Below are 115,343 nucleotides of genomic sequence, written 5' to 3' on the forward strand. Positions count from 1 at the left end.
CATGATGATGAAATCATGCGTATTCACTACGGTGGTCAGGGCTGGGAATACTGGTATAAGACCATTGACGACGTGATGAAAGACCAAGCGCTGGGCTATACCGGTTCTTCAGGTGATCAGGGTGATCTGGATTTCACTAAATTGGCAGCGACCACTCAGCCTGGTTGGGGGTCGCATCCTCCGGCTCCTCAGGCAGGAGCACTTATTTACGTGATGCCTGAAGGAACCGATGAAAAAGCGGCTCAAGGGGCGTTTGAATTTATGGAGTTTTACACAAGTGCCGAAAAAACCGCCGCCTGGTCAATGTTCACAGGCTACATCCCGGTTCGCATGAGTGCAGCGGATGTCGCTGAGTACAAGTTGTTTACAGAGAAGAATCCACAAGCTCTGATTCCGTTGAAGCAAGCCAGCTCAGCAAGCCCTGACTTTCTTGATCCAACCAACGGCAAGATTATGGATGCGCTGAGAGTGGCTGCTGACCAAATTCAAATCCAAAACGTTCCTGCTGAGAAAGCACTTAAACAGGCAGCAAAAAAAGCGCAGCGGGCGTTAGATAGAGTGAACCGCTCTTAATGCCTTTCGAGCCCGTTTCAAACGGGCTCTCATTTCTAAAGAAACGGATTAATCACCGGACGCTATGACTGAATTTCAGGGTGAGCTGACCTTTGGCCGAACTCGTCTGCCATTTAAGGTACCGAACGGAACCTTATCGGTAAATATCACCGGTTCAACGGTTACTAAAAGGTTTTTGTATGCCGCTGTCTACGATGCAAAGGACCAATATCGTGGCAAAATACTGTTTGAAAAACCTGACAAGTCATTGTGTGTCAAACCTGAACGCTCCGGGTTTGGTGCGATTGATGGCGATGTTATGGAAGGGGAATGGTATCTCAATCTGTACAATCTGGATGCTGAGTTTAAACCCAAGCGTGCCATAGAATATCGTATCCGGGTTGACTTCAATCAGGAGCAAAAACATGAAGACCTTCTCACCGAAGATGTTGTCGGGACTGACCACAATATCCACTTTGATTACAGCAGACTGATTAAATCTGAATCACGCTGGTATCGTGGTGATCTTCATGCTCACACCAGACTTTCTGATGGTCATAACAGTCTCTCTGCGGCAAAGCAGATTGTGGAGTCTCAAGAGCTCGATTTCTTTTTCTTCACCGAACACAACATTTGCCAGCCAAGACTGCCTGTCTCAGACTCATGTCTTTTCTTGCCCGGCATCGAGGTGACCACTGACCTGGGACACTTTAATGTTCACGGGCCGCAATCCATATTGGATCTCAGAAGTGTCGAGCTTAGCAACCAAAAGGTTATCGAAACAGGTCTGCAACTCGCCCGCGAGGGCCAGAGCTCAATCAGCATTAATCACCCGATGATGAAACCATGGCATTGGCAATATTCGCCGCTTTTACTTGTGAAGATCTCAACCTTTGAAGTCTGTTGCGATCCCACCTGGCCAACATCGCCGCAAGCCACAGAGTCTGCACTGCGGGTGCTCAATGAAATGTGGAATTGCGGTCATCGGGTGGCTGCCATAGGTGGAAGTGACTCACATCTCGAGCCACATGAGCGCAACCCCAAAGCGACGGAGCCGTCGATATATGGCGACCCTTCTACCTTTGTCTTCAGCCAGGGTTTGAGTGGTGAGGGCATCTTGTCCGGTTTGCGCAACGGTCAGGTCTACATAGAGCGACGATGCGGCCTTTCGTTTGATATCAACAACCATCAACTCTTGCCGGGGGCTGACAGCTCGGGCGAGCCTCTGAGCTACCGAATAGCTGTACAAGATACTCAGTTGAGTTATCTCGCTGAGTGCATTGTCGATGGCGAATTGGTTGCCAACGTCATGCTGGGTACAGAGCCGAAAACGATTAAGGTCGATTCCGATTATCACTGGTGTCGAGTTGATATTCGCAGAGCCCGGACCCGGGAATTCGAAGGCTGTATCAACGCTGTTTATAACGGTACCAAACCTACTTTTAAAACCCCGAAAGTGCATAGTTGGGGAGAGCTGATAGAGCGATTAAATAGTGATGAAGTATAGAGCACTATTGTTTGATAAAGATGGCACACTATTGGAATTCCACAATATGTGGCTAAAGGTTTCATGCAGCGCCTGTCATCGAGTAAAAAAATATAGCGACGAGAGACAAGGTCATCAAAATGTCACTGAGACCGGGTTACTCTCGGCGATTGGCGTTGAGGGAGACAAAGTCGACAATCATGGCCTGCTCGCTTCTAACCCTGTTGAAGACACCGCTGCTGCATGGTTTGAAATGCTCAACCCTCAGGTAACACTGACAGAATTCACCAGAGTGACGAAAAGCGCTTTTAATCAGGAGGTTGCAGAAAATCCTGAATGGATCGAAGCCTTACCCGGAGTGGCAGACAGGCTCACTTCTCTCAGGCAACAAGGGATGATTTTAGGCATTGCAACAGCGGACACCAAAGATTCGACACTCTATACGCTGGAACAATCAGGCCTGAAGGAGTTGTTTGATTATATTGGCTACAGTGACGGGGATATAGAACCCAAACCAGGTCCCGCGCTTCTCCATGCGTTTTGTCAGCAATGTGGAGTTGAACCCCACGAGGTCATCATGTTCGGAGATACGGTGTCGGATATGGAATTCGCTACCAATGCCGGGGCAAAGAAAATTGGTGTCCTGACAGGGACTGCTTCAGCGAGCGAGTTGGAACCTGTGGCGGATCTTGTTATTCCATCGGTGGCTCAGTTTGACCCATACGCACTTAATGAATTGACTTGAGGATGAGAAATGGCTGAAGTCACACTGAAAGGGGTAGAAAAAACCTATCCGAATGGTTTTAAAGCGGTACATGGTGTCGACCTCAACATTCGTGAAGGTGAGTTCATGGTGTTTGTGGGCCCCTCTGGCTGCGCAAAATCAACCACGCTGAGAATGATTGCGGGCCTGGAAGATATCTCTGAGGGCGATGTGTACATTGGTGATAGGCGAGTGAATGATTTGCCTCCAAAAGATCGCGGTATCTCGATGGTTTTCCAAAACTACGCTCTTTATCCTCACATGACCGTGTATGAAAATATGGCCTTTGGGTTGAAGCAGCAAAAGCTGGCAAAAGCCGAAATAGAAAAGCGTATTGCAGAAGCGGCAAAGACACTCGAAATTGGGCATCTACTGCAAAATAAACCCGGTGAAATGTCCGGTGGACAGAGACAGCGCGTTGCACTGGGCCGTGCCATGGTCCGCAAGCCGGTTGTTTTTCTCTTCGATGAACCGCTTTCAAATCTGGATGCCAAACTCAGAGTCTCAACCCGGGTCAGTATTGCTCGGCTGCATAATAATCTTAAAGCGGAAGGGCAAAATGCAACCATGATTTATGTTACCCATGATCAGGTGGAAGCCATGACACTGGGCGACAGAATCTGTGTACTTAACCAGGGCCAGATCATGCAGGTCGATACGCCAATGAACCTCTATCAATACCCTGCTAATAAGTTTGTTGCCGGCTTTATTGGTTCTCCGGCGATGAATATCATTAAGGTGCTTATTGATGAAGTCGATGACGTAATGAGTGTGGTTACAGAGAGTGGGCATCGCTGGGAGTTGCCGCAACATAAGCAGAACCTGGCCAGACAGAGAGCAGGTAAGTGGGTCTGGTTTGGTATTCGCCCTGAGCATATTCAGTTAGCCAACGATGCTACAAACACCTCAGACGTCAACACCCAACGCCACAAAATTGATGTAGTGGAGTCAATGGGTAATGAGCTTTACCTCTATTTTCAGTTGGGAGGTGACAAGATGATATCAAGGATACCCTTCGACGCAGACAAAGTGTTAGCCAATGGTGACTCTGCGTTGTTGAAATTCACAGTCTCTCAATGCCACTTGTTCGATTGGGATACTGAAGAAGCTTTAGGCTAGGGATATCTCATAAATATGAGCAGGTTCCGCCCAATCACCTTACATGATTGAGTCGACCAAAAATAAGCTTCGGAAGAAGCAAACCGGAACCTGCCATGGCAAAACATACACAAGAAACTCTTCGTTTTCACTCTGTTAATGGTAAAACTGTCAGAGTTGATTTTAACGGAGGGGAGTTGTCTTCTGATTTTGGCACACTGCTGCTTCGTGAAATAGCCATCCGTAGTGAGCTAATCCCCAGGCTCGTCAAGGCAATCCAGGAAAAACGACATCAATCCTATATTGACCATTCCATACAGGATCTTCTGACACAAAGAGTGCTGCAAATGGCCTGCGGTTATGAGGATGCCAACAACAGCAACCATTTGCGTAAAGACCCCATGTTCAAGTTGGCTGTCGGTCGTAGCCCTCTGAATACCGCGACCGAGCCCCTCATTTATCGCCGCATACCCCCCTGCATGAGCAGGCATCCATATCTTATTTCTGGCGTTATCCCTTGCGATCTTTTGTCCGATCACTGCATCGAAATTTGCAGGGCTGGCGCAAGCACTCTCACCAGTAAAGTAACCGTGAAACCATTTTTCAACGTCATACAGCAAACTGTCAGACACGAACCTTCAAAAACATGGAACTGCGTTTTTGCGATAGCGGAGTCAATCAGTTCAGGAGTCAGGCGAGGTCCATTTCGGGTCTTAATCAAGAACTCTCATGCACGCCGATATAAAGGCTCGATTTTATAAACACTACTCGATGCTTATGTACGACATTACTCTAATAATAATCTGTATCATCACCTATTCAAGAGGTCTGCAGCGTCTGATATCCGAACGATTGCTCGTGTTGACACACAACCTGTTTCTGTAGCATATAAACGACGATTGCAACCATTTTACAATTACATAAGGAAATGAAAGTGAATACTCTACAGGCCCTGCTAGACGAATTTACCGAAGCAACCCGCAACAACCGCGATAAGGGCACGCAGTTTGAAAAGCTGATTGCGAACTATCTGATGACTGACCCGCAATACGCTGACCGGCTTTCGGATGTCTGGTTATGGGGAGAGTGGCCGTATCGCTGGGGAAGTGATAACGGTATTGATCTGGTCGCCCGTGAGCGTGGTACGGGGGAATACTGGGCGATTCAGTGCAAATTCTTCGATCCGGCAAACACGCTTGACAAGGGCGGCATTGACACATTCCTGGCCGCATCAGGAAAGCAATTCAGCACCACGGATGGCGCATTCAGTTTTACAACACGACTGATCGTATCCACCACCGAGAAGTGGTCATCCAAGGCAAATAAAACCCTCGAAGCGCAAACCGTCCCTGTAAGCCGCCTGTTCTTCAAAGACCTGGCCGACAGCCCAATCGACTGGAGTCAGTTCAGCCTCAGCAATATCAAGGACATCAAGCTCAAGAAAAAGCACGAACCCCGTGAGCACCAGCGTGAAGCCATCGACGCAGTAAAGAAAGGCTTTGAACAGCACAGCCGGGGTAAAATGATCATGGCGTGCGGTACGGGTAAAACCTTCACCGCCCTGCGCCTGATGGAAGAAGTTACGCCAGAGAAAGGCCGAATACTCTTTCTGGCTCCGTCCATCTCGCTGGTAGCGCAGTCATTGCGGGAATGGACCGCCCAGGGTGTCAGCCCAATCAATGCCTTCGTCGTCTGTTCTGACTCAAAGGTGGGTAAAGATGAAGAAGACATCAGCCTGCATGACCTGGCCTACCCCGCCACCACCGATGCAAAGAAACTGGCTGACGCAGCAAAAGTGGTCAGTAGAGACCGGCGCACCATTGTTTTCTCCACCTATCAGTCTATTCAGGTGGTCAGCGACGCCCAAAACAGGGTCTTGGCGACTTTGACCTGATTATCTGCGATGAGGCGCATCGTACTACCGGCCTTACCCTGAAAGGTCAAGACTACTCCGAGTTCGTCAAAGTTCACCAGAATCATATCGTCAAGGCGGACAAGCGGGTTTATATGACCGCTACGCCTCGAATATACGCCGACAAATCGAAAAGCAAGGCCAACGAAGCTGATGCCGTGCTGTTCTCAATGGACGATAAAGACCTCTACGGCCCGGAACTTTATCGCCTCGGGTTCGGCAAAGCCGTTGAGAAAGACCTGCTGACCGAATACAAGGTGCTGATCGTCGCCGTTGAAGAAGAGAAGATGGCGAATCTGGTCAACAACTATAACGCCTTCAAAGTCGCCGACGACAAAGCCATTGATATGAAGTTGGCCACCAAAATCATCGGCAGCTGGAAAGGTCTCTCGAAGCAGGGGTTGGTGATGGTCGACGAAGCAGGCGAGCAGGAAGACATGACGGAAGACACTGCTCCGATGCGTCGGGCAGTGGCGTTCTCCCGCTCAATCAAAGATTCGAAGCAGACCACCGACATATTCGCAAAGCTGGTCGAGACTTACCAGAACTCCTACCGCAACGTCGACAACTCAATGGTCAATTGCGAACTCGACCATGTGGATGGCGGCATGAATGCCCATGTGCGGCAGGAAAAGCTCGGCTGGCTGAAAGATGACATATCAGAAGGTGACTGCCGTATTCTTTCCAACGCCCGATGCCTGTCAGAAGGGATCGACGTGCCCTCTCTGGACTCGGTGATCTTCTTTGATACCCGTGAATCCATTGTCGATATTGTTCAATCGGTCGGACGTGTCATGCGTAAAGACCCCGCAGGCAAAAAGCAGTACGGCTACATCATTCTGCCGGTCTGTATGCCGTCTGAGCGGGTCAAGGATTACAACAGCTTCATCGACAGCGACCCGCAGTTCAAGGGCATCTGGAAGGTTATCAAGGCACTGCGTGCCCATGATGAATCGTTGGTGGACGAAGCTGAGTTTCGTAAGAAAATACAGGTCGTTACTGGTGAGACCGGCGGTGGTGATGGAGAAGGAGGTGATGGTGGTGACAACCTCGACCTGCCGCTGGACATCCCGAACCTGCCCTTCGACGAAGTCAACGAAGCCGTTTATGCCGCCATTCCGAAAAAGCTGGGCGACCGGGAATACTGGAGCGAGTGGGCGAAAGACATCGGCAAAACCGCAGAGAGTCTGATTGCCCGTATTAAGGCGCTGATCAAAACCGACAAGTCACTGGCAAGTGAAGTGGTCTAATGACACCGGACACCTCGTTAAGCACAATAGTGCAACCAGTAACGAGGTTCATAATGGCAACGCGAAAACATTATTCTCAGGAATTCAAACTCAAAGCTGTAAAACTGGTTACTGAACAAGCTCAGTCGCCTACAGCAGTCGCCAGAAGTCTAGGAATTTGTGCGACTAACCTCCGTCGTTGGGTTCGACTCAGTGAAGAGAAGAAAGAGCTGGCTTTCCCCGGCAAAGGCCATCAGGCCCTGACGACTGAACAGCAGAGAATCAAAGAGCTTGAAGCTGAAAACAAACAGCTGAAAATGGAACAGGAAATCTTAAAAAAAACCATGGCCTTCTTTGCGAAAGACCAGCTGTAAGATACGCCTTCATACAGCGGGAGAGGAAGGCCTATCCTGTCGTAACGCTATGCAAAGCACTAAAAGTTAGTCGCAGTAGCTTCTACGAATGGAATAAACAACAGGCAAAAAATCAACAGATTGACCCGGAGATGTTTCGCCTGGAGGCAGATGCCCGAGAGATTTTTGCTCAATCAGGTGACTCTTATGGAAGTCGTCGAATGGCGAAAGCCCTGCGTTCAAAAGGTTACAGCATAGGGCGTTATCAGGCCAAAACCCTGATGCAACGGCTTGGCCTGCGGGTTCGGGTGGTCAAAAAATTCAAGGTGACAACCAACAGCAAACACAAACTGCCAGTGGCGGCAAACCTTTTGAATCGTGAGTTTTCAGTTTCAGCACCCGACAGAGTATACGTAGCTGATATCAGCTACCTCTGGACTCGTGAAGGCTGGGTTTATCTGGCGGCTGTCGTTGATCTGTTTTCGCGGAAAGTCGTCGGTTGGTCGATGAGTAACCGTATGACGACAGAGCTGCCCCTGGAAGCTTTGAGAATGGCTTACTGGGGCAGAAAGCCTGGAGATGGTGTGACAAAATTTAGAGGCCACCCACAATGTGGATAGTGCATCCTGCGAGTCAAGAGTGTGCCACTACACACTCAACCCAACAACATCGAACACTTTGGCATGGTATCCGTGCTACCATGTAATCCATGATCGCTTCTTTCAAAGACAAGGCTACAGCAGATATTTTTAACGGTAAGGCTTCCCGCCTGGCTCGCAAAGTCTGTCCCCAGTCGCTTTGGCGAATCGCTGCAAGAAAGCTCGATCAGCTGGATTCTGTGCTAATCCTGGATGAACTCAAGGTTCCACCGGGTAACTGTCTTGAGGCCTTGACCCGAGACCGGAAAGGGCAACACAGTATCAGGATTAATGACCAGTATCGAATCTGCTTCCGGTGGGGCAACAATGGTCCGGAAAATGTTGAAGTCACCGATTACCACTAGGAGCAACGGATGACCAGAGTGCCTGAAAGCCGACCACCTACCCATCCCGGCGAAATGTTGCTGGAAGAGTTCCTGATGCCTATGAATATTTCACAAAGGGAGTTAGCGGACGCCATTCACGTGCCTTATCAGCGAGTGAATGAATTGGTCAATAAAAAGCGTGGGATCACACCCAGTACAGCGTTGAGGCTAGCCCGTTTTTTCGGAATGTCACCAGACTTCTGGTTGAGTCTGCAGGTTCGCTGGGATTTATATAACGTTCAAACTGCAGAAAAAAGCGACCTTGAAAAAATACAGGTATTCCAGCAGAAAACGGCCTGACTCGATTTTCTGAAGTCAACTCCCTCAGCCAAAACAAGCAGAATTTTGCTCTCATGGAATCTCAATGACACCAATCACTGGTGGCAGCGCAAAAGCCTGAAGAATAGCTAAGGATATTGACTATGTGCTGGTTCAGGCTCACCCCCTCCTGCTTTGCACCTTCTGCAAGGTTGCGATGAAGGTTTTTTGCCAGTCGCAGTGTTACTCTGCCACTGAAGTCGTCTGTAAGCTCATCAAGGAGAAAGCATTACCTTACTCTTTTCGGCAAAGATCTCTGCGGTAATTTCTATAGTGTCAATCGCCAGGGCGTAGGCCTCTTCGGCAGTATCAGCCTACTCAGCAACATCTGGTAGCTCTTTGACCCGAGCTTCAAAAAATACCTCACCATCGAAATTAGCCCGACGGACGGTAATGTTATAGCTGTGAGGATTCATATCCTGTCTCCGTTAAAGTACGTTCAAGCTATTGTTGTTTTAAGGTTGACAATACACCTGCTGACGTATTGTAATCGTTGAAGGGCTAAAAGCCCTGATCATCGCTGTTTTGGGCAGTCATCCTGACCCTTGGCTACAAAAAAAATAACTATAAGCAAAACAGAGCATTATCGGCTCTGACACATACGGAGATCCCGTTATGTTCAGACAGATAAAAGAGGCCCGGCTTAATGACATTCATCTGAAATACGATGAAGCCTCAGGTCTCAGAGCAATCATTGCAATCCATAACACCCGAAGAGGACCAGCCCTCGGCGGTTGTCGTATAATTCCCTACACCTCAACTGAAGATGCAGTTACCGATGCTATCCGTCTTGCCAAAGGTATGAGCTATAAGGCGGCGCTTGCCGGACTGGATCTCGGTGGCGGCAAATCCGTCATCATGGAGCCGACAGCCCCCTACAATCGGGAACAACTGTTCAGAGCTTTTGGCCAGTTTATTGAAGAACTGGGAGGCCGCTATATTACTGCAATGGATAGCGGCTCAAGAGTATCTGATATGGATGCCATCGCCTCTCAAACTCAACACGTTTCTTGTACCTCTTCGAGTGGTAATCCCGCACCTTCCACCGCCCTCGGTGTTTACAAGGGCATTCTGGCTACCCTGAAAGCTCATCCGGAATTTGGTTCTTCACTAAAAGGTATCAGAGTCGCTGTTCAGGGACTTGGTAATGTCGGCTTTGCCCTTTGCCAGTTACTGCATCAGGGTGGCGCCAAACTGATTGTCACTGATATCAATGAACAGAAACTTCAGCAGTGCATTGATGAGTTGGGGGCAACCGCCGTCAGTACTGAAGAAATCTATTCGGTTCCCTGTGACATTTTCAGTCCTTGCGGTCTGGGAGGCATTCTCAATAAAGACACCATCAGTCAATTGCAATGCACTGCTGTAGCAGGCTCTGCAAACAATCAACTGCTGACTCCCGAATGTGGCCAGTTGCTGTTTGACAGAGGCATTCTCTATGCGCCGGACTACCTGATCAATGCCGGTGGACTGATCTTCGTAGCAATGACACACCAGGGTAAACCACAGAGCGAAATAAATGATCGCATCAACGCCATAGAAGAGACTTTGTTGCAGGTCTTTCGCTATGAACAGCAGCGGAAGACTCCCAGCAGTGTGATTGCCGATCATATGGCAGAAGCTCTGCTATTCAAATAGCAATCCTGACAACTAATTGCCTGACTGACTTCTCACAGTCATTACTTGTCACAACTATGGGTATGCGCATTTCTTTTTATCCCGGTGGTCAAACAGAGTCCCGTAGTAAAAAACACAGGAGCGCACCTTATGAAAACCAACGATGCCTGTCAGATTCCGTTCTATCAGTACCTCAGTGAGGAGGGAGAAGTCCTCCAACCTTTGCCAGAATGGACTGAAGATAAAGACACCCTGATTCAATATTACCGCACCATGGTCATAGCCAGAGCAGGTGATGCCAAAGCCGTTGCCCTGCAGAGAACCGGTCAGATGGGGACCTACCCATCCTGTCTGGGACAGGAGGCTATCAGCACTGTTTTTGGTTCACTGATGGAGAAAAAAGACGTCCTGATTCCTTACTATCGAGACCTTCCCGGATTGATGTTACGAGGGGTTCCCCTCTCCGATATCATGCTCTATTGGGGTGGAGATGAGCGCGGCAGTTCCGGTCCGGCCTGGGGTCATGACTTTCCGAACTGCGTTCCTATTGCTACCCAGGCAGATCATGCTGCCGGGGTGGCCACCGCGATCAAAATTCGACACGAACCTCAGGTGGCGGTGGTGTCACTGGGCGATGGCGCTACTTCCAAAGGTGACTTTACTGAAGCCCTGAACCTTGCCGGGGTCTGGCAGTTGCCCCTGGTATTTATCATCAATAACAACCAGTGGGCTATTTCTGTTCCTCGTAACATTCAGTCCGGAGCCCCGACACTGGCTCAAAAAGGCGTTGCTGCCGGGCTGCCTTGCGCACAAGTTGATGGTAACGATGTTGTGGCGCTGCACGAAGTCATCAATGAAGCCATGATGCGCGCCAGAGGCGGCAAAGGCGCTACAGTGATTGAAGCCATCAGCTATCGCCTGAGCGATCACACTACGGCAGACGACGCCAGTCGCTATCGTAACAGTGAAGAGCTGCAGGATGCCTGGAACAAAGAGCCGGTAAAACGACTCAGAAACTTCCTGCATCACCGTGGCCTGTGGAATGAGCAGAAAGAGCAGGCGCTGAAACAGGAAGCTGCCGCCCTGGTTGAGAAAGAAGTCAAAACCTATCTGGAAACGCCACTTCCTTCTATCAGCGACCTCTTCGATCACACCTATGCAAATATGCCCCCGCAACTGGAACAGCAAAAACAAGCCGCTATGTTTAAAGCCGACGGAGGAACTCATTGATGAATAGTTCAGTATCTGAAAACCTGATCCGATCGACTGTCGACAGCAGCACAAATAAAATCACCATGGTGGAAGCCATCAATCTGGCTTTGGACCACGCCATGAAACAAGACCCTGAGGTGGTACTGCTGGGTGAAGACATCGGTGTTAATGGCGGTGTTTTCCGCGCGACTCAGGGTCTGAGAGAAAAGTATGGCCTGAAAAGGGTCATGGATACGCCCCTGGCTGAAGCCCTGATCGCCGGTATCAGTGTTGGTATGGCCACTCAGGGTCTGAAGCCTGTTGCGGAAATCCAGTTCATGGGGTTCATCTTCCCGGCCATGGAACAGTTGATATGTCATGCTGCCCGAATGCGAAACCGTACCCGTGGACGCCTCAGCTGCCCAATGGTTGTCAGAGCGCCTTTCGGGGGTGGTATCCGCGCTCCCGAGCATCATTCTGAAAGTACAGAAGCTCTTTTTGCCCATATTCCCGGCATCAGAGTGGTCATTCCATCATCGCCCGTCAGAGCCTACGGACTGCTGCGCTCTGCGATTAATGATCCTGATCCGGTCCTGTTTCTGGAGCCCAAACGCATCTATCGCGCGGTCAAGCAGGACGTTTCTGAAGAGACTCCACTGCTCCCACTCGACAAGTGCTTTACGCTCAAGCAAGGCTCCGACCTGACTCTGATCAGCTGGGGAGCTTCCATCACTGAAACCCTTCAGGCCGCCAAAACTCTGGAACAACACGGCGTTTCCGTGGAAGTGATTGATGTCGCCACAATTAAGCCCCTTGATATGGAGACGATCCTGACTTCGGTTCGCAAAACAGGCCGTTGTGTGATTATTCACGAAGCCTGCCGAAGCTTTGGCGTAGGTGCTGAAATAGCTGCCGGGCTGGCCTCGGAAGCGCTCATGGATCTGAAAGCACCGATCGAACGGGTGACAGGATATGACACGACCATGCCCTATTATCGGATGGAAAATCATTACCTTCCCCAACCTGATGACATCATCAAGGCATCCCTGAAAACACTGGTGTATCAATGATATCCGCAGAGCCTTCAGCAAAAGGGCTTTCAGTAACAAGGACAAGAATATGAAATTTTTCAACCTGCCCGACCTGGGTGAAGGCATTCCCGAAGCCGATATTATTGAATGGCATATCAAGGAAGGTGAGTCCGTCGCAGAAGACCAGATCATTGTCTCAGTCGAAACCGCCAAGGCTATTGTCGACGTTCCTTCACCCATCAGCGGTGTTGTCGCAAAACTCTGTGGCAAACCCGGCGACACCATTATGACCGGAGCGCCTTTGCTGGAGTTTGTCAGTGATCAGGAAGATGCCGGCACGGTGGTCGGCGAGTTAGCAACAGACTCTCATGATGACAGCACCGATGACCATTTTTTTATCGGTACACCACCTGACTCCGGAAAAGCCCCTGCCGCTGCAAACAAAGCTGACATCAGTGAGCTGGCCGCCAAACTGGGTGTCTCCATCGATCAGCAAAGCGTTGGCAGAAACTCCATTCGTCAAAGCTATCCCCTGGAAAACCCTGAGCCTCTCAAAGGCGTCAGAAAACACATGGCTCGAACCATGACGCAGTCTCATGCCGAAGTAGTACCTGTCACTCTGTTTGATGATGTGGATATTGAACACTGGCCAAAAGGTACAGACATTAGCGTTCGGCTGATTCAGGCCGTTACCTCAGCCTGCAAGGAAGAACCGGCACTCAATGCCTGGTTTGATGAAACGCTGATGAGTCGTGAAGTCTTTACTTCCGTTCACCTGGGACTGGCTGTTGACAGTGAAGAAGGTCTGTTTGTGCCTGTTATCAGAGACGCAGAAAAACTGGATGCCACTGCGTTGAGAGACAGCATTAACAATTTTAGAAAAGCGGTTGAGGAACGCAGCCTTCCGCCATCAGAAATGCAGGGTGCCACCATAACTCTCAGCAACTTTGGTGTTTTTGCGGGTCAGTTCGCTACCCCTGTTGTTGTGCCGCCCATGGTGTGCATCATTGGTGTTGGCCGACTGAGAGCCCGGGTGGTCAGCGAAGACGGCCAGATCCAGAATCACCGGATTCTTCCTGTCTCTCTGACCTTTGATCATCGCGCAGTTACTGGTGGAGAAGCCACTCGCTTCTTGCATTGTATCCTTCAGAAGTTGTCCGAATAATTTTATATCGGCTTTTACCAATGGGTAGAAGCCGATTATCATGAAAGTTGGATCTGTCAGTTAAACAGAGTCGAGAGATAATCCAGGGGCGCATAGAACTTTTTCCACTGAGTCCAGCCGGTCTCTGAAAGGCCTTGTTCCAGTGGATAACCATAAACAGCGTAGTTTGAAAGACTATTGATAACAGCGAAAGTCAACGCAGGCACCAAAGTGACACCGGCTTTGATAAACGGATTGTTTGAGGTTATCTTCGAACTGCCAAACATAAGCAAGGCTCCCGCTCCGCCCAGGACTGTGGCTCCAGCTATGGCTCCGGCTCCGACTCCGGTTCCCACTCCGACTCCGACTGTGGCTCCAACTCCGGCTCCGGCTCCAACCAAGGCTCCGGCTATGATTCCGACACCGGCTCCGGCTAAGACTCCGGATCTGGCTCCGGCTTCCAATCTGACTGAGGCTAAACCTGAGGCTACGACTCCGGCTCCGACTCCGGCTACAACTCCGACTCCGGCTCCGGGTCCGGCTCCAGCCTGTGCCTGTAAATCAATTGTTAGCAGTGAAATAATTCCCGAGAGGGTGCCGACAATCGCTGCGCTGACAACAGAAGCAAGAGTCGCTTTTGCTGGACTCAAGCCCTTATGAATCATGGATTCATAGACGACAGCCCCTGCCATAATTCCGTTAGTCATGGACAATATTGTGTATTCCCCTGTCGCATACCATTCGGTTGCAATATCCCTTAAGCTCATTTTTCTAAGAATTAACGCCGTAATAGCGCTGGCTCCAGTTCTTGATACCGCTTCGGACGCAAGGTAGGTCAAAACTGCTACAGATATGAGCTCCTTTGTTTTCGTATTGGCGATATAAGCTGCCATTCCTGCACCGGCAAAATACAGGGGTTTCCACCAGCGCTGTTCCAGGGGCCAGGGAGACGCTTGCCCGACCAGCGCGACTTCGGCGGTAGTCACCACGGGCGCCAGTTGCAAACAGAAATCCGTTTTCAACTTCTCCAGCTCCTTTGTATCCAATGCAGCCAGATCATATTCGCCTGAAGTCCCGGAGACTATTTCCGCTGTTTTACAGACACCCCACCATATACCCAGGTTGAGCAGGGTAGACAAAGAGACTCCGGCAATGCTTTGCGTTAACTCGAGTCCATTTTCAACCAATGCGGTGTCATTAAAAGGCTTAAGAAAATCAAAATCATTTTGTGAGGGAGGGCTGGCCTTTGCCATCGAATAAAGCAAACACAAAAGTAACGGAAGCAGGTTGAATGACTTTTTCATGATGATTTTCCAGATACAGTGACTGAACTGGAAATATAGATTCTAAACGGAGCTATGAATGACAATATCCTTAACTACAAGGTGCAGTGCAAATAAAGCAGCTATCTAATGCTTCCAATAGGCTGCGCCTTCGGCACAGCAAATGAAGCAGGTGTTAGCTGCCAGAGTTTACCGCTGATTCAGTGGCTGACAGTTGAGTCTGTCAGTTAAACAGAGTCGAGAGATAATCCAGAGGCGCATAAAACTTTTTCCACAGATTCCGGTCGGTCTCTGTAAGGCCTTGTTCCAGTGGATAACCATAAACAGCGTAGTTTGAAAGACTATTGATAACAGCGAAAGTCAACGCAGGCACCAGAGTGACACCGGCTATGATAAACGGGTTGTTTGAGGTTATCTTCGAACTGCCGAACATAAGCAAGGTTCCGACTCCGCCCAGGGCTGAGGCTCCGACTCCAGCTCCGATTCCGGCTCCAGCCCCGACTCCGACTACGGCTCCAACTACAGCTCCTGCCAGGGTTCCGGATAAAGCTCCGGTTGCAGCTCCTACGACTAAGGGTTCAGCTACGGCGAGGACTCCGAGTTCGGCTACGGCTATGGCTCCGAGTACGGCTAAGGCTGTGGATCTGGTTTCGGCTGCAACTCTTTTTTCGGCTTCGGCTCTGGTTTCGGCTGCGGCTCTGGTTTCGGCTTCGGCTGCGGCCTTTGCCAGTCCGTCCACATTCATTACAAACTCTGAAATAACTACAATCCCTATGCTGACAAGAGAAGCAAGTAGCGCTGTTTTTGGACTGAAGCCTTTATGAATCATGGCTTCACAAACGGCATACCCTGCCATAACCCCATTAATCAGAGACAATACTGCGTATTCCCCAGCCGCATACCGTTCAGCTGTAATATTCCTTACGCTCATTTTTCTTAGAATTAACACCGACACAGCGCTGGCTCCGGTTCTTGATGCCGCTTCTGATGCAAGGTAGGTCAAGACTGCGAAAGGTACGAGTTCCCTCGCTTTCGTCATGGAGGCATAAGCCGTCACTCCTGCACCGGCAAAATACTGGGGTTTCCACCAGCGCTGCTCCAGCGGCCAGGGAGACACATGCCCGGCCAGCGCCACTTCGGCAGTCGTCACCACGGGCGCCAGTTGCAAACAAAAATCCGTTTTCAACTTCTCCAGCTCCTCTGTATCCAATGCAGCCAGATCATATTTGCCTGAAGGCCCGGAAACTATTTGCGCTGTTTTACAGACACCCCACCATATACCCAGGTTGAGCAGGGTAGACAAAGAGACTCCGGTAATGCTTTGCTTTAACTTGAGCCCGTTTTCAATCAGCGCGGTGCCATTAAAATGCTTAAGAAAATCAAAATCATTTTTTGCGGGGAGGCTGGCGGCCTTTGCCATCGAATAAAGCAAACACAAAAGTAACGGAAACAGGTTGAATGACTTTTTCATGACGATTTCCGGATACAGTGACTGAACTGGAAATATAGATTCTAAATGGAGCTATGAATGACAATATCCTCAACTACAAGGAGCAATGTAAATAAAGCAGCTATCAAATGCTTCCAATAAGCTGCGCCTTCGGCACAGCCACTGAAACAGCTGGCTGCCAGAGTTCACTGCTGATTCAGTGGCTGACAGTTGGGTCTTCATTTAAACAGAGTCGAGAGATAATCCAAGGGCGCATAGAACTTTTTCCACTGAGTCCAGGCGGTCTCTGAAAGGCTTTGTTCCAGTGGATAGCCATATACAGCGTAGTTTGAAAGACTATTGATAACTGCGAAAGTCAACGCAGGTACCAAAGTGGCACCGGCTTTGATACACAGGTTGTCTGAGGTTGTCTTCGAACTGGCCAACATAAGCAAGGTTCCTACTCCGATCAGGGCTACGGCTGTGAATCCGACTCCCAGTGTGATTCCGATTCCATTTTCGACTCCGTCTCCGAGTCCGGCTCCGATTCCGGCTCCAGCTCCGGCCAAGGCTCCGGACAGGATTCCGACAAAAGATCCTAATCCTGCTCCTAATCCTGCTCCTGATACTGCTCCTGATCCGACTCCTGATCCGACTCCTGATCCGATTTCTGCTCCGACCAGGGCTCCGGTTACGCCTCCAAGTCCAAATCCGACTGCGGCTACGACTCCGGCTCCAACTACGGATCCGGATGCAACTCCGGCTAAGATTCCAGCCAGAGTTCCGGCTCCGGCTCCGAATCCGGATCCGAATCCGGCTCCGATTCCGGCTCCAGATACAGATCCGGCTACGGCTCCAGTCAGGGCTCCAGCCATGATTCCGGCTCCGGCTCCGATTGCGACTCCGGCTCTAACTCCGGCCTTTGTCTGTTCGTCCACATCCGCTATTAACTCTGAACTAATTCCCGAGAGGGCTCCCACAATCGCTGCGCTGACAACAGCAGCAAGATTCGCTTTTGTTGGCCTGATGCCTTTATGGATCAAGGCTTCATAAGTGACAGCACCAACCATAACCCCATTAATCGCAGACAATATTGCGTATTCACCAGTCACATACCTTTTAGTTGTAATATCTCTTACGAACCTCGTTTTTCTCAGCATTGACACCGAAATAGCACTGGCTCCGGTTCTAAATAGCGCTTCTGAAGCAAGGTAATACAAGACTCCGGCAGGTATGCGCTTCCTCGTTTCCGTCATAGAGGCATAAATGTCCATTCCTGCACCGGCCAAATAAAGGAGTTTCCACCAGTGCTGTTCCAGGGGCCAGGAAGACACATGCCCGGCCAGCGCCACTTCGGCGGTCGTTATCATGGGAGCCAGTTGCCAACAGAAATCCGTTTTCAACTCTTCCAGCTCCTTTGTATCCGATGCCGCCAGATCATAGGTGTCTGAAAGACCGGTGACTATTCCCGCTGTTTTACAGACACCCCACCATATACCCAGGTTCAGCAGGGTAGACAAAGAGACTCCGGCAATGCTTTCCGTTAACTCAAGCCCGTTTGCCACCAGTGCGCTGTCATTAAAAGGCTTAAGAAAATCAAAATCATTTTGTGAAGGAGGGCTGGCCTGTGGCGTCGAACAAAACAAACACAAAAGTAACGGAAACAGGTTGAATAACTTTTTCATGATGATTTCCAGATACAGTGACTGAACTGGAAATATAGATTCTAAACGGAGCTATGAATGACAAAATCCTCAACTACAGGGAGCGGTGCAAATAAAGCAGCTATCAAATGCTTCCAATAAGCTGCGCCTTCGGCAAAGCCACTGAAACAGCTGGCTGCCAGAGTTCACTGCTGATTCAGTGGCTGACAGTTGGGTCTTCATTTAAACAGAGTCGAGAGATAATCCAGGGGCGCATAGAACTTTTTCCACTGAGTCCAGGCGGTCTCTGAAAGGCTTTGTTCCAGAGGATAGCCATAAACAGCGTAGTTTGAAAGGCTATTGATAACAGCGAAAGCCAGCGCAGGCGCCAAAGTGGCACTGGCCTTGATACACAGGTTGTCTGAGGTTGCCTTCGAAGTGGCCGACATAAGCAAGATTCCTACTCCGACCAAGGCTACGGCTGTGAATCCGACTCCCAGTGTGATTAAGATTCCATGTTCGACTCCGTCTACGAGTCCGGCTCCGATTCCGGCTCCAGCTCCTGCCAAGGCTCCGGATAGGGTTCCGATCAAAGATCCTAATCCTGCTCCTGATCCTGCTCCTGATCCGACTCCTGATCCGACTCCTGATCCGACTCCTGATCCGATTTCTGCTCCGACCAGGGCTCCGGTTACGCCTCCAAGTCCGACTCCGACTGCGGCTACGACTCCGGCTCCAACTACGGATCCGGATACAACTCCGGCTAAGATTCCAGCCAGAGTTCCGGCTCCACCTCCGGCTCCTGCTCCGAGTCCGGCTCCGATTCCGGCTCCAGATACGGATCCGGCTACGGCTCCAGCCAAGGCTCCAGCCAGGGCTCCGGCTCCGGCTCCGATTCCGGCTCCGACTCCGGCTCCGGCCTTTGTATGCTCGTCCACATCCGCTATTAACTCTGAACTAATTCCCGAGAGGGCTCCCACAATCGCTGCGCTGACAACAGCAGCAAGACTCGCTTTTGCTGGTCTGATGCCTTTATGAATCAAGGCTTCATAAGTGGCAGCACCAGTCATAACCCCATTAATCGCAGACAATATTGCGTATTCAGCAGTCACATACCTTTTAGTTGTAATCTCTCTTACGAACCTCGTTTTTCTCAGCATTGACACCGAAATAGCGCTGGCTGCGGTTCTTAATAGTGCTTCTGAAGCAAGGTAAGTCAAGATTTCGGCAGGTATGCGCTGCCTCGTTTCCGTCATAGAGGCATAAATATTCATTCCTGCGCCGGCCAAATAAAGGAGTTTCCACCAGTGCTGTTCCAGGGGCCAGGAAGACACATGCCCGGCCAGCGCCACTTCGGCGGTCGTTATCATGGGAGCCAGTTGCCAACAGAAATCCGTTTTCAACTCTTCCAGCTCCTTTGTATCCGATGCCGCCAGATCATATGTACTTGAAAGCCCGGAGACTATTCCAGCTGTTTTACAGACACCCCACCATATACCCAGGTTCAGCAAGGTAGACAAAGAGAGCCCGGCAATGCTTTCCGTTAACTCAAGCCCATTTGCCACCAGTGCGGTGTCATTAAGAGGCTCAAGAAAATCAAAATCATTTTTTGAGTAGGGGCTGGCCTGTGCCGTCGAACAAAACAAACACAAAAGTAAAGGAAACAGGTTGAATAACATTTTCATGATGATTTCCAGATACAGTGACTGAACTGGAAATATAGATTCTAAACGGAGCCATGAATGAAAAAATCCTTAACTACAAGGTGCAGTGCAAATAAGGCAGCTATCAAATGCTTCCAATAAGCTGCGCCTTCGGCAAAGCCACTGAAGCAGGCTTTAGCTGCCAGAGTTCACCGCTGATTCAGTGGCTGACAGTTGGGTCTGTCATTTAAACAGAGTCGAAAGATAATCCAGGGGCGCATAGAACTTTTTCCACTGAGTCCAGCCGGTCTCTGAAAAGCCTTGTTCCAGTGGATCGCCATAAACAGCGTAGTTTGAAAGACTATTGATAACAGCAAAAGCCAGCGCAGGCGCCAAAGTGACACTGGCTTTGATAAAGGGGTTGTTTGAGGTTATCTTTGAACTGCCCAACATAAGCAAGGCTACCGCTCCGCTCAGGGCTGAGGCTCCAGTTATGGCTCCGGCTCCGACTCCGGCTCCCACTTTGATTCTGGGTCCGGCTCCGGCCCCAACTAAGGCTCCGGCTCCGGCTCCGGCCCCGGTTCCAACTAAGGCTCCAGCTATTACTCCGACACTGGTTCCGGCGTTTCCGACTAAGGCTACGGCTCCGGCTTCCGCTCCAACTGAGGCTAAGCCTAATTCTACGACTCCGGCTCCGGCTCCGACTACGACTCCCATTACGACTCCCATTATGACTTTGGCTACGACTCCAGCCTGTGTCGGTTCACCCAAATCAATTGTTAGCATTGAAATAATTCCCGAGAGGGTACCCGTAATCGCTGCGCTGACAACAGAAGCAAAAGTCGCTTTTGCTGGACTCAAGCCTTTATGAATCATCGATTCATAGACGACAGCCCCTACAATAATCCCGTTAATCAAAGACAACATTGCGTACTCCCCAGTCGCATACCGTCCAGCTGCAATATCCCTTACGCTCATTTTTCTTAGAATTAACGCCGAAATAGCACTGGCTCCAGTTCTTGATACCGCTTCGGACGCCAGGTAGGTCAAAACTGCGACAGGTATCAGCTCCCTCGTTTTCTTATTGGCGGCATAAGCTGCCATTACTGCACCGGCAAAATACAGGGGTTTCCACCAGCACTGCTCCAGGGGCCAGGGAGACACATGCCCGGCCAGCGCCACTTCGGTGATAGTTATCGCAGGAGCCAGTTGCAGACAGAAATCCGTTTGCAACTTCTCCAGCTCCTTTGTATCCGTTTCAGCCAGATTATGTGTGCTTGAAAGCCCGGAGACTATTCCCACTGTTTTACAGACACCCCACCAGATACCCATGTTGAGCAGGGTAGACAAAGACAGTCCAGCAATGCTTTCTCTTAACTCAAACCCGTTTGCCACCAGTGCGGTGTCATTAAAAGGCTCAAGAAAATCAAAATCATTTTTTGTGGGGGGGCTGGCTTTTGCCGTCGAATAAAGCAAACACAAAAGTAATGGAAACAGGTTGAATGACTTTTTCACGATAATTTCCCAGATACAGTGACTGAACTGGAAATATAGATTCTAAACGGAGCTATGAATGACAATATCCTTAACTACGAGTTGCGGTGCAAATGAAGCAGCTATCAAATGCTTCCAACAAGCTGCGCCTTCGTCACAGCCACTGAAGCAGCCACTCGCTGCCAAAGCTCACCGCTGATTCAGTGGCTGTCAGTTGAGTCTGTCAGTTAAACAGAGTCGAGAGATAATCCAGGGGTGCATTGAACTTTTTCCACTGAGTCCAGATGGTCTCTGAAAGGCTTTGTTCCAGTGGATAGCCATAAACAGCGTAGTTTGAAAGACTATTGATAACAGCCAAAGTCAACGCAGGTGCCAAAGTGATACCGGTTATGATACATACGTTGTCTGAGGTTGTCTTCGAACTGGCCAACATAAGCAAGGTTCCGACTCCGAACAGGGCTGCGGCTGTGGATCCTACTCCCAATGTGATTCCGAATCCGTCTACGATTCCATTTCCGATTCCGATTCCGATTCCGATTCCAGCTCCGGCTAAGGCTCCGGACAGGGCTACGACAAAAGCTCCAAATCCTGCTCCAAATCCTGCTTCTGATCCGACTCCTGATCCGACTCTTGGTCCGATTTCTGCTGCGGTCAGGGCTCCGGTTACGCCTCCAAGCCCGACTCCGACTGCGGCTACAACTCCGGCTCCAACTACGGATCCGGATACAACTCCGGCTAAGATTCCAGACAGAGTTCCGGGTCCGGCTCCGGCTCCGATTCCGGTTCCGAATCCGGCTCCAGATACAGATCCGGCTGTGGCTCCTGCCAGGCTTCCAGCCAGGGCTCCGGCTACGACCCCAATTCCAACTCCAGCTCCGACTCCGGCCTTTGTCTGTTCTTCCACATCTGCTATTAACTCTGAACCAATTCCCGAGAGGACTCCCACAATCGCTGCGCTGACAACAGCAGCAAGACTTGCTCTTGCTGGCCTGAAGCCTTTATGGATCAGGGCTTCATAAGTGACAGCACCAACCATAACCCCATTAATTGAAGACAATATCGCGTATTCCCCAGCCACATACCTTTTAGTTGTAATATCTCTTACGAACCTCATGTGTCTTAGAATTTGCACCGAAATAGCGCTGGCTACGGTTCTTGATAACGCTTCTGAAGCAAGGTAAGTCAAGACTCTGACAGGTATGTGCCGCCTCGTTTTCGTCATAGAGGCATAAATGTCCATTCCTGCACCGGCAAAATAAAGGAGTTTCCACCAATGCTGTTCCAGGGGCCAGGAAGACACATGCCCGGCCAGCGCCACTTCGGCGGCAGTTATCACAGGAGCCAGTTGCAAACAGAAATCCGTTTTCAACTCTTCCAGCTCCTTTGTACCCGATGCAGCCAGATTATAGGTGTCTGAAAGCCCGGTGACTATTCCCGCTGTTTCACAGACACCCCACCATATACCCAGGTTGAGCAGGGTAGACAAAGAGAGCCCGGCAACGCTTCCCGCTAACTCAAGCCCGTTTGCCACCAGTGTGGTGTCATTTAAAGGCTCAAGAAAATCAAAATCATTTTTTGAGGGGGGACTGGCCTCTGTCGTCGAATAAAACAAACACAAAAGTAACGGAAACAGGTTAAATAACTTTTTCATGGTGACTTCCGATATACGGTAACCGAACGGGAAATATAGACCCTGAACGGAGCTCTGGATGACAATTCCCTTAACGAAAAGCTGCGGTACAAATAAGGCAGCTATTAAATGCTTCCAATAGGCAGTGCCTTGGGCACAGCGACTGAAAAAGCCGTTAGCTGCCAGAGTTCACCGCTGATTCAGTGGCTGTCAGTTAAACAGAGTCGAGAGATAATCCGGGGGCGCATAGAACTTTTTCCACTGAGTCCAGCCAGTCTCTGAAAGGCTTTGTTCCAGCGGATAGCCATAAATAGCGTAGTTTGAAAGACTATTGATAACAGCGAAAGCCAGCGCAGGCACCAGAGTGACACCGGCTTTGATAAACGGGCTGTTTGAGGTTATCTTCGAACTGCCCAAAACAAGCAAGACTACGACTCCGCCCAGGGCTGCGCCTGCAACTTCGACTCCGGCTCCGGCTCCGATGCTCGCTCCGACTCCGATGTTGGCTCCGACTCCGACTCCGACTCCGACTCCAGCCAAGGCTCCAGCCAAGGCTCCGGCTATAACTCCGACTGCGGCTCCGGCTATGACTCCGTCTCCGACTCCGAGGGTCACGGCTGCTGCTTTCGTTGCGACCGAGGCCAAGCCTGAGACAATGAATCCGGCTCCGGCTCCGGCTACGGCTCCGGCTGCGGCTGCGGCTGCGGCTCCAGCTTCAGCTTGTGTCTCTCCATCCAAATCAATTGTTAGCACTGAAATAATTCCCGAAAGGGTACCCACAATCGCTGCGCAGACAACAGAAGCAAGAGTCGCTTTTGCTGGATTCAAGCCTTTATGAATCATGGATTCATAGACGACAGCCCCTGACATAATCCCGTTAACCATAGACAATATTGTGTATTCCCCAGCCGCATACGATTCAGTTTCTATATCCCTTACGCTCATTTTTCTAAGAATTAACGCCGACATAGCACTGGCTCCAGTTCTTGATACCGCCTCGGACGCCAGGTAGGCCAAGACTGCGACAGGTATAAGCTCCCTTGTTTTCGTATTGGCGGTGTATGCTGTCATTCCTGCACCGGCAAAATACAGGGGTCTCCACCAGCGCTGCTCCAGGGGCCAGGGAGATACATGCCCGGCCAGCGCCACTTCGGTGATAGTTATCGCAGGAGCCAGTTGCAGACAGAAATCCGTTTGCAATTTCTCCCGCTCCTTTGTATTCGTTGCAGCCAGATTATGTGTGCCTGAAAGCCCGGAGACTATTCCCACTGTTTTACAGACACCCCACCATATACCCATGTTGAGCAGGGTAGACAAAGAGAGTCCAGTAATGCTTTCCCTTAACTCAAGCCCGTTTGCCACCAGTGCGCTGTCATTAAAAGGCTCAAGAAAATCAAAATCATTTTTTGAGGAGGGGGTGGCCTTTGCCATCGAATAAAGCAAACACAAAAGTAACGGAAACAGGTTGAATGACTTTTTCATAGTGATTTCCAGATACAGTGACTGAACTGGAAATATAGATTCTAAACGGAGCTATAAATGGCAATATCCTCAACTACAAGTTGCACTGCAAATAAAGCAGGTATCAAATGCTTCCAATAGGCAGTGCCTCGGGCACAGCGACTGAAACAGCCGTTAACTGCCAGAGTTCACTGCTGATTCAGTGGCTGACATTCAGGTCTGTCATTTAGACAGAGTCGAGAAATAATCCAGTGGCGCATAGAACTTTTTCCACTGAGTCCAGCTGTTCTCTGAAAAGCCTTGTTCCAGTGGATAGCCATAAACGGCGTAGTTTGAAAAACTGTTGATAACAGCAAAAGCCAACGCAGGCGACAAAGTGACACCGGCTTTGATGAAGGGGTTGTTTGAGGTTAATTTCGAACTACCCGACATAAGTAAGGCTCCGAATCCGCCCAGGGCTGAGGCTCCCAGTCCAACTGCAACACCGACTCCGATTCCGGCTGCGCCTCCAGCTACATCTTTGGCTCCAACTATGGCTCCGGATACAGCTCCGGCCAAGGCTCCGGCCAAGGCTCCGGATACGACTCCGATTGAAGCTCCGGGCACAAGTCCGTATAAAACTCCGATTTCGATTATGGTTACGGTTAATGCTGCGGCTCCGATTCCTGCTCCGGCTCCGACTCCGGCCTTTTTTTTGTCCGCATAAATTACTAACTTTGAAATAATTCCCGAAAGGGCACCCGCATTCGCAGCGCTGAAAACAGCAGCAATAGTTGCTTGTGGATGCCTGAAGCCTTTGCGGATCTTGCTCTCATAAATGCCCCCCCCTAGCATAACCCCGTTAATCATAGACAATGCTGAGTATTCGGCGACCACATACCATTCAGTTGTAATATCCCTTACGTTCATTGTTCTAAGAATTAACGCCGACATAGCACTGGCTCCAGTTCTTGATACCGCTTCGGACGCCAGATAGGTCAAGACTGCGACAGGTATAAGCCCCCTTGTTTTCGTATTGGCGATGTATGCTGTCATTCCTGCACCGGCAAAATACAGGGGTCTCCACCAGAGCTGCTCCAGGGGCCAGGGAGATACATGCCCGGCCAGCGCCACTTCGGCGGTAGTTATCACAGGAGCCAGTTGCAAACAGAAATCCGCTTTCAACTCCTCCAGCTCCTTTGTATCCGATGCAGCCAGATCATATTTGCCTGAAAGCCCGGAGACTATTCCCGCTGTTTTGCAGACACCCCACCATATACCCAGGTTGAGCAGCGTAGACAAAGAGACTCCGGCAATGCTTTCTGCTAACTCAAGCCCATTCGCCACCAGTGCGCTGTCATTAAAAGGCTCAAGAAAATCAAAATCATTTTTTGAGGGGGGGCCGGCCTGTGCCGTCGAATAAAACAAACACAAAAGTAACGGAAACAGGTTGAATAACTTTTTCATGGTGACTTCCCAGATACAGTAACTGAACGGGAAATATAGACCCTGAACGGAGCTATGGATGACAATTCCCTTAACGACAAGGTGCGCTACAAATAATGCAGCTATTAAATGCTACCAATAGGCTACGCCTTGGGCACAGCGACTGAAACAGCCGTTAGCTGCCAGAGTTCACCGCTGATTCAGTGGCTGACAGTCAGGTCTGTCATTTAAACAGAGTCGAGAAATAATCCAGGGGCGCATAGAACTTTTTCCACTGAGTCCAGCTGGTCTCTGAAATGCCTTGTTCCAGTGGATAGCCATAAACGGCGTAGTTTGAAAGACTGTTGATAACAGCGAAAGCCAACGCAGGCACCAAAGTGACACCGGCCTGGATAACCGGGTTGTTTGAGATTATCTGCGAGCGTCCCAACGTAAGCAAGGTTCCGACTCCACCCAGGGCTGTGGCTACAACTCCGACTTCCATTCCGGTTTGGGATTCGGCTTTGACTTCGGCTCCGACTCCAACTCCGGCTAAGGATCCGACTAAAGCTCCGACTAAAGCTGCGGATCCGGATAGAGATGGAGCTCCGGTTTCATCTTCAATTATGTTAACGGCTGTGGCTCCGGCTGACACCACGGCTGTGACTGCGGCTAAGTATATGGTTTCGACTGCGACTCGGGCCAGGGCTCTGGTATTTGTCTGTCCGTCCACATCAATTATTGCCCCTGAAATAATTCTCGAGAGGGTACCTAAAATCGCTGCGCTGACAGCAGTAGCAAGAATCCGTTTTGTTGCATTGAAGCCTTTATGGACCAAAGCTTCGTAGGCGACACTGCCTGCAATAACCAAACTAAGCGCAGATAATACGTATTCCCTGGCCACATACCATTCAGTTGTAATATCCCTTACGCTCATTTTTCTTAGAATTAACACCGCCATAGTGCTGGCTATAGTTCTTGATACCGCTTCTGACGCAAGGTAGGTCAAGACTGAGACAGGCACTAACTCCCTTGTTTGGGCAATAGCGTCATAAGCTGCCAATCCTGCACCGGCATAATATAGAGGTTTCCACCGGCGCTTCGTGGGCCAGGGAGACACATGCCCGGCCAGCGCCACTTCGGCGATAGTCATCACGGACGCCAGCTGCAGACAGAAATCCGTTTGCGAACTCTCCAGCTCCTTTGTATCCGTTTCAGTCAGATTATGTGTCCTTGTAAGCCCTGTGACCATTCCCGCTGTTTTACAGACACCCCACCAGATACCCAGGTTCATCAGGGTAGACAAAGAGAGCCCGGCAATGCTTTTCGTTAACTCAAGCCCGCTTGCAAACAGTGCGTTGTCATTAAAAGGCTCAAGAAAATCAAAATCATTTTTTGAGGGGAGGCTGGCCTGTGCCGCCGAATAAAACAAACACAAAAGTAACGGAAAAGGGTTGAATAACTTTTTCATGATAATTTCCCGGAAAAACTGACTGAACAGGAAATATAGCCCCTCGGCGAAGCTATGAATGAAATTTCCTTAGCTACAAAGTGCGGTGCAAATAAGGCAGCTATCAGCCCCTGATTCAGAAGTATTTGGCTGCAAATCTTTTACATTAACTTAGTCGTATAATTTTAATTTATGCAAAGATGGCAAAACTGTCACAAACCCCAAAAGCTCAGTGCATTTTTTTTGAGTGCAGAAAAAAAATCGCTATTTTCTGCACTAAACCCGACGACAGCTATTGCAGATTGATTAAAAACTCCACATTATAAAATCTAATGGGTTGGACTTTTCCTGCCATTGTGTTTGAGTCAACGAACAGGAGACTGACCGGGAATAAAAAAATTCTTGATCAGGCTTCCAGGTTTTAGTTGAGCTTTCCATGATGTCAGCCAATGGACGGCTGCCAGCCCGGGCCACTTTCTATACTGACTCTCTTCAATCATAAGAGTGGCCAATGTACTGATCTTGAGACAGTCGTGAATAAAGGGGGCGCCCCCCCGATACGGCTGTCGAATCCGAACATCAGACAGGGCAGGGCACAATATGGATATATTTAACCACTACCAGGAGCGATTCCAGTCCACGCAGCAGGAAGAGCTTACCATTCAGGAATATCTCGACCTCTGTAAAGATGATCCCGGGGTCTATGCCAATGCAGCAGAAAGAATGCTGATGGCCATTGGCGAACCGGAGATGACAGACACCTCCCGGGATTCTCGCCTGAGTCGTATTTTTTCCAACAAACTGATCAAACGTTACCCCGCCTTTGAAGAGTTCTATGGTATGGAAGAAGCCATTGAACAGATTGTTTCTTACTTCAAGCACGCTGCCCAGGGACTGGAAGAAAAGAAACAGATCCTTTATTTGCTGGGTCCGGTGGGTGGCGGTAAATCTTCTCTAGCGGAAAAACTGAAAGCCCTGATGCAAAAGCAACCTTTCTACGCCATTAAGGGGTCGCCGGTTTTTGAATCACCACTGAATCTGTTCAATGCCGATGAAGATGGTGACATTCTGACTCAGGAATACGGCATTCCCAGACGTTATCTGGGCGGCATCATGTCACCCTGGGCAGTGAAGCGTCTTAACGAGTTTGGTGGTGACATCACCAAGTTCAAGATTGTAAAACTCTGCCCCAGCATTCTTAACCAGGTGGCCATCGCCAAGACCGAACCCGGTGATGAAAACAACCAGGACATTTCCAGTCTGGTGGGTAAAGTGGATATCCGTCAGCTGGAAGAATACTCTCAGGATGATCCGGATGCTTACAGCTTCTCCGGAGCACTCTGCCGCGCCAACCAGGGTCTGATGGAATTTGTGGAGATGTTCAAGGCTCCTATCAAAGTTCTCCACCCATTGTTGACTGCCACTCAAGAGGGTAATTACAACAGTACCGAAGGGATGGGCGCGATTCCTTTCAATGGTGTGATCCTGGCTCACTCCAACGAATCAGAATGGCAAACCTTCAAGAACAATAAAACCAACGAAGCCTTTATTGACCGGGTTAATATTGTCAAAGTGCCCTACTGCACAAGGGTGAAAGAAGAGATTCTGATTTATGAGAAACTGCTCTCCAGCAGCTCTCTGAGAGAAGCGCCCTGCGCACCCGATACCCTGAAGATGCTGGCCCAGTTCTCGGTTCTGTCTCGAGTTAAAGAACCTGAAAACTCCAACGTTTACTCGAAGATGCGAGTCTACGACGGTGAAAACCTGAAAGACACCGACCCTAATGCCAAGCCGCTGCAGGAGTACAAAGATGCTGCAGGAGTGGATGAAGGTATGGAAGGGCTTTCAACCCGTTTTGCTTTCAAGATTCTTTCCAAGGTCTTCAACTTCGATCCCACCGAAGTGGCGGCAAACCCGGTTCATATGCTGTACGTATTGGAGCAGCAAATAGAACAGCAGCAATTCCCGAAAGAAATCCATGAACGCTACCTGCGTTATGTGAAGGAATTTCTGGCGCCGAAGTACATTGAGTTTCTGGGCAAGGAAATCCAGACTGCTTACCTCGAATCATACTCTGAGTACGGACAGAATATCTTCGACCGTTACATCACCTACGCTGACTTCTGGATTCAGGATCAGGAATACCGTGATCCGGAAACCGGAGACATACTCGACCGGGCTTCAATCAATGAAGAGCTGGAGAAGATTGAGAAGGCCGCCAGTATCGCCAATCCGAAAGACTTCCGTAATGAAGTGGTGAACTTTGTACTCAGAGCCAGGGCCAACAATCAGGGTAAAAACCCAAGCTGGTCCAGCTACGAGAAAATGCGCACCGTGATTGAGAAGAAAATGTTCTCCAATACTGAAGACCTTCTGCCGGTCATTTCATTCAATGCCAAAAGCAGCAATGAAGACCAGCGCAAACACAACGAGTTTGTGAAGCGCATGGTCGAGAGAGGCTATACCGAGAAACAGGTGAGACTGCTGGCTGAATGGTACATCAGGGTCAGAAAGTCACAGTAAGAGCTGAGGCCTGCGACAGCGTCGCAGGCCCTTTTTAAGTACCTAACTAGGTACTTAATGGAATTATTCTTTGATCATTTACAGGTCCGACCAACGACCATGGGCAGGTGAAAAAAGTGATCAAAAAATAATTTCGAGACCACTTCGAAAGTGACTGACGAACGTCAGAAAATAGCTTTCGGAGCCAAAATACACAAAAACGGTGGAAAGATGTCACCCTATTCCGATAACTACTAAAACCATGAGCAAAAAAAGCGGTAAGCGAAAAAAATCATGGCAAGCAGGGATTGGAATAACAAGGTTTTGAACAGGCAGTTCAAAACTGGCGACATGGAAATCATGAAATGTTCTGTGTCATAACAGACAGGGAGCGTGCTGATGAGCATTATTATTGATCGACGTCTGAACGGGAAAAACAAGAGTACTGTCAATCGACAGCGTTTTCTGGACAGATACCGAAAGCACATTAAAAAAGCGGTTTCTGAAGCGGTTAACAAACGCTCCATTACGGATGTGGAATCTGGGAGTCAGGTTACCATTCCTACTAAAGATCTCTCTGAACCCCACTTTCAGCATGGTCAGGGTGGCCGCTACAAACAGGTTCATCCCGGTAATAAAGAGTTTGTTTCCGGCGACAGAATCAAACGACCATCCGGTGGTTCCGGGCAGGGTTCAGGCCGGGGCAAAGCCGGTAACTCCGGCGAAGGCATGGACGAGTTCAGTTTCCAGATCAACCATGAAGAATTTCTGAATCACATGTTTGATGATCTTGAGCTGCCAAACCTGGTTCGAAAGCAGCTTCAGGATGCCACTGAATTCAAAATGAAGCACGCCGGTTACACCAGCGAAGGCTCTCCTGATCGATTGAACATTGTTCGCTCCCTGAGATCAGCACACGCTCGAAGAATTGCCCTCGGTGGCGGTGCCCGAAAGGAAGTAAGGGCATTAAGACGGCAGCTTCGTGAGCTGGAAGTCAGTCCGGAGGAAACCGATTCTCAACTTGTAGAAGAACTTCGCGAGAAGATTAAAGAGCTCAATGGCAAGTTGAAAAAGCTGCCCTTTATTGATGACTTTGATCTCAAGTACAACAACCTGATTAAAGTTCCCAGCCCCAGTAACAAGGCCGTAATGTTCTGTGTCATGGATGTCTCCGGTTCCATGACACAGGAAATCAAAGACATGGCCAAGCGCTTTTTCATCCTGCTTTATTTGTTCCTGCAACGTAATTACAAACAGATCGAAGTGGTCTTCATTCGGCACCACACTGCCGCAAAAGAAGTTGATGAGGATGATTTCTTTTATTCCAGAGAAACCGGCGGAACCATTGTCTCCAGTGCTCTGGAAATGACCAGTGACATCATCAACAAACGTTACAGCCCGGTGGACTGGAACATTTACGTCGCCCAGGCTTCCGATGGTGATAACTGGGAAGGAGATTCCAGCGTCTGTTCGAAAATTCTGACCGAGCAGATCATGTCGAAGGTTCAATACTTTTCCTACGTCGAAATCACCGACCGGGCTCACCAGAACCTGTGGCGTGAATACGAAAGCATAGCTGAACAGTTCGCCGATCAGTTTGCCATGCAACAGATCAAAACACCGAATGACATTTATCCGGTGTTCCGTCGTCTGTTTGAGAAAAAAGAAACCGTATAAGTGAGGCATCCGCCATGAGTGAGGTTACAGATATTAAAGAGAGAGAACCCATCTCCACGGGTTCAGAATGGACCTTTGATCTCATTCAGGAATACGACCGTGAGTTGGCGCGGCTGGCAGACAAGTTCCGGCTCGACACTTACCCGAACCAGATTGAGGTCATCAGTGCCGAACAGATGATGGATGCCTACTCTTCTACAGGCATGCCATTAATGTACAGTCACTGGAGCTTTGGCAAACAGTTTCTCCATACCCAACAGAATTATCAGCGCGGCCGCATGGGGCTGGCTTATGAAATTGTGATCAACTCCAACCCCTGCATTGCTTATCTCATGGAAGAAAACACCATGACCATGCAGGCTCTGGTACTGGCCCATGCCAGTTATGGTCATAACTCATTCTTCAAAGGTAACTATCTGTTCCAGACCTGGACCGATGCCGAATCCATTATTGACTACCTGATGTTTGCCAAGCGTTATGTTGCTGAGTGCGAAGAAAAATATGGCGTTGAAGCGGTTGAAGATGTTCTGGACGCTGCCCATGCCCTGATGAACCAGGGTGTTAATCGCTACAAGCGCCCGAGACCACTTTCAGCAGAACAGGAAAAAGAGCGCCAGCAGGAAAGAGCAGAGTATATTCAGAGAACCCTGAACGACATCTGGAGCACTATTCCAAAGACGGAAGATAAAGAAGAGAAAAAAGTTGAACGCTTTCCTAAAGACCCGGAAGAGAACATTCTCTACTTTCTGGAAAAAAATGCGCCACTGCTGGAAACCTGGCAGCGTGAACTGCTGCGAATAGTCAGGAAAGTATCCCAATACTATTACCCTCAACGTCAAACCCAGGTGATGAACGAAGGCTGGGCCTGCTTCTGGCACTACCATCTTCTCCATGAGCTTTATGATGAAGGAAAAGTCACCGATGGCTTTATGCTGGAATTTCTGCACTCTCACTCAAGTGTCGTATACCAGCCTCCCTTTGACAGCCCGCACTACAGCGGCATCAACCCCTACACACTGGGCTTCAGCATGTTTCAGGATATTCGCAGAATCTGTGAAAATCCTACCGATGAAGACAGACACTGGTTCCCGGACATTGCCGACAGTGACTGGCTGGAAACCGTGCATTTTGCGATGAAAAACTTCAAGGATGAAAGCTTTATTCTGCAATTCCTGTCTCCCAAGGTGATGAGAGAACTCAGACTCTTCTCGGTTCTGGATGACGAAAGCAAGTCCTACCTGGAAGTCGATGCGATTCATAACAGCACCGGATACAAAGAAGTAAGGGAGTCGCTGGCTGCTCAATACAATCTTGGCAACCGGGAGCCCAATATCCAGGTCTTTGATGTGGATGTGCGTGGCGATCGAACCCTGACTCTCAGACATTACCAGCACCAGGGACGTCCACTGGATAAAAGTACAGAGGAATTACTCAGGCACGTACACCGGCTCTGGCAATTTGATGTCAAACTGGAGTCGGTGACCATTGATAACAAGGTAAGCAAAAGCTATCAGTGCCCGGATAAAAAAGATTCCGGAAAGTCTCACTAAAAAGATCTGATTGAAAGACGAGGGTCTTTTTATATTGAAAACTAATAAGAATTAAAAAGCCATCCGAGAGTCTCCCGGACTTAAGCCTCCGTCCGGGTCACCCCGCAGCAAGGGTTGCTATTGCAACCTCACGACTGCATGGATGCAGGAGCAGTAGCTGCTTGGGACGGCCTTAAGTCCGGCAGGCTTCTGGCCCCACATATCCTATCCACTTAAAACCGAATCCCCGCTGCCACGACAGAAAGAACCAGCCCTTCCGTTCAATGCAAAAAATACTGACTACGGTGATAACCAGAAGCTTGATGCCTATTAACGATATTTTCAAAGATTCAGATGCACGGCTGAATGGCTGTTTTTTAAAAACAAGCAATACCCACTCAAAGCAATTCAATTCATTTGCATGTCTTGATGACTCATAACCGTTTATGTATTGCACAAAATTATTCCTACCATCACATAAAACGTTATTAAATCTATTTAAATAGTCCATAAAAGCACATTAAATGCTTCCATCAATTTAAAGCTTCCTGTATAAATAGTTACCTCCGTCATTGATAACCATTAATACCCGGTCGAATTAGTCTGAATTGGGAGTTCCTGAATGAACGTTTTTGAAGAAATTCATCACCGCCTGAGCAGTAAAACTCGTATCCGCTCTTTGTTTAAAGATGTTCATGTCGAAGATCTTGAGCGTATCATCTCCAGAATGCAGGACGTAATGCAGGAGAAAGTTGAAGCCCGCAATAAGATTGACGAAGAGCGTCAAGCCAAACTCGAAAACATTGAAGCCGTTAAGCAGATCATGGCCGAACGCGGCATTTCAATGGAAGACTTGGACCACCTGGAAATAGCGACTCAAAAACGTCGTCGTAATGTCCAAAGGTTTACTTTTGAGTACCAGACAGAAGCCGGCGACACTGTCCAATGGGATGGCTCTACCACAGGGCGCTTGCCGCGTGACTTCCAAAGCTACCTGGACCGCACCGGCAAAAAACGTCTGGAATGCGTCGTTGGCGAAGAGTAAGTCTACCTTCGTCAGTATTTCGGGTTCATGCCCGGTCTGCAACTTCTTGAATAGAGACACCAATGGATCAAAGTATCATTCTTTGAAAAACCTCCCCCTCTGACTCGAAGTAATCAGTTGGGGATCCCATTACAGAGTGCTCAGGTGGGACCACTCTCATCAACACTCTGACCAACAGCCCGCAGTGCACCCCACAGCAGGTGTTCAAGAGACAGATACAAACTAGTAAAGAAAATACAAATACGCAAGCCCGGTCTTTGCAGGATGGTTAAAATCCACCACCCTGCCAGCTCCCGGGGATTAGCGTTTCAGAGTAAAGATAGTCAGGATCAGTCTGTAGTACAACAGACTGTTCGCGAATGATGAAACCATGAAAAGATTATTCATTTTTTGATGGTAGTCCTAAAAGCAGAAAAGGTGCCACCGGCCCTTTTCTGCTTTCATGAGTGTTCCAACTCAAGGCATTTTTCCGGAAAGTGGCAAATAAAGCGGCTGCCTTTTCCTGGGTGACTGCTGATCGTGAGTTTGCCTCCGTGTCTCAGCATGACGTGCTTGACGATAGCCAGGCCAAGCCCCGTTCCCCCGGTATTCTGGCTACGACTTTTATCAATCCGGTAAAAGCGCTCAGTCAACCTCGGAATATGCATTGGATCAATACCGACACCATTGTCTTCTACCATCATATGTCCGCCTTCCCCGTCCTGCCACCAGCGCACAAGTATTTTCCCACCCTCGGGTGTATAGCGCACGGCATTAAAGACCAGATTCGAGAAGGCACTGCGCAACTCATTACTGCTGCCTGCCAAAAAGACATCTTCAGGACAATCCAGAGAAATCTGATGCTGGCTTTCACCACTGAGCGCACATCCGTCTTCAACGATACTGCTGAGCAGGGTTTTAACATGAACCCCATTCTCGTCTGCCTGAGCTTCAGCCGACTCCAGTTTGGACAGCAACAGCAGGTCTGCCACCAGATTCTGCATTCTCAGCGACTGCTCCTGCATCCTGTTCAGTGCTTTTTCCCAAACAGGGGGCAGACCTGAATCCGGGCCCAGACTGTCCAGCATGGTTTCGATGTATCCAGACACAACTGTCAGTGGTGTTCTCAGTTCATGGGAGACATTGGCAACAAAGTCTTTTCTCATGACTTCCAGCTGATTCAAGCGCGTGACATCTCTAACGGTCATGAGACGATTGCCTTTGCCATAAACCGTTATATTAAATTGCAGTTGATGATCAGGGTTGATTGGCGAGGGGATCTCAAGAGCTTTTTGATAACCACCCTGCTCAAAGTAGTCGACAAACCTTGGATCACGTAGCAGATTGGTAATCAACTGCCCCTGATCGTCAGGCGTCTTAAGCCCTATCAAAGTTCCAGCGGCGGGATTCCACCATTCCAGGTTGCTCTGATTATCTATCATTACAACACCGTCGTTCAGCGCAGCAGTTGATTCCTGAACACGTTCAATCACTCCGGCCAGCTTTTGCCGGGAACGACTGTGCTGTTTTTGCAATCGATAGATACCATCAAAAATTTGCCCCCAGAACCCTTTACTCTCAGGAGGCTCTTTGCTCCTGGCCTTGGGGTCATTCAGCCAGTCCAGCAGCTTGAAAAGCTGACGGAAGCTCCAGACAAAATAACCTCCCATGACCACACAGAGTCCTAAAAAAGGCTCTCCAAACAACCAGCCCAGGGAAAACCCGACAATCACGTAGGCGATCATGCGGCTCAGCAAATGGGTTTTTGAAATTGTTGTCATATTACTCCCGGCCAGATAACTGCTGAGCACTGAGCATAAAAGGTTTACACCCTCGTTGAGAAACGATATCCAGTACCACGAACCGTTTGCACAAAGGCTTCGTAGTTATCACCTAAGGCCTTACGCAAGCGTCGAATGTGTACATCAACGGTTCGCTCTTCCACATAAACGTTGCCACCCCAGACCTGATCCAGTAACTGCCCACGGGTATAGGCACGCTCCTGGTGCGTCAGGAAAAACTGCAGCAAACGGTACTCGGTAGGTCCTATTTCAGCAGGTGAGCCATCAATAGAGACTCTGTGGCTGACAGGGTCCAGCTCCAATCCCTTGATGACAATGGGAGACTGGTTATCAAATCCGCCTGTACGACGGAGAACCGCTTTTAAACGAGCAGCCAGCTCGCGGGGAGAAAAAGGCTTGGTGATGTAGTCATCGGCACCGGTTTCAAGTCCCTGGATTTTGTGGTCTTCTTCACCTTTGGCCGTCAACATAACAATGGGTATTTCAGAGGTCAGCTCATTGCGCTTCAGACGACGGGCCAGTTCAATTCCAGAGACATCTGGTAACATCCAGTCCAGCAAGATCAGATCGGGTTTGTTATCCACAATCAGAGAGTGCGCTTCTCTGGCATCTGCTGCCTCAAGACAGTCATACCCTGCCATTTCCAGAGCAACGGTCACCATTTCGCGAATCGGTGCTTCGTCATCTACGATCAGAATGGTCTTTCCTGGCATTAATCTCTACCTGTTATCTGTCGATTCGATTTCGGCGGTGACGTTCTGGCATCTATCAGCTGAAGCTCATTAGGGCTATATCAGGATGGTAGTGTCTCAGGACAGCACCTTTCCTATCGCTCAGGCTGCTTCTCACTACTTTGATCAACCGCACTATACACCGGACATTACACCTTTGAAATGTTACAGGCAGATGACACACTAAAGGCTGATATTGCAGCTTAAAAATAAAAAGATCCCTCAGGGTTTACAGGGTAAGGCTTTTCGCCATTTATCCCCACAGCCACCATAAGTAGCAATACTTACCGGGCTCTAAGCCGGATTGAAGATCAAAGATAACTCAACACGAAACCTGCAAATACAATGGCTCCGGCCCAGTGGTTACTAAGAAACGCCCTGAAGCAGGCTTCACGCTCACGACGACGGGTTAACCATTGCTGGTAAACGAAAAGGGCTGCGACAGCCAACAATGAGAGATAATAGAGAGCACCTAACTCCAGTTGATGGCCTGCCATGGCCAGTGTCATCAGGGTAAGTACCTGCAGGCAACCAACAATCAGGTTATCCATCTCGCCAAATAGAATGGCTGTGGACTTGATACCTACTTTCAGATCATCGTCACGATCCACCATGGCGTATTGAGTATCGTAAGCCACTGTCCAGAAGAGATTGGCCAGAAACATCAGCCAGACGATGTTTCCCAACGAGCCACTCTGAGCCGCAAAAGCCATGGGTATCGACCAGCCAAAAGCAGCCCCCAAAACCACCTGAGGCAGATGAGTGTGTCTTTTGGCAAAAGGGTAAGCCGAGGCCAGCAATAATCCGGCAAAAGAGAGCTGGACGGTAAGAGTATTGGTAAAGAGTACAAGAATGAAAGACAAAAGTACCATACCGGAGAAATAGATCAGCGCTTCTTTTTCCTGAATTTTACCCGTTACCAGCGGTCGATGCTGTGTTCTCTTAACATGGCCGTCCACTTTCCTGTCAGCAAAGTCATTAATAACGCAGCCTGCACTGCGCATCAAAACCACGCCGACCGAAAAAATCACCAGATTCTTCAGACTCGGTACACCTTCTGCCGCCACCCAGAGTGCCCACATAGTAGGCCAGAACAACAGATAAATACCAATAGGCCGGTCCAGCCGGGCCAGCCGTAAGAAATCTTTTAAACGGGGAAATCGTTGCAGAACTACTTCAGTGCCTGCCAATACCGCCATTGGTTTTCTGAATTGCATCATAATATTTAGCTGCTTATCTGCATCTTTATTATCATCGCTGAGATTCTTATTGCTCATCGCCCTGAATCATGACCCGCATCGCCAGTTTATCAGGTCAGGCCAGGTTCTCAATCAGGCCATGACCAGACCGACTGCGGAAATCTCTATATTTCACGAGGTAAGTGCTTCGACAAACAATCATTCTTGTAGAGCTTCAGGGTTCAGGATGCTTCGACATGACTCTGGAGTGCTTCTCTGTCTGTTCAGACAGGTCCGGCAAAAAGATTTCACAAACAGATATAGACTTTTCGTGCAAATAAAATAACGACCGCCTTCCCCAGGCTGTTTCATCAGAGTATTTTTCAACCAGATGAGGATTAAACTGACGAGCCGGCAGTTCCGCTACCTCAAATGGTCCCCGACGCATACCGGGATGATTAAATAAAAACTCCCCCAGGGGCTTAGTGCCCAGTTGCAGCAGCTCTCTGTTCGTGCCAATAAGACTGCTGTGAGGCAATACACTTCGTGCAAACACTCTGGGTCGGCCACCACAGATCAGCAGAACCTCCCTGATAGAAGCCATTTTGCTGCAATGTCTGTTTTCGAATGATCCTGCCAACTCACCAGACGTGGACGTAGCCTTTGACTGTTCATAGTTATTGAGAAACTTTAGCTCCGAACAGGTCGGCATAAAGGTCCCGTGACGAATAACCTGAACCCTGAAGTCGCCGTCAAACTCATGTTTCAAACGCTGAGTCAGGGAACCTCTGTCCAGCAGCCAGTCTCTCCAGGGCTCTGGAATCTGCTGTTTCAAATAATGTCTCGGCTTCCAGGATAAGCCTGAAAAATCAATAAAAGGCACCATCACTCCTGCTGCACAAATCCAATTTTCCAGAACTGCCCCGGGAGGAAACAAGGCAGCTCACCTTGACACTCCCCGCCTTGTCAGGCGAGGCTTCTGACTTCATAAGCTACAGCCAGCCTATAACGACCGGACTTACGCAGAAGCCTCCATCAGCAGCAACCGGGTGCCCCTCGGTTATTTATTGGTCTTTTGTTTGATTTGCCGCTGCCTTAACGGGTCACTCAGGTATGGGTTCATCTGGTTCTTCAAGGGCGGTTGGGCAGTTGGCTCTGCCTTAATTTTTTGTTAACAGTGCTTGGTTTTCATCATCGTGAGTTTCTGCATAGAGACAGACCGACAGTGAATTTAGCCAACTATGCACAAACACGCAAGCATAAGGCTCTTCACCAGCGCGGCCCGACCTACGCGGCCCGACCTACGCGGCCCGACCTTCCCGACTTATATCTCCCTCCGCCCGATTGAGGGTGTCGCAAAACTCCAACAACTCGTTCCCACGCTGGAACCCACAGGGCCTAAAAGCATGGCAACCAGAGTTTTTGCGACACCCTCCAAGGAGCCTGACCGAGAATAGACTGCCCTACTGCGGCGGCAGCAAATTGGTCTGAAAATCCGCTTTTGTTCGTCAAATAGCTCGCTATTCTCCTCACAAAACCGAATTTTCATCCTCAATTTTCTGCCGTCCTCGCTACGGGCGCTATTCTCGGTCAGGCTCCAAGGCGCGGAGTGTCACGGTTTCCTCAATTTCTTTCTGCCTGACTTTAATGGACACGACCGAATTCTTTTCTATGCTTCCTGCCAATGGTATAAATCATCCCCAAGGGATGATCGAAAACTATAAATCAGGATCCGCGCATGGCTGTCGTAAAACGTACGCCCCAAAAGACCGGTCGTATAAGAACCGAGAGAGTTCGGCTGATTTTGAAAGCTGCCGAACAGGAGTTTGCCCGGCATGGATTCGGGGGAGCCACAATCCAGCGTATAGCTGACCTGGCCGATTTACCAAAACCGACTGTCTTGTATTACTTCAGTAACAAGCAGGAAATTTATGACGAAGTTCTTAACAATATTTTGTATCTCTGGAATGACAAACTGAACAGCTTTCATCCGAAAGATGACCCTGCAGAGTCACTTGAACGGTATATCCGCTCAAAAATAGAAGTCTCCAGAAGATACCCCACAGCCAGCCGAATTTTTGCCAGTGAAATCATTCATGGCTGCCAGCAGCTGTCTCCGTCCATGAAGGACTCTACCCAGCAGTGGTTTAAAAACAAAACAGAGATTTTTCAGCACTGGATGGATGAGGGTAAAATGGCCCGGGTAGAGCCCATGCACCTGATTTTTATGATCTGGGGATCGACTCAGCATTACGCTGATTATGAAAAACAGATCTGCCTTATCATGAACAAAAAGAAACTGCCTGCCTCAACCTACGATCAAGCCGCTGACACTATCTGCGACATTGTTCTTCGTGGTTGCGGTCTGAAGGTTTGAGAAACGATAAAAATCTTGTAGAGTCACAAGGTAAAAATGAACCGGGCAGATTAACACGCAAGTCACTGCCATAAACTGCTGTATTGGCGGTCTATGGTATACGGCAGCTTGTTGCACTATCCAGACCGTCCTGCTCATAACAAGAGGCAGATGATGAGAGTCTGGATAAAACATCCCCTGGCTATTTTCACCGCAAACAGTCAGGACGCCGGTAACGGCGTGGTGATTGATGAAAGCTCCGGCAAGATCACAGAGCTGGTTCCCTCGGGACAGTCTCCGAAAGTCTCCTGTGATCAAAGCTATGACGCTTCCGGACAGGTTCTCCTTCCCGGTCTGATCAATACTCATCACCATCTTTATCAGACCCTGACCCGCGCCTTCCCTCCGGCACTGAATAAAAAACTCTTTCCCTGGCTGCAAACGCTTTATCCTGTCTGGGCCAGACTGAAGCCAGAGATGCTGTTTAACGCCACTCAGCTGGGACTGACAGAACTGCAGCAGTCCGGTTGTACAACAGTGGCAGATCATCACTACCTATTCCCGGAAGCACTCACAGAAGCCATTGATATTCAGGTGAAGGCCGCTGACAGTATTGGCAGCAGGGTTATACTGACTCGGGGTTCCATGAGCCTTGGAGAGAAGGATGGAGGCCTTCCTCCCCAGTCTACCGTGCAAACAGAAGCTGAGATACTCGACGACTCCGAACGTCTGATTCATCGTTATCATGAGTCAGACGAGGGGGCAAAGGTTCAGATTGCCCTGGCACCCTGCTCACCTTTTTCAGTCAGCACAGAGTTGATGAAAGAGACCGCTGGGCTGGCCCGTAAACACAATGTTCGATTACATACCCATCTGGCTGAGACCCATGATGAAGACAACTTCTGCATCGAGCGGTTCGGTTTACGGCCACTGGATTACCTGGAATCTGTGGATTGGCTGGCTGACGATGTCTGGCTGGCCCATGGTATTCATTTCAATGACGATGAAATCAAAAGAATGGGACAGGCGGGCATGGGCGTCTGTCACTGCCCTACCTCGAATATGCTGCTGGCATCGGGCATCTGCCGCACCAAAGAACTGGCGTCTGCAGGCGTGCACGTCGGACTGGGTGTGGATGGCTCCGCTTCAAACGACGGCTCCAATATGATGCAGGAAGTCCGTCAGGCTTTGCTGATCAATCGTCTGCGTTACGCCGCAGACGAAGTCACTCATCTCGATGCTCTGTACTGGGCAACAAAAGGCTCAGCCAAAGTGCTTGGCAGGGGCGATATTGGAGAACTGGCAGAAGGAAAGCAAGCCGACCTTGCTCTTTTCAGCCTGGATGAGTTGCGTTTCAGTGGCAGCCATGACCCACTGGCAGCACTGGTTCTTTGTGGAGGCCATAAAGCAGCTGCCGTTATGTGTGCAGGAAAGTGGCTGATTAAAGATGAAACACTACTTCATCTTGATCAAGAGGCCATCATGGCTGCACACCAGCTTTCTGCCAGAAAGCTGGTGTCTTGAGAGGCTGTCGTAAATCTCTGGTTCCAATGCTCCAGAGATTTATGACGGGGAACGAGTTGTAGGGTATGACGGAAATAATCAGGAAGTGGTTTCTTCTTTGATGGCTCCCGAAGATGCATTAATATTTTTCACCACTTTTCTCTGATCGCTGGATTCAGGCCCGGAATCTTCAGGCAAAACCAGTGTCAGCAAAATAGCGGTCAGACCTCCGGTGGTAATCGCCGAGCTGAAAATGTTTTTGACCAGTTCCGGCATCTGGCTCAGCACCCCGGGCACAATAGTGACGCCCAGCCCCATACCCATGGACACAGCAATGATCATTACCTGTCGACGATCAAGTGATCCTGAAGCCAGGATGCGAATACCTGAAGCGGCCACCGTGCCAAACATAACCAATGTAGCCCCACCCAGCACAGGCTTGGGAACCAGCATCAGGATGGCCCCGAGTATCGGGAAAAGTCCCATCACTAAAAACAAACCGGCAATGATATAGCCAACAAACCGGCTGGCGACACCGGTCATTTGAATCACACCATTGTTCTGGCTAAACGTCGTCGTTGGAAAGCTGTTCAGGCAAGCTGCGGTCAGAGAGTTCACGCCATCAGCCAAAATACCGCCACGAATACGCTCAACGTATCCATCACCCTCAATAGGTTCACCCGAAAGTTTTGCTGTCGCAGTCAGGTCACCGGTAGATTCAATGGTCGTTATGACATAAATGAGAGCAATCGGAATGAATAGCTCCCAATCGAAGGTCATTCCATATTTAAAAGGCACCGGAGCAGTAAATAAAACCGAGTCCGACAATCCCTGCAGAGTCATTTTACCGGTATAAAGTGTTATCAGGCTGCCCACCAGCAAGCCAAGGAAGATCGCCGAGAGACGCACCATGGGACGAGAACTGCGATTAAAAAAGATCACAGTCGCTAACACGGTGATGCTCACTGCAAGGTTGCTCAGCGCACCAAAATCAGGCGCATTGAAGCCACCGGCCATATCGGTCACAGCTACCTTAATCAGGCTGAGACCAATCAGTGAAATAACAATTCCGGTAATGGTTGGCGTAATAATCTTGCGCAGCTTATGGAAAAAGCGGCTCAGGACAATCTCGATAAATGCCCCGAAAAAACAAAGACCCGTCATCAGTGCAATAATCTCTTCACTGCTGCCTCCCCGACTCTTAACCACAAAACCGGCAGCAATAAGGGAGCTCAAAAACGCAAAACTGGTTCCCTGAATACTCAACAAACCAGACCCCAGGGGACCAAACCGTCTGGCCTGGATAAAGGTACCTATCCCTGAGGCGATCAGCGCCATACTGATCAGGTAAGGAATATGCTCTCCCAAACCCAACACCCCACCGATGACCAGGGTCGGTGTCACAACCCCCACAAAGCTGGCTATCATATGCTGCAGGGCACTGAAAAAAGCTCGAAATAATGGTGGTTTGTCGTTTAATTGGTGGATGAGGTCGGGATTATGAGTCTGGCTATTCATGCATACTCCTGCCGTCTATTTTTTTTATACAGAGTGAGTATTGCAATTCCTTGACCAATTATTCAATTTTTTTTGGGGTACTATACCAGCGCAACCAGCCTGCCAGGTGCTAGCCTTTCCCACCTGGGCCTGCGACAAGCAGAAATCAATCACTTGACTTTGCATCATCAAGCTTTCGTTTCCGGTGTTGTCTTTTGTGATTCGACAGAGCTTGAGGGTTTGGCAGGAGCTTCTGGCACTCAGGGCAAGTTTGCACTCTGGTGTGATCTTTTCTTTTGTGAACCGACAAGACTTTCGCGTTTGGCAGGATCTTCTGGCACTCAGGGCAGGTTTGTTCTCCGCTGTGATATAGACTTTTGTGAACCGACAGGGCTTGGGCGTTTGCCAGGGTCTTCTGGCACCCAGGGCAGGTTTGCTTTCCGGTGTGATCTTTTCTTTTGTGAACCCACAGGGCTTGAGCGTTTGGCAGAGTCTCCAGGCACTCAGGGCAGGTTTGCTCTCCAGTGTGATCTTTTTTTTTGTGAAACGCCAGGGCTTGAGCATTTGGCAGGGGCTTCTTGCATTCAGGGCAGGTTTTCTCTCCAGTGTGATATTGACTTTTGTGAGCCGACAGGGACTTACCGTTTGCAAAAGTCTTCTGGCACTCAGGGCAGGTTTGCTTTCCCGTGTGATGTTTTCTTTTGTGAACCGCCAGGGCATAAGGGTTTGGAAGGGGCTTCTGGCACTCAGGGCAGGTTTGCTTTCCCGTGTGATGTTTTCTTTTGTGAACCGCCAGGGCATAAGCGTTTGGAAGGGGCTTCTGGCACTTAGGGCAGGTTTTCTCTCCGGTGTGATCTCTTCTTCTGTGAGACGACAGGGCTTGAGCGTTTGCCAGGATCTTCTGGCACTCAGGGCAGGTTTGTTCTCCGGTGTGATATTTTCTTTTGTGATGCGACAGGGCTTGAGCGTTTGGCAGGGTATTCTGGCATTCAGGGCAGGTTTGTTCTCCGGTGTGATATTTTCTTTTGTGATCCGACAGGGCTTGAGCATTTGGCAAGGACTTCTGGCACTCAAGGCAGCTTCGCTCTCCGGTGTGATATTGACTTTTGTGATTGCGCAATGAGGCTTGAGAGCTAAATGATTTCTCACAGCCAGGGTGATCACATCGGTATTTTTTGGAGCCTGCCTTCCTTTGTTTTTCCGCAGGTGGTGGATTTAATTTTAATGATGAACCAGTTCTGCTGTCAGCTTCTGAGACAACTGTCGATGCTTCAGCAGGATGGCTAACCGGGCCAGATTCCTGATCGCCTGTTTGCAAATAGACATCGCAAGCGAAAGAGTCATCTGAGATTGAACGACACCGGGTACTTGTGGAAGGAGCAAAGATACAGACTCCCTGTTGAATACAACAGGGCTGTTCATGGCAATTTTCGTCAAGACTATGTCGGGAGTCTGTGGGCTGCCCCGAATTTTCATCATTATGGTCATTGTCGTATAGATAATGCGGTTTTTCTGAATGTCTATTGAATGACTGACCATGATCCTCTGACCCCATTGCCCAGGAATTGTTACCGCCGCCCGCCCCGTCCATCAAAGTGATAATCTGAAGTTTGTTTCGCCGACAGGGTTTGTCATCGGGCAGCATGCCTGACCCCGAATATCCGTTTGTGCTGAGCATATGTGATGGCTGTTTTTGCATCAGCCTCCAACCAGTCATTGGCATTGCAGTTGATATGCCCGGCTCAGTTTTTATAGAAAAACTCTGGCTTGTCGAAGCCCCATTCTGATCAACCTCAACGATAAAACCATAAGTCTGTGGCTCAACCGGGGAGACGAAAGGCAAAAAGACCAATACGTGCGAGAGTAGACTTTTAATGGTTCTATCCTTTTTTTCCGGGGATAGGAGCAGTGAGGATAGACGATAGGAACTTTGGGAGCTTTTCAATGTTGGCAAGCTCTATTGCCTCCCATGTCTTTTTGTCATCGGTTAACCGCCGCTGGTGATAGACAGATAGACGTGATCATTGCACTTCAGATCATACCCAAACGTGTGCAGTGCCCTTCCCTCCTGAGCCTGTGACAAGCAGAAATCAATCACTTGACTTTGCATCTTCAAGCTTTCGTTTCCGGTGTAGCCTTCTGTGATTCGACAGAGCCTGATTGTTTGGCAGTAGCGCCTGGCACTCAGGGCAGGCTTGTTCTCCGGTGTGATATTTTCTTTTGTGTGCCAACAGGGCTTGGGCGTGTGGCAGGGTCTTCTCGCACTCAGGGCAGTTTTGCTCTCCGGTGTGTTCTTTTCTTTTGTGAAGCGCCAAGGCTTGAGCGTTTGGCAGGGGCTTCTGGCATTCAGGGCAGATTTGCCCTCCGCTGTGATATCGGCTTTTGTGATTCGACAGGGCTAGAGCGTTTGGCAGGGGCTTCTGGCATTCAGGGCAGGTTTGCTCTCCGCTGTGATATCGGCTTTTGTGATTCGACAGGGCTAGAGCGTTTGGCAGGGTCTTCTGGCACTCAGGGCAGGTTTTCTCTCCGGTGTGATATTGACTTTTGTGAACCGACAGGGCTTGAGCGTGTGGCAAGGTCGTCTGGCACTCAGGGCAGGTTCGTTCTCCGGTGTGATCTTTTCTTTTATGAACCCACAGAGCTTGAGTGTTTGGCAGGGTCTTCTGGCATTCAGGGCAAGTTTTCTCTCCGCTGTGATATTGACTTTTGTGAACCGACAAGGCTAGAGCATTTGCCAGGGTCTTCTGGCACTCAGGGCAGGTTTTCTCTCCGGTGTGATCTTTTCTTTTGTGAACCGTCAGGGCTTGAGCGTTTGGCAGGGGCTTCTGGCAATAAGGGCAGGTTCGTTCTCCGGTGTGATATTGGCTTTTGTGATTGTACAACGAGGTTTGAGAGCTAAGTGATTTTTCACAGCCGGGGTGATCACATCGGTATTTTTTGGAGCCTGCCTTCCTTTGTTTTTTCGCAGGTGGTGGTTTTAATTTTAATGAGGCACCGGTTGTGCTGTCAGCTCCTGAGACAACTGTCGGTGCTTCAGCAGGATGGCTTACCGGGCCAGATTCCTGATCGCCTGCTTGCAAATAGACATCGCAAGCGAAAGAGTCATCTGTGGTTGAACGACACCGGGTACTTGTGGCAGGAGCGTAGATACAGACTCTCTGTTGATTACAACAGGGCTGTTCATGGCAATTCTTGTCAAAGCTATGTCGGGAGTCAGTGGGCCGACCCGAATTTCCATCATTATTGTCGTTGTCGTATAAATAGTGTGATTTTTCTGAATGTCTATTGAATGACTGACCATGATCCTCTGACTCTGTTGTCCGGGAGTAGTTACCCCCGCCCGTTCCTTTCATCAAAGTGATGATCATGTGTGATGGTTCGTTTTGCATCAGCCTCCCATCGGTCATTGGCATTGCAGATAATAGGCCCGGCTCAGTTTTTATAGAAAAACTCTGGCTTGTCGAAGCCTCATTCTGATCAACCTCAACGATAAAACCATAAGTCTGTGGCTCAACCGGGCAGACGAAAGGCAAAAAGGCAAATACGTGCGAGAGTAGACTTTTAATGGTTCTATCCTTTTTTTCCGGGGATAGGAGCACTGAGGATAGACGATAGGAACATTGGGAGTTTTTCAATGTTGGCAGGCTCTATTGCCTTCCATGTCTTTTTGTCATCGGTTAACCGCCGCTGGTGATAGACAGATAGACCTGCGCATTGCACTTCAGATCATACCCAAACGTGTGCAGTGCCCTTCGTTCCTGACCCTGAGACAAGCAGAAATCAATCACTTGACTTTGCATCTTCAAGCTTTCGTTTCCGGTGTTGCCTTCTGTGATTCGACAGAGCCTGATTGTTTGGCAGTAGCGCCTGGCACTCAGGGCAGGTTTGTTCTCCGGTGTGATATTTTCTTTTGTGATCCGACAGGGCTTGAGCGTGTGGCAGAGTCTTCTGGCACTCAGGGCAGGTTTGTTCTCCGGTGTGTTCTTTTCTTTTGTGAACCCACAGGGCTTGAGTGTTTGGTAGGGTCTTCTGGCATTCAGGGCAGGTTTTCTCTCCGCTGTGCTCTTTGCTTTTGTGAACCGACAGGACCTGACTGTTTGCGAAGGTCGTCTGGCACCCAGGGCAGGTTTGCTTTCCGGTGTGTTCTTTTCTTTTGTGAACCCACAGGGCTTGAGTGTTTGGCAGGGTCTTCTGGCATTCAGGGCAGGTTTTCTCTCCGGTGTGATATTGACTTTTGTGAGCCGACAGGGCATGACTGTTTGCCAAGGTCTTCTGGCACTCAGGGCAGTTTTGCTCTCCGGTGTGTTCTTTTCTTTTATGAACCGCCAGGGCTTGAGCGTTTGGCAGAGTCTTCTGGCACTCAGGGCAGGTTTTCTCTCCAGTGTGATATTGATTTTTGTGATTCAACAGGGCCTGTTTGTTTGCCAAGGTTTTCTGACACTCGGGGCAGGTTTGCTCACCGGTGTGTTTTTTTCTTTTGTGAACCGCCAGGGCTTGAGCGTTTGGCAGGGGCTTCTGGCACTCACGGCAGGTTTGTTCTCCTGTGTGGTATTTTCTTTTATGATCCCAAAGGGCTTGAGTGTTTGGCAGGGTCTTCTGGCATTCAGGGCAGGTTTTCTCTCCAGTGTGATACTGACTTTTGTGAGTCGAAAGGGCCTGACTGTTTGCCAAGGTCTTCTGGCACTCAGGGCAGGTTTGCTCTCCGTTGTGTTCTTTTCTTTTGTGAGTCGCCAGGGCTTGAGCGTTTGGCAGAGGCTTCTGGCACTCAGGGCAGTTTTGCTCTCCGGTGTGTTCTTTTCTTTTGTGAACCGCCAGGGCTTGAGCGTTTGGCAGGGTCTTCTGGCACCCAGGGCAGGTTTGCTTTCCGGTGTGTTCTTTTCTTTTGTGAACCCACAGGGCTTGAGTGTTTGGCAGGGTCTTCTGGCATTCAGGGCAGGTTTTCTCTCCTGTGTGATATTGACTTTTGTGAGCCGACAGGGCATGACTGTTTGCCAAGGTCTTCTGGCACTCAGGGCAGTTGTGCTCTCCGGTGTGTTCTTTTCTTTTATGAACCGCCAGAGCTTGAGCGTTTGGCAGAGTCTTCTGGCACTCAGGGCAGGTTTTCTCTCCAGTGTGATATTGATTTTTGTGATTCAACAGGGCCTGTTTGTTTGCCAAGGTTTTCTGACACTCGGGGCAGGTTTGCTCACCGGTGTGTTTTTTTCTTTTGTGAACCATCAGGGCTTGAGCGTTTGGCAGGGGCTTTTGGCAATCAGGGCAGGTTCGTTCTCCTGTGTGATATTGACTTTTGTGATTGCACAACGAGTTTTGAGAGCTAAGTGATTTTTCACAGCCGGGGTGATCACATCGGTATTTTTTGGAGCCTGCCTTCCTTTGTTTTTTCGCAGGTGGTGGTTTTAATTTTAATGACGCACAGGTTGTGCTGTCAGCTCCTGAGACGACTGTCAAACTTTCAGCAGAATGGCTTTCCGAGCCAGATTCCTGATCGCCTGTTTGCAAATAGACATCGCAAGCGAAAGAGTCATCTGAGGTTGAACGACACCGGGTACTTTTGGAAGGAGCGTAGATACAGACTCTCTGTTGATTACAACAGGGCTGTTCATGGCAATTCTTGTCAAAGCTATGTCGTGAGTCAGTGGGCCGACCCGAATTTTCATCATTATGGTCGTTGTCGTATAAATAATGTGATTTTTCTGAATGTCTATTGAACGACTGACCATGATCCTCTGACTCTGTTATCCGTGAATAGTTACCACCGCCCGTTCCGTACATCAAAGTGATGATCATGTGTGATGGTTCGTTTTGCATCAGCCTCCCATCGGTCATTGGCATTGCAGATAATAGGCCCGGCTCAGTTTTTATAGAAAAACTCTGGCTTGTCGAAGCCTCATTCTGATCAGCCTCAACGATAAAACCATAAGTCTGTGGCTCAACCGGGCAGACGAAAGGCAAAAAGGCCAATACGTGCGAGAGTAGACTTTTAATGGTTCTATCCTTTTTTCCGGGGATAGGAGCAGTGAGGATAGACGATAGGAACTTTGGGAGTTTTACAATGTTGGCAAGTTCTATTGCCTTCCATGTCTTTTTGTCATCGGTTAACCGCCGCTGGTGGTAGACAGATAGACGTGAGCATTGCACTTCAGATCATACCCAAACGTGTACAGTGCCTTTCCCTCTTAACCCTGAGACAAGCAGAAATCAATCACTTGACTTTGCATCTTCAAGCTTTCGTTTCCGGTGTAGCCTTCTGTGATTCGACAGAGCCTGAATGTTTGGCAGTAGCGCCTGGCACTCAGGGCAGGTTTGCTCTCCGGTGTGATCTTTTCTTTTGTGAACCGTCAGGGCTTTAGCGTTTGGCAAGGTCTTCTGGCATTCAGGGCAGGTTTTCTCTCCAGTGTGATATTGACTTTTGTGAGCCGACAGGGCTTTCGCGTTTGGCAGGGTCTTCTGGCACTCAGAGCAGGTTTGCTCTGCGGTGTGATCTTTTCTTTTGTGAATCGTCAGGGCTTTAGCGTTTGGCAAGGTCTTCTGGCACTCAGGGCAGGTTTGCTCTCCGCTGTGATATCGAGTTTTGTGATCCGACAAAGCTTTTGCGTTTGGCAGGGTCTTCTGGCAATCAAGGCAGGTTTGCTCTCCGCTGTGTTCTTTTCTTCTATGATTCGACAGGGCTTGGGCGTGTGGCAGGGTCGTCTGGCACTCAGGGCAGGTTTGCTCTCCGGTGTGATATTTTCTTTTGTGATCCGACAGGGCTTGAGCGTTTGGCAGGGTCTTCTGGCATTCAGGGCAGGTTTGCTCTCCTCTGTGATATCGACTTTTGTGCTCCGACAGAGCTTGAACGTTTGGCAGGGTCTTCTGGCATCCAAGGCAGGTTTGCTCTCCGCTGTGTTCTTTTCTTCTATGATTCGACAGGGCTTGGGCGTGTGGCAGGGTCGTCTGGCACTCAGGGCAGGTTTGCTCTCCGGTGTGTTCTTTTCTTTTGTGAACCGAAAGGGCTAGAGTGTTTGCCAGAGTCTTCTGGCACTCACGGCAGGTTTGTTCTCCGGTGTGGTATTTTCTTTTATGATCCCACAGGGCTTTAGTGTTTGGCACGGTCTTCTGGCACTCAGGGCAGTTTTGCTCTCCGGTGTGTTCTTTTCTTTTGTGAACCGCCAGGGCTTGAGCGTTTGGCAAGGTCTTCTGGCATTCAGGGCAGGTTTTCTCTCCAGTGTGATATTGACTTTTGTGAGCCGACAGGGCTTCCGCGTTTGGCAGGGTCTTCTGGCACTCAAAGCAGGTTTGCTCTGCGGTGTGATCTTTTCTTTTGTGAATCGTCAGGGCTTTAGCGTTTGGCAAGGTCTTCTGGCATTCAGGGCAGGTTTTCTCTCCAGTGTGATATTGACTTTTGTGAGCCGACAGGGCTTTCGCGTTTGGCAGGGTCTTCTGGCACTCAGAGCAGGTTTGCTCTCCGGTGTGTTCTTTTCTTTTGTGAACCGAAAGGGCTAGAGTGTTTGTCAGAGTCTTCTGGCACTCACGGCAGGTTTGTTCTCCGGTGTGGTATTTTCTTTTATGATCCCACAGGGCTTGAGTGTTTGGCAGGGTCTTCTGGCACTCAGGGCAGTTTTGCTCTCCGGTGTGTTCTCTTCTTTTGTGAACCGCCAGGGCTTGAGCGTTTGGCAGGGTCTTCTGGCACCCAGGGCAGGTTTGCTTTCCAGTGTGTTCTTTTCTTTTGTGAACCCACAGGGCTTGAGTGTTTGGCAGGGTCTTCTGGCATTCAGGGCAAGTTTTCTCTCCGCTGTGATATTGACTTTTGTGAACCGACAAGGCTAGAGCATTTGACAGGGTCTTCTGGCACTCAGGGCAGGTTTTCTCTCCGGTGTGATCTTTTCTTTTGTGAACCGTCAGGGCTTGAGCGTTTGGCAGGGGCTTCTGGCAATCAGGGCAGTTTCGTTCTCCGGTGTGATATTGGCTTTTGTGATTGTACAACGAGGTTTGAGAGCTAAGTGATTTTTCACAGCCGGGGTGATCACATCGGTATTTTTTGGAGCCTGCCTTCTTTTGTTTTTTCGCAGGTGGTGGATTTAGTTTTAATGACGCACCGGTTGTGCTGTCAGCTCCTGAGACAACTGTCGGTGCTTCAGCAGGATGGCTTTCCGAGCCAGATTCCTGATCGCCTGTTTGCAAATAGACATCGCAAGCGAAAGAGTCATCTGAGGTTGAACGACACCGGGTACTTTTGGAAGGAGCGTAGATACAGACTCTCTGTTGATTACAACAGGGCTGTTCATGGCAATTCTTGTCAAAGCTATGTCGTGAGTCAGTGGGCCGACCCGAATTTTCATCATTATGGTCGTTGTCGTATAAATAATGTGATTTTTCTGAATGTCTATTGAACGACTGACCATGATCCTCTGACTCTGTTATCCGTGAATAGTTACCACCGCCCGTTCCGTACATCAAAGTGATGATCATGTGTGATGGTTCGTTTTGCATCAGCCTCCCATCGGTCATTGGCATTGCAGATAATAGGCCCGGCTCATTTTTTATAGAAAAACTCTGGCTTGTCGAAGCCTCATTCTGATCAACCTCAACGATAAAACCATAAGTCTGTGGCTCAACCGGGCAGACGAAAGGCAAAAAGGCCAATACGTGCGAGAGTAGACTTTTAATGGTTCTATCCTTTTTTCCGGGGATAGGAGCAGTGAGGATAGACGATAGGAACTTTGGGAGTTTTACAATGTTGGCAAGTTCTATTGCCTTCCATGTCTTTTTGTCATCGGTTAACCGCCGCTGGTGGTAGACAGATAGACGTGAGCATTGCACTTCAGATCATACCCAAACGTGTACAGTGCCTTTCCCTCTTAACCCTGAGACAAGCAGAAATCAATCACTTGACTTTGCATCTTCAAGCTTTCGTTTCCGGTGTTGCCTTCTGTGATTCGACAGAGCCTGAATGTTTGGCAGTAGCGCCTGGCACTCAGGGCAGGTTTGCTCTCCGCTGTGATCTTTTCTTTTGTGAACCCACATGGCTTGAGCATTTGGCAGGGGCTTCTGGCACTCAGGACAGGTTTGTTCTCCGGTGTGATATTTTCTTTTGTGATCCCACAGAGCTTGAGCGTGTTGCAGGGTCTTCAGGCACTTAGGGCAGGTTTGCTCTCCGGTGTGATATTGACTTTTGTGAACCGACAGGGCTTGAGCGTGTGGCAGGGTCGTCTGGCACTCAGGGCAGGTTTGTTCTCCGGTGTGATATCGACTTTTGTGATCCGACAGGGCTTTCGCGTTTGGCAGGGGCTTCTGGCACTCAGGGCAGGTTTGCTCTCCGCTGTGATATCGAGTTTTGTGATCCGACAAAGCTTTTGCGTTTGGCAGGGTCTTCTGGCACTCAAGGCAGGTTTGCTCTCCGCTGTGTTCTTTTCTTCTATGATTCGACAGGGCTTGGGCGTGTGGCAGGGTCGTCTGGCACTCAGGGCAGGTTTGCTCTCCGGTGTGATATTTTCTTTTGTGATCCGACAGGGCTTGAGCGTTTGGCAGGGTCTTCTGGCATTCAGGGCAGGTTTGCTCTCCTCTGTGATATCGACTTTTGTGATCCGACAGGGCTTTCGCGTTTGGCAGGGGCTTCTGGCACTCAGGGCAGGTTTGCTCTCCGCTGTGATATCGAGTTTTGTGATCCGACAAAGCTTTTGCGTTTGGCAGGGTCTTCTGGCACTCAAGGCAGGTTTGCTCTCCGCTGTGTTCTTTTCTTCTATGATTCGACAGGGCTTGGGCGTGTGGCAGGGTCGTCTGGCACTCAGGGCAGGTTTGCTCTCCGGTGTGATATTTTCTTTTGTGATCCGACAGGGCTTGAGCGTTTGGCAGGGTCTTCTGGCATTCAGGGCAGGTTTGCTCTCCTCTGTGATATCGACTTTTGTGCTCCGACAGAGCTTGAACGTTTGGCAGGGTCTTCTGGCATCCAAGGCAGGTTTGCTCTCCGCTGTGTTCTTTTCTTCTATGATTCGACAGGGCTTGGGCGTGTGGCAGGGTCGTCTGGCACTCAGGGCAGGTTTGCTCTCCGGTGTGTTCTTTTCTTTTGTGAACCGAAAGGGCTAGAGTGTTTGCCAGAGTCTTCTGGCACTCACGGCAGGTTTGTTCTCCGGTGTGGTATTTTCTTTTATGATCCCACAGGGCTTGAGTGTTTGGCAGGGTCTTCTGGCACTCAGGGCAGTTTTGCTCTCCGGTGTGTTCTTTTCTTTTGTGAACCGCCAGGGCTTGAGCGTTTGGCAGGGTCTTCTGGCACCCAGGGCAGGTTTGCTTTCCAGTGTGTTCTTTTCTTTTGTGAACCCACAGGGCTTGAGTGTTTGGCAGGGTCTTCTGGCATTCAGGGCAGGTTTTCTCTCCGGTGTGATATTGACTTTTGTGAGCCGACAGGGCATGACTGTTTGCCAAGGTCTTCTGGCACTCAGGGCAGTTTTGCTCTCCGGTGTGTTCTTTTCTTTTATGAACCGCCAGGGCTTGAACGTTTGGCAGTGTCTTCTGGCAATCAGGGCAGATTCGTTCTCCGGTGTGATATTGGCTTTTGTGATTGCACAACGAATTTTGAGAGCTAAGTGATTTTTCACAGCCGGGGTGATCACATCGGTATTTTTTGGAGCCTGCCTTCCTTTGTTTTTTCGCAGGTGGTGGTTTTAATTTTAATGACGCACAGGTTGTGCTGTCAGCTCCTGAGACGACTGTCAAACTTTCAGCAGAATGGCTTTCCGAGCCAGATTCCTGATCGCCTGTTTGCAAATAGACATCGCAAGCGAAAGAGTCATCTGAGGTTGAACGACACCGGGTACTTTTGGAAGGAGCGTAGATACAGACTCTCTGTTGATTACAACAGGGCTGTTCATGGCAATTCTTGTCAAAGCTATGTCGTGAGTCAGTGGGCCGACCCGAATTTTCATCATTATGGTCGTTGTCGTATAAATAATGTGATTTTTCTGAATGTCTATTGAACGACTGACCATGATCCTCTGACTCTGTTATCCGTGAATAGTTACCGCCGCCCGTTCCGTACATCAAAGTGATGATCATGTGTGATGGTTCGTTTTGCATCAGCCTCCCATCGGTCATTGGCATTGCAGTTAATAGGCCCGGCTCAGTTTTTATAGAAAAACTCTGGCTTGTCGAAGCCTCATTCTGATCAGCCTCAACGATAAAACCATAAGTCTGTGGCTCAACCGGGCAGACGAAAGGCAAAAAGGCCAATACGTGCGAGAGTAGACTTTTAATGGTTCTATCCTTTTTTCCGGGGATAGGAGCAGTGAGGATAGACGATAGGAACTTTGGGAGTTTTACAATGTTGGCAAGCTCTATGGCCTTCCATGTCTTTTTGTCATCGGTTAACCGCCGCTGGTGGTAGACAGATAGACGTGATCATTGCACTTCAGATCATACCCAAACGTGTACAGTGCCTTTCCCTCTTAACCCTGAGACAAGCAGAAATCAATCACTTGACTTTGCATCTTCAAGCTTTCGTTTCCGGTGTAGCCTTCTGTGATTCGACAGAGCCTGATTGTTTGGCAGTAGCGCCTGGCGCTCAGGGCAGGTTTGTTCTCCGGTGCGATATTTTCTTCTGTGAGCCGAAAGGGCTTTCGCGTTTGGCAGAGTCTTCTGGCACTCAAGGCAAGTTTGTTCTCCGGTGTGATATTGACTTTTGTGAACCGACAGGGCTTGAGCGTTTGGCAGGGTCTTCTGGCACTCAGGGCAGGTTTGCTTTCCGGTGTGATCTTTTCTTTTGTGATTCGACAGGGCTAGAGTATTTGGCAAGGTCTCCTGACATTCAGGGCAGGTTCGCTCTCCGGTGTGTTCTTTTCTTTTGTGATTCGACAGGGCTTGGACATTTGGCAGGGGCTTCTGGCACTCAGGGCAGGTTTGCTCTCCGGTGTGTTCTTTCCTTTTGTGAACCGACAGCGCTTTCGCATTTCGCAGGATCTTCTGGCACTCAGGGCAGGTTGGCTCTCCGGTGTGATATTGACTTTTGTGAGCCGACAGGGCTTGAGCGTTTGGCAGGGGCTTCTGGCACTCAGAGCAGGTTTGCTCTCCGGTGTGATCTTTTCTTTTGTGAACTGACAGGGCCTGAAGGTTTGCAAAGGTCTTCTGGCACTCAGGACAGGTTTGCTCTCCCGTGTGATATCGACTTTTGTGAACTGACAGGGCTTTCGCGTTTGGCAAAGTCTTCTGGCACTCAGGGCAGGTTTTCTCTCCGCTGTGATCTTTTCTTTTGTGAGCCGCCAGGGCTTGAGCGTTTGGCAGGGTCTTCTGGCACCCAGGGCAGTTTGCTTTCCGGTGTGATCTTTTCTTTTGTGATCCCACAGGGCTTGAGTGTTTGGCAGGGTCTTCTGGCATTCAGGGCAGGTTTTCTCTCCGCTGTGATATTGACTTTTGTGAGCCGACAGGGCCTGACTGTTTGCCAAGGTCTTCTGGCACTCAGGGCAGTTTTGCTCTCCGGTGTGTTCTCTTCTTTTGTGAACCGCCAGGGCTTGAGCGTTTGACAGGGTCTTCTGGCACCCAGGGCAGGTTTGCTTTCCGGTGTGCTCTTTTCTTTTGTGAACCCACAGGGCTTGAGTGTTTGGCAGGGTCTTCTGGCATTCAGGGCAGGTTTTCTCTCCGCTGTGATATCGACTTTTGTGATACGACAGGGCTTGAGCGCTTGCCAGGGTCTTCTGGCACTCAGGGCAGTTTTGCTCTCCGGTGTGTTCTTTTCTTTTGTGAACCGCCAGGGCTTGAGCGTTTGCCAGGGTCTTCTGGCACTCAGGGCAGGTTTTCTCTCCGGTGTGATCTTTTCTTTTGTGAACCGTCAGGGCATAAGCGTTTGGCAGGGACTTCTGGCAATCAGTGCAGGTTCGTTCTCCGGTGTGATATTGACTTTTGTGATTGCACAACGAGTTTTGAGAGCTAAGTGATTTTTCACAGCCGGGGTGATCACATCGGTATTTTTTGGAGCCTGCGTTCCTTTGTTTTTTCGCAGGTGGTGGTTTTAATTTTAATGACACACCGGTTGTGCTGTCAGCTTCTGAGACAACTGTCGGTGCTTCAGCAGGATGGCTTACCGGGCCAGATTCCTGATCGCCTGCTTGCAAATAGACCTCGCAAGCGAAAGAGTCATCTGTGGTTGAACGACACCGGGTACTTTTGGAAGGAGCGTAGATACAGACTCTCTGTTGATTACAACAGGGCTGTTCATGGCAATTCTTGTCAAAGCTATGTCGTGAGTCAGTGGGCCGACCCGAATTTTCATCATTATGGTCGTTGTCGTATAAATAATGTGATTTTTCTGAATGTCTATTGAACGACTGACCATGATCCTCTGACTCTGTTATCCGTGAATAGTTACCGCCGCCCGTTCCGTACATCAAAGTGATGATCATGTGTGATGGTTCGTTTTGCATCAGCCTCCCATCGGTCATTGGCATTGCAGTTAATAGGCCCGGCTCAGTTTTTATAGAAAAACTCTGGCTTGTCGAAGCCTCATTCTGATCAGCCTCAACGATAAAACCATAAGTCTGTGGCTCAACCGGGCAGACGAAAGGCAAAAAGGCCAATACGTGCGAGAGTAGACTTTTAATGGTTCTATCCTTTTTTCCGGGGATAGGAGCAGTGAGGATAGACGATAGGAACTTTGGGAGTTTTACAATGTTGGCAAGCTCTATGGCCTTCCATGTCTTTTTGTCATCGGTTAACCGCCTCTGGTGATAGACAGATAGACGTGAGCATTGCACTTCAGATCATACCCAAACGTGTACAGTGCCTTTCCCTCTTAACCCTGAGACAAGCAGAAATCAATCACTTGACTTTGCATCTTCAAGCTTTCGTTTCCGGTGTTGCCTTCTGTGATTCGACAGAGCCTGAATGTTTGGCAGTAGCGCCTGGCACTCAGGGCAGGTTTGCTCTCCGGTGTGATATTTTCTTTTGTGATCCGACAGGGCTTGAGCGTTTGGCAGGGTCTTCTGGCATTCAGGGCAGGTTTGCTCTCCTCTGTGATATCGACTTTTGTGCTCCGACAGAGCTTGAACGTTTGGCAGGGTCTTCTGGCATCCAAGGCAGGTTTGCTCTCCGCTGTGTTCTTTTCTTCTATGATTCGACAGGGCTTGGGCGTGTGGCAGGGTCGTCTGGCACTCAGGGCAGGTTTGCTCTCCGGTGTGATCTTTTCTTTTGTGAACCGAAAGGGCTTGATTGTTTGGCAGAGTCTTCTGACACTCATGGCAGGTTTGCTCTCCTCTGTGATATCGACTTTTGTGCTCCGACAGAGCTTGATGGTTTGGCAGGAGCTTCTGGCACCTAGAGCAAGTTTGCCCTACGGTGTGATATTTTCTTTTGTGAGTCGACAGGGCTTGAGCGTGTGGCAGTCTCGTCTGGCATTCAGGGCAGGTTTGCTCTCCGCTGTGTTCTTTTCTTTTGTGACTCGAGAGGGCTAGAGTGTTTGCCAGAGTCTTCTGGCACTCAGGGCAAGTTCGCTCTCCGCTGTGATCTTTTCTTCTGTGAATCAACAGAGCTTGAGCGTTTGGCAGGGGCTTCTGGCACTCACGGCAGATTTGTTCTCCGGTGTGGTATTTTCTTTTATGATCCCACAGGGCTTGAGTGTTTGGCAGGGCCTTCTGGCATTCAGGGCAGGTTTTCTCTCCAGTGTGATACTGACTTTTGTGAGTCGAAAGAGCCTGACTATTTGCCAAGATCTTCTGGCACTCAGGGCAGGTTTGTTTTCCGGTGTGGTACTTTCTTTTATGATCCCACAGGGCTTGAGTGTTTGGTAGGGTCTTCTGGCATTCAGGGCAGGTTTTCTCTCCGCTGTGATATTGACTTTTGTGAGCCGACAGGGCCTGACTGTTTGCCAAGGTCTTCTGGCACTCAGGGCAGTTTTGCTCTCCGGTGTGCTCTCTTCTTTTGTGAACCGCCAGGGCTTGAGCGTTTGGCAGGGTCTTCTGGCACCCAGGGCAGGTTTGCTTTCCGGTGTGTTCTTTTCTTTTGTGAACCCACAGGGCTTGAGTGTTTGGCAGGGTCTTCTGGCATTCAGGGCAGGTTTTCTCTCCGGTGTGATATTGACTTTTGTGAGCCGACAGGGCAAGACTGTTTGCCAAGGTCTTCTGGCACTCAGGGCAGTTTTGCTCTCCGGTGTGTTCTTTTCTTTTATGAACCGACAGGGCTTGAGCGTTTGGCAGAGTCTTCTGGCACTCAGGGCAGGTTTTCTCTCCGGTATGATCTTTTCTTTTGTGAACCATCAGGGCTTGAGCGTTTGGCAGGGGCTTTTGGCAATCAGGGCAGGTTCGTTCTCCGGTGTGATATTGGCTTTTGTGATTGCACAACGAATTTTGAGAGCTAAGTGATTTTTCACAGCCGGGGTGATCACATCGGTATTTTTTGGAGCCTGCCTTCCTTTGTTTTTTCGCAGGTGGTGGTTTTAATTTTAATGACGCACAGGTTGTGCTGTCAGCTCCTGAGACGACTGTCAAACTTTCAGCAGAATGGCTTTCCGAGCCAGATTCCTGATCGCCTGTTTGCAAATAGACATCGCAAGCGAAAGAGTCATCTGAGGTTGAACGACACCGGATACTTTTGGAAGGAGCGTAGATACAGACTCTCTGTTGATTACAACAGGGCTGTTCATGGCAATTCTTGTCAAAGCTATGTCGTGAGTCAGTGGGCCGACCCGAATTTTCATCATTATGGTCGTTGTCGTATAAATAATGTGATTTTTCTGAATGTCTATTGAACGACTGACCATGATCCTCTGACTCTGTTATCCGTGAATAGTTACCGCCGCCCGTTCCGTACATCAAAGTGATGATCATGTGTGTTGGTTCGTTTTGCATCAGCCTCCCATCAGTCATTGGCATTGCAGTTAATAAGCCCGGCTCAGTTTTTATAGAAAAACTCTGGCTTGTTGAAGCCTCATTCTGATCAACCTCAACGATAAAACCATAAGTCTGTGGCTCAACCGGGCAGACGAAAGGCAAAAAGACCAATACGTGCGAGAGTAGACTTTTAATGGTTCTATCCTTTTTTTCCGGGGATAGGAGCACTGAGGATAGACGATAGGAAGGTTGGGAGTTTTTCAATGTTGGCAAGTTCTATTGCCTTTCATGTCTTTTTGTCATCGGTTAACCGCCGCTGGTGGTAGACAGATAGACGTGATCATTGCACTTCAGATCATACCCAAACGTGTGCAGTGCCTTTCTCCCTTAACCCTGAGACAAGCAGAAATCAATCACTTGACTTTGCATCTTCAAGTTTTCGTTTCCGGTGTTGTCTTTTGTGATTTACCAGAGCTTGAACGTTTGGCAGGATCTTCTGGCAATCAGAGCAGGTTTGCTCCCCAGTGTGTTCTTTTCTTTTGTGATTCGACAGGACTTGAGCGTTTGGCAGAGTCTTCTGGCACTCAGGGCAGATTTGCTCTCCGCTGTGATATCGACTTTTGTGCTCCGACAGAGCTTGATAGTTTGGCAGGAGCTTCTGGCACTCAGGGCAGGTTTGTTCTCCGGTGTGGTATTTTCTTTTATGACCCCACAGGGCTTGAGTGTTTGGCAGGGTCTTCTGGCAATCAGAGCAGGTTTGCTCCCCGGTGTGTTCTTTTCTTTTGTGAGTCGACAGGGCTTGAGCGTTTGGCAGGGTCTTCTGGCACTCAGGGCAGGTTTGTTCTCCGCTGTGATATCGACTTTTGTGAGTCGACAGGGCTTGAACGTTTGACAGGGTCTTCTGGCACTCCGGGCAGTTTTGCTCTCCGCTGTGTTCTTTTCTTTTGTGAGTCGACAGGGCTTGAGTGTTTGGCAAGGTCTTCTGGCAATCAGAGCAGGTTTGCTCCCCGGTGTGTTCTTTTCTTTTGTGATTCGCCAGGGCTTGAGCATTTGGCAGGGTCTTCTGGCACACAGGGCAGGTTTGCTCTCCGGTGTGATAATGACTTTTGTGAGCCGACAGAGCTTGAGCGTTTGACAGGGTCTTCTGGCACTCAGGGCAGATTTGCTCTCCGGTGTGCTCTTTTCTTCTATGATGCAACAGGGCTTGAGCGTGTGGCAGGGTCGTCTGGCATTCAGGGCAGGTTTGCTCTCCGCTGTGATGTTTGCTTCTGTGATTTGACAGGCCTTGAGCGCTTGCCAGGGTCTTCTGGCACTCAGGGCAGGTTTGCTCTCCGGTGTGCTCTTTTCTTTTGTGATTCGACAGGGCCTGAGGGTTTTTCAGAGTCTTCTGGCACTCAGGGCAGGTTTTCTCTCCGGTGTGATCTTTTCTTTTGTGAACCCACAGGGCTTGAGCGCTTGCCAGGGTCTTCTGGCACTCAGGGCAGGTTTGCTCTCTGGTGTGATATTTTCTTCTGTGAGCCGAAAGGGCTTTCGCGTTTGGCAGAGTCTTCTGGCACTCAAGGCAGGTTTGTTCTCCGGTGTGATATTGACTTTTGTGAACCGACAGGGCTCGAGCATGTGCCAAGTTCTTCTGGCACTCAGGGCAGGTTTGCTCTCCGCTGTGATATCGGCTTTTGTGATACGACAGGGCTTGAGCGCTTGGAAGGGTCTTCTGGCACTCAGGGCAGGTTTGTTCCCCGGTGTGATATTTTCTTCTATGATCCGAAAGGGTTTGAGCGTTTGGCAGGGTCGTCTGGCACTTGAGGCAGGTTCGTTCTCCGGTGTGATATTGGCTTTTGTGATTGCACAACGAGTTTTGTGAGCTAAGTGATTTTTCACAGCCGGGGTGATCACATCGGTATTTTTTGAAGCCTGCCTTCTTTTGTTTTTTCGCAGGTGGTGGATTTAATTTTAATGATGAACCGGTTGTGCTGTCAGCTCCTGAGACAACTGTCGGTGCTTCAGCAGGATGGCTTACCGGGCCAGATTCCTGATCGCCTGTTTGCAAATAGACATCGCAAGCGAAAGAGTCATCTGAGGTTGAACGACACCGGGTACTTTTAGAAGGAGCGTAGATACAGACTCTCTGTTGATTACAACAGGGCTGTTCATGGCAATTCTTGTCAAAGCTATGTCGGGAGTCAGTGGGCCGACCCGAATTTTCATCATTATGGTCGTTGTCGTATAAATAATGTGATTTTTCTCTATGTCTATTGAATGACTGGCCATGATCCTCTGACTCTGTTACCCGGGAATAGTTACCGCCGCCCGTTCCGTACATCAAAGTGATGATCATGTGTGAAGGTTCGTTTTGCATCAGCCTCCCATCAGTCATTGGCATTGCAGATAATAGGCCCGGCTCAGTTTTTACAGAAAAACTCTGGCTTGTCGAAGCCTGATTCTGATCAACCTCAACGATATAACGATAAGTCTGTGGCACAACCGGGCAGACGAAAGGCAAAAAGACCAATACGTACGAGAGTAGACTGTTAATGGTTCTATCCTTTGTTCTCTGGGGATAGGAGCAGTGAGGATAGACGATAGAAGTTTGGGGGCTTTACAATGTTGGCAAGCTCTATTGCCCTCCATGTCTTTTTTTCATCGGTTAACCGCCGCTGGTGGTAGACAGATAGACGTGAGCATTGCACTTCAGATCATACCCAAACGTGTACAGTGCCTTTCCCTCCTGAGCCTGTGACAAGCAGAAATCAATCACTTGACTTTGCATCTTCAAGCTTTCGTTTCCGGTGTTGTCTTCTGTGATTCGACAGAGCCTGATTGTTTGGCAGTAGCGCCTGGCACTCAGGGCAGGTTTGCTCTCCGCTGTGTTCTTTTCTTTTGTGAGTCGACAGGGCTTGAGCGCTTGCCAGGGTCTTCTGGCACTCAGGGCAGGTTTGCTCTCCGCTGTGTTCTTTTCTTTTGTGAGTCGACAGGGCTTGAGCGTGTGGCAGGGTCTTCCGGCACTCAGGGCAGGTTTGCTCTCCGCTGTGTTCTTTTCTTTTGTGAGTCGACAGGGCTTGAGCGTGTGGCAGGGTCTTCCGGCACTCAGGGCAGGTTTGCTCGCCACTGTGATATTGACTTTTGTGATTTACCAGAGCTTGAGAGTTTGGCAGTAGCTTCTGGCACTCAGGGCAAGTTTGCTCTCCTGTGTGTTCTTTTCTTTTGTGAGCCGAAAGGGCTTGAGGGTTTGGCAGAGTCTTCTGACACTCATGGCAGGTTTGCTCTCCTCTGTGATATCGACTTTTGTGCTCCGACAGAGCTTGAACGTTTGGCAGGGTCTTCTGGCACTCAAGGCAGGTTTGCTCTCCGCTGTGATCTTTTCTTTTGTGAGCCAACAGGACTTTCGCGTTTGGCAGGGGCTTCTGGCAATCAGGGCAGGTTTGCTCTCCGGTGTGATCTTTTCTTCTGTGAGCCGAAAGGGCTTTCGCGTTTGGCAGAGTCTTCTGGCACTCAAGGCAAGTTTGTTCTCCGGTGTGATATTGACTTTTGTGAACCGACAGGGCTTGAGCGTTTGGCAGGGTCTTCTGGCACTCAGGGCAGGTTTGCTTTCCGGTGTGATCTTTTCTTTTGTGATTCGACAGGGCTAGACTATTTGGCAAGGTCTCCTGGCATTCAGGGCAGGTTTGCTCTCCAGTGTGTGCTTTTCTTTTGTGATTCGACAGGGCTTTCGCGTTTGGCAGAGTCTTCTGGCACTCAGGGCAGGTTTGCTTTCCGGTGTGCTCTTTTCTTTTGTGATTCGACAGGGCTTGAGGGTTTGGCAGGTGCTTCTGGCACTCAGGGCAGGCTTTCTCTCCGGTGTGATCTTTTCTTCTGTGAGCCGAAAGGGCTTTCGCGTTTGGCAGAGTCTTCTGGCACTCAAGGCAGGTTTGTTCTCCGGTGTGATATTGACTTTTGTGAACCGACAGGGCTCGAGCATGTGCCAAGGTCTTCTGGCACTCAGGGCAGGTTTGCTCTCCGCTGTGATATCGGCTTTTGTGATTAGACAGGGCTTGAGCGCTTGCCAGGGTCTTCTGGCACTCAGGGCAGGTTTGCTCTCCGCTGTGATATCGGCTTTTGTGATTAAACAGGGCTTGAGCGCTTGCCAGGGTCGTCTGGCACTCAGGGCAGGTTTGCTCTCCGGTGTGATATCGACTTTTGTGATTCGACAGGGCTTGAGCGCTTGCCAGGGTCTTCTGGCACTCAGGACAGATTTTCTCTCCGGTGTGTTCTTTTCTTTTGTGAACCGCCAGGGCTTGAGCGTTTGGCAGGGGCTTCTGGCACTCAGGGCAGGTTTGCTTTCCGGTGTGATATCGAGTTTTGTGATCCGACAGGGCTTTTGCGTTTGCCAGGGTCTTCTGGCACTCAGGGCAGGTTTTCTCTCCGGTGTGATCTTTTCTTTTGTGAACCGTCAGGGCATAAGCGTTTGGCAGGGACTTCTGGCAATCAGTGCAGGTTCGTTCTCCGGTGTGATATTGACTTTTGTGATTGCACAACGAGTTTTGAGAGCTAAGTGATTTTTCACAGCCGGGGTGATCACATCGGTATTTTTTGGAGCCTGCGTTCCTTTGTTTTTTCGCAGGTGGTGGTTTTAATTTTAATGACGCACCGGTTGTGCTGTCAGCTTCTGAGACAACTGTCGGTGCTTCAGCAGGATGGCTTACCGGGCCAGATTCCTGATCGCCTGCTTGCAAATAGACATCGCAAGCGAAAGAGTCATCTGTGGTTGAACGACACCGGGTACTTTTGGAAGGAACGTAGATACAGACTCTCTGTTGATTACAGCAGGGCTGTTCATGGCAATTCTTGTCAAAGCTATGTCGGGAGTCAGTGGGCCGACCCGAATTTTCATCATTATGGTCGTTGTCGTATAAATAATGTGATTTTTCTGAATGTCTATTGAATGACTGACCATGATCCTCTGACTCTGTTACCCGGGAATAGTTATTGCCGCCCGTTCCGTACATCAAAGTGATGATCATGTGTGATGGTTCGTTTTGCATCAGCGTTCCATCAGTCATTGGCAATGCAGATAATAGGCCCGGCTCAGTTTTTATAGAAAAACTCTGGCTTGTTGAAGCCTCATTCTGATCAACCTCAACGATAAAACCATAAGTCTGTGGCTCAACCGGGCAGACGAAAGGCAAAAAGACCAATACGTGCGAGAGTAGACTTTTAATGGTTCTATCCTTTTTTTCAGGGGATAGGAGCAGTGAGGATAGACGATAGGAAGTTTGGGAGTTTTTCAATGTTGGCAAGCTCTATTGCCTTCCATGTCTTTTTGTCATCGGTTAACCGCCTCTGGTGATAGACAGATAGACCTGCGCATTGCACTTCAGATCATACCCAAACGTGTGCAGTGCCCTTCCCTCCTGAGCCTGTGACAAGCAGAAATCAATCACTTGACTTTGCATCTTCAAGCTTTCGTTTCCGGTGTTGTCTTTTGTGATTTACCAGAGCTTGAACGTTTGGCAGGATCTTCTGGCAATCAGAGCAGGTTTGCTCCCTGGTGTGTTCTTTTCTTTTGTGAGTCGACAGGAGTTGAGCGTTCGGCAGAGTCTTCTGGCACTCAGGGCAGGTTTGCTCTCCGCTGTGCTTTTTTCTTTTGTGAACCGACAGGGCTAGAGCGTGTGGCAGGGTCTTCTGGCACTCAGGGCAGGTTTTCTCTCCGGTGTGATATCGACTTTTGTGAACCGACAGGGCTCGAGCGTGTGGCAGGGTCTTCTGGCACTCAGGGCAGGTTTGCTCTCCACTGTGATATCGACTTTTGTGAACCGACAGGGCTCGAGCGTGTGGCAGGGTCTTCTGGCACTCAGGGCAGGTTTGCTCTCCACTGTGATATCGACTTTTGTGCTTCGACAGAGCTTGATGGTTTCGCAGGAGCTTCTGGCACTCAGAGCAAGTTTGCCCTCTGGTGTGATCTTTTCTTTTGTGTACCAACAGGGCCTGAGCGTTTGGCAGGGTCTTCTGGCACTCAGGGCAGGTTTGCTCTCCGGTGTGATATCGGCTTTTGTGAGTCGACAGGGCATAGGTGTGTGGCAGGGTCGTCTGGCATTCAGGGCAGGTTTGCTCTCCGCTGTGATATCGGCTTTTGTGAGTCGACAGGGCTTGAGCGCTTGCCAGGGTTTTCTGGCACTCAGGGCAGGTTTGCTCTCCGGTGTGTTCTCTTCTTTTGTGATTCGACAGGGCTAGAGTGTTTGGCAGGGTTTCCTGGCACTCAGGGCAAGTTTGCTCTCCGCTGTGATCTTTTCTTCTGTGAATCAACAGAGCTTGAGCGTTTGGCAGGGGCTTCTGGCACTCAGAGCAGGTTTGTTCTCCGGTGTGGTATTTTCTTTTATGATCCCACAGGGCTTGAGTGTTTGGCAGGGTCTTCTGGCATTCAGGGCAGGTTTTCTCTCCGGTGTGATATCGACTTTTGTGAGCCGACAGGGCCTGACTGTTTGCCAAGGTCTTCTGGCACTCAGGACAGGTTCGTTCTCCGGTGTGTTCTTTTCTTTTGTGAACCATCAGGGCTTTCACGTTTGGCAAGGGCTTCTGGCACTCAGGGCAGGTTTGCTCTCCGCTGTGATATCGACTTTTGTGAGTCGACAGGGCTGTCGAGTTTGACAGGGTCTTCTGGCATTCAGGGCAGGTTTGCCTTCCGGTGTGTTCCTTTCTTTTGTGAACCGACAGGGCTTGAGCGTTTGGCAGGGTCTTCTGGCACTCAGGACAGGTTTGCTCTCCGGTGTGATCTTTTCTTTTGTGAACCGACAGGGCTTGAGCGTTTGGCAGGGTCTTCTGGCACTCAGGACAGGTTTTCTCTCCGGTGTGATCTTTTCTTTTGTGAACCGACAGGGCTTGAGCGTTTGGCAGGGTCTTCTGGCACTCAGGACAGGTTCGTTCTCCGGTGTGATATTGACTTTTGTGATTGTACAATGAGGTTTGAGAGCCAAGTGATTTTTCACAGCCTGGGTAATCACATCGGTATTTTTTGGGGCCTGCTTTCCTTTGTTTTTTCGCAGGTGGTGGATTTAATTTTAATGACGCACCGGTTGTGCTGTTAGCTCCTGAGACGACTGTCAAACTTTCAGCAGAATGGCTTTCCGAGCCAGATTCCTGATCGCCTGTTTGCAAATAGACATCCCAAGTGAAAGAGTCATCTGAGGCTGAACGACACCGGGTACTTGTGGAAGGAGCGAAGATACAGACTCTTTGTTGATTACAACAGGGCTGTTCATGGCAATTTTTGTCAAGGCTATGTCGGGATTCGTTGGGCCGACCTGAATTTTCATCATTATGGTCATTGTCGTATAAATAATTTGATTTTTCTGAATGTCTATTGAATGACCGATCATGATCCTCTGACTCTGTTGTTCGGGTATAGTCAGTGCCGCCCGTTCCGTACATCAAAGTGATGATCTGAAGTTTGTTTCGCCGACAAGGTTTGTCATCGGGTAGCATACCTGAACCAGAATATCCGTTTGTGCTGACCATGTGTGATGGTTCGTTTTGTATCAGCCTCCCATCAGTCATTGGCATTGCAGTTAATAGGCCCGGCTCAGTTTTTATAGAAAAACTCTGGTTTGTCAAAGCCTGATTCTGATCAACCTCAATGATAAAACGATAAGTCTGTGACACAACCGGGCAGACGAAAGGCAAAAAGACCAACACGTATGAGAGTAGACTGTTAATGGTTCTATCCTTTGTTTTCCGGGGATAGGAGCAGTGAGGATAGACGATAGAAGTTTGGGAGCTTTTCAATCTTGGCAAGCTCTATTGCCCTCCATGTCTTTTTGTCATCGTTTAAGCCCCGCAGGTGATAGACAGATAGACGTGGGCATTGCACTTCAGATCATACTCAAACGTGTGCAGTGCCTTTCCCTCCTGGCCCTGAGACAAGCAGAAATCAATCACTTGACTTTGCATCTTCAAGCTTTCGCTTCCGGTGTTGTCTTTTGTGATTTGACAGAGCGCCGGAGTTTGGCAGGATTTTTTGGCACTCAAGGCAGGTTTGCTCTCCTCTGTGAAATTGACTTTTGTGGCCCGACAGGGCTTGAGCGCTTGGCAGAGACTTCTGGCACTCGGGACAAGTTTGCACCCCGGTGTGATATTGATTTTTGTGAACCCACAGGGCTTGAGCGCTTGCCAGGGTCTTCTGGCACTCAGGGCAGGTTTGCTCTCCGGTGTGTTCTTTTCTTTTGTGATTCGACAGGGCTTGAGCGCTTGCCAGGGTTTTCTGGCACTCAGGGCAAGTTTGCTCTCCGGTGTGATATTGACTCTTGTGAGACGACAGAGCTTGAGCGTTTGGCAGGGTCTTCTGGCACCTAGGGCAGGTTTGCTCCCCGGTGTGATCTTTTCTTCTATGATTCGACAGGGCTTGAGCGCTTGCCAGGGTCTTCTGGCACTCAGGGCAGGTTTGCTCTCCGGTGTGTTCTTTTCTTTTGTGATTCGACAGGGCTAGAGTGTTTGGCAGGGTCTCCTGGCACTCAGGGCAGGTTTGTTCTCCGGTGTGTTCTTTTCTTTTGTGAGTTGACAGAGCTTGAGCGCTTGGCAGGGTCTTCTGGCATTCAGGGCAGGTTTGCTCTCCGGTGTGATATTGACTCATGTGAGCCGACAGGGCTTGAGCGTTTGGCAGGGGCTTCTGGCACTCAGGGCAGGTTTGCTCTCCGCTGTGATCTTTTCTTTTGTGAACCGTCAGGGCATAAGCGTTTGGCAGGGGCTTCTGGCAATCAGGGCAGGTTCGTTCTCCGGTGTGATATTGACTTTTGTGATTGTTCAACGAGGCTTGAGAGCTAAATGATTTTTCACAGCCGGGGTGATCACATCGGTATTGTTTGAAGCCTGCCTTCTTTTGTTTTTTCGCAGGTGGTGGTTTTAATTTTAATGACGCACCGGTTGTGCTGTCAGCTCCTGAGACAACTATCGGTGCTTCAGCAGTATGGCTTACCGGGCCAGATTCCTGATCGCCTGTTTGCAAATAGACACCGCAAGCGAAAGAGTCATCTGAGGTTGAACGACACCGGTTACTTTTGGAAGGAGCATAGATACAGACTCTCTGTTGATTACAACAGGGCTGTTCATGGCAATTCTTGTCAAAGCTATGTCGGGAGTCAGTGGGCCGACCCGAATTTTCATCATTATTGTCGTTGTCGTATAAATAGTGTGATTTTTCTGAATGTCTATTGAATGACTGACCATGATCCTCTGACTCTGTTGTCTGGGAGTAGTTACCCCCGCCCGTTCCTTTCATCAAAGTGATGATCATGTGTGATGGTTCGTTTTGCATCAGCCTATCATCAGCCATTGGCATTGCAGTGAATAGGCCTGGCTCAGTTTTTATAGAAAAACTCTGGCTTGTCGAAGCCTGATTCTGATCAACCTCAACGATAAAACGATAAGTCTGTGGCATAACCGGGCAGACGAAAGGCAAAAAGACCAATACGTGCGAGAGTAGACTGTTAATGGTTCTATCCTTTTTTTCCGGGGATAGGAGCAATGAGGATAGACGATAGAAGTTTGGGAGCTTTTCAATGTTGGCAAGCTCTAGTGCCTTCCATGTCTTTTTGTCGTTGGTTAACCACCGCTGGTGATAGACAGGTAGACCTGCGCATTGCACTTCAGATCATACCCAAACGTGTGCAGTGCCCTTCCCTCCTGAGACTGTGACAAGCAGAAATCAATCACTTGACTTTGCTCCATCAAGCTTTCGTTTCCGGTGTTGCCTTTTGTGATTCGACAGGGCTAGAGCGTTTGGCAGGGTCTTCTGGCACTCAGGGCAGGTTTGCTCTCCAGTGTGATCTTTTCTCCTGTGACCCGAAAGGGCTTTCGCGTTTGGCAGAGTCTTCTGACACTCAAGGCAGGTTTGTTCTCCGGTGTGATATTGACTTTTGTGAACCGACAGGGAATTGGCATTTGACAGGGTCTTCTGGCACTCAGGGCAAGTTTGCTCTCCGGTGTGTTCTTTTCTTTTGTGCTCCGACAGAGCTTGAGGGTCTGGCAGGAGCCTCTGGCACTCAGGGCAAGTTTGCCCTCCGATGTGTTCTTTTCTTTTGTGAGCCGACAGAACTTTCGCGTTTGGCAGGGTCTTCTGGCAGTCAAGGCAGGTTTGTTCTCCGGTGTGATATAGACTTCTGTGAACCGTTAGGGCTTGAGCGTTTGGCAGGGTCTTCTGGCACCCAGGGCAGGTTTGCTTTCCGGTGTGATCTTTTCTTTTGTGAACCCACAGGGCTTGAGCGTTCGGCAGAGTCTCCAGGCATTCAGGGCAGGTTTGCTTTCCGGTGTGATCTTTTTTTTTGTGAGCCCACAGGGCTTGAGCGTTTGGCAGAGGCCTCTGGCATTCAGTGCAGGTTTTCTCTCCGCTGTGATATTGACTTTTGTGATTCGACAGGGCTTGAGCGTTTGGCAGGGTCTTCTGGCACTCAGGGCAGGTTTGCTCTCCGGTGTGATCTTTTCTTTTGTGAGCCCTCAGGGCATAAGCGTTTGGCAGGGGCTTCTGGCACTCAGGACAGGTTCGTTCTCCGGTGTGATATTGACTTTTGTGATTGTACAATGAGGTTTGAGAGCCAAGTGATTTTTCACAGCCGGGGCGCTCACATCGGTATTTTTTGGAGTCTGCCTCCCTTTGTTTTTTCGCAGGTGGTGGATTTAATTTTAATGAAGCACCGGTGGTGCTGTCAGCTCCTGAGACAACTGTCGGACCTTCAGCAAGATGGCTGACCGGACCGGATTCCTGATCGCCTTTTTGCAAATAGACATCGCAAGCGAAAGAGTCATCTGAGGTTGAACGACACCGGGTAATCGTGGAAGGAGCCAAGATACAGACTCCTTGTTGATTACAACAGGGCTGTTCATGACAATTTTTGTCAAAGCTATGCCGGGAGTCAGTGGGCTGACCCGAATTTTCATCATTATGGTCGTTGTCGTATAAATAATGTAATTTTTCTGAATGTCTATTGAATGACTGACCATGATCCTCTGACCCTGTTGTCCCGGAATAGTTACCGCTGCCCGTTCCGTACATCAAAGTGATCATCTGAAGTTTATTTCGCCTGGAAGGCTTGTCATCGGGTAGCATGCCTAACCCCGAATATCCGTTTGTGCTGATCATGTGTGATGGTTCGTTTTGCATCAGCCTTCCATCAGTCATTGGCATTGCAGTTAATAGGCCCGGCTCAGTTTTTATAGAAAAACTCTGGCTTGTCAAAGCCTCATTCTGATCAACCTCAACGATAAAACGATAAGTCTGTGGCTCACCCGGACAGACGAAAGGCAAAAAGACCAATACGTGCGAGAGGAGACTTTTAATGGTTCAATCCTTTTTTTACCGGGGATAGGAGCAGTGAGGATAGACGATAGGAAGTTTGGGAGTTTTTCAATGTTGGCAAGCTCTATTGCCTTTCATGTCTTTATGTCGTCGGTTAACCGCCGCTGCTGATAGACAGATAGACCTGAGCATTGTACTTCAGATCATGCCCAAACGTGTGCAGTGCTCTTCCCTCCTGAGACTGTGACAAGCAGAAATCAATCACTTGACTCTGTACCATCAAGCTTTCGTTTCCGGTGTAGCCTTCTGTGATTCAATAGGGCTTGAGCGTGTGGCAGGGTCTTCAGGCACTCAGGGCAGGTTTTCTCTCCGGTGTGATATTGACTTTTGTGAACCGACAGGGCATGAGCGTGTGCCAGGGTCGTCTGGCACTCAGGGCAGGTTTGCCCCCCGCTGTGATCTTTTCTTTTGTGAACCGACAGGGCTTGAGCGTGTGCCAGGGTCGTCTGGCACTCAGGGCAGATTTTCTCTCCTGTGTGATATTGACTTTTGTGAACCGACAGAGCATGAGCGTGTGCCAAGGTCGTCTGGCACTCAGGGCAGGTTTGTTCTCCGGTGTGATATCGACTTTTGTGATCCGACAGGGCTTGAGCGTGTAACAGGCTCGTCTGGCACTCAGGGCAGGTTTGCTCGCCAGTGTGATATCGACTTTTGTGAGCCGACAGGGCATTCGCATTTGGCAGGGTCTTCTGGCACACAGGGCAGGTTTTCTCTCCGGTGTGATCTTTTCTTTTGTGAAACGCCAGGGCTTGAGCGTTTCGCTGAGGCTTCTGGCACTCAGGACAGGTTTTCTCTCCGGTGTGATATTGACTTTTGTGAGTCAACAGGGATTGAATGTTTGCAAAGGTCTTCTGGCACTCAGGGCAGGTTTGCTGTCCGGTGTGATCTTTTCTTTTGTGGACCACCAGGGCTTGAGCGTTTGGCAGGGGTTTCTGGCACTCTGGACAGGTTCGTTTTCCGGTGTGATATTGACTTTTGTGATTGTACAACGAGGTTCGAGAGCCAAGTGATTTTTCACAGCCGGGGTAATCACATCGGTATTTTTTGGAGCCTGCCTTCCTTTGTTTTTTCGCAGGTGGTGGATTTAATTTTAATAATGAACCGGTTGTGCTGTCAGCTCCTGAGACAACTGTCAGACCTTCAGCAGGATGGCTTACCGGGCCAGATTCCTGATCGCCTGTTCGCAAATAGACATCTGTTGTGCAAGTGAAAGAGTCATCTGAGGCTGAACGACATCGGGTAATTGCGGAAGGAGCGAAGATACAGACTCCTTGTTGATTACAACAGGGCTGTTCATGGCAATTTTTGTCAAGGCTATGCCGGGAGTCGGTGGGCCGACCCGAATTTTCATCATTGTGGTCGTTGTCGTATAGATAATGCGGTTTTTCTGAATGTCTATTGAATGACTGACCATGATCCTCTGGCCCCGTTTTCCGGGAATAGTTACCGCCGCCCGTTCCGTACATCAAAGTGATGATCTGAAGTTTGTTTCGCCGACAGGGTTTGTCATCGGGTAGCATACCTGACCCCGAATATCCGTTTGTGCTGATCATGAGTGATGGTTCGTTTTGCATCAGCCTCCCATCAGTCATTGGCATTGCAGTTAATAGGCCCGGCTCAGTTTCTATAGAAAAACTCTGGCTTGTCGAAGCCTCATTCTGATCAACCTCAACGATAAAACCATAAGTCTGTGGATCAACCGGGCAGACGAAAGGCAAAAAGACCAATACGTATGAGAGTAGACTTTTAATGTTTCTATCCTTTTTTTCCGGGGATAGGAGCAGTGAGGATAGACGATAGGAAGTTTGGAAGCTTTTCAATGTTGGCAAGCTCTATTGCCTTCCTGTCTTTTTGTCATCGGTTAACCGCCGCTGGTGATAGACGATAGACGTGAGTATTGCACTTCAAATCATGCCCAAACGTTTGCAGTGCCTTTACCTCCTGACCCTGAAACAAGCAGAAATCAATCACTTGGCTTTGCATCATCAAGCTTTCGTTTCCGGTGTTGCCTTCTGTGATTCGATAGGGCTTGAGCGTGTGGCACTGTCGTCTGGCACTCTGGGCAGGTTTTCTCTCCGGTGTGATATTGGCTCTTGTGAACCGACAGGGCTTGAACGTGTGGCAGGGTCTTCTGGCACTCAGGGCAGGTTTTCTCTCCGGTGTGATATTGACTTTTGTGAACCGACAGGGCTTGAGCATATGGCAGGGTCGTTTGGCACTCAGGGCAGGTTTTCTCTCCGGTGTGATATTGGCTTTTGTGAACCGACAGGGCTTGAACGTGTGGCAGGGTTTTCTGGCACTCAGGGCAGGTTTGCTTTCCGGTGTGATCTTTTCTTTTGTGAACCCACAGGGCTTGAACGTTTGCCAAGGTCTTCTGGCACTCAGGGCAGGTTTGCTTTCCGGCGTGAGCATTTCTTTTGTGAATCGCAAGGGCTTGAGCGTTTGGCAGAGTCTCCAGGCACTCAGGGCAGGTTTGCTTTCCGGTGTGATCTTTTCTTTTGTGATTCGCCAGGGCTTGAGCGTTTGGCAGGGGCTTCTGGCACTCAGGGCAGGTTTTCTCTCCGGTGTGATCTTTTCTTCTGTGAGCCGAAAGGGCTTTTGCGTTTGGCAAGGTCTTCTGGCACTCAGAGCAGGTTTGCTCTCCGGTGTGATATTGACTTTTGTGAACCGACAGGGCATTCGCATTTGACAGGGTCTTCTGGCACTCAGGGCAGGTTTGCTCTCCGGCGTGACCTTTTCTTTTGTGAACCGCCAGGGCATGAGCGTTTGGCAGGGGTTTTTGGCACTCAGGACAGGTTTTCTCTCCGGTGTGATACAGACTTTTGTGAACAGACAGGGTTTGAGCGTTTGGCAAGGTCTTATGGCACTCTGGACAGATTTGCACTCCGGTGTGATCTTTTCTTTTGTGAGCCGACAGGGCTTGTGCGCTTGGTAGAGACTTCTGGCACGAAGGGCAGCTTTGCTTTCCAGTGTGATATTGCCTTTTGTGAGTGTTCAATGAGGCTTGAGAACCAAGTGATTTTTCACAGCCGGGTTGATCACATAGGTATTTTTTGGCACCCGCCTTCCTTTGTTTCTTCGCAGATGGTGGATTAAATTTTAATGATGAATCGATTGTGCTTTCAGCTCCTGAGACAACTGTCGGACCTTCAGCAGGATGGCTCACCGGGCCAGATTCCTGATCGCCTGTTTGCAAATAGACATCTGTTGTGCAATCGAAAGAGTCATCTGAGTTTAAACGACATCGGGTACTTGTTGAAGGAGCGAAGATACAGACTCTTTGTTGATTACAACAAGGCTGCTCATGGCAATTTTTGTCAAAGCTATGTCGGGAGTCTGTGGGTCGGCCCGAGCTTTCATCATTATGGTTGTTATCGTATAGATAGTGCGATTTTTCTGAATGTCTATTGACTGACTGACCATGATCCTCTGACCCCGTTTTCCGCGAATAGTTACCGCCGCCTGTTCCGTACATCAAAGTGATGATCTGAAGTTTGTTTCGCCTTGAGGTTTTGTCATCCGGTAGCATGTCCGGCCCCGAATATCCGTTTGTACTGATCATGTGTGATGGTTCGTTTTGCATCAGCCTCCCATCAATCATTGGCATTGCAGTTAATAGGCCCGGCTCAGTTTTTATAGAAAAACTCTGGCCTGTCGAAGCCCCATTCTGATTAACCTCAACGACTAAACGGTAAGTCTGCGACTCAAACAGGCAGACGAAAGGTACAAAGAGCAATACGGGCGAGAGTAGACTTTTAATGGTTCTATCCTCTGATTTTTATGGATAGGAGCAGTGAGGATAGACGAGAAGAAGTTTGGCAGTTTTTCAGTGCTTGCAAGCTCTATAGGAGTTACAAAGCGTAGATAGATAACCAACTGGCTTATCGAATTAGCGCAAAACCCCGTACTTTGAGAGGGTGTCGCAAAACTCCAACAGCGCGTTCCCATGCTCTGAGTTCGTCATTCCCGCGAAGGCGGGAATCCAGCGCCAACGGTGGATCTCTGCCTTCTCGGGGATGACAAGGCCAGGGGAGCACCGGGCAGTATGGTTCTGGTGGTGAGTCAGTGTGGATTCCCGCCTTCGCGGGAATGACGGGGGTGAAGGCGGGAACCAGAGTTTTGCGAAACCAGAGTTTTGCGACACCCTCTTCACGGCGGGGAGGATGTCAAAAAATAAGGTTTAAGTACTGCTTGGTGAAGAAAATTTCTTCCCATGTCTTTTTGTTATCAGTCAACCCGCGATGGACGTGAACATTGCACTTAAGATCATGCTCAAACGTGCTCAGTGCCCTTGCGTCCTGAGCCTGTGACAAGTCGAAATCATTCACTTGACTTTGCATCATCAAGTTTTCGTTTTCGGTGTTGTCTTTTGTGATTCGACAGGGCTTGGACGTTTGGCAGGTGCTTCTGGCACTCAGGGCAGGTTTGCTCTCCGGTGTGTTCTTTCCTTTTGTGAACCGACAGCGCTTTCGCATTTCGCAGGATCTTCTGGCACTCAGGGCAGGTTCGCTCTCCGGTGTGATATTGACTTTTGTGAGCTGACAGGGCTTGAGCGTTTGGCAGGGGCTTCTGGCACTCAGAGCAGGTTTGCTCTCCGGTGTGATCTTTTCTTTTGTGAACTGACAGGGCCTGAAGGTTTGCAAAGGTCTTCTGGCACTCAGGACAGGTTTGCTCTCCCGTGTGATATCGACTTTTGTGAACTGACAGGGCTTTTGCGTTTGGCAAGGTCTTCTGGCACTCAGGGCAGGTTTTCTCTCCGCTGTGATCTTTTCTTTTGTGATCCGAAAGGGCTGGACCGTTTGGCAGGGTCTTCTGGCACTCAGGGCAAGTTTGCTCTCCGGTGTGTTCTTTTCTTTTGTGAGCCGAAAGGGCTGGACCGTTTGGCAGGGTCTTCTGGCACTCAGGGCAAGTTTGCTCTCCGGTGTGTTCTTTTCTTTTGTGAGCCGACAGGGCTTGAGCGCTTGGCAGGGTCTTCTGACACTCAGGGCAGGTTCGCTCTACCGTGTGATAATTTCTTTTATGATCCGACAGGGCTTGAGCGTTTGGCAGGGTCTTCTGGCACTCAGGGCAGTTTTGCTCTCCAGTGTGTTCTTTTCTTTTGTGAACCGACAGCACTTTCGCGTTTCGCAGGATTTTCTGGCACCGAGGGCAGCTTTGCTTTCCAGTGTGATATTGCCTTTTGTGAGTGTTCAATGAGGCTTGAGAGCCAAGTGATTTTTCACAGCCGGGTTGATCACATGGGTATTTTTTGAAGCCTGCCTTCTTTTGTTTTTTCGCAGGTGGTGGATTTAGTTTTAATGACGCACCGGTTGTGCTGTCAGCTCCTGAGACAACTATCGAACCTTCAGCAGGATGGCTTATCGGGCCAGATTCCTGATCGCCTGTTTGCAAATAGACATCGCAAGCGAAAGAGTCATCTGAGGTTGAACGACACCGGGTACTTTTGGAAGGAGCGTAGATACAGACTCTCTGTTGATTACAACAGGGCTGTTCATGGCAATTCTTGTCAAAGCTATGTCGTGAGTCAGTGGGCCGACCCAAATTTTCATCATTATGGTCGTTGTCGTATAAATAATGTGATTTTTCTCTATGTCTATTGAATGACTGACCATGATCCTCTGACTCTGTTGTCCGGGAATAGTTACCGCCGCCCGTTCCGTATATCAAAGTGATGATCTGAAGTTTGTTTCTCCTGGAGGGTTTGTCATCGGGTAGCATGCCTGACCCTGAATATCCTTTTGTGCTGACCATATGTGATGGTTCGTTTTGCATCAGCCTCCCATCAGTCATTGGCGTTGCAGTTAATAGGCCCGGCTCAGTTTTTATAGAAAAACTCTGGCCTGTCAAAGCCCCATTCTGATCAACCTCTACGATAAAACCACAAGTCTGCGGCTCAACCGGGCAGACGAAAGGCAAAAAGACCAATACATGCGATAGTAGACTTTTAATGGCTCTACCCTTTGTTTTCCGGGGATAGGAGCAGTGAGGATAGACGATACCCCCGCAGGTGATAGACAGATAGACGTGAGCATTGCACTTCAGATCATACCCCAAACTGTGCAGTGCCTTTCCCTCCTCGGCCTGTGACAAGCAGAAATCAATCACTTGACTTTGCATCATCAAGCTTTCGTTTACGGTGTTGCCTTTTGTGATTCGACAGGGCTTGGGCGTTTAGCAAGGTCTTTTGGCACTCAGGACAGGTTCTTTCTCCGGTGTGATATTGACTTTTGTGAACAGAGAGCGTTTGAGCGTTTGGTAGGGTCTTCTGGCACTCAGGGCAGGTTTGCTCTCCGGTGTGTTCTTTTCTTTTGTGAATCCACAGGGCTTGAGCGTTTGACAGGGTCTTCTGGCACTTAGGGCAGGTTTGCTCTCCGCTGTGATATTGACTTTTGTGAGCCGACAGGGCTTGAAGGTTTGCAAAGGTCCTCTGGCACTCAAGACAGGTTTGCTCTCCGGTGTGATCTTTTCTTTTGTGAGTCGACAGGGCTTGTGCGTCCGGCAGGATCTTCTGGCACTCAGGGCAGGTTTGTTCTCCGGTGTGATATTTTCTTTTGTGATCCCACAGGGCTTGCGCGTTTGGCACGGTCTTCTCGCAATCAGGGCAGGTTTTCTCTCCGGTGTGATATTGAGTTTTGTGAGTCGACAGGGCCTTTTTGTTTGGCAAGGTTTTCTGGCACTCGGGGCAGGTTTGCGCTCCGGAGTGATCTTTTCTTTTGTGAACTGCCAGAGCATGAGCGTTTGGCAGGGGCTTCTGGCACTTGAGACAGGTTCGTTCTCCGGTGTGATATTGACTTTTGTGATTGTAAAACGAGGTTTGAGAGCTAAGTGATTTTTCACAGCCGAGGTGATCACATCGGTATTTTTTGGCGCCTGCCTTCTTTTGTTTTTTCACAGGAGGTGGATTTAATTTTAATGATGAACCGGTTGTGCTTTCAGCTTCTGAGATAACTGTCGAACTTTCAGCAGGATGGTGTACCGGGCCAGATTCCTGACCGCCTGTTTGCAAATAGACATCTGTTGTGTAAGCGAAAGAGTCATCTGAGGCTGAAGGACACCGGGTACTTGTGGAAGGAGCGAAGATACAGACTCTTTGTTGATTACAACAGGGCTGTTCATGGCAATTTTTGTCAAGGCTATGTCGGGAGTCAGTGGGTCGGCCCGAACTTTCATCATTATGGTCGTTGTCGTAGAGATAATGCGACTTTTCTGAATGTCTATTGAATGACTGACCATGATCCTCTGACGCTGTTGTCTGGGAATAGTTACCGCCGCCCGTTCCATACATCAAAGTGATGATCTGAAGTTTGTTTCGCCGACAGGATTTGCCATCGGGTAGCATGCCTGACCCTGAATATCCGTTTGTGCTGGTCATGTGTGATGCTTCGTTTTGCATCAGCCTCCAGTCGGTCATTGGCATTACAGTTAATATGCCCGGCTCAGTTTTTATAGAAAAACTCTGGCTTATCGAAGCTCCATTCTGATTAACCTCAACGATAAAACGGCAAGTCTGAGGCTCAAACGGGCAGACGAAAGGCACAAAGAGCAATATGTGCGAGAGTAGACTTTTAATGGTTCTATCCTTTGTTTTCCAGGGATAGGAGCAGTGAGGATAGACGATAGAAAGTTTGGAAGGTTTTCAATATTGGCAAGCTCTAAAGACTTAAATCTTCAGCGCAATAAAATCAATCACTTGACTTTGCTTCACCAAGCTTTCGTTTCCGGTGTTTCCTTTTGTGATTCGACAGGGCTAGGGCGTTTGGCAGGGGCTTCTGGCACTCAGGGCAGGTTTGCTCACCGGTGTGATATTGCCTTTTGTGATTCGAAAGGGCTAGAGCGTTTGGCAGGGGCTTCTGGCACTTGAGACAGGTTCGTTCTCCGGTGTGATATTGGCTTTTGTGAGCCGACAGGGCCTGACTGTTTGCCAAGGTCTTCTGGCACTCAGGGCAGGTTTGCTCTCCGGTGTGTTCTTTTCTTTTGTGATTCCACAGGGCTAGAGCATTTGACAGGGTCTTCTGGCACTCAGGGCAGGTTTGCTCTCCGCTGTGTTCTTTTCTTTTGTGATTCCACAGGGCTAGAGCGTTTGACAGGGTCTTCTGGCACTCAGGGCAGGTTTGCTCTCCGCTGTGATATTTACTTTTGTGATTCGACAGGTCTTGAGCGCTTGGTAGGATCTTCTGGCACTCAGGGCAGGTTTGCTCTCCGGTGTGTTCTTTTCTTTTGTGATTCGACAGGGCATGAATGTTTCGCAGGGTTTTCTGGCACTCAGGGCAGGTTTGCTCTCCTCTGTGATAATGACTTTTGTGATCCGACAGGGCGTGAGCGTTTGGCAGGGTCGTCTGGCACTCAGGGCAGTGTTGCTCTCCAGTGTGTTCTTTTCTTTTGTGAGTCCACAGGGCTTGAGCGTTTGACAGGGTCTTCTGGCACTCAGGGCAGGTTTGCTCTCCACTGTGATATTGACTTTTGTGAGCCGACAGGGCATGCGCGTTTGGCAGGGGTTTCTGGCACTCAGGGCAGGTTTGTTCTCCGGTGTGACATTTTCTTTTGTGATCCGACAGGGCTTGCGCGTGTGGCAGTGTCGTCTGGCACTCAGGGCAGGTTTGTTCTCCGGTGTGACATTTTCTTTTGTGATCCGACAGGGCTTGCGCGTGTGGCAGTGTCGTCTGGCACTCAGGGCAGGTTTGCTCTCCGGTGTGATATCGACTTTTGTGAACCGACAGGGCTTGCGCGTTTGGCACGGGCTTCTGGCAGTCAGGGCAGGTTTGCTCTCCGGTATGGCATTTTCTTTTGTGATCCGACAGGGCTCGAGCGTTTGCCAGGCTCTTCCGGCACTCGGGGCAGGTTTGCTCTCCGGTGTGATATTTTCTTTTGTGAACCGACAGGGCATAAGCGTTTGGCAGGGGCTTCTGGCACTCAGGACAGGTTCGTTCTCCGGTGTGATATTGACTTTTGTGATTGTACAATGAGTTTTGAGAGCTAAGTAATTTTTCACAGCCGGGGTGATGACATCGGTATTTGTTGGAGCCTGCCTTCCTTTGTTTTTTCGCAGGTGGTGGATTTAATTTTAATGATGCACCGGTTGTGCTGTCATCTTCTGAGACAACTTTTGTACCTTCAGCAGGATGGCTTACCGGGCCAGATTCCCGGTCGCCTGTTTGCCAATAGACATCGCAAGCGAAAGAGTCATCTGAGGTTGAACGACACCGGGTACTTGTGGAAGGAGCGAGGATACAGACTCCTTGTTGATTACAACAGGGCTGTTCATGGCAATTCTTGTCAAGGCTATGTCGGGAGTCGGTGGGCTGACCCGAACTTTCATCATTGTTGTCGTTGTCGTATAAATAATGTGATTTTTCTGAATGTCTATTGAACGACTGACCATGATCCTCTGACTCTGTTATCCGTGAATAGTTACCACCGCCCGTTCCGTACATCAAAGTGATGATCATGTGTGATGGTTCGTTTTGCATCAGCCTCCCATCAGTCATTGGCATTGCAGTTAATAGGCCCGGCTCAGTTTTTATAGACAAACTCTGGCTTGTCGAAGCCTCATTCTGACCAACCTCAACGATAAAACCATAAGTCTGCGGCTCAACCGGGCAGACGAAAGGCAAAAAGACCAATACGTGCGAGAGTAGACTTTTAATGGCTCTATCCTTTGTTTTCCCGGGATAGGAGCAGTGAGGATAGACGATACCCCCGCAGGTGATAGACAGATGGACGTGAGCATTGCACTTCAGATCATGCCCAAACGTGTGCAGTGCTTTCCCTCCTGAGCCTGTAACAAGCAGAAGTCAATCACTTGACTTTACATCACCAAGCTTTCGTTTTCGGTGTTGCCTTCTGTGATCCGACAGGGCTTTCGTGTTTGACAGGGTCTTCTGGCACTCAGGGCAAGTTTGCTCTCCGGTGTGATGTCGAGTTTTGTGAGCCGACAGAGCTTGAGCATTTGGCAGGGTCGTCTGGCACTCTGGGCAGGTTTGCTCTCCGGTGTGATATTTTCTTTTGTGAGCCCACAGGGCTTGGTTGTTCGGCAGGGTCTTCTGGCACTCAGGGCAGGTTTGCTCTCCTGTGTGATATTTTCTTTTGTGAGCCAACAGGACTTGAGTGCTTGGCAGAGTCTGCTGGCATTCAGGGCAGGCTTGCTCTCCGGAGTGATATTGACTTTTGTGAGCCGACAGGGACTGAGCGTTTGCCAGGGTTCTCTGGCACTCAGGGCAGGTTTGCTTTCCCGTGTGATATTTTCTTTTATGATACGACAGGTCTATCGCGTTCGGCAGGGTCGTCTGGCAATCAGGGCAGGTTTGCTCTTCGCTGTGATCTTTTCTTTTGTGAGCCCACAGGGCTAAAGTGTTCGGCAGGTTCTTCTGGCACTCAGGGCAGGTTTGCTCTCCCGTGTGATGTTTTCTTTTATGATACGACAGGGCTTTCGCGTTCGGCAGGGGCTTCTGGCACTCAGGGCAGGTTTGCTCTCCCGTGTGATAGTTTCTTTTGTGGTCCGACAGGGCTTGAGCGTTTGACAGGGGCTTCTGGCACTCAGGGCAGGTTTGCTCTCCGCTGTGTTTTTTTCTTTTGTGATCCGACAGGGCTTGAGCGTTTGGCACGATCTTCTTGCACTCAGGGCAGGTTTGCTTTCCTGTGTGATCTTTTCTTTTGTGTGCCGACAGGCATTGAGCGCTTGGTAGGGGCTTCTGGCACTCAGGGCAAGTTTGCTCTCCCGTGTGATATTTTCTTTTATGATCCGACAGGGCTTTCGCATTTGGCACGCTCTTCTGGCAATCAGGGCAAGTTTGCTCTCCGGTGTGATCTTTTCTTTTGTGAACCGTCAGGGCATAAGCGTTTGGCAAGGGCTTCCGGCACTCGAGGCAGGTTCGTTCTCCGGTGTGATATTGACTTTTGTGATTGTACATTGAGGCTTGAGAGCTAAATGATTTTTCACAGCCGGGGTGATCACATCGGTATTTTTTGGAGTCCGCCTTCTTTTGTTTTTTCGCAGTAGGTGGATTTAGTTTTAATGATGAACCGGTCGTGCTGTCAGCTCCTGAGACAACTCTCAGTGCTTTGGCAGGATGGCTTACCGGGCCAGATTCCTGATCGCCTGTCTGCAGATAGACATCTGTTATGCAAGCGAAAGAGTCATCTGAAGTTGAACGACACTGGGTACTTGTGGAAGGAGCGAAGATACAAACCCCTTGTTGATTGCAACAGGGCTGTTCATGGCAATTTTTGTCAAGGCTATGTCGGGAGTCATTGGGCCGACCCGAATTTTCATCATTATGGTCTTTGTCGTAGAGATAATGCGATTTTTCTGAATGTCTATTGAATGACCGACCATGATCCTCTGGCCCCGTTGTCCGGGAATAGTTACCGCCGCCCGTTCCGTACATCAAAGTGATGATCTGAAGTTTGTTTCGCCGACAGGGTTTGTCATCGATTGGTATGCCTGACCGGGAATATTCGTTTGTGCTGCTAATCTGTGGTGGTTCGTTTTGCCTCGGCCTCCAATCGGTCATTAGCATTGCAGGTAATATGCCCGACTCAGTTTTTATAGAAAAACTCTGGCTTGTCGAGGCCCTGTTCTGATCAACCTCAACGATAGAACCATAAGTCTGCGGCTCAACCGGGCAGACGAAAGACACAAAGACCAATACGTACGAGAGTAGACTTTTAATAATTCTATCCTTTGTTTTCTTGGGATAGGAGCAGTGAGGATAGACGATAGTGAGCATTGCACTTCAGATCATGCCCAAACGTGTGCAGTGCCTTTCCCTCCTGGGCCTGTGACAAGCAGAAATCAATGACTTGACTCTACATCATCGAGCTTTCGTTTCCGGTGTTTTCTTCTGTGATTCGACAGGGCTTTCGCGTTTGGCAGGGTCTTCCGGCACTCTGGGCAGGTTCGCTCTCCGCTGTGTTCTTTTCTTTTGTGATCCCACAGGGCTTGAGCGTTTGGCAGGGCCTTCTGGCACTCTGGGCAGGTTTGCTCTCCGGTGTGATATTGACTTTTGTGAGTCGACAAGGCTTTCGCGTTTGGAAGGGACTTCTGGCAATCAGGGCAGGTTTGCTCTCCGCTGTGTTCTTTTCTTCTGTGAGCCGAGAGGGCTGTAGGGTTTGGCAGGGTCTTCTGGCACTCTGGGCAGGTTTGCTCTCCGCAGTGATAACGAATTTTGTGAGCCGATAGGGCTTGAGTGCTTGGTAGGGCCTTCTGACACTCAGGGCAGGTTTGTTCTCCTGTGTGATATTTTCTTCTGTGATTCGACAGGGCTTTCGCGTTTGGCAGGGTCTTCCGGCACTCTGGGCAGGTTTGCTCTCCGCTGTGTTCTTTTCTTTTGTGATCCCATAGGGCTTGAGCGTTTAGCAGGGTCTTCTGGCACTCTGGGCAGGTTTGCTCTCCGGTGTGATATTGACTTTTGTGAGTCGACAGGGCTTTCGCGTTTGGAAGGGACTTCTGGCAATCAGGGCAGGTTTGCTCTCCGCTGTGTTCTTTTCTTCTGTGAGCCGAGAGAGCTGGAGGGTTTGGCAGGGTCTTCTGGCACTCAGGGCAGGTTCGCTCTCCGCAGTGATAACGAATTTTGTGAGCCGATAGGGCTTGAGTGCTTGGTAGGGCCTTCTGACACTCAGGGCAGGTTTGTTCTCCGGTGTGATATTTTTTTTTGTGAGTCGACAGGGCTTGAGCGTTTCGCAGGGGCTCCTTGCAATCAGGACAGACTTGCTCTCCGGTGTGCTCTTTTCTTTTGTGATACGCCAGGGTTTGATAGTTCGGCAGGGTTTTCTGGCACTCTGGGCAGGTTTGTTCTCCGGTGTGATATTTTTTTTTGTGAGCCCACAGGGCTTTCGCGTTTGGCAGGGGCTTCTGGCACTCTGGGCAGGTTTTCTCTCTAGCGTGATATCGACTTTTATGAACCGACAGGGCTTGAGCGTGTGGCAGGGTCTTCAGGCACTCTGGGCAGGTTCGCTCTCCGGTGTGATATCGTTTTTTGTGATCTGACAGGGCTTGATTATGTGACAGGGTCGTCTGGCACTCAGGACAGGTTTGCTCTCCTCTGTGATATCGACTTTTGTGAGCCGACAAGGCATTCGCATTTGGCAGGATCTTCTGGCACTCAGGGCAGGTTTGCTCTCCGGTGTGTTCTTTTCTTTTGTGAGTCCACTGGGCTTCAGCGTTTGGCAGGGTCTTCTGGCACTCAGGGCAGGTTTGCTCTCCGGTGTGATATCGACTTTTGTGAGCCGACAGGGCATTCGCATTTGGCAGGGTCTTCTGGCACTCAGGGCAGGTTTGCTTTCCGGTGTGAGCATTTCTTTTGTGAAACGCCAGGGCATTAGCGTTTGGCAAGGGCTTCCGGCACTCGAGGCAGGTTCGTTCTCCGGTGTGATATTGACTTTTGTGATTGTACATTGAGGCTTGAGAGCTAAATGATTTTTCACAGCCGGGGTGATCACATCGGTATTTTTTGGAGTCCGCCTTCTTTTGTTTTTTCGCAGTAGGTGGATTTAGTTTTAATGATGAACCGGTCGTGCTGTCAGCTCCTGAGACAACTCTCGGTGCTTTGGCAGGATAGCTTACCGGGCCAGATTCCTGATCGCCTGTCTGCAGATAGACATCTGTTATGCAAGCGAAAGAGTCATCTGAAGTTGAACGACACTGGGTACTTGTGGAAGGAGCGAAGATACAAAACCCTTGTTGATTGCAACAGGGCTGTTCATGGCAATTTTTGTCAAGGCTATGTCGGGAGTCAGTGGGCCGACCCGAATTTTCATCATTATGGTCGATGTCGTATGGATAATGTGATTTTTCTGAATGTCTATTGAATGACCGACCATGATCCTCTGGCCCCGTTGTCCGGGAATAGTTACCGCCGCCCGTTCCGTACATCAAAGTGATGATCTGAAGTTGGTTTCGCCGACAGGGTTTGTCATCGGGTAGCATGCCTGATCCTGAATATCCGTTTGTGCTGGTCATGTGTGATGGTTCATTTTTTATCAACCTCCAGTCGGTCACTGACATTGCAGTTAATAGGCCCGGCTCAGTTTTTATAGACAAACTCTGGCTTGTCGAAGCCCCATTCTGACCAACCTCAACGATAAAACCATAAGTCTGCGGCTCAACCGGGCAGACGAAAGGCAAAAAGACCAATACGTGCGAGAGTAGGCTTTTAATGGCTCTATCCTTTGTTTTCCCGGGATAGGAGCAGTGAGGATAGACGATAGGAAGTTAGGGAGTTTTTCAATGTTGGCAAGCTCTATGGGAATTTAAAAAGCGCAAAAAAAAAAAAAAAATCTACTGTCGTATAAATTATTTTTTCCAACAGGGTTTAAGAGCTGTGAACAGTGCCTTACCCTCCCGGGCAGAAATCAATCACTTGACTTTGCATCATCAAGCTTTCGTTTCCGGTGTTGCCTTTTGTGACTCGACAGGGCTTTCAAGCTTGGCAGTGTCTTCCGGCACTCAGGGCAGGTTTGCTCTCCGCTGTGTTCTTTTCTTTTGTGAACCGCCAGGGCTCGAGCGTTTGGCAGGGTCTTCTGGCACTCAGGGCAGGTTTGCTCTCCGCTGTGATATTGACTTTTGTGAACCGAAAGGACGTGCGCATTTGACAGGGTCTTCTGGCACTCTGGGCAGGTTTGCTCTCCGCTGTGTTCTTTTCTTTTGTGATACGACAGGGCTAGAGCGTATGGCAGGCTCTTCTGGCACTCAGAGCAGGTTTGTTCTCCGCTGTGATAATGACTTTTGTGAGCCGAAAGGACTTTCGCGTTTGGCACTGTCTTCTGGCACTCTGGGCAGGTTCGCTCTCCTGTGTGATATTGACTTTTGTGATTCGACAGGGCTTGCGCGTTTGGCATGGTCTTCTGGCACTCTTGGCAGGTTCGCTCTCCGCTATGTTCTTTTCTTTTGTGATCCGACAGGGCTTTCATGTTTACTAGGGTCTTCTGACACTCTGGGCAGGTTCGCTCTCCGGTGTGATCTTTTCTTTTGTGATTCGACAGGGCTTGAATGTTTGGCAGAATCTTCTGGCACTCAGGGCAAGCTTGCTCTCCGCTATGTTCTTTTTTTTTGTGATCCGACAGGGCTTGAGCGTTTGGCAGGGGCTTCTGGCACTCAGGGCAGGTTTGCTCTCCGGTGTGATCTTTTCTTTTGTGAATCGCCAGGGCTCGAGCGTTTGGCAGGGGCTTCTGGCACTCAAGACAGGTTTGTTCTCCGGTGTGATATTGACTTTTGTGAGTGCTCAATGAGCCTTGGGAGCTAAATGATTTTTCACAGCCGGGGTGATTACATCGGTATTGTTTGGAGTCCGTCTTCTTTTGTTTTTTCGCAGGAGGTGGATTTAGTTTTAATGATGAACCGGTCGTGCTGTCAGCTCCTGAGACAACTCTCGGTGCTTTGGCAGGATGGCTTACCGGGTCAGATTCCTGATCTCCTGTCTGCAAATAGACATCTGTTGTGCTAGCGAAAGAGTCATCTGAGATTGAACGACAGTGGGTACTTTTGTAAGGAGCGAAGATACAGACTCCTTGTTGATTACAACAGGGCTGTTCATGGCAATTTTTGTCAAGGCTATGTCGCGAGTCGGTGGGCTGACCCGAATTTTCATCATTGTTGTCGTTGTCGTATAAATAATGTGATTTTTCTGAATGTCTATTGAATGACTGTCCATGATCCTCTGACCCCGTTGTCCGGGAATAGTTACCGCCGCCCGTTCCGTACATCAAGGTGATGATCTGAAGTTGGTTTCGCCGACTGGGTTTGTCATCGGGTAGCATGCCTGACCCTGAATATCCGTCTGTGCTGGTCATGTGTGATGGTTCGTTTTGCATTAGCCTCCAATCGGTCATTGGCATTGCAGTTAATAGGTCCGGCTCAGTTTTTATAGAAAAACTCTGGCTTGTCGAAGCCTCATTCTGATCAACCTCAACGATAAAACAATAAGTCTGTGGCTCAACCGGGCAGACGAAAGGCAAAAAGACCAATATGTGGGAGAGTAGGCTGTTAATGGTTCTATCCTTTGTTTTCCAGGGATAGGAGCAGTGAGGATAGACGAGAAGATGAGGGGCACGAAACTAAAACATAGTGGTTCCTGGATTCTCTCACCCATGACAAAGGTTATGGAATTTTACTGAAACGCCGATGTTTTATATCTGATGACTGTCGTAAAGCCCGGTTTGATAAAAGCGATGAACTCAGCGACGATCACAGAGCTGAAGCCATAATCTACACAGATTGAAAGTGAACAGGCTTGCTCACCAGAAATGAGCAAGCCAGAGAAGCTTAAACGCCAAAGAACACAAACTTGAGGACAAAGAGCACAGCCAATACCCAGACACTGATACTGACATCGCTGGAACGTCCGGCCAGAACTTTAATCACCGGATAAGCGATGAATCCCAGAGCAATACCATTAGCAATAGAGAAGCTCAGTGGCATCATGATAGCAGTCATCATGACCGGTCCGGCTTCAGTCAGATCGTTCCAGTCGATATTAGCAAGGCTGCCCACCATCAGAACGGCAACATAAATCAGCGCTCCCGCAGTTGCATAAGCAGGTACCATCCCGGCCAGGGGAGAGAAGAAAGCACAGAGCAAAAACAGCAGACCAATGGTAACCGCTGTCAGACCGGTGCGACCTCCTGCGGCCACACCTGAAGCACTTTCAACATAGGAAGTGACCGTCGGTGTACCCACCAGTGCACCCGCCCATGAAGCTGTACCGTCAGTGATCATGGCTCTGTTCATGTTGTGCATTTTACCGTCTTTGTCGGCCAGACCCGCCTTGTCGCCCACAGCAATCAGGGTACCTGTCGTATCAAACAGATTGACGAACATGAAAGCAATAATGACACCCAGCATTTCAGGGTTGAGAGCACCCATAATGTCCAGTCCACCGACGATAGGCATCATGCTGGGTGGTGCTGAAGCCACGCCACTAAAGGCAACATCACCGGCCAACAAGGCAATAGAGGTGACAACGGCAATAGCGATCAGCACGGCGGCTTTGAGGCCACGGAATGCCAGACCCAGAATAAGAAACAGACTGAGACAGGCCATCATTGGGCCAAACTGAGTGATGTCCCCCAACGTCACTATGGTGCCGGGGCTGGCCACCACAATGCCGGCATTTTTAAGACCAATCAGTGCCAGGAAGAGGCCAATACCGCTGGTGATTCCGACTCTGAGACCGACAGGAATGCTGTCTACAATCCATGCCCTGACTTTGAAAAGGCTCAACAACATAAAGCCTATGCCGCCCCAAAATACAGCACCCATGGCTTCTTGCCAGGTGTAACCCATTCCCAGCACCACCGCGTAGGCAAAAAAAGCGTTCAAACCCATACCCGGAGCCAGTCCTACAGGCCAATTAGCGAAAAGACCGATGGCAATGGTACTCAGGCCCGCGACCAGACAGGTGGCAGTGAACAGGGCACCCTTATCCATCCCGGCATCACTGAGCATTCCCGGTATGACAAACACCACATAACACATGGTAACAAAGGTCGTCAGACCTGCCATCATTTCAGTTTTTACTGTCGTGTTTTTGGCACTGAGTTTGAAGAGACGATCGAGCAATGATGCACCCTTATCCCCACCCACAGCGGGCGACATTTCAGCGTTATCCATTCCAGACTCCATATAATTGTTGTTCTTATCGATGCAATGATCCAAGCAACTGATCAAAACTGATAATACTGAATTTACCCCGGGTCAATAAAAAACGATCCAAAGGTATACGAGGCTTTTTTGATAGCATTATTCGTTCCAGGACAGCTGAGTCTGCTGCCTGCCTCTTTAATACCAGCCTGTTTTTAATACCAGCATTTTGCTGATTTCGCTTGCTATTTTCCCGACCAAATAGTCAAATTACAAGTCGCAGATATGAGCTAAGAAAAATATTCTACGTAAATCAAAAACAAAAAAACGACCATGCAGAATATTTTTCCCTATAGAGAATTAGAATAAAGGAGTCAGTCGTCGTGATTCGATTTCTGCTCAACGAGACTCTGGTTGAACTTAGAGACACTCCCTCCGATACCACCGTACTGGACTACCTCCGGGGTAATCACAGCCACAATCCGGATAGAAAAACCGGCACCAAGGAGGGCTGTTGTTCAGGCGACTGCGGTGCCTGCACTGTGGTGGTTGCGGAGCCGGAGAACGACCGTCTGAACTATCAGACCATCAACGCCTGTATTGCTTTGCTACCGGCACTTAACGGCAAGCAACTGATCACCGTTGAAGATCTTGCTGAAGGGGAAAAACTGCACCCTGTTCAACAGGCCATGGTGGATCACCACGGCTCTCAATGCGGTTTCTGTACGCCCGGCATTATCATGTCCCTGTTTGCCTTCCATCATGAAGCCCCCGAAAACAGACCTGACATTCCTGAAGCTCTGGGTGGCAACCTTTGCCGTTGCACCGGCTACCAATCTATCGTTGATGCTGCTGATGAAATCGCCAGCTTGACACCTTCTGACCGCTTCAAGCATCAGGAACAGGAGACCGTTGAGAAACTCAACGCACTGCAAGCCCGGCTTGATGACACCGCCAATGGTGTCTTCATGCCGAACTCCGAGCAGGCACTGGCTGATTATCTGTTGCAACATCCACAAGCCAGATTACTGGCCGGTGGCACAGACCTTGGGCTGGAAGTGACTCAACAGATGAAGGATTTACCGTCGCTGGTCACTCTGACCTCAGTCAATGAGTTAAAAGAGATCACCTGTACTGACCGGGAAATGATCATTGGCTCTGCAGCCAGCTTCCGTCAGATGGAACCTCTGCTGGCCAGACACTTTCCTGAGTTTGCAGAAATGCTTTCGCGTCTGGGCTCACAACAGATTCGAAATGCAGGCACTCTGGGCGGCAATATCGGTAATGCCTCGCCCATAGGCGACACGCCTCCTGTGTTACTGGCACTGGATGCAGAGGTTGAACTGCGTAAAGGAAACACCATCAGATCCCTGCCTCTGGAAGATTTTTTCCTGGACTACAAAAAGACCCAGCTCGAAGAAAGTGAATTTATTGCCCGCATTCGCATTCCACTCAAGCCTCATCAACTGAGGGTTTACAAGCTGAGCAAGCGTTATGGTGATGATATATCCGCCGTTCTGGCCGCCATCAATCTGGAATTGAACGACAACGGAATCATTACCCGTGCCAGAGTCGCATTTGGAGGTATGGCAGCTATACCCAAACGGGCTTTGGCCTGCGAAAAAGCCCTGACAGGAAAAGAGGCCAGCGCCACTACTCTGCAAGAGGCGCAGAAAGCCATTCGTTCAGAATTCACACCACTGTCCGATGTCAGGGGCAGCAGCGACTATCGATTGCAGGCAGCATGCAACCTGCTGGAAAGATACTTTCTGGAAATGTCCGGACAAACTGCGAGGATCATTGCTCATGCGTAAGTTACCGGATATCAGCAAAACCCGGTCTTCCCCGAAGACAGCCAAACACGACAGTGCCCATCTGCATGTCAGCGGCAGAGCCACCTATATCGATGATCGACCCGAAATGGCCGGTCAGTTACACGCCGGATTTGGCCTGTCTACCCAGGCCCATGCTGAAATCATCAGCATGGATCTGGAGGCAGTCAAAAACAGTCCCGGTGTGGTCATGGTCGTCACCGCTGACGACATTCCCGGACACAAAGACATTGGCCCGGTTTACCCTGGTGATATGTTGCTGGCTGATGGCAAGGTCGACTATATCGGTCAGCCGGTCTTTGCGGTAGCGGCCACGTCTCACCTGGCCGCCAAAAAAGCGGCCAGAAAAGCAAACATTGAATACAAGGCGTTAGAGCCTGTGCTGGGCATCGATCAGGCCATGCAGGAAGAATCCTTTCTCAGACCTGAGCATGTGATGCGTAAAGGCGACGCCCATCGTGCCATTGCCGAAGCACCCAGACGACTCGAAGGTGCCATGAGCAACGGCGCCCAGGAACACTTTTATCTGGAAGGACAGATTGCCAGCGTCGTCCCTCTGGAAGACAACCAATACCATATTTACACCTCCAGCCAGCACCCTTCTGAAGTGCAGAAGCTGGTAGCAGAAGTTCTGGGCATTCCTTTGCACAAAGTCGTGGCGGATGTTCGACGCATGGGGGGAGGCTTTGGTGGCAAAGAAACCCAGGCTGCTGGTCCGGCCTGTATTGCAGCACTTCTGGCCAGTAAAACAGGACAACCCGTAAAATTCCGGGTCGACCGCTCACAGGACATGATGTCCACCGGCAAGCGCCACCCTTTCAGACACCGTTATCGCGCAGGCTTTGACAGTAAAGGAGTTATCAAGGGGATAGATATAGAGGTCGCAGGTGATGGCGGTTATTCCCCTGACCTCACAGACGCTATTGTCGACAGGGCCATGTTTCATTCCGACAATGCTTACTACCTCGATAATGCCATAGTCACTGGTCACCGCTGCAAAACCAACATTGCTTCCAACACCGCATTCAGAGGCTTCGGCGGGCCTCAGGGCATGTTGGTAATAGAGCGGGCAATGGACGACATTGCTCGTGCTACCGGTCTTGACCCACTGGATGTTCGCCTTAATAACCTGTACGGCATTGGCGAACGAAATGTCACTCATTACCACCAGACCTTTGAACACAATGTTCTGCCGGAGCTGATGGCAAAACTGGAAGAGAGTTCTGAATACCGAAAGCGCAGGCAGGAGATTACAGCGTTCAACCGGAACAGCCCGGTATTAAAGAAAGGCTTGTCCATGACCCCGCTGAAGTTTGGTATCTCTTTCACGGCCAAACATCTCAATCAGGCTGGCGCTCTGGTCCATGTCTACACAGACGGCAGTATTCAGGTAAATCATGGCGGTACCGAGATGGGACAGGGGCTTTACGTTAAAGTGGCCCAGGTGGTTGCTCATGAATTTGGGGTTGGCCTGGATCAGGTACAAGTGACCTCCACCCGAACCGACAAGGTACCCAACACCTCTCCGACGGCGGCTTCCAGCGGCAGTGACCTGAACGGCAAGGCCGCACAGGATGCCTGTCAGAAAATTCGTGATCGCCTGATAACATTCGCTGCCGAACATTATCAGGAACAACCTGAGGCTATTCAGTTCGCTGATGGTCATGTCCACATGAAAGAGCGGACCATTCCTTTTGTTGAACTGATTCAGGCCGCTTACTTCAACCGGGTTTCACTCTCCAGCTCAGGCTTTTACAGCACTCCCGAGATTCACTATGACCGGGAAACAGCCAGTGGCCGCCCTTTTTATTATTTTGCCTGCGGTGCTTCAGTCTCTGAAGTGGTAGTGGATACCCTGACCGGTGAATACCGGGTGGAGCGGGTTGATATATTGCACGACGTTGGCAGATCACTGAACCCCGCCATTGACCGTGGCCAAATTGAAGGCGGGTTTATCCAGGGTATGGGCTGGATGACCACTGAAGAAGTGGTCTGGGATGAGCAGGGAAGATTGCTCAGTAACAACCCGGCGACTTACAAGATTCCTACGATTGAAGATCTACCGGCTATCTTTAACGTTGAGTTGTTCGAGCAGGATAATCCGGAGCATACGATTTATCATTCCAAGGCCACCGGCGAACCTCCCCTGATGCTCAGCTTCTCGGTGTGGTCGGCAATACGTGATGCCGTTTCGAGCCTTTCAGACTACACCGTCAGCCCGGACATTGATGTTCCCGCGACTCCGGAAAGAGTGCTGAAAGCCATCTCGAAAATTAAAGAGCGGCCCCACACAGAACCTCTAAAAAAAGAGGAGGCCGCCTATGGAGTGGATTGACGCGCTGTCAAAGCTCAAGCGTTCTGGTCTGCCTGGCGTTCTGGTGACCGTCCTGGGATCAGCCGGTTCTGCGCCCAGAAAATCAGGCAGTAAAATGCTGGTCACAGAAGAAAAAAGCTTTGACACTGTGGGTGGCGGGCATCTTGAGTTTCTGCTGATTGAGAGAGCCAGGGAGCTGATGGCTTCAGATCAGCATGAGCCTGTTATGGAGCACTTCCCACTGGGTCCACGGTTAGGTCAGTGCTGCGGTGGCAGTGTCAGCGTGATGCTGGAGCCCATTGCAGGCTGTCACTTCCATATCGCTCTGTTTGGGGCCGGGCATATTGGCAAAGCGCTTATTCATGTTCTTACGCCTCTGAATTGCCGTATTACCTGGATTGATAATCGGGCAGAACTTTTCCCCCGGAATACCCCTGAAAATGTCACCTGTATTCTCAGTGAACAGCCTGATGAAGAAGTGGCAGATCTGCCCGAAAACGCCTTTATTCTGGTGGTCACCCACAATCACCAGCTGGATTATGCGATTGCTGAACAGGCATTAAAACGATCAGACACCGGCTGGTTGGGCGTCATAGGCTCCGAGACTAAAGCCAGCAGATTCCGTAAGCGTCTTGAGCATAAGGGCTTCAACCCGAAACGGATTGAGCAGATGAGATGTCCGGTCGGACTCAATGAAGTGGGAGGCAGAGAGCCCGCAGAGATCGCCATTGCCATTGCCGCAGAGATACTGGCTGTCAGAAATGGCTCTCGTGACAGCCTTGTCCGAAAAAGGGAGGGTATTCCCTGGCAGACACTCAAGGCATTAATAAACGACCACCACCAAGCCTGAAGGCTTGGAAGTGGGTTTATACCGGGCTTGAACCAGCCGCCCCAGAGGTCTGAGATTGGCTATCTGCACTAGCGGAAACACCTGCACGAGATGCCTCTCTATCTTCCTTTTTCGTCGTCATGCCCTCGCCCCGAGCCATAAAAATCCGTTGCTTGCTGACAAGAGCTTTAATAAGTTCCACCTGTTTTTCTATCTGCCTTTCACCACCCCGATTGATATTTGCCTAAAATCTGTTGTCAAAGAAAAAAGGTCCGCCTCGATCAGACAAATCATGGCATCAGCATCCCGAGTGAGCTCTGTAGCGAGAAAACTATTGCCCTGACCTAGGCAGCTTCCAGGACATGCCTCATTGAACAACACCCCGCAGAACCCGTACTTGTACAGCTGCGAATGGTACTCAAAAACAATGGCCTCATCTTCAACAGTTGCCCCAAGCAAACACGATACCTATGACATCCTCACTTTCCTTTTTTAAGAGGCCAACAAGGTGTTCCAGAGTGAGCTTGCCCATCAACTCCATGTATGCGGGGCGTACCGTTTTATTAGGCCTGCGCAGGATGCCAGTTTCTAAACAGTCAGAAGATAAGATTGTCAGAGATATCAACACTGACTTATGAATCCGAGTCAGGAAAGCTATGTATTACCGTCTACAAGCCCTTGCTGACGGCAAAATGAGCATGGGCAAAGCAATTGAAAAAATGCTCGATGTCATGGATTCCTTGTCTTCGGGGGAAGAGGGTGATTCAGCTTCTTTCTGAGGGAATGCGCAAAAACCCCGAACTACCGGCAGCAGGGCGGTCAGATCAGAGCCCGCTTGTTCACCGACTCATCCTCAATCCTGATTTTGACACAACAATGCATTTGCATTACCATAATAAGTGATAGTTAACAATCTAAGGTTTCATCATGAAAAATGTGTCCGTAGATCGATCCACCCTGACGGATCGTTATCAGACGACTATTCCGGCCTCGGTCAGAAAGGCGTTGGAATTGAACAAGCAGGAAAAGCTTCAGTATGAGATTCGCTCCGATGGCAGCGTCCTACTTTCTAAGTGCCAGAGTGACAAAGAAGACCCTGTAATAGCAGGTTTCTTGGATTTTCTTGAGCGGGACATGAAAAATCATCCCCGAACACTGAAGCCGGTTTCCCCGGAGCTTGCCCAGAAGCTCACTGATCTGGTTGGGGAGATCGATATTGATCTCGATGAGCCTCTTGGTGGGGATTGATCGGCAATGCCTTCCAACCGTAATGATTTTCATGGCTGGACGATTCTGGCCCACCCAATGTTTGTCGCTCAACTCAAGAGCTTGGCTGTTGAAGTCAAAAAACTGAAACAACAACATCCTGATTCTTTTCAAAAGAAAAACGCCACAAAACGACTGGCGGCAATAAACCAGTTGGCGTTTGAACAGGTTCCGAGCAATCCCTCTGATCCAATATACCGTCAAGGTTTGACGCTTGGAAAAGCCAGAAAGCATTGGTTTCGAGCTAAGTTTTTTCAACAGTACCGGCTGTTTTTCCGCTACGACGAGGCAGCCAGAATCATCATATATGCTTGGGTAAATGACGAAAAAACCAAACGTGCCTACGGTAGCAAGACCGATGCATATTCGGTGTTTAGGAAACTGGTGAGTGCGGGAACGCCCCCTGACAGTTGGCAGGATCTAATGAATGAATCTCAAGGCATTGAGGATCTGGATGAATTTTTCAAAAACCTCTAGCAGGCACAATCCCACACAACCACTATGAGCCTGTTGCCCCGTACTGATACTCCCATGGCATTACCGGACAGCACAGTTTTCTCTGCCTGTTGGTAAAGGAAAATTGAGTCTGGTCAGTTTATACCGGGCTTGAACCAGCCGCCCCAGAGGTCTGAGATTGGCTATCTGCACTAGCGGAAACACCTGCACGAGATGCCTCTCTATCTTCCTTTTTGGTCGTCATGCCCTCGCCCCGAGCCATAAAAATCCGTTGCTTGCTGACAAGAGCTTTAATAAGTTCCACCTGTTTTTCTATAAAGTCATGCTGCAATTTACTGAAATTGCTCTCAGCTGCGAGGTATTTTTTTTGAGCTTCAAATGTCATCTGAAGCTTGGAATTCTCAGACAAACTATTTGCTAACTCATCCAACTGCCGGGCATGCCCAGCTAAATCCTGAACTACCGGGTTGGCCTTTGCGCTGTCCAGTAATGCCTGTACGCGTTTGAACGCTTCCTTTTCGGCGTCCAGATCAAGAGCTGTTCGCAGAAATTTCAGCTTAACATCCCTACCTTCGGTCATTTTCTCTTCTAAACTGTAAAGCTTTACTTCAAGAGCCTGAATGTCTGAGGCCTGTTTTTGCAGTACCTTCTCATAAAACTGGATATCCGTCGGCATCGTCAATTCAACACAATCATTCAATGTACGTTCGAAAAAATTACGCACATTTGCATCATTTATAAAAATCTTCAAAGGTGCCAGTCGACGACAATTATTCAACGCATTCAATCGCTCAAGCCGTGCTTCCAGCATTTGCTCCTTTAACTCGGAACACTCCTTCTCGAGGCGTTTTACTGTTTCTGTCAGATTATCTTCAGGTGTCTTCTGGTAGATTTCAGAAGCAGCCTTAAGCCTGCCGTAAAAGCCTCCGGCTGCGCCAATAGCAATATAGAGTGCCAAGGTTTTTTTCAGGCCCAGGTATTTGAAAGAAAGCAAAGGAAGAACAGGAAGACGCCGTGAGGTAAAGGGTATTGGGTTCAAAATCGCCTTACTCAGAGCGGATACACAACCATCCATGGTGCCAACAATGGAGGCCAGAGGGTGATGCATTGCATCTGCGGCGGTTACGCTGTGCTCTTCCAACGCTTTTTTAAACTGACTCAGGTTACCTTCTGTTAAGGGAATCTGCTTGGCAACTTCAGGTGTAGCGAGAGTTGCAATCTGTTTAGACAGATCATCCTGCTTTTGAGCAGGATCATTCGCTGAAGCCTCAATGTTAGCGAAATCAGTGAAACTCGGCGGCGGTGAAGGGATGGGCTTTATATTCATAAGAAACTCCTGTTCATTGATTGACTGACTTCCGTTGTCAGATGGTTGCCTTCTCTTAATTTGGACATTCAACTCAGGAAATGGTTCCCCTGACCCTTTAAAAGGTCAGCACAGAATGAGTAAGAAAATATGATTTTGTACGAACAGGTACTTATACTTTATGCCAATCTTGCTTTCTAACTCCAGTGATGGAGCGTGTCGCAAAACTTCAACAGCTCGTTCTCACGCTCTGAAGTCGTCATTCCCGCGAAGGCGGGAATCCAGCGCCAACGGTGGGTCTCTGCCTTCTCGGGGATGACAAGGCCAGGGGGACACCGGGCAGTATGGTTCTGGTGGAGAGTCAGTGTGGATTCCCGCCTTCGCGGGAATGACGAGAATGAAGTCGGCAATGACGGGAGTCAACGCGTTCCCACGCCGGAGAGAGTTTTGCGACAGCCTCAGAGCGTGGGAACGAGTTGTAAGTTCGATTGGTATTATCTGTTTCCCAATACGGTTATTAGAATGGAAAGAGTGGATCGTCTGCTGGTAGACAACGGCCTTGCTGCCTCCCGCACCCAGGCACAGAAGTTTATTGCTGAAGGAAAGGTGCAAGTGTTGCATTCCTGCAAATGGCAAACCGTAAAAAAGCCCAGTGAGAAACTGACCGGAGAGGCAGAGCTGAAAGTCACTCTGGATGAGTCGGATAGATTTGTTTCCCGTGGCGGACTCAAGCTGGCAAGTGCTCTGGAGAAAGCCGGTCTGGATATTACGGGAATGACCGTGATTGATGTGGGTCAGTCAACGGGCGGTTTTACTGACTGTGCCCTGCAGTCAGGCGCGACGAAAGTAGTCGGTATTGAAGTAGGGCATGAGCAACTGGTAGAGAAACTGCGGCAGGATCAGCGGGTAGTTTGTCTGGAAGGTATTAATGCCCGTGAGCTTGGCCCGGAGCTGTTAGAGCATACTGAAAACGGAGCCGGGTTTGATCTGGCGGTGATGGATGTTTCTTTTATTTCCCAGACCAAAATTATACCTTCGCTGGCACCGCTGATTAAAAAGGGAGGTTTTCTGGTCAGCCTGGTCAAACCGCAATTTGAAGTGGGAAAAGCAGGTCTGGGCAAAGGAGGTATTGTTCGGGATGAGGGTCTCTATCCTGAAGTAGAATCATCCATTCGAAGCTGTCTCGAAGAGCAGGGTCTGAAAACCACCGATTATTTTGACAGTCCGATCAAAGGGGGTGATGGGAACCGGGAGTTTCTTGTTATTGCCAGAAAATATCAGGCGACAGACTCTAAGGAACTGTCTTGACATAACTTCCACACTTACGATGATGTTATCCAGTAAAAAAAACCCTTGCCACGGAGAAAAGAAAAATCTTTTCCTCTTGACCTGACAGGGACCTGCCAAGGTTAGTATTCCTGACCGAAACGCCAGCGTTTCTGCCTGTCATGTTTACAAAAAATACCCTACGATGTTTCATACTCAGACTTTATAGGATACCAACACTGAGTCAGCTTCCAGCAAAGTAAAAGGCAGGTATCGGCGAAAAAGCAAACTTCTGAGGGATTACCCGGTGATCTCTTGTGAGTAAGGCAACCATCTCATGTTTCGTCATCGGGGATGGTTGAAATTACCAGTTTATACGCTTTTTGCTGAACTATTCTGCTTTGGACACTCCAGAATCGTTGAATGATGTTTGGTTAGTCCTGTAATTGAATAATTAATAGATCAAAGGAGTGATAATGATGTTGTCTAATAATATTTCTTCCCGCCCAACGATGCAGGTTTTTTCAGATGCCGCCTCGGCATATTCTGTTGAAACGCAGGCCAAAGGCATAAAATTTGGCGATACATTCAGAAGAGTCTCCTCGGTGTTTTCTGAAAGTGTTTTAAAAGAGGCCAATCGGGTAATAGATGACGACAAAAGTTATTTCAATTCGGCTTTTGTCAAACATCTGCTGAATGAAAGAATGGTAGGAAAAGTTATAAAATCAAGCACAATATTTGACCATCTGAAATTTGGGTTAAATCATGAAAATCCCGTTTTCATGGCCGAATTATGCTATAAAAAGCGAATTCAGTTTGATAAAAATAGTCATTTGATTAAAGAGTCTTTCCGAAAGGACTGCTTGGCTACTTCATCGGATGAAATCCGGGCTCTATGCTCAGAGGCATTGGAAAAAATGGCCGATGAATTTCAATGGCGGGATCGTTCGGTAGAAGTTTCTAATCTTGTCCTGATTCGTTACCCATTAATTCCCTCAAGGGGAATTAAAGATTTGCCCTGGCATAAGGATCCCGGCAAAAAAAGCATGGTCGTCCAATTGAATGACAATACCAACGCAACTGGAACGGGTGTAAAGTATTCAGGAGGCGGGCTTGATATTGGCAAAAATTCATCGCGTATTAATTCAGCAGAAATATTCCTTGATAAAGGCACTGAGGAGTCATTTTCATATGATGGCCGAAATAACGGGCTTATATTTTCCAATGAACATTCCCTGATTCATCGGGCTGGGGATATCGTATACCTCAGCGAAAATGATGATGATCTGGAAGAAAAACGCATCATAGTGGTAGTAGTTAATGATTAATACCCATCGTGTTTTCTAACTCCCGTGATGAACATACAGAATGGAAAAAGCGGATCGTCTGCTGGTAGACAACGGCCTTGCTGCCTCCCGCACCCAGGCACAGAAGTTTATTGCTGAAGGAAAGGTGCAAGTGTTGCATGCTCGCAACTGGCAGACTGTCTATCCTGTAGTAGAATCATCCATTCGAAGCTGTCTTGAAGAGCAGGGTCTGAAAACCACCGATTATTTTGACAGTCCGATCAAAGGGGGTGATGGAAACCGGGAGTTTCTCATTATTGCCAGAAAGGCGTCATCAGCCTGAACAGTTAACGCTTGCGAGCGATCATCAATCCGTCGCTTACCGGCAGTAATACCATATCAACCCTGTCATCCTGTTGAATAAAGCGGTTGCATTCGTCAATGGCTCTGGTTTCTGCATCCTGAGGATTCACCACCGAGCCACCCCAGAGACTGTTGTCCACTAACACCAGTCCGCCAGACTTCAGTAGCTCAACACCGCGCCGGTAGTAATCCAGATAATTTTCTTTATCGGCATCGATAAACACCCAGTCGAACAAACCCTCCTGACCTTGCATTTGAGCCAGGCTGTCCAGAGCAGGCTGAATTTTCAGGGTTATTTTCTCCGACACCCCCGCTTTCTGCCAGTACTCTCTGGCAATGTTCGTCCATTCCTCAGAAACATCCAGGCAAGTCAGGTGTCCATCTTCTGGCATGGCCAATACGGTTGCCAAAGCACTGTAGCCAGTGAATGTGCCGATCTCTATTCCCTTTCTTGCACCACTCATCTTCACCAGCATTTGCATGAAAGCCCCCTGCTCCGGCGAGACCTGCATGTACCCTTCGGAAAAGTCTGCCATCCGCGCTCGCAGCTCACTCAGTACAAGATGATCGCGCATGCCTGCATGGGTGAGATAAGTGGCGATTGCAGGTGTTATGGTCAGAGTTGTTCTGGACATGACATTGCTCCTCAATTCAATCAGTTAGCAGGTATGGAAAGGGGTCGCATGTAATCATGGATGAAGAATAGAAAAATTTAAATGATAGAAATGAATTTTACCCACTATGAATGATCAGAAATCAACCAAAAAGTAGCACCCACAAATGCGTGGGCTGAATTTTAATCAAAAAATTTTGACTGTTGCCTGCTGAACCGGATTATTTATGGGTTTTCGGGCAGGCTCTATTTACCATACGGCTACTGTAAAGTTTTTATATTTGCAATCGCTAAACTCAAAGGAGTTTCATAATACTCCTGGTAATGACTTAATATATCTTCAACAGTATGAAAATAAATACCACTACCTCCCATTTTACCTACACAAACATTATCTCCAATATGAATGAATGTATGAACAAGTTTGTTATTGTTTAAAATTGCAAGAGCAATGAAATGATCCTCTATGTCTGAGTTTTCTAAAGCTGTAAGTTGAAGGTAAAGTTCGTCATGGTATGATTGTGAATTAACCTCCATTAAGTTAACAAACTGAAAGCAGGTTGTTGGCGTTTTTTCACCTTTATAAAAATCGCTAAAAGTTTTATTTCCTGGTAAACGATTTCCAAACTCTGGGGGGAAATCATCAAAAATATTTTGTAAGCCTTGACTTATACATTTTATGAATCGTTCCTGCCATGAATTTGAAGGCTTGTAGTTGCGATTGCCATCATCTGTTTTAATGTTAAAAGATATAACCTTTCCCAGCGTATTGTCACCAATTTTCTGTGCTAAATCATTATCCCTTTCATTCCCGTTGATGCAGTTAAAAAGGTCATATTCTATTTCAAATGGAAGGTACTTTAATACTGTTCTCTTCTCCAAACCGTCTTGAAGCAAACCAGTAAAAGTCTTGTCTCTTTTTTTAGATCTATCAATTTTTATACATACTAACGCCTCTTCAGTTTCGACGAACATCTGATGACACCTTGCCTCAGTTTTTTGTAAAGCTGAAGCGTTTTGTTCAAGACAGCCATCGGGTTGAGCAAAAATTTTAGAGGTAACCGCCAGAAGTAATAGAGCTGCAAGTTTAGTAATCATTTCAATATTCAGTTTTAAATGCTATGTGCTGGATCGATAGTATAGGCATGACGAATGCCTTCTGTTCGCTCCATAGCTTCGGCCCCATCCGGAGTGTTTTCGACGCAGTGTTGAAGCAGGTGTTGAGCCTAAAGAAAAAACTCAACGCACTGACAGAGCAGATAAATAATATTCACTCCCTTGAATGGAGGGTGTCGCAAAACTCCAACTAGTCGTTCCCACGCTGGGACCCACAGGGCCTAAAAGCATGGGAACCAGAGTTTTGCGACACGCTCGAAAGGCGGGAATCCAGTGCCAACGGTGGATCTCTGCTTTCTCGGGGATGACAAGGCCAGTTGGGGGCACCGGGCAGTATGGTTCTGGTGGTGAGTCAGTGTGGATTCCCGCCTTCGCGGGAATGACGAGAATGAAGCTGGCAATGACGGGAGTCAACTCGTTCCCACGCTGGAGAGAGTTTTGCAACACGCTCTTAATGGCCTGGAAGAGGCAATGGGCCATCTTGCAGGATAACGAAGCACCTTACGAAATGAAAAGACATTGGCCCTCACAGCAGGAGGGTAATCTTTTTAGGTGATTATCTCCAAACAGTAACGCCTCACTGAATGTTTATTTATCGTAGAGCCTGTTTAATTCTTTCATGAGTTCGTCAGAACTTTGCTGCTTATCAGAGTGAACCATTCTCGCCATATTTCTATAGTCTTTAGCCCGATCTGTTGTCAGCTTGTAACCAATTTTTTCAGCAAAACTTTCAATTGTGTGCATTCCGTATTCTTTTTCAAAAACAAATGCACCATAAAGTGCTTTTATCTTTTGTGCCTGTTCAGTCTCTTCCCTGAGTATACATATTCTCAGTGCTGTGTTGACCAGGGCCGAGTTGATAATTTCATGGCGGAAAACAATATGTGTAAAGGCCATGATATCGCGGTATACGGGATCGGACATATTCTCAAACTCAGTCAGCGCGTTTTGCAGCAGCCCCGTCAGCATATCAAGGACAAAATTTTGAGCAGCTTCGTCAGGCATTACCAGACTCAATAGGATATCGATCCGGTTAGTCTCCCATTTCAAATCCATCTGCTGCAGAACTTTCTGGAAAGTAGTAACCCCTAGTTGTGCCCTGTGCTCAGTTTTGAATTTTAGTGCAGACTCAAGTTCACCTCTGAGAACACAGATCTCCATGGCCATATTCGCCAGCTCAATATTACCCAAGTGATGACCAAGAATAAGATCGGTAAATTCCTTGATTCCGCTGTACTTGGTCCTGCTCATATTAACGGCCTGCGGCAGCGCGTTTTGCAGAAAATGCGTCAGGATATCCTGGGCAATGGTTTGAGTGGCTGCATCAGGCGTTACCAGATCCAATAGAAAATCGGTTTTTCCTTTTTGTAGACAAATCCCCTCTTCCAATTCTTGGACTATTTGCCTCAGAACTGTCTGGAAATGGGTAGCCTCAAGTTGTGCCCGGTATTTTGCTTTGAATTCTTGTGCTGACACAAGATCATCTCTGAGAACACAGATATACAGGGCAATATTCGCCAGCTCATTGTTAACGATGTCATGGTTGAAAAAAAGCCGGGTAAATTCCACGGTATTGCGGTGCATGTAAAGACTTGTAGTAGCCTTGGCACTTGCTAGAGCTTTTTGCAGTACACCATCCAATACCGTTCGGGCAACCGCCTGAGTGGCCGGTTCGGACGATGAAAGTTCAAATAAGCTCCTGGCCTGTTGGACATTGAGGGTTTTTGCGGCACTTTCCAGGCCCACTTTCAGAATATCTGCGGTCAGAATAGCGCCATGGTCATTGACCAGACGTTGTGCAAGAGAGAAGTTCCCGTCGCGAATTGCTGCCTCCAGTTTCGCTTGGGTGGCAGAGGTAATTTTCCGAACTCCAATGCACTTATCACATTGACGCTGATCAGAATGAAATGCATGCCCGTAGCTATCTACAACGATTTTCTTATCGAATTCCACCTGACAGATGACGCATACGCTTTTATCGTCATTGCTTATGTCGGCCGTGTCAGACGATAAAGTCGTAGCCTTCCATGATGTACCGCTGATAGCCTGCATAATAATTCTCCTTAAATATTTACACTTTCCAGATCAGACAACAATGGGAGCGAAAAGTTTCAGAAACTGCCTGTTAAAGTGTCGTTACAGACTTTTTTGACGTGAAAGCGGTGTTGAGCCTGTAGAAAAAACTCAAAGCAATGACAGAGCAGATAAATAATATTCACTCCCTTGAATGGCGAAAGTGAGATTTTATACCAGACTGTTCGGTTTGCCTCTGAACAAATACTTTCAGGTTGTCAATTGATAATGTGCTGGATCCATAGTACTGGCATGACATCCTCCCCACCCTAAAGAGGGTGTCGCAAAACTCCATCGCAAAACTCCAACAGCTCATTCCCATGCTCTGAGGTCGTCATTCCCGCGAAGGAGGCTGTCGCAAAACTCTAACAACTCGTTCCCACGCTCTGAGGTTGTCGCGAAAGCCCAACAACTCGCTCCCATGCTCTGAGAGTGTCGCAAGACTCCAACAGCTCGTTCCCATGCTCTGAGGTCGTCATTCCCGCGAAGGCGGGAATCCAGCGCCAACGGTGGATCTCTGCCTTCTCGGGGATGACAAGGCCAGGGGATCACCGGGCAGTATGGTTCTGGAGGTGAGTCAGTGTGGATTCCCGCCTTCGCGGGAATGACGAGAATGAAGTCGGGAATGACGAGAATGAAGCCGGGAATGACGAGAATGAAGCCGGGAATGACGAGAATGAAGCCGGGAATGACGAGAATGAAGTCGGGAATGAAGTCGGGAATGACGAGAATGAAGTCGGGAATGACGGGAGTCAACTCGTTCTCACGCTGGAATCCAAAGAGCCTAAAAGCATGGGAACCAGAGTTTTGCGACACACTCGAATGGCGAACTGAGATTTTATACCAGACTGTTCGGCTTGCCTTTGAATAAAAACTTTCAGGTTGTCAATTGACAACCTGAATAGTCATCACTAAGTTTTTGAATTTTACCCATTATGAAATCCTATGAATTTATCCTTCGTTTCAGCATCAAAGAGTGCGCTCAGGACGTTGATGATATTATCGAAGCGCTGGGCGAGGCGGGTTGCAATGACATGTTGATTGGTATTGGTCAGGCAGGGCGAATGGCCATGATGTTCGACCGGGATGGCACCAGTGCTGCTGATGCCGTTGGCAGCGCAATACGGGACGTGAAAGCAGTGATTCCTGATATCAGGCTTCTTGAAGCTTCACCGGACCTCGTTGGGCTGACGGACACAGCGGAGCTACTGGGTTTCTCAAGACAGAATATGCGAAAACTGATGACCAGTAATCCAGAGAGTTTTCCCGCCCCGGTTCACGAGGGCAAACAGGCACTCTGGCCTCTTGAAACCTTGCTGACCTGGCTGAGAGAAAATAAACAGTACGAGATTGATGATTCGTTGCTGGAGTTGGCAAAGGCCAATCGGCATCTTAACCTGGCCTCAGCCACCAGAAGTTCAGACCCTGATCAGCTGAAAGCTTTTGGCCGCTTGCTGGCAGGTGATTGACGAACTTCCCAAACGAGGGGCGCCGCCATAGATAGTTTAATGAATCTACGATTTCCCCAATGGCCACCATCTGCGCTGACCATTAATAGGGTTCAAACGGGCTCAGCGATATTAATCTATTGAGCACCGGTCTCGTTGCAGGGATGATGCTCATGCCAGTGGCGGGCAATCTGCTCACGGGTGCATAGCCATACTTTTTCCTTCGACTGCACATAATCCAGAAAACGCATCAGCGCAGCGGCACGGCCCGGCCTGCCTACCAGACGACAATGCAACCCTACTGACATCATCTTTGGCTGATCAGCACCCTCATCATAGAGCACATCAAACGCATCTTTCAGATAACTGAAAAACTGATCGCCAGAATTAAAACCCTGAGCGGTTGCAAAACGCATATCATTGCAGTCCAGTGTATAAGGCACGACTAACTGCGGCTGATCAAATCGGGTATCCCAATAAGGCAGATCGTCTGCATAACTGTCTGCGTGGTAGAGGAAGCTTCCCTCTTCTGCCACCAGCTGCTCTGTTTGGGGACTACAGCGACCTGTATACCAACCCGAAGGTTTCTGGCCGGTCATTTCTGTGTGAATTTGAATGGCCTTTTGCATATGCTCACGCTCTTCATCAGGATCGTGAAACTGGTAATCAATCCAGCGATAGCCGTGGCTGGCTATCTCCCAGTCAGCCTTCAGCATGGCCTCAACCGCCTGAGGGTTCCGCTGCATGGCCATGGCTACGGCATACACCGTCACAGGAATGTTTCTCTGGGTGAAGATACGGTGCAGCCGCCAGAAACCAGCCCTGGCCCCATAATCGTAGATAGATTCCATACTGATATGGCGCATCCCCTCATACGACTGGGCACCAATAATTTCGGAAAGGAAAGCTTCTGAACCCCTGTCACCATGAAGTACAGAGTTTTCACCACCTTCCTCGTAATTTATGACAAACTGAACGGCAATCCGCGACTGCCCCGGCCATTGCGGATGAGGTGGGGTATTTCCATACCCTGTTAAGTCTCTGGGGTAGTGGTTATCACTGAGATTCATGGCAAACTCCGACTTATTTTTTTTGTTTAAATCAATATATTGATTGACCTGTAGTATCTATGGCATAAACTCCCAAAGTCTGACCATTTGGTCAACATTTTGCTTATAATTTACAACATCCATTTTGCCAGAACACAGAAAAATATGCCCTTTTAGCCGGGGACAATAATACTCCAATAAAAAACCAACAAAAATCAGGATATGCGATGAATACAATGACTGATGGCTCAACAACCACTGACGGCCCTGACGAAGCCCTGCTATGGCGACAGACAAAAGTCGATCTGGCCGCCCGTGCCCTGGGTGGAGATGTACTGTCTGCAAGCGATGACTTCTTTGCTGAAAAAGACAACCTTTTGCTGGACTCCGAGCCGGTTTTTCTTCCGGAAAAGTACACGGCTTACGGCAAATGGATGGACGGCTGGGAGTCCCGCCGACGCCGCAGCGGCGATCATGACTGGGTCATCGTCAGACTTGCGACCCCGGGAATGGTGGAAGGGGTAGAAGTCGATACCCGCCACTTCAAAGGTAATGCACCGGGCGCCGTTCAGCTGGAATACATCGCCAGCGAATCTGACCCCAGTGAACAAAGTCAATGGCAGCCTATGACTGCAAGAATGGCGGTTGATGCCGACCACCGAAATCTGATCTGTCTGGACCAACCTGTCGAAGCCACTCATATTCGTCTGACCATTTTCCCCGATGGCGGTGTTGCCCGCCTGAGAGTTTATGGAAAAATCCTCTTTAACACTCAACACCTTCTTCCCAACGAACCCGTTGATCTATCGGCTCTGATGAATGGAGCCCGCCCTGTCAGCTGTTCAGACGCTTTCTTCAGTCCGATGCAAAACCTGCTTCGTCCGGGTCGCGGTGCCGATATGCATGATGGCTGGGAAACCCGCAGAAGACGCAATGGCGGTCACGACTGGATGATCATCAGGCTGGCGACACCTGGTAAAATTGGTCGGGTTGAGATTGATACCCTGCACTTCAAAGGAAACTATCCTGACAGAGGAAGCCTGGAAGGCTGTTATTTTGAGGGAGAAGTGCCTGATGACACGGCACAATGGCGTCCGATCCTGAGCGAACAGAAACTTCATGCTCACCGTAATCACTCTTTTGTAGAGAATCTGGAAAATACTCAGGAAATATACACCCATGTTCGCCTGAATATTTTCCCCGATGGTGGCGTATCAAGATTGAGAGTTGTCGGTCAGCCGGAGCCCACAAAATGACATTGAACGAACTGAATACCCTGAGCGAAGAGCAGGCATCAGAAACTTTTCGTCAGTGTTGTGCCAGCGGTCAGTGGGTTGAGTCCATGGTAGCAGCAAGACCCTTTGCTAATATTGAAAGCCTGCTGATTGCTGCTAATGCCGTTTGGTCTCACTGCCAGAAGCCCGACTACCTGGAAGCGTTTGATGCCCACCCGAAAATCGGTGACATCAACAGCCTGAAAGAAAAATACAGGAATACTCAAACCATGGCAGGCCATGAGCAGTCCGGCGTCGATGAGGCCAATGAAAAAACCCTCCAGGCACTGGCTGAAGGCAACGAACAGTACGAACGGCAGTTTGGCTATATCTTCATTGTCTGCGCTACCGGCAAAAGTGCCAGCGAGATGCTGACGCTGCTGGAGGAACGTTTGAGTAACGAGCCAGAGGAAGAACTCTCCATTGCAGCGGCTGAACAGCATAAAATAACCAGTATTCGCCTGTGCAAAATGCTCAAGAACACCTCTTTGGCCAAAGAAGGAGTAATTTAATGACCGGGATCAGTACTCATATCCTCGACACAGCTCGTGGCCATCCTGCCGACCAGGTTCCTGTCACTCTATACAAACAGGCTGAAGACAGCTGGGTAGAGGTTGGACGGGGCAAAACAAACGCCGACGGAAGAGTAAACAGTCTGACTACGGACGAAGTAAACCTTCCGGAAGGCATTTATAAGCTGGACTTTGCGATTCAGGATTACTTTAACCGGCTGGAACAAAAATGCTTTTATCCGGAAGTCCCGGTCATTTTTGAAGTCAGCGACAATCGCCACCACCATGTGCCATTGCTGATATCTCCCTTTGGGTATTCGACTTACAGAGGTAGCTGATTTCCATTGTTCATAAGGTCTGTAAGTCAAACATGAACAGCGTTGCAAAGCGCTTAGCGAAAAGCCCTTAGCCCCAAAAAGCCCTGAGCTAACAGAAAATAAATATAAAGAGGCATTCCATGCCAACCACGTTAACCACCCGGGCTCTCCCTGTAGAGCCCTTGTCTGCCGAAGCTTTCAAACCCTTCGGCGATGTGATCGAAGCCTGTGGTGACGCCATGATCATCAATCAGGGCCGCTGTCGTAAGTTTAACGATCTCACCCGAATTCAAACCGATGCCGTGGGGGAAGTGGCTATTCATATTTACCACACGCAAGCCATCAAACAGCCCTACCAACTGGATTTGCTGGAACGCCACCCTCTGGGCAGCCAGACCTTTATGCCCCTGGAGCAGCAGCCGTTTTTGATTGTTGTTGCTCCTGATAACCACTCGGAGCCGGACTTTAATCATATTCGCTGTTTCATCACTGATGGTTCCCAGGGCATTAATTACCATCCGGGCACCTGGCATCATCCGCTACTCTCTGCCGGTGACGGAATCTCCTATCTGGTGATTGACCGGGCCGGGCCAGGACACAACTGTGACGAAGTTTTAATCCCTGCCCACCTTTCCCTGACCGTGGGAGCACCCTTATGACGAGCACTGCAACTACCCCTGTTTTCTGGCGTGCTTCTGTACTCCACTTTCTGGACGATCCCGATAAGGGAGAACAAAGCTGGGAATACTTTGACGACGGTGGACTATTGGTTGAGTCGGGTTGTATCAAAGCCTGCGGCCCTGCCAAGAACTTATTGCAAGAACTGCCGGAAGACTGTGAAATCAGAGACCTTTCAGGCAGGCTGATCATACCGGGATTTATCGATACTCATGTGCACTATCCCCAGCTGGAAGTCATGGCAGGTTGCGGAGTGCAACTGCTGGACTGGCTGGAACAGTATACTTTTCCTGCTGAAGCCCGCTTTTCAGATCCTGAATATGCCCGGGACATTGCAGAGTTGTTTCTGGATCAGTGCCTGAACAGTGGAACGACTACCGCACTGGTTTTTGGCACAGTCTCTCCCCAATCAGTTGATGCTTTCTTTGAAGCTGTGCAAAAGCGCAAGATGCGTATGATTGCCGGCAAGGTCATGATGGATCGCAATGCGCCAGACTACCTGCTCGACACCCCGGAAAGCAGCTATGAAGAGTCAAAGCAACTGATTGATCGCTGGCACAACAAGGGTCGATTGTCTTATGCCGTCACTCCCCGCTTTGCTCCAACCTCTTCTTCCGAGCAGCTCACCCTGGCTGGAAGACTGCTCAGAGAACATAACGGTCTCTACCTGCATACCCACCTGTCTGAAAACCCCAAAGAAATAGAGTGGGTTCAGGAACTGTTTCCTGACAGTAAAAATTATCTGGATGTTTATGACCAGCACGGTCTGCTGGGTCCCCGCTCGATCTTTGCCCACTCCATCCATCTGTGCGACGAGAGTTGGGAGCGAATGGCTGAAAGTGATTCATCCATTGCCTGCTGTCCGGGTTCCAACCTGTTCCTGGGCAGCGGTTTATTCCGTTTTTCTAATGCTAAAAACAAAAATATTCGTGTCGGGCTGGGCACAGACGTGGGTGGTGGCACCAGTCTTTGTCTGTTGAACACGATGAAAGACGCTTATCAGGTATCTCAGTTGGGTGAGAATACGATATCTCCTCTTCAAGCTTTCTACCTGGCCACTCTGGGTGGGGCCAGAGCCCTGCATCTCGATGACCGCATTGGCAGTTTCCGGGTCGGCAACGAGGCAGACTTTCTGGTGCTTAATCCCGAAGCCACACCTTTGTTGAAATTCAGAACAGAGAAAACACAAACACTTGAAGAGTTGCTGGGTGTACTGATGGTAATGGGTGACGACCGGGTCATTGAAAAAGCCATTATCATGGGCCAGGAAACTCGAGGAAGAAGCTGAGTATGGAATCCTATATACAAGACTGGTTGAACCTGATTTTTCGATGGTTGCACGTCACAGCAGGTATTGCCTGGATTGGTGCCTCCTTTTACTTCAACTGGCTGGAAGGCCGGTTGGAAAAAGCTCCTCAGGCAAAACAGAAAAAAGGTATTAAAGGGGAATTATGGGCTGTGCACGGTGGTGGCTTCTATGAAGTAAACAAATACCATCTGGCACCAGAGAAAATGCCGGAAACCCTGCACTGGTTCAAATGGGAAGCTTATGTTACCTGGCTCAGTGGCTTTGGCCTGCTGGCCATCATCTACTACTGGGGAGCAGAAAGTTATCTGCTGTCGTCAGACTCTTCACTGTCCCCGGCCTCAGCTATTGCGGTCAGCCTATTCAGCCTGTTCGTGAGCTGGCTGGCTTATGACTTTCTTTGCCGAACGCCATTGTTTAAAAATGAAAGACTGTTCAGCGCGGTACTCTTTGGGCTGATTGTTTTTGCAGCCTGGGGATATGCGCAACTGTTCAGCGACAGAGCAGCTTATATCCACGTTGGTGCCCTGATCGGAACCCTGATGGTGGGTAATGTCTTCCGGATTATCATCCCATCCCAGAGGAAGCTGGTTGACGCAGCACAAAGAGGTGATAACAGCTTTGATCCGGCCATTGCCCAACATGCACTGCTTCGCTCCAGGCACAACAACTACTTCACCCTGCCGCTGTTGTTTATCATGATCAGCGGCCATTACCCAATGACTTATGGGCATGACTGGAACTGGGCGATTCTTGCTGCCCTGTCGCTGGCTGCGATTCTGATCCGACACTTCTTTAATCGTCGTAACCAGGGTGCTGTATTAACCTGGCTCTGGCCTGCCGCTGCCGTTGTCATGTTGAGTCTGGCGTTTGTTATACGACCACAAATGGCCCCAGAGGTTGCAAAAGCACCCGCTTTTGACAAACAGGAAATTGTCGAGATTGTCACCAGCCGCTGTTCTACCTGTCATGGGGCCAAGCCAACTGACCCTCTCTTCCAGACAGCGCCAGGTGGCCTGATCTTTGACGATTATGAATCCATCGCCAGCAAAGCGGACAAAATCTACAGTCAGTCCGTTCAGACACAGATCATGCCACTGGCAAACCGTACAGAGATGACGGAAGAAGAACGCCAGCTTCTGGGGCAGTGGTATCAGCAGCTGAAATCTGAATAGGAGAACAAGGTCACAGTTTTCATCACCCCGGGCTCTGTCAAAAACAGAGCCCGGGGTGTTATTGTTATTCCAATGCTTTTTCCTTGCCCTTTTTTTCACCCCCGAGCAGCTTTCATTGTATAAGATTGAGACAGTCGTCACTGACTTTTAAACGGCTATTAATGGAGACAGACATGAAGAAATGGCAGTGTGTTGTTTGCGGTTTTATCTATGACGAAGAACAGGGCTGGCCTGATGAGGGGGTTGAGCCGGGTACTCGCTGGGAGGATGTTCCTGAAGACTGGCACTGTCCTGACTGTGGTGTCGGCAAAGAAGACTTTGAAATGGTCAAAATTGGCTAATTTGGTCGAAATAATCCGATTCCCGTGTTTTTCACGAGAAAGCCTATTGCTCTAACCTTTACAGTGTTTTAGTCTGTTCATGACTGCTTATCCATCGGAAGAAAGAAAAACAAGAAGGAGTGCATGACACCATGCGTAAACCAGAACTCGTTAACGCCATTGCCGATCAGGCAGATCTGACAAAAGAACAAGCCAATCAGGCACTCAACGCCATGATTGAAGTCATAACCTCCGCTCTGAAACAAGAAGACACTGTCAGCCTTGTAGGCTTTGGTACATTCCTGCAGCGCAGCAGAGCCGCACGCACAGGTAAAAACCCGCAAACAGGAGAGCCGATTCAGATTGCTGCCAGCAATACGGTCGCCTTCAAACCAGGTAAATCATTGAAAGACGCAGTTAACGGCTGATACCGGCTGAGCCCAATAATACCCGAGGTTGCTCTGCTTACAGAACAACCTCATTTATTGAAACCTTTCTTTTTCCAGACAGCCAGAGCCTCTCTGAGTATCTTCCCAGCAGCCAGAAACTGAGCGCCAGCAATGCAAAAAACAGTGCTGTATTTATCTCTTCCCAAGCGTACTCAAAGAACCGGGTATACAGATTCAGCAACAAAAAGGAGATTCCGCTGATTCTCAGAATAGAGTCATCTCTGCAAAAACCGATAAACATCGCCAAACCTGACGCTGCCGCCATGGCCAGTCGCCATAACCAAAGCTGCATTTCTGATGCCTCAAGGGCTTTAAGCCCGTAGTTGTAATTACTCGTCATGGACAAAATCCACAAGCACACGAAAAGCATCATTAAGGAAATAAACTGAGTCACATCAAAAAAGGCTCTGGTTCGTTTAAAAAAGGGCAGGCCATAGCCCAACAGAAGAACCACCAAACTGAAGAAAAGAAATCGCAAGGGATAGCTCATCCCGAAAAACGGCTGATAGTAACCACCAGCCCAGTAAGTCGTTTCAGCAAAAAACCAGAAAGCCAATGCTCCTAGACACAAAACCCAGAGCAACAGCGATTCCAGCAGTAACGCCAGCACCAGATAGATCACGGCACCAAGAAGTAATAGCAGCGAATAGTGGCCACTTCCTGTATAAACGGCCCGACCCAGGTAGTAAATGGAAGCCGCTGTGGATGCAGCGCCCAGAAAAAAAACAAGCTCCTGACTAAAGACACGGCCTGTCTGACGGGACTTGAACCAACCGCCAAACAGATAAAAACCAACTGACAACGCAGCAAAAAACAAACTTCGGGTGCCGTCCTGAAGAGTCAATAAACGCTCCAGCCATGCCATCAGAGCCTCATCCATAACCACCGCTAACAGGGATAGCACCATGGAAGACAATGCAGCCCAAAAAGCGTATTGAGCCAACATACGCCACTGAAAGGAGTGCACGTCCAGAGAGTCCAGCAGGGCTTCCTTTTTAACTTCATCCAGAAGACCATCCCGGTACCAGTTCTCCAGTGTTGCTTGCAGAAATCGGTGCTGTTTTTCATTCACTTTCATGATGTCTTCCTAAGGTGTCTTCAGGAACCAGAGCCTGTCTTTTCACAAATCATAGTGAGTAGCCTCTATCAGTCCGGGTTTACATCAAAAGCCCGCCAGACCTTCATCGTCGTTCAAATGCTTATAGCGTACATTCCGAACCCCTATTTTTCGACCGGGGTGTTGACACTTTCGCTTTAAATCCCTAACATTCGCCGCACTTGTTGACCAGCCTACTGCTGATCACAGGGCCCAGGTGGCGGAATTGGTAGACGCGCTAGCTTCAGGTGCTAGTGTCCGAAAGGGCGTGGAAGTTCGAGTCTTCTCCTGGGCACCAATCATTAACAATGATTGGGCAGGACGCAAAGTCCGTACAATTTAAGTGACAGGCCCAGGTGGCGGAATTGGTAGACGCGCTAGCTTCAGGTGCTAGTGTCCGAAAGGGCGTGGAAGTTCGAGTCTTCTCCTGGGCACCAATCCTCAAGATCTTGTCGTGTGATTCATGGCAAGAAAACCGGTAAAATTCCCGGCTCTCTCATCTCTCTTCCTTTTTATTCTCTCGCATCACTTACTTGCTGGTTTTTCCGGATATGAGCCTTCTTCACTTCCAGTATTTTGTGGCCGGATACTAATCCTTCATGGTCAGGCAAGCATTTGGCTTTCAGATCGTGGAAGTACCATCTTTCTGTAAACAGTTCTGATGTATACCCGCACTACGCCAGTAAATCAGCGGCTGTCGTAGACAAGCTGCTGGATTTTGGTATTAGATGACGTGGTTATTTTTTGAGATGATTCACGATGATGGCGAGTGTTTCTTCAATCTTGTCAAAGCGCTTATCGTGCTCGTCGAAGCGTCCATCAATCCTGTCAAAGCGCTTATCGTGTTCGTCGAGTCGTTTATCAATCCTGTCAAAGCGCTTATCGTGTTCGTCAAAGCGCTTATCGTGTTCGTCAAAGCGCCTATCGTGTTCGTCGAGTCGTTTATCAATCTTGTCAAAACGCCTATCGTGTTCTTCAAAACGTTCATCGACTCTCTTGAAACCTGCAAGTGTCGCTTGTGTCAATGCCGAAAGATCAGATTTAACCCTGATAACCTCAGATTTGACCCCTGCAATATCCAACTTTAAGTCTGCAATGTCATGCTGGTTAGTCATTGTAATGCTCTGTGTGTCTGCGCAAACCTTCACCAGACTGTGCATGTTAGCGTCCATCTGTCTATGTTGCTCCTCAAGTCTTTCAACTCTTGCCTCAAGGCTCATACATTTACCTTTACAGTTTATTGTGTGAGCGATGAGCATAGTAGACAATCGAGGCCGTCACGAAGGCACTTGGCAAAACTATAGACCACCTGCTCACAGGCATCGGCTGACGCCTACAGCAGGTTGGCATTCATTGCTGTTAAAAAATGTGCCTCGTCAGCAAAATAAGAAACCTGTTGCTCTGGTGGTGCATATGATTCGCAACAGCAGCACTCGTCAGGACCGGGTGCTCGACCTGTGTGGAGGCTCAGGCACTACCCTGATTGCCTGCGAAAAACTCAAAAGACAAGCCCGGCTCATGGAACTGGACCCAAGATACTGCGATGTGATTATCAAGCGGTGGCAGGAATTCACCGGGCAGGTGGCCAGACACGAGAATGGACAGGAGTTCAAAGCATGACATGGAAGCAGCGCATCACAGGCCAGGGTACCGAGGATCCCCAGAAGCTATTAGTGAACCCAGACAACTGGCGAGTCCACCCGCAGTCCCAGCAAAGAGCAATGAAAGGCGCACTCGATGAGTTGGGATGGATTCAGCAAATCATCGTTAATCAGCGAACGGGCCGTTTGATAGATGGCCACCTGCGTGTAGAGCTGGCCAAAAAACACAAAGCCAAAGAAGTGCCGGTCATTTACGTCGATCTCACAGAGGAAGAAGAGAAACTGGCCCTTGCCACCCTGGACCCTATCAGCGCTCTGGCAGACAGCAACGCAGAAATGCTCGAAGCCTTGCTGAGCCAGGTTGAAACAGACAACGATGGACTGCTGGAACTGCTGGCAGAACTTGAGCCGGATTATCCACAAGACACAGAAACAGTCGTAGCAGAAGAACCCGAAGAAGAAATACTCAGCGCACCTAAGGTCACGCAATCAGGTGACATTTGGCAGATCGGTGAACATCGGCTCATGTGTGGTAGCAGCACAGATCCACAAAGCGTTGATCTATTGATGGACGACCGCAAAGCACGACTCTGTTTTACCAGCCCGCCCTATGGCAACCAGAGAGACTACACCACAGATGGTATCAGCGACTGGGACAAATTAATGACCGGCGTCTTTGGAGGAAGCACCCTCGGCAGTGCTCTGCACAAAAGCGGCCAGGTGTTAGTTAACCTTGGATTGATACACCACAAAAATGAGTGGTTGCCTTACTGGAAGGACTGGCTAGAGTGGATGAGTATCGGTGGCTGGCGAAGGTTTGGTTTATACGTTTGGGATCAGGGACCCGGTATGCCGGGTGACTGGGCAGGCAGATTTGCCCCTGCCTTTGAGTTGATCTTTCACTTCAACAAGCAGAAGCGAAAACCCAACAAGATTGTACCCTGCGAAGGTGCCGGTGAAGTCAGCCATGATAGAAATGTCGGCGGAATTCGACAAGTCGATGGTGATGTCGGTGGCTGGACCCATGCTGGCCAACCCATCCAAGACTTTAAAATACCGGACAGCGTTATCCGAATCATGCGTCAGAAAGGCAGTATCGGCGATGGCATCGATCATCCGGCGGTCTTTCCAGTCGCACTGCCTCAGCACTTTATCGAAGCCTTCACAGACGAGGATGATATTTGCTATGAACCATTCTCAGGATCAGGGACCAGTCTGATCGCCGCTGAGCAAGCTGGCCGAAAAATGTATGCAATAGAACTGGCACCTGAATACTGCGATGTGGCACTGGAACGTTTCAGGCGAAAGTATCCGGATGTAGAAATCATCCACAGTCAAAGCGGTCAATCGCTGGATGATTTGATTAAGAGCCGGAATTAAAAACTTCTAAAGACCGAGCAGCACAGGCATGGAAAAGAAAGCATTCACAATAGTCACCAGTCAGGCAGTCAAAGATTTCATGTTTTGAAAGTGTTAATAGATAACTTAACTGTATGGATTTATACAGTAAAAATAACCACATACATAACCTCAGGGATTAGAAATGTTAAACAAAAAAATAAACACGGGGAACTAAATGGATAGACAATGATCTAAAACTATAAGTTATTTGAAAAACAGAGAGAGGAGAAAGGATATGAACGGAATTACACCACCCAACACACCACCCAACACACCACCCAACACACCACCCGTCGGCCCTAATAGTCCATCATCGCCTTATCAAGAGGCGACCGGTGATTGCCCTATTTGTTTCGAAGCTTTTGA

88 protein-coding genes, 2 tRNA genes and 5 pseudogenes (2 of these 95 cut by a window edge) are annotated in these 115,343 nt (G+C 49.1%); 44 read left to right on the forward strand and 51 right to left on the reverse strand.

Going from position 1 to position 115,343, the window contains the following annotated elements; translation table 11 throughout:
* From ACO6V5_RS17865 to ACO6V5_RS17915, 11 genes are all read left to right on the forward strand, one after another.
* Nucleotides 1–573 carry the end of an extracellular solute-binding protein gene (locus tag ACO6V5_RS17865; protein ID WP_422411592.1) on the forward strand. 708 nt of this gene lie to the left of the window's left edge, so only the last 573 of its 1,281 coding nucleotides appear in the window; the start codon falls outside the window, past its left edge; the stop codon is at nucleotides 571–573.
* A 64-nt stretch (nucleotides 574–637) separates the two neighbouring features.
* Entirely contained in the window at nucleotides 638–2,059 is a 1,422-nt protein-coding gene (locus tag ACO6V5_RS17870) for a CehA/McbA family metallohydrolase (protein WP_422411594.1), read from the forward strand.
* Complete coding sequence (locus ACO6V5_RS17875; protein ID WP_422137061.1) at nucleotides 2,049–2,783, forward strand: HAD family hydrolase; 735 nt, start codon at nucleotides 2,049–2,051, stop codon at nucleotides 2,781–2,783. The genes ACO6V5_RS17870 and ACO6V5_RS17875 overlap by 11 nt, the downstream gene beginning before the upstream one ends.
* 9 nt (nucleotides 2,784–2,792) lie before the next feature.
* On the forward strand, nucleotides 2,793–3,920 hold the full coding sequence (locus tag ACO6V5_RS17880; RefSeq protein WP_422411596.1) for an ABC transporter ATP-binding protein: 1,128 nt from the start codon (nucleotides 2,793–2,795) through the stop codon (nucleotides 3,918–3,920).
* 95 nt (nucleotides 3,921–4,015) lie between these two features.
* The gene (locus ACO6V5_RS17885; protein WP_422411598.1) at nucleotides 4,016–4,660 is read left to right on the forward strand and encodes a transposase; all 645 of its coding nucleotides are present in this window, start codon (nucleotides 4,016–4,018) and stop codon (nucleotides 4,658–4,660) included.
* A gap of 173 nt (nucleotides 4,661–4,833) precedes the next feature.
* Nucleotides 4,834–5,793: a DEAD/DEAH box helicase family protein gene (locus tag ACO6V5_RS17890; RefSeq protein ID WP_422411600.1), complete on the forward strand. Its 960-nt coding sequence runs from the start codon at nucleotides 4,834–4,836 to the stop codon at nucleotides 5,791–5,793.
* Between the two features lie 113 nt (nucleotides 5,794–5,906).
* Complete coding sequence (locus tag ACO6V5_RS17895) at nucleotides 5,907–7,061, forward strand: helicase-related protein (RefSeq protein WP_422411602.1); 1,155 nt, start codon at nucleotides 5,907–5,909, stop codon at nucleotides 7,059–7,061.
* 53 nt (nucleotides 7,062–7,114) lie between these two features.
* Nucleotides 7,115–7,414, forward strand: a complete 300-nt coding sequence (locus ACO6V5_RS17900; RefSeq protein ID WP_422411604.1) for a transposase — start codon at nucleotides 7,115–7,117, stop codon at nucleotides 7,412–7,414.
* An 11-nt stretch (nucleotides 7,415–7,425) separates the two neighbouring features.
* The gene (locus ACO6V5_RS17905; protein ID WP_422137060.1) at nucleotides 7,426–8,013 is read left to right on the forward strand and encodes an IS3 family transposase; all 588 of its coding nucleotides are present in this window, start codon (nucleotides 7,426–7,428) and stop codon (nucleotides 8,011–8,013) included.
* A gap of 89 nt (nucleotides 8,014–8,102) precedes the next feature.
* Nucleotides 8,103–8,396, forward strand: coding sequence for a type II toxin-antitoxin system RelE/ParE family toxin (locus tag ACO6V5_RS17910; RefSeq protein WP_422139598.1), 294 nt, complete (start codon nucleotides 8,103–8,105; stop codon nucleotides 8,394–8,396).
* A gap of 9 nt (nucleotides 8,397–8,405) precedes the next feature.
* A complete protein-coding gene (locus tag ACO6V5_RS17915) occupies nucleotides 8,406–8,717 on the forward strand; it encodes a HigA family addiction module antitoxin (protein WP_422136416.1) in 312 nt (103 codons plus the stop codon).
* 61 nt (nucleotides 8,718–8,778) lie between these two features.
* Here ACO6V5_RS17915 and ACO6V5_RS17920 read toward each other — a convergent pair.
* Nucleotides 8,779–8,925, reverse strand: a pseudogene (locus tag ACO6V5_RS17920) (toxin-antitoxin system HicB family antitoxin); the annotation flags it as partial.
* A 425-nt stretch (nucleotides 8,926–9,350) separates the two neighbouring features.
* Here ACO6V5_RS17920 and ACO6V5_RS17925 point away from each other — a divergent pair.
* The 4 genes from ACO6V5_RS17925 (at nucleotide 9,351) to ACO6V5_RS17940 (ending at nucleotide 13,739) form a co-directional block, all read left to right on the forward strand.
* On the forward strand, nucleotides 9,351–10,373 hold the full coding sequence (locus ACO6V5_RS17925; RefSeq protein ID WP_422139596.1) for a Leu/Phe/Val dehydrogenase: 1,023 nt from the start codon (nucleotides 9,351–9,353) through the stop codon (nucleotides 10,371–10,373).
* Between the two features lie 129 nt (nucleotides 10,374–10,502).
* The gene (gene pdhA, locus ACO6V5_RS17930) at nucleotides 10,503–11,582 is read left to right on the forward strand and encodes a pyruvate dehydrogenase (acetyl-transferring) E1 component subunit alpha (RefSeq protein WP_422411215.1); all 1,080 of its coding nucleotides are present in this window, start codon (nucleotides 10,503–10,505) and stop codon (nucleotides 11,580–11,582) included.
* Nucleotides 11,582–12,613, forward strand: a complete 1,032-nt coding sequence (locus ACO6V5_RS17935) for an alpha-ketoacid dehydrogenase subunit beta (protein WP_422411217.1) — start codon at nucleotides 11,582–11,584, stop codon at nucleotides 12,611–12,613. Before pdhA ends, ACO6V5_RS17935 begins: the two co-directional genes overlap by 1 nt.
* A gap of 49 nt (nucleotides 12,614–12,662) precedes the next feature.
* Nucleotides 12,663–13,739, forward strand: a complete 1,077-nt coding sequence (locus tag ACO6V5_RS17940; RefSeq protein WP_422411219.1) for a dihydrolipoamide acetyltransferase family protein — start codon at nucleotides 12,663–12,665, stop codon at nucleotides 13,737–13,739.
* Nucleotides 13,740–13,795: 56 nt separating this feature from the next.
* On the opposite strand, the gene ACO6V5_RS17945 is transcribed toward ACO6V5_RS17940, so the two are convergent.
* The 9 genes from ACO6V5_RS17945 to ACO6V5_RS17985 all read right to left on the reverse strand — a co-directional run bounded on the left by ACO6V5_RS17945 (nucleotide 13,796) and on the right by ACO6V5_RS17985 (nucleotide 27,176).
* Nucleotides 13,796–15,022 carry a hypothetical protein gene (locus ACO6V5_RS17945; RefSeq protein WP_422139593.1) on the reverse strand — a complete coding sequence of 409 codons (1,227 nt, stop codon included), beginning with the start codon at nucleotides 15,020–15,022 and terminating at the stop codon, nucleotides 13,796–13,798.
* 202 nt (nucleotides 15,023–15,224) lie between these two features.
* A complete protein-coding gene (locus ACO6V5_RS17950) occupies nucleotides 15,225–16,472 on the reverse strand; it encodes a hypothetical protein (protein WP_422411222.1) in 1,248 nt (415 codons plus the stop codon).
* Nucleotides 16,473–16,669: 197 nt separating this feature from the next.
* Nucleotides 16,670–18,115, reverse strand: a complete 1,446-nt coding sequence (locus ACO6V5_RS17955) for a hypothetical protein (protein WP_422411224.1) — start codon at nucleotides 18,113–18,115, stop codon at nucleotides 16,670–16,672.
* A gap of 197 nt (nucleotides 18,116–18,312) precedes the next feature.
* A complete protein-coding gene (locus ACO6V5_RS17960) occupies nucleotides 18,313–19,758 on the reverse strand; it encodes a hypothetical protein (RefSeq protein WP_422411226.1) in 1,446 nt (481 codons plus the stop codon).
* Nucleotides 19,759–19,959: 201 nt separating this feature from the next.
* Nucleotides 19,960–21,231 carry a hypothetical protein gene (locus ACO6V5_RS17965; RefSeq protein WP_422411228.1) on the reverse strand — a complete coding sequence of 424 codons (1,272 nt, stop codon included), beginning with the start codon at nucleotides 21,229–21,231 and terminating at the stop codon, nucleotides 19,960–19,962.
* Nucleotides 21,232–21,433: 202 nt separating this feature from the next.
* Nucleotides 21,434–22,861, reverse strand: coding sequence for a hypothetical protein (locus ACO6V5_RS17970; RefSeq protein WP_422411230.1), 1,428 nt, complete (start codon nucleotides 22,859–22,861; stop codon nucleotides 21,434–21,436).
* A gap of 189 nt (nucleotides 22,862–23,050) precedes the next feature.
* Nucleotides 23,051–24,322, reverse strand: coding sequence for a hypothetical protein (locus tag ACO6V5_RS17975; protein WP_422411232.1), 1,272 nt, complete (start codon nucleotides 24,320–24,322; stop codon nucleotides 23,051–23,053).
* Between the two features lie 201 nt (nucleotides 24,323–24,523).
* The gene (locus ACO6V5_RS17980; RefSeq protein ID WP_422411234.1) at nucleotides 24,524–25,747 is read right to left on the reverse strand and encodes a hypothetical protein; all 1,224 of its coding nucleotides are present in this window, start codon (nucleotides 25,745–25,747) and stop codon (nucleotides 24,524–24,526) included.
* Between the two features lie 202 nt (nucleotides 25,748–25,949).
* A complete protein-coding gene (locus tag ACO6V5_RS17985; RefSeq protein ID WP_422411236.1) occupies nucleotides 25,950–27,176 on the reverse strand; it encodes a hypothetical protein in 1,227 nt (408 codons plus the stop codon).
* A 579-nt stretch (nucleotides 27,177–27,755) separates the two neighbouring features.
* On the opposite strand from ACO6V5_RS17985, the gene ACO6V5_RS17990 reads away from it, so the two are divergent.
* From ACO6V5_RS17990 to ACO6V5_RS18005, 4 genes are all read left to right on the forward strand, one after another.
* Nucleotides 27,756–29,678: a PrkA family serine protein kinase gene (locus ACO6V5_RS17990; protein WP_422136402.1), complete on the forward strand. Its 1,923-nt coding sequence runs from the start codon at nucleotides 27,756–27,758 to the stop codon at nucleotides 29,676–29,678.
* A 378-nt stretch (nucleotides 29,679–30,056) separates the two neighbouring features.
* A complete protein-coding gene (locus ACO6V5_RS17995) occupies nucleotides 30,057–31,334 on the forward strand; it encodes a YeaH/YhbH family protein (RefSeq protein ID WP_422139582.1) in 1,278 nt (425 codons plus the stop codon).
* Nucleotides 31,335–31,348: 14 nt separating this feature from the next.
* Complete coding sequence (locus ACO6V5_RS18000) at nucleotides 31,349–32,884, forward strand: SpoVR family protein (protein WP_422136400.1); 1,536 nt, start codon at nucleotides 31,349–31,351, stop codon at nucleotides 32,882–32,884.
* A gap of 601 nt (nucleotides 32,885–33,485) precedes the next feature.
* On the forward strand, nucleotides 33,486–33,908 hold the full coding sequence (locus ACO6V5_RS18005) for a hypothetical protein (RefSeq protein WP_422136399.1): 423 nt from the start codon (nucleotides 33,486–33,488) through the stop codon (nucleotides 33,906–33,908).
* Nucleotides 33,909–34,348: 440 nt separating this feature from the next.
* On the opposite strand, the gene phoR is transcribed toward ACO6V5_RS18005, so the two are convergent.
* The 4 genes from phoR to ACO6V5_RS18025 form a co-directional block, all read right to left on the reverse strand.
* Nucleotides 34,349–35,668 (reverse strand): phosphate regulon sensor histidine kinase PhoR, encoded by a 1,320-nt coding sequence (gene phoR / locus ACO6V5_RS18010; protein ID WP_422139581.1) that lies wholly within the window; start codon nucleotides 35,666–35,668, stop codon nucleotides 34,349–34,351.
* Between the two features lie 44 nt (nucleotides 35,669–35,712).
* A complete protein-coding gene (gene phoB, locus ACO6V5_RS18015; protein ID WP_422136397.1) occupies nucleotides 35,713–36,402 on the reverse strand; it encodes a phosphate regulon transcriptional regulator PhoB in 690 nt (229 codons plus the stop codon).
* Nucleotides 36,403–36,731: 329 nt separating this feature from the next.
* Nucleotides 36,732–37,619: a 4-hydroxybenzoate octaprenyltransferase gene (gene ubiA / locus ACO6V5_RS18020; RefSeq protein WP_422137059.1), complete on the reverse strand. Its 888-nt coding sequence runs from the start codon at nucleotides 37,617–37,619 to the stop codon at nucleotides 36,732–36,734.
* Between the two features lie 214 nt (nucleotides 37,620–37,833).
* Nucleotides 37,834–38,484 carry a chorismate--pyruvate lyase family protein gene (locus ACO6V5_RS18025; RefSeq protein WP_422136396.1) on the reverse strand — a complete coding sequence of 217 codons (651 nt, stop codon included), beginning with the start codon at nucleotides 38,482–38,484 and terminating at the stop codon, nucleotides 37,834–37,836.
* Between the two features lie 852 nt (nucleotides 38,485–39,336).
* Between ACO6V5_RS18025 and ACO6V5_RS18030 the strand changes: the two genes are divergently transcribed.
* Nucleotides 39,337–39,975 (forward strand): TetR/AcrR family transcriptional regulator, encoded by a 639-nt coding sequence (locus ACO6V5_RS18030; RefSeq protein ID WP_422136395.1) that lies wholly within the window; start codon nucleotides 39,337–39,339, stop codon nucleotides 39,973–39,975.
* Between the two features lie 150 nt (nucleotides 39,976–40,125).
* Nucleotides 40,126–41,478 carry an 8-oxoguanine deaminase gene (locus tag ACO6V5_RS18035; protein WP_422137058.1) on the forward strand — a complete coding sequence of 451 codons (1,353 nt, stop codon included), beginning with the start codon at nucleotides 40,126–40,128 and terminating at the stop codon, nucleotides 41,476–41,478.
* 78 nt (nucleotides 41,479–41,556) lie between these two features.
* Here the strand turns inward: ACO6V5_RS18035 and ACO6V5_RS18040 are convergent, their stop codons facing one another.
* The 27 genes and pseudogenes from ACO6V5_RS18040 to ACO6V5_RS18170 form a co-directional block, all read right to left on the reverse strand.
* Nucleotides 41,557–42,975 (reverse strand): uracil-xanthine permease family protein, encoded by a 1,419-nt coding sequence (locus tag ACO6V5_RS18040; RefSeq protein ID WP_422136394.1) that lies wholly within the window; start codon nucleotides 42,973–42,975, stop codon nucleotides 41,557–41,559.
* Nucleotides 42,976–43,120: 145 nt separating this feature from the next.
* Complete coding sequence (locus ACO6V5_RS18045; RefSeq protein ID WP_422139579.1) at nucleotides 43,121–44,653, reverse strand: C2H2-type zinc finger protein; 1,533 nt, start codon at nucleotides 44,651–44,653, stop codon at nucleotides 43,121–43,123.
* Nucleotides 44,654–44,911: 258 nt separating this feature from the next.
* Nucleotides 44,912–45,013 (reverse strand): annotated as a pseudogene (locus ACO6V5_RS18050) (transposase); the annotation flags it as partial.
* Nucleotides 45,014–45,044: 31 nt separating this feature from the next.
* Nucleotides 45,045–46,343, reverse strand: a complete 1,299-nt coding sequence (locus tag ACO6V5_RS18055) for a C2H2-type zinc finger protein (RefSeq protein WP_422139578.1) — start codon at nucleotides 46,341–46,343, stop codon at nucleotides 45,045–45,047.
* Between the two features lie 391 nt (nucleotides 46,344–46,734).
* Nucleotides 46,735–49,092: a C2H2-type zinc finger protein gene (locus ACO6V5_RS18060; protein WP_422492135.1), complete on the reverse strand. Its 2,358-nt coding sequence runs from the start codon at nucleotides 49,090–49,092 to the stop codon at nucleotides 46,735–46,737.
* A gap of 60 nt (nucleotides 49,093–49,152) precedes the next feature.
* Entirely contained in the window at nucleotides 49,153–51,753 is a 2,601-nt protein-coding gene (locus tag ACO6V5_RS18065) for a C2H2-type zinc finger protein (protein ID WP_422492136.1), read from the reverse strand.
* Nucleotides 51,754–51,813: 60 nt separating this feature from the next.
* Nucleotides 51,814–54,003, reverse strand: a complete 2,190-nt coding sequence (locus ACO6V5_RS18070; protein WP_422492137.1) for a C2H2-type zinc finger protein — start codon at nucleotides 54,001–54,003, stop codon at nucleotides 51,814–51,816.
* A gap of 390 nt (nucleotides 54,004–54,393) precedes the next feature.
* Nucleotides 54,394–54,717, reverse strand: a complete 324-nt coding sequence (locus ACO6V5_RS18075; protein ID WP_422492212.1) for a C2H2-type zinc finger protein — start codon at nucleotides 54,715–54,717, stop codon at nucleotides 54,394–54,396.
* Nucleotides 54,718–55,023: 306 nt separating this feature from the next.
* Nucleotides 55,024–55,296 (reverse strand): annotated as a pseudogene (locus ACO6V5_RS18080) (C2H2-type zinc finger protein); the annotation flags it as partial.
* 272 nt (nucleotides 55,297–55,568) lie between these two features.
* Nucleotides 55,569–56,363: pseudogene (locus ACO6V5_RS18085) on the reverse strand (C2H2-type zinc finger protein); the annotation flags it as partial.
* Between the two features lie 366 nt (nucleotides 56,364–56,729).
* Nucleotides 56,730–58,757, reverse strand: coding sequence for a C2H2-type zinc finger protein (locus ACO6V5_RS18090; RefSeq protein WP_422492138.1), 2,028 nt, complete (start codon nucleotides 58,755–58,757; stop codon nucleotides 56,730–56,732).
* A gap of 391 nt (nucleotides 58,758–59,148) precedes the next feature.
* On the reverse strand, nucleotides 59,149–61,095 hold the full coding sequence (locus tag ACO6V5_RS18095; RefSeq protein ID WP_422139573.1) for a C2H2-type zinc finger protein: 1,947 nt from the start codon (nucleotides 61,093–61,095) through the stop codon (nucleotides 59,149–59,151).
* 391 nt (nucleotides 61,096–61,486) lie between these two features.
* Complete coding sequence (locus ACO6V5_RS18100; RefSeq protein ID WP_422473373.1) at nucleotides 61,487–63,757, reverse strand: C2H2-type zinc finger protein; 2,271 nt, start codon at nucleotides 63,755–63,757, stop codon at nucleotides 61,487–61,489.
* Between the two features lie 391 nt (nucleotides 63,758–64,148).
* Nucleotides 64,149–66,266, reverse strand: coding sequence for a C2H2-type zinc finger protein (locus tag ACO6V5_RS18105; protein ID WP_422413073.1), 2,118 nt, complete (start codon nucleotides 66,264–66,266; stop codon nucleotides 64,149–64,151).
* A 373-nt stretch (nucleotides 66,267–66,639) separates the two neighbouring features.
* Complete coding sequence (locus tag ACO6V5_RS18110; RefSeq protein WP_422140063.1) at nucleotides 66,640–68,019, reverse strand: C2H2-type zinc finger protein; 1,380 nt, start codon at nucleotides 68,017–68,019, stop codon at nucleotides 66,640–66,642.
* 390 nt (nucleotides 68,020–68,409) lie between these two features.
* Nucleotides 68,410–69,861 carry a C2H2-type zinc finger protein gene (locus ACO6V5_RS18115; protein WP_422136382.1) on the reverse strand — a complete coding sequence of 484 codons (1,452 nt, stop codon included), beginning with the start codon at nucleotides 69,859–69,861 and terminating at the stop codon, nucleotides 68,410–68,412.
* Nucleotides 69,862–70,253: 392 nt separating this feature from the next.
* A complete protein-coding gene (locus ACO6V5_RS18120; RefSeq protein WP_422413075.1) occupies nucleotides 70,254–71,630 on the reverse strand; it encodes a C2H2-type zinc finger protein in 1,377 nt (458 codons plus the stop codon).
* A gap of 389 nt (nucleotides 71,631–72,019) precedes the next feature.
* Nucleotides 72,020–73,639, reverse strand: coding sequence for a C2H2-type zinc finger protein (locus ACO6V5_RS18125; RefSeq protein ID WP_422413077.1), 1,620 nt, complete (start codon nucleotides 73,637–73,639; stop codon nucleotides 72,020–72,022).
* 298 nt (nucleotides 73,640–73,937) lie between these two features.
* Nucleotides 73,938–74,093 (reverse strand): hypothetical protein, encoded by a 156-nt coding sequence (locus ACO6V5_RS18130; RefSeq protein ID WP_422442077.1) that lies wholly within the window; start codon nucleotides 74,091–74,093, stop codon nucleotides 73,938–73,940.
* A 283-nt stretch (nucleotides 74,094–74,376) separates the two neighbouring features.
* Nucleotides 74,377–75,828: a C2H2-type zinc finger protein gene (locus ACO6V5_RS18135; protein ID WP_422413079.1), complete on the reverse strand. Its 1,452-nt coding sequence runs from the start codon at nucleotides 75,826–75,828 to the stop codon at nucleotides 74,377–74,379.
* 325 nt (nucleotides 75,829–76,153) lie between these two features.
* Nucleotides 76,154–77,449, reverse strand: coding sequence for a C2H2-type zinc finger protein (locus ACO6V5_RS18140; protein ID WP_422413081.1), 1,296 nt, complete (start codon nucleotides 77,447–77,449; stop codon nucleotides 76,154–76,156).
* 289 nt (nucleotides 77,450–77,738) lie between these two features.
* Nucleotides 77,739–79,523: a C2H2-type zinc finger protein gene (locus ACO6V5_RS18145; RefSeq protein ID WP_422442073.1), complete on the reverse strand. Its 1,785-nt coding sequence runs from the start codon at nucleotides 79,521–79,523 to the stop codon at nucleotides 77,739–77,741.
* A gap of 222 nt (nucleotides 79,524–79,745) precedes the next feature.
* Nucleotides 79,746–79,817, reverse strand: a pseudogene (locus ACO6V5_RS18150) (transposase); the annotation flags it as partial.
* 30 nt (nucleotides 79,818–79,847) lie between these two features.
* Nucleotides 79,848–81,566, reverse strand: a complete 1,719-nt coding sequence (locus tag ACO6V5_RS18155; RefSeq protein ID WP_422442072.1) for a C2H2-type zinc finger protein — start codon at nucleotides 81,564–81,566, stop codon at nucleotides 79,848–79,850.
* A gap of 281 nt (nucleotides 81,567–81,847) precedes the next feature.
* On the reverse strand, nucleotides 81,848–84,013 hold the full coding sequence (locus ACO6V5_RS18160; protein ID WP_422136375.1) for a C2H2-type zinc finger protein: 2,166 nt from the start codon (nucleotides 84,011–84,013) through the stop codon (nucleotides 81,848–81,850).
* Nucleotides 84,014–84,405: 392 nt separating this feature from the next.
* On the reverse strand, nucleotides 84,406–85,863 hold the full coding sequence (locus ACO6V5_RS18165; RefSeq protein WP_422410821.1) for a C2H2-type zinc finger protein: 1,458 nt from the start codon (nucleotides 85,861–85,863) through the stop codon (nucleotides 84,406–84,408).
* A gap of 451 nt (nucleotides 85,864–86,314) precedes the next feature.
* The gene (locus tag ACO6V5_RS18170; RefSeq protein WP_422136373.1) at nucleotides 86,315–87,661 is read right to left on the reverse strand and encodes an NCS2 family permease; all 1,347 of its coding nucleotides are present in this window, start codon (nucleotides 87,659–87,661) and stop codon (nucleotides 86,315–86,317) included.
* 353 nt (nucleotides 87,662–88,014) lie between these two features.
* Here ACO6V5_RS18170 and xdhA point away from each other — a divergent pair, with 353 nt between their 5' ends.
* From xdhA to ACO6V5_RS18200, 6 genes are all read left to right on the forward strand, one after another.
* Nucleotides 88,015–89,445 carry a xanthine dehydrogenase small subunit gene (gene xdhA, locus ACO6V5_RS18175; protein ID WP_422136372.1) on the forward strand — a complete coding sequence of 477 codons (1,431 nt, stop codon included), beginning with the start codon at nucleotides 88,015–88,017 and terminating at the stop codon, nucleotides 89,443–89,445.
* Nucleotides 89,438–91,798, forward strand: coding sequence for a xanthine dehydrogenase molybdopterin binding subunit (gene xdhB / locus ACO6V5_RS18180; RefSeq protein WP_422410823.1), 2,361 nt, complete (start codon nucleotides 89,438–89,440; stop codon nucleotides 91,796–91,798). Before xdhA ends, xdhB begins: the two co-directional genes overlap by 8 nt.
* The gene (gene xdhC, locus ACO6V5_RS18185) at nucleotides 91,785–92,627 is read left to right on the forward strand and encodes a xanthine dehydrogenase accessory protein XdhC (protein WP_422410825.1); all 843 of its coding nucleotides are present in this window, start codon (nucleotides 91,785–91,787) and stop codon (nucleotides 92,625–92,627) included. The genes xdhB and xdhC overlap by 14 nt, the downstream gene beginning before the upstream one ends.
* Before the next feature lie 635 nt (nucleotides 92,628–93,262).
* Nucleotides 93,263–93,385, forward strand: a complete 123-nt coding sequence (locus ACO6V5_RS18190) for a hypothetical protein (RefSeq protein ID WP_422136369.1) — start codon at nucleotides 93,263–93,265, stop codon at nucleotides 93,383–93,385.
* A gap of 148 nt (nucleotides 93,386–93,533) precedes the next feature.
* Nucleotides 93,534–93,854, forward strand: coding sequence for a type II toxin-antitoxin system PrlF family antitoxin (locus tag ACO6V5_RS18195; RefSeq protein WP_422136368.1), 321 nt, complete (start codon nucleotides 93,534–93,536; stop codon nucleotides 93,852–93,854).
* A 6-nt stretch (nucleotides 93,855–93,860) separates the two neighbouring features.
* Complete coding sequence (locus ACO6V5_RS18200; RefSeq protein ID WP_422136367.1) at nucleotides 93,861–94,349, forward strand: type II toxin-antitoxin system YhaV family toxin; 489 nt, start codon at nucleotides 93,861–93,863, stop codon at nucleotides 94,347–94,349.
* A 118-nt stretch (nucleotides 94,350–94,467) separates the two neighbouring features.
* Here the strand turns inward: ACO6V5_RS18200 and ACO6V5_RS18205 are convergent, their stop codons facing one another.
* Both ACO6V5_RS18205 and ACO6V5_RS18210 read right to left on the reverse strand, forming a co-directional pair.
* The gene (locus ACO6V5_RS18205) at nucleotides 94,468–95,655 is read right to left on the reverse strand and encodes a hypothetical protein (RefSeq protein WP_422410828.1); all 1,188 of its coding nucleotides are present in this window, start codon (nucleotides 95,653–95,655) and stop codon (nucleotides 94,468–94,470) included.
* Between the two features lie 222 nt (nucleotides 95,656–95,877).
* Entirely contained in the window at nucleotides 95,878–96,057 is a 180-nt protein-coding gene (locus tag ACO6V5_RS18210; protein ID WP_422139561.1) for a hypothetical protein, read from the reverse strand.
* A 99-nt stretch (nucleotides 96,058–96,156) separates the two neighbouring features.
* On the opposite strand from ACO6V5_RS18210, the gene ACO6V5_RS18215 reads away from it, so the two are divergent.
* The 3 genes from ACO6V5_RS18215 to ACO6V5_RS18225 all read left to right on the forward strand — a co-directional run bounded on the left by ACO6V5_RS18215 (nucleotide 96,157) and on the right by ACO6V5_RS18225 (nucleotide 98,529).
* Nucleotides 96,157–96,942, forward strand: coding sequence for a TlyA family RNA methyltransferase (locus ACO6V5_RS18215; RefSeq protein WP_422442069.1), 786 nt, complete (start codon nucleotides 96,157–96,159; stop codon nucleotides 96,940–96,942).
* Nucleotides 96,943–97,376: 434 nt separating this feature from the next.
* Nucleotides 97,377–98,228 carry a hypothetical protein gene (locus ACO6V5_RS18220; protein ID WP_422410832.1) on the forward strand — a complete coding sequence of 284 codons (852 nt, stop codon included), beginning with the start codon at nucleotides 97,377–97,379 and terminating at the stop codon, nucleotides 98,226–98,228.
* A 40-nt stretch (nucleotides 98,229–98,268) separates the two neighbouring features.
* Nucleotides 98,269–98,529 carry a hypothetical protein gene (locus tag ACO6V5_RS18225; RefSeq protein ID WP_422410834.1) on the forward strand — a complete coding sequence of 87 codons (261 nt, stop codon included), beginning with the start codon at nucleotides 98,269–98,271 and terminating at the stop codon, nucleotides 98,527–98,529.
* Between the two features lie 4 nt (nucleotides 98,530–98,533).
* Here the strand turns inward: ACO6V5_RS18225 and ACO6V5_RS18230 are convergent, their stop codons facing one another.
* From ACO6V5_RS18230 to ACO6V5_RS18250, 5 genes are all read right to left on the reverse strand, one after another.
* Nucleotides 98,534–99,184: an O-methyltransferase gene (locus tag ACO6V5_RS18230; RefSeq protein WP_422410836.1), complete on the reverse strand. Its 651-nt coding sequence runs from the start codon at nucleotides 99,182–99,184 to the stop codon at nucleotides 98,534–98,536.
* A 239-nt stretch (nucleotides 99,185–99,423) separates the two neighbouring features.
* Nucleotides 99,424–100,260, reverse strand: coding sequence for a hypothetical protein (locus ACO6V5_RS18235; protein ID WP_422136360.1), 837 nt, complete (start codon nucleotides 100,258–100,260; stop codon nucleotides 99,424–99,426).
* A gap of 141 nt (nucleotides 100,261–100,401) precedes the next feature.
* A complete protein-coding gene (locus ACO6V5_RS18240) occupies nucleotides 100,402–100,692 on the reverse strand; it encodes a hypothetical protein (protein ID WP_422492139.1) in 291 nt (96 codons plus the stop codon).
* Nucleotides 100,693–100,866: 174 nt separating this feature from the next.
* Nucleotides 100,867–102,330, reverse strand: coding sequence for a hypothetical protein (locus ACO6V5_RS18245; protein WP_422410840.1), 1,464 nt, complete (start codon nucleotides 102,328–102,330; stop codon nucleotides 100,867–100,869).
* Nucleotides 102,331–102,663: 333 nt separating this feature from the next.
* Entirely contained in the window at nucleotides 102,664–103,107 is a 444-nt protein-coding gene (locus ACO6V5_RS18250; protein ID WP_422442067.1) for a hypothetical protein, read from the reverse strand.
* Between the two features lie 179 nt (nucleotides 103,108–103,286).
* Here ACO6V5_RS18250 and ACO6V5_RS18255 point away from each other — a divergent pair, with 179 nt between their 5' ends.
* Nucleotides 103,287–103,820, forward strand: coding sequence for a helix-turn-helix transcriptional regulator (locus tag ACO6V5_RS18255; RefSeq protein ID WP_422410844.1), 534 nt, complete (start codon nucleotides 103,287–103,289; stop codon nucleotides 103,818–103,820).
* Between the two features lie 116 nt (nucleotides 103,821–103,936).
* Here the strand turns inward: ACO6V5_RS18255 and puuE are convergent, their stop codons facing one another.
* On the reverse strand, nucleotides 103,937–104,869 hold the full coding sequence (gene puuE / locus ACO6V5_RS18260) for an allantoinase PuuE (protein WP_422410846.1): 933 nt from the start codon (nucleotides 104,867–104,869) through the stop codon (nucleotides 103,937–103,939).
* A gap of 206 nt (nucleotides 104,870–105,075) precedes the next feature.
* On the opposite strand from puuE, the gene alc reads away from it, so the two are divergent.
* From alc to ACO6V5_RS18300, 8 genes are all read left to right on the forward strand, one after another.
* Nucleotides 105,076–106,104 carry an allantoicase gene (alc, locus tag ACO6V5_RS18265; protein WP_422410848.1) on the forward strand — a complete coding sequence of 343 codons (1,029 nt, stop codon included), beginning with the start codon at nucleotides 105,076–105,078 and terminating at the stop codon, nucleotides 106,102–106,104.
* On the forward strand, nucleotides 106,101–106,634 hold the full coding sequence (gene uraD / locus ACO6V5_RS18270; RefSeq protein WP_422136352.1) for a 2-oxo-4-hydroxy-4-carboxy-5-ureidoimidazoline decarboxylase: 534 nt from the start codon (nucleotides 106,101–106,103) through the stop codon (nucleotides 106,632–106,634). Before alc ends, uraD begins: the two co-directional genes overlap by 4 nt.
* On the forward strand, nucleotides 106,634–106,972 hold the full coding sequence (uraH, locus tag ACO6V5_RS18275; protein WP_422136351.1) for a hydroxyisourate hydrolase: 339 nt from the start codon (nucleotides 106,634–106,636) through the stop codon (nucleotides 106,970–106,972). The genes uraD and uraH overlap by 1 nt, the downstream gene beginning before the upstream one ends.
* A 119-nt stretch (nucleotides 106,973–107,091) precedes the next feature.
* Entirely contained in the window at nucleotides 107,092–107,610 is a 519-nt protein-coding gene (locus ACO6V5_RS18280) for an ureidoglycolate lyase (protein WP_422136350.1), read from the forward strand.
* Nucleotides 107,607–108,917 (forward strand): guanine deaminase, encoded by a 1,311-nt coding sequence (gene guaD / locus ACO6V5_RS18285; RefSeq protein WP_422410851.1) that lies wholly within the window; start codon nucleotides 107,607–107,609, stop codon nucleotides 108,915–108,917. The genes ACO6V5_RS18280 and guaD overlap by 4 nt, the downstream gene beginning before the upstream one ends.
* Nucleotides 108,918–108,919: 2 nt before the next feature.
* A complete protein-coding gene (locus ACO6V5_RS18290) occupies nucleotides 108,920–110,110 on the forward strand; it encodes a urate hydroxylase PuuD (protein ID WP_422410853.1) in 1,191 nt (396 codons plus the stop codon).
* A 173-nt stretch (nucleotides 110,111–110,283) separates the two neighbouring features.
* Nucleotides 110,284–110,451 (forward strand): rubredoxin, encoded by a 168-nt coding sequence (locus ACO6V5_RS18295; RefSeq protein ID WP_422136347.1) that lies wholly within the window; start codon nucleotides 110,284–110,286, stop codon nucleotides 110,449–110,451.
* A gap of 131 nt (nucleotides 110,452–110,582) precedes the next feature.
* Nucleotides 110,583–110,858, forward strand: coding sequence for an HU family DNA-binding protein (locus tag ACO6V5_RS18300; protein WP_422136346.1), 276 nt, complete (start codon nucleotides 110,583–110,585; stop codon nucleotides 110,856–110,858).
* 37 nt (nucleotides 110,859–110,895) lie between these two features.
* On the opposite strand, the gene ACO6V5_RS18305 is transcribed toward ACO6V5_RS18300, so the two are convergent.
* On the reverse strand, nucleotides 110,896–111,957 hold the full coding sequence (locus ACO6V5_RS18305) for a hypothetical protein (RefSeq protein WP_422136345.1): 1,062 nt from the start codon (nucleotides 111,955–111,957) through the stop codon (nucleotides 110,896–110,898).
* A gap of 229 nt (nucleotides 111,958–112,186) precedes the next feature.
* Here ACO6V5_RS18305 and ACO6V5_RS18310 point away from each other — a divergent pair.
* A tRNA-Leu gene (locus ACO6V5_RS18310) sits at nucleotides 112,187–112,273 on the forward strand.
* Nucleotides 112,274–112,325: 52 nt separating this feature from the next.
* Nucleotides 112,326–112,412 (forward strand) — tRNA-Leu (locus ACO6V5_RS18315).
* Between the two features lie 300 nt (nucleotides 112,413–112,712).
* Here the strand turns inward: ACO6V5_RS18315 and ACO6V5_RS18320 are convergent.
* On the reverse strand, nucleotides 112,713–113,195 hold the full coding sequence (locus tag ACO6V5_RS18320) for a hypothetical protein (protein ID WP_422410856.1): 483 nt from the start codon (nucleotides 113,193–113,195) through the stop codon (nucleotides 112,713–112,715).
* 31 nt (nucleotides 113,196–113,226) lie between these two features.
* On the opposite strand from ACO6V5_RS18320, the gene ACO6V5_RS18325 reads away from it, so the two are divergent.
* The 3 genes from ACO6V5_RS18325 to ACO6V5_RS18335 all read left to right on the forward strand — a co-directional run.
* The gene (locus tag ACO6V5_RS18325; protein WP_422410858.1) at nucleotides 113,227–113,595 is read left to right on the forward strand and encodes a DNA methyltransferase; all 369 of its coding nucleotides are present in this window, start codon (nucleotides 113,227–113,229) and stop codon (nucleotides 113,593–113,595) included.
* Nucleotides 113,592–114,956 carry a DNA modification methylase gene (locus ACO6V5_RS18330; RefSeq protein ID WP_422410860.1) on the forward strand — a complete coding sequence of 455 codons (1,365 nt, stop codon included), beginning with the start codon at nucleotides 113,592–113,594 and terminating at the stop codon, nucleotides 114,954–114,956. The genes ACO6V5_RS18325 and ACO6V5_RS18330 overlap by 4 nt, the downstream gene beginning before the upstream one ends.
* Nucleotides 114,957–115,212: 256 nt before the next feature.
* On the forward strand, nucleotides 115,213–115,343 hold the beginning of the coding sequence (locus tag ACO6V5_RS18335; protein WP_422410862.1) for an RING finger domain-containing protein. The gene runs 244 nt beyond the window's last position; the window shows 131 of its 375 coding nt (coding positions 1–131); the start codon lies at nucleotides 115,213–115,215; its stop codon lies off the right edge, out of view.

This window comes from Endozoicomonas sp. ALD068 (genome assembly GCF_049310145.1).
GTDB lineage: Bacteria > Pseudomonadota > Gammaproteobacteria > Pseudomonadales > Endozoicomonadaceae > Endozoicomonas_A.

Bases quoted from the DNA above. Each gene is read 5' to 3' on its own strand.
- puuE (WP_422410846.1), bottom strand. From the start codon at position 104,869: ATGAATCTCAGTGATAACCACTACCCCAGAGACTTAACAGGGTATGGA.
- ACO6V5_RS18205 (WP_422410828.1), bottom strand. From the start codon at position 95,655: ATGAATATAAAGCCCATCCCTTCACCGCCGCCGAGTTTCACTGATTTC.
- phoB (WP_422136397.1), bottom strand. From the start codon at position 36,402: ATGCCAGGAAAGACCATTCTGATCGTAGATGACGAAGCACCGATTCGC.
- ACO6V5_RS18035 (WP_422137058.1), top strand. From the start codon at position 40,126: ATGATGAGAGTCTGGATAAAACATCCCCTGGCTATTTTCACCGCAAAC.
- ACO6V5_RS17910 (WP_422139598.1), top strand. From the start codon at position 8,103: ATGATCGCTTCTTTCAAAGACAAGGCTACAGCAGATATTTTTAACGGT.
- ACO6V5_RS18115 (WP_422136382.1), bottom strand. From the start codon at position 69,861: ATGCAAAACGAACCATCACACATGATCAGCACAAACGGATATTCGGGG.
- ACO6V5_RS18190 (WP_422136369.1), top strand. From the start codon at position 93,263: ATGTATTACCGTCTACAAGCCCTTGCTGACGGCAAAATGAGCATGGGC.
- ACO6V5_RS18045 (WP_422139579.1), bottom strand. From the start codon at position 44,653: ATGCAAAAACAGCCATCACATATGCTCAGCACAAACGGATATTCGGGG.
- ACO6V5_RS18170 (WP_422136373.1), bottom strand. From the start codon at position 87,661: ATGGATAACGCTGAAATGTCGCCCGCTGTGGGTGGGGATAAGGGTGCA.
- ACO6V5_RS18195 (WP_422136368.1), top strand. From the start codon at position 93,534: ATGAAAAATGTGTCCGTAGATCGATCCACCCTGACGGATCGTTATCAG.
- ACO6V5_RS18325 (WP_422410858.1), top strand. From the start codon at position 113,227: ATGAGCATAGTAGACAATCGAGGCCGTCACGAAGGCACTTGGCAAAAC.
- ACO6V5_RS17995 (WP_422139582.1), top strand. From the start codon at position 30,057: ATGAGCATTATTATTGATCGACGTCTGAACGGGAAAAACAAGAGTACT.
- phoR (WP_422139581.1), bottom strand. From the start codon at position 35,668: ATGACAACAATTTCAAAAACCCATTTGCTGAGCCGCATGATCGCCTAC.
- ACO6V5_RS18100 (WP_422473373.1), bottom strand. From the start codon at position 63,757: ATGCAAAACGAACCATCACACATGATCATCACTTTGATGTACGGAACG.
- ACO6V5_RS18230 (WP_422410836.1), bottom strand. From the start codon at position 99,184: ATGTCCAGAACAACTCTGACCATAACACCTGCAATCGCCACTTATCTC.
- ACO6V5_RS18155 (WP_422442072.1), bottom strand. From the start codon at position 81,566: ATGACCGATTGGAGGCCGAGGCAAAACGAACCACCACAGATTAGCAGC.
- ACO6V5_RS18025 (WP_422136396.1), bottom strand. From the start codon at position 38,484: ATGGTGCCTTTTATTGATTTTTCAGGCTTATCCTGGAAGCCGAGACAT.
- ACO6V5_RS18105 (WP_422413073.1), bottom strand. From the start codon at position 66,266: ATGACTGATGGGAGGCTGATACAAAACGAACCATCACACATGGTCAGC.
- ACO6V5_RS17980 (WP_422411234.1), bottom strand. From the start codon at position 25,747: ATGAAAAAGTTATTCAACCTGTTTCCGTTACTTTTGTGTTTGTTTTAT.
- ACO6V5_RS18120 (WP_422413075.1), bottom strand. From the start codon at position 71,630: ATGCAAAACGAACCATCACTCATGATCAGCACAAACGGATATTCGGGG.
- ACO6V5_RS18255 (WP_422410844.1), top strand. From the start codon at position 103,287: ATGAAATCCTATGAATTTATCCTTCGTTTCAGCATCAAAGAGTGCGCT.
- xdhC (WP_422410825.1), top strand. From the start codon at position 91,785: ATGGAGTGGATTGACGCGCTGTCAAAGCTCAAGCGTTCTGGTCTGCCT.
- ACO6V5_RS17880 (WP_422411596.1), top strand. From the start codon at position 2,793: ATGGCTGAAGTCACACTGAAAGGGGTAGAAAAAACCTATCCGAATGGT.
- ACO6V5_RS18070 (WP_422492137.1), bottom strand. From the start codon at position 54,003: ATGCAAAACGAACCATCACACATGATCATCACTTTGATGTACGGAACG.
- ACO6V5_RS17940 (WP_422411219.1), top strand. From the start codon at position 12,663: ATGAAATTTTTCAACCTGCCCGACCTGGGTGAAGGCATTCCCGAAGCC.
- ACO6V5_RS17970 (WP_422411230.1), bottom strand. From the start codon at position 22,861: ATGAAAAAGTTATTTAACCTGTTTCCGTTACTTTTGTGTTTGTTTTAT.
- ACO6V5_RS17925 (WP_422139596.1), top strand. From the start codon at position 9,351: ATGTTCAGACAGATAAAAGAGGCCCGGCTTAATGACATTCATCTGAAA.
- ACO6V5_RS18200 (WP_422136367.1), top strand. From the start codon at position 93,861: ATGCCTTCCAACCGTAATGATTTTCATGGCTGGACGATTCTGGCCCAC.
- ACO6V5_RS18290 (WP_422410853.1), top strand. From the start codon at position 108,920: ATGGAATCCTATATACAAGACTGGTTGAACCTGATTTTTCGATGGTTG.
- alc (WP_422410848.1), top strand. From the start codon at position 105,076: ATGAATACAATGACTGATGGCTCAACAACCACTGACGGCCCTGACGAA.
- ACO6V5_RS18145 (WP_422442073.1), bottom strand. From the start codon at position 79,523: ATGCAAAACGAACCATCACACATGATCATCACTTTGATGTACGGAACG.
- ACO6V5_RS18055 (WP_422139578.1), bottom strand. From the start codon at position 46,343: ATGCAAAACGAACCATCACACATGATCATCACTTTGATGAAAGGAACG.
- ACO6V5_RS18225 (WP_422410834.1), top strand. From the start codon at position 98,269: ATGGAAAAAGCGGATCGTCTGCTGGTAGACAACGGCCTTGCTGCCTCC.
- guaD (WP_422410851.1), top strand. From the start codon at position 107,607: ATGACGAGCACTGCAACTACCCCTGTTTTCTGGCGTGCTTCTGTACTC.
- ACO6V5_RS18330 (WP_422410860.1), top strand. From the start codon at position 113,592: ATGACATGGAAGCAGCGCATCACAGGCCAGGGTACCGAGGATCCCCAG.
- ACO6V5_RS18305 (WP_422136345.1), bottom strand. From the start codon at position 111,957: ATGAAAGTGAATGAAAAACAGCACCGATTTCTGCAAGCAACACTGGAG.
- ACO6V5_RS17870 (WP_422411594.1), top strand. From the start codon at position 638: ATGACTGAATTTCAGGGTGAGCTGACCTTTGGCCGAACTCGTCTGCCA.
- ACO6V5_RS17985 (WP_422411236.1), bottom strand. From the start codon at position 27,176: ATGAAAAAGTTATTCAACCCTTTTCCGTTACTTTTGTGTTTGTTTTAT.
- ACO6V5_RS17935 (WP_422411217.1), top strand. From the start codon at position 11,582: ATGAATAGTTCAGTATCTGAAAACCTGATCCGATCGACTGTCGACAGC.
- ACO6V5_RS17875 (WP_422137061.1), top strand. From the start codon at position 2,049: ATGAAGTATAGAGCACTATTGTTTGATAAAGATGGCACACTATTGGAA.
- xdhB (WP_422410823.1), top strand. From the start codon at position 89,438: ATGCGTAAGTTACCGGATATCAGCAAAACCCGGTCTTCCCCGAAGACA.
- ACO6V5_RS18135 (WP_422413079.1), bottom strand. From the start codon at position 75,828: ATGCAAAACGAACCATCACATATGGTCAGCACAAAAGGATATTCAGGG.
- ACO6V5_RS18160 (WP_422136375.1), bottom strand. From the start codon at position 84,013: ATGACCAGCACAAACGGATATTCAGGATCAGGCATGCTACCCGATGAC.
- ACO6V5_RS18235 (WP_422136360.1), bottom strand. From the start codon at position 100,260: ATGATTACTAAACTTGCAGCTCTATTACTTCTGGCGGTTACCTCTAAA.
- ACO6V5_RS18000 (WP_422136400.1), top strand. From the start codon at position 31,349: ATGAGTGAGGTTACAGATATTAAAGAGAGAGAACCCATCTCCACGGGT.
- ACO6V5_RS18125 (WP_422413077.1), bottom strand. From the start codon at position 73,639: ATGCAAAACGAACCATCACACATGATCAGTACAAACGGATATTCGGGG.
- ACO6V5_RS18165 (WP_422410821.1), bottom strand. From the start codon at position 85,863: ATGCAAAACGAACCATCACACATGACCAGCACAGACGGATATTCAGGG.
- ACO6V5_RS18140 (WP_422413081.1), bottom strand. From the start codon at position 77,449: ATGCAAAACGAAGCATCACACATGACCAGCACAAACGGATATTCAGGG.
- uraH (WP_422136351.1), top strand. From the start codon at position 106,634: ATGACCGGGATCAGTACTCATATCCTCGACACAGCTCGTGGCCATCCT.
- ACO6V5_RS17900 (WP_422411604.1), top strand. From the start codon at position 7,115: ATGGCAACGCGAAAACATTATTCTCAGGAATTCAAACTCAAAGCTGTA.
- ACO6V5_RS17955 (WP_422411224.1), bottom strand. From the start codon at position 18,115: ATGAAAAAGTTATTCAACCTGTTTCCGTTACTTTTGTGTTTGTTTTGT.
- ACO6V5_RS17945 (WP_422139593.1), bottom strand. From the start codon at position 15,022: ATGAAAAAGTCATTCAACCTGCTTCCGTTACTTTTGTGTTTGCTTTAT.
- ACO6V5_RS17950 (WP_422411222.1), bottom strand. From the start codon at position 16,472: ATGAAAAAGTCATTCAACCTGTTTCCGTTACTTTTGTGTTTGCTTTAT.
- ACO6V5_RS18220 (WP_422410832.1), top strand. From the start codon at position 97,377: ATGATGTTGTCTAATAATATTTCTTCCCGCCCAACGATGCAGGTTTTT.
- uraD (WP_422136352.1), top strand. From the start codon at position 106,101: ATGACATTGAACGAACTGAATACCCTGAGCGAAGAGCAGGCATCAGAA.
- ACO6V5_RS17960 (WP_422411226.1), bottom strand. From the start codon at position 19,758: ATGAAAATGTTATTCAACCTGTTTCCTTTACTTTTGTGTTTGTTTTGT.
- ACO6V5_RS17990 (WP_422136402.1), top strand. From the start codon at position 27,756: ATGGATATATTTAACCACTACCAGGAGCGATTCCAGTCCACGCAGCAG.
- pdhA (WP_422411215.1), top strand. From the start codon at position 10,503: ATGAAAACCAACGATGCCTGTCAGATTCCGTTCTATCAGTACCTCAGT.
- ACO6V5_RS18040 (WP_422136394.1), bottom strand. From the start codon at position 42,975: ATGAATAGCCAGACTCATAATCCCGACCTCATCCACCAATTAAACGAC.
- ubiA (WP_422137059.1), bottom strand. From the start codon at position 37,619: ATGGCGGTATTGGCAGGCACTGAAGTAGTTCTGCAACGATTTCCCCGT.
- ACO6V5_RS17975 (WP_422411232.1), bottom strand. From the start codon at position 24,322: ATGAAAAAGTCATTCAACCTGTTTCCGTTACTTTTGTGTTTGCTTTAT.
- ACO6V5_RS18300 (WP_422136346.1), top strand. From the start codon at position 110,583: ATGCGTAAACCAGAACTCGTTAACGCCATTGCCGATCAGGCAGATCTG.
- ACO6V5_RS17885 (WP_422411598.1), top strand. From the start codon at position 4,016: ATGGCAAAACATACACAAGAAACTCTTCGTTTTCACTCTGTTAATGGT.
- ACO6V5_RS18095 (WP_422139573.1), bottom strand. From the start codon at position 61,095: ATGCAAAACGAACCTTCACACATGATCATCACTTTGATGTACGGAACG.
- ACO6V5_RS18245 (WP_422410840.1), bottom strand. From the start codon at position 102,330: ATGCAGGCTATCAGCGGTACATCATGGAAGGCTACGACTTTATCGTCT.
- ACO6V5_RS18320 (WP_422410856.1), bottom strand. From the start codon at position 113,195: ATGAGCCTTGAGGCAAGAGTTGAAAGACTTGAGGAGCAACATAGACAG.
- ACO6V5_RS18215 (WP_422442069.1), top strand. From the start codon at position 96,157: ATGGAAAGAGTGGATCGTCTGCTGGTAGACAACGGCCTTGCTGCCTCC.
- ACO6V5_RS18295 (WP_422136347.1), top strand. From the start codon at position 110,284: ATGAAGAAATGGCAGTGTGTTGTTTGCGGTTTTATCTATGACGAAGAA.
- ACO6V5_RS18030 (WP_422136395.1), top strand. From the start codon at position 39,337: ATGGCTGTCGTAAAACGTACGCCCCAAAAGACCGGTCGTATAAGAACC.
- ACO6V5_RS18280 (WP_422136350.1), top strand. From the start codon at position 107,092: ATGCCAACCACGTTAACCACCCGGGCTCTCCCTGTAGAGCCCTTGTCT.
- ACO6V5_RS17895 (WP_422411602.1), top strand. From the start codon at position 5,907: ATGACCGCTACGCCTCGAATATACGCCGACAAATCGAAAAGCAAGGCC.
- ACO6V5_RS18090 (WP_422492138.1), bottom strand. From the start codon at position 58,757: ATGCAAAACGAACCAACACACATGATCATCACTTTGATGTACGGAACG.
- ACO6V5_RS17915 (WP_422136416.1), top strand. From the start codon at position 8,406: ATGACCAGAGTGCCTGAAAGCCGACCACCTACCCATCCCGGCGAAATG.
- ACO6V5_RS18005 (WP_422136399.1), top strand. From the start codon at position 33,486: ATGAACGTTTTTGAAGAAATTCATCACCGCCTGAGCAGTAAAACTCGT.
- ACO6V5_RS18110 (WP_422140063.1), bottom strand. From the start codon at position 68,019: ATGCAAAACGAACCATCACACATGATCATCACTTTGATGAAAGGAACG.